The organism is Chryseobacterium rhizosphaerae, assembly GCF_003385455.1.
Classification (GTDB): domain Bacteria; phylum Bacteroidota; class Bacteroidia; order Flavobacteriales; family Weeksellaceae; genus Chryseobacterium; species Chryseobacterium rhizosphaerae.
Map to the genome: position 1 here is coordinate 1 of NZ_QNUF01000011.1, position 115,343 is coordinate 115,343.

Genomic DNA, 115,343 nt, shown 5'->3' on the forward strand with positions numbered 1-115,343 from the left:
ACATTATACATTATACATTATACATTATACATTATACATTATACATTATACATTATACATTATACATTATACTTTGTACATCAAAACTTATAATACACTCCCACTCTTATCCCAAAAGGACTTCCGGGTGTATAAGTAAGGTCTGTAGTTGGTTCTGCTTCTCCTTTTAACTGAGTTTCTGTTGCGAACTGCGCTTCGTTCCATTGTACATTGAAAAGATTGTTGACCTGAAGGTTAGCTCCCCATTTCTGACGGTTGTAAGCCAATACCAGATCATTTACAAAATAGGCTTTTGTTCTGATACTGTTGTCTTCTACAGCCGGTCTTGTACCAAGATAACGATATTGGAGTCCTAAAGAAAAGCCGTTCAGGAAATCCCAGTTTACCGATCCGGTACTGGTGACAACAGGCGCTAACGGGATATAATCCTGTCCTTTTTCCTCTTCAATAAACCTTGCGTGGGAATAATTGATATCCGCATTCAGGTAAAAGTTTTCCAAGGGCTGAAAACGGATACCCAGATCTGCCCCGAAACGTCTTGATTTCCCGGAAGGTTCTACTACGGCATCATCTCCTACGTATACAAATTCCTGCTGTAGATCCATAAACCAAATGGCCGGTGTAATGATAAGGGACTTAAAAGGATGCAGCCTAAGTCCGAAATCTCCACCAATAGAATATGGCAGTGTTTTTTGACCGTTAGTCGGAACAACAACTCTCAGATCATTGGAATGGAATCCCATACCCATTTTCAGGAACCACATAATATTATCATTTTGAGCATAGGAGAAATTTAATTTAGGGCTTAGCCTTGTTGCTTCTTTTGATTGTCCGGATGGCAATTGTTCGGCATCCAGCAGATTATGCATATTGAAGATAAAATGATCTACTCTTAAAGCCGGATTGATGGTCCATTTTCCTGTTTTCCACACTATTCCTGAATAGGCATGAAGGTTGGTTTCCGTACCCGTTACATCCGACATTCTGTTCAATAACAGATCTCTGTGATACACATGATTAAGCTGAAGAGTAGTAATATCATCGTTTCTCACCCCTATTCCTGAAATCCAGTTTAATGAGCTGTTGGCAAGAGAAAAGGTTTTGGTATATTTTACTTCTGCTCCATATATATTTCTTCCGTCTGTCTGCTGAATTTCATCACCATGGTCTTTATCTTTTAAATAAAAGGTAAAATCAGAATACAGATTAAAATTATACCTGGAATAAAAAGCCATGGCATCAATCTGCTCAGAAGGAGAAATAATATGCTTAAAATTCATCTGAAGATTTGTTCTGGATGTTTTTCCTCCTTCAGTAGGGTCTATGCTGCCCCATCTTCCAATGATTCCTTCATCTACGGCCCGCTCCGGAATCTGCCCGGAAGCATTCCATGAAGAATTGAACGTTGAAAACTGGATATTAAAATAATCATTATCCGTAAGCCATTGGTTATATTTTCCAAAAATATTGACTCTGTTAAAGTTTTGTTTTACATCAAAAGGACCGTCTGTATAATTATATTCTGCTGCTACATAGGCATTTTTACGTCCCAAATCATCATGCAGAATATTGAACATTCCCAGTACTCTTTTTGAATTAAATGAACCTCCTTCCAGCTTGATCATACTATTTTTCAACCCATTATAAGTTTGAAAATCAACATACCCCGCTGTATTAAAATCTCCACGATCCATATAATACGCTCCTTTTCCGAAATCAATATTATTAACCGTTTCAGGAATCACAAAATGAAGATCAGAATACCCCTGTCCATGGGCATGTGACACAATATTCACAGGCATCCCGTCTACATTTACGCTTACATCGGTACCATGATCAGCATCAAAACCTCTTAAAAAAAGCTGCTCAGCCTTTCCTCCTCCTGCATGCTGTGCAATAAACAATCCCGGAACTTTTCTCAGCAGGTCCTGCGCTGAATTCACCGGAAACTTATTCAAATCAACTTTAGTGATCGCCGATAAAAATGAGCTGTGATTAATGGCCACTTCAGAGATCTGAAAAGGTTTATGCTGTAAAAAAATAACTTTGTTTTTATCTTCATCGTTGGCCACTACCCATTTTACCTCATCATATCCCTGACGGCTGATCACCAGTGTATCAGGAAGAGACTGAACAGGAATAGCAAAAGTACCGTCTGTTCCTGTATGAGTATGGCTGTTTCCGTGGTCATATTTTATCAGAACATCTGCAATGGGAAATTTGTCATCAGCATCTTTGATCAGCAATTGCTTTTCGGCTTCCTGAGCCGCTAACTTTCCGCTAAAAGCCATTACCAGAAGCGCTGCTGCTATTTTAGTTATTTTCATTTTTTATCTTTTTGTAAAAAGTATGTTGTATAATATTAATGGTTGAGACTGGAGACATAGAGACTGGAGATAAGAGATTTGAGACAAGAGACCTTGAGGTGGGAGATTTGGAAGACTGATCATTCAAAAACATGGGCAACTCTTCAACATTCAAACCCTTCCACCCTAAAACGTTCTTAGCCTTCCACCCAAAAACCATCAAGCTCTCCGACGTTACGCTCTCGCTTTAAAAAATATCTTTTGAATTAAAAGTGTAATCCAAGTTCCTGCTACAAACGGAAAAGTAAATACCCCTCCCACAGCATCAAGATAATGGTTATCTATTAAAATATCATCGACGACGATTGTTAAAAGAACTGCAATAAGCACCCAGATACCGTCTGTTTTTTTGAATCCTGAAAAAACAATTGCGGAAAGTACTGCATTGAACCCAAAAAGTCCCATATGGATTTCTTTGATAGGTTCACCATTCAACTGTGATAATCCTGCTCCAAGAATAGAGGCTGTAAGTCCATATAAAGCGGCTATCGGTGAACTGATAAAAACAGCAAGGAAGAAAATCATTCCTGAAAGTACACCACCTTGAAATATCACTTCTCCAAAACCATTGGTGCAGGTAAGAAAATCATCATATTTTGTAGGTACTACTTCACTACTCAGCATAACAGATGGTGGAATGTGGGTAAAATGATGCAGTGTAAATACCAGTACCCATGTAATGATGATGAAAGGAAAAGTAAACACCGGAATTTTCTTTTGGATGAAAAAATGCTGAATAATAGCTGCCAAAGCTCCACCCAATACAATAAGAACCCAAATCAATATTGTTGTTTCGAAGAGAAAAGCCAATGCTACTCCTACCAGTGCTGCACTGAAGCCATATAATCCGGCATTGATCTCAGATTTATTATAGTTAAGCTTCATAGCAGTAAAAGTTCCGGCTGCTGTTGAAAGCAATACTGCAACCCCACATTGCCAGCTTCCCATAAAGATACCTATAAGAAACAGAAATCCGGTCCATCTGTTTTCCTGAAGCATGATCTGCCCGATTCCTTTTAAAATATTATCTATAAAAGGGATTTTTTCAAAAAATTTATTCATAGTTAGTTTTGTATAATGTATTTTTTAATAGATGTTAGATTTCAGATTAGAGACACGAGATATGGAGATAAGAGACACGAGACTTTGAGAAGAGAAACCAGGAAGGTTGGTCATTCAAAAACATGGGTTTACCTCGACTCATGTACGCTAGAAGTCCTACCAACCAAGAAAGACCATTCCGACTCCGCAAACTGTTACTACTGCTCCACTTACAACTCCCATATATCTTTCCAGCTTTTCTGTATTGAACAATGTTGAATATCCATAACGTCCCAGCAGAACCATTCCAAGCATTGTTAATACGGTTGTAACGGTAAATGAAGTCACCAATACTGCAATTTCTGACATGGAATGTTTTACTCCTGAATAAAATAACAAAGGAATCAGCGGTTCACTTGGTCCCATTACAAAAATCATAAAAAGGACAAGCGGAGTTACTTTTATTCTTGTTTGAGGCATGACCACTTCACTGTGATTGTGTTCATAGACATACACATCATCCCCCATCACATCAAAATGCTTGTGAGGTTTATTTCTGATGGCCTGGATCAATCCATATACCAAGTAGACTCCTCCAAAAACCAGCAGTGCCCATCCGGAGAAATTTCCTCTTATGTCCTGGAACCACGAGATCTTGTTCAGCTGCCAACCGAGAAACACTCCGATAAATCCTAAAATTAAAGAGCTAAATACATGCCCCAATCCGCAGACTACAGTGAGCACTGCTGTTTTCATTCCACTCCATTTTTTAGATTTGGAGAGGACAATAAAAGGCAGATAATGATCCGGTCCTGAGGCTGTATGTATAAAACTTATTGAAACGGCACTTAAAAGAAGTGCCCAAACTGTACTATCCATTTTTGTTTATCTATTGTTAATTCTTTTTATTAAGTTTTGGCTAAAGCCAGTTGAAAAATATTCTTTAGTTAGCGTGGGCTAAAGCCCACTTCTATTGATAAAATCAACCTACCTAACTTCAATAAGAATTATTTTAATTTTTATTCCAGTGACCAGAGAATTTCCTGAACATGAAGAAAGAAATTATACATCCGTTCTCCACCATGTCCCAAAGCTCTTACGACAAAACCATGATCTTCCATTGCGGAAACACCTACTTCCATTTCTTCACGGTATTGTTCTGCAGCCTCAACAATCTCCTCAATAAGCCTGTTTTTGTCTACCTTCTCCTTTGTGCTATAAAAGATCAAAGTTCCCTGATGGGTATACTGTTCCAGATTTCCTATACTACTGATGGGGATCATGTCAGGCTGAATCACAACATTATCCTTCACTACCAGTTTATTTTCATGATAGATTTCCATAAGGTTTTGAAAACGTTTCAGCTTGAAAACCTCTCCATAGTGTTTTCTTCCACAGGTAATAATCTCACTGATAATAATCTGGCTGTTTTTCCCGATCTGAATATTGGCTTTACTTTTAAAATTGGAATCTTCATGGGGAACGATAGGATGAGGAACGTAGGCAAAGGAAGTTTCATCTTCCATAGTGACATTAAGCTCCTGAACAGCCTTATCTTTCATATTGAAAAGTCTCTGATACGACTGTGACTGCAGCTGAAGTGAAGCCCCTTTTTCCAGGGCTACATCCAAATGGTAATGGTCACCATCCAGAATTCCCGGAGAAGAGCTCATCACCATCTGATAAAGCTTTTTGTCACTTTTTCGCTGCCCTACAGAAACCACTCTGAAAGGAAGTGAGACATAAAGATCTTTCACATAGGACTCCCCTCCCTTGAATCCTGCAATAATATTTAAACGACTCTCCATTTATCTTACCAAATTCGGTTCTTCAATTTCTTCTAAAAGAGCATATTTTTTTATCCAGCCGATTACTTTATCCAGACCTTCATCCGTTTTTAGATTCGTGAATACAAAAGGATTTCCTTTTCTCATTCTTCTGGCATCGTTTTCCATCACTTCAAGGCTTGCTCCTACGTGCGGGGCAAGGTCAATTTTATTAATGATCAACAAGTCTGATCTTGTAATACCGGGACCTCCTTTTCTGGGAATTTTTTCACCTTCAGCAACGTCAATAATGAAAATCGTAACGTCTGCAAGATCGGGGCTGAAAGTTGCTGAAAGATTATCACCTCCACTTTCGATAAGCACCAGTTCGATATCCGGAAAACGGGCGGCCAGCTCATCTACTGCTTCAAGGTTCATACTTGCATCTTCACGGATGGCAGTGTGAGGACATCCTCCTGTTTCCACTCCAATAATTCTTTCATGGGGAAGAAGACTGTTTTTAGCCATAAATTCAGCATCTTCTTTGGTATAAATATCATTAGTAATGACTCCAAGATCATATTTCCCGAATAATTTTCTGCTCAAACGTTCCAATAATGCAGTTTTTCCTGATCCTACAGGTCCTGCCACTCCTACTTTTATATATTTTCTATTTTCCATTTTCTTTAAATTTTACTTTGTTTGTTTCTGTTTTTTAATGCTAAGGGCGCCAGTTTTTTGACTGAGACATTTTAAAATCACAAAAGTGTTTCACGCTCATCATTTAACTTTGCTTTTTCAGCTTATTACGACATATAAAGCCTTGAATACAGTCTCTCATGCTGCATACATCTGATATCAAAAGCCGTATTACACAGTCCCACCATATCTCTATCCAGCTCCATCGTTTCCCATACTGTTTTTTCCATAACCGGATATAGAGAGAAGAGAATATCCTGCCCGTCAAGCTGCCCCAGAGGTACCAGCTTCACTGCATTGGTAATCATTCCGGCTACTGAAGTATAATAGAACCCCAACAGCGCTTCATATAAAGGAATTTTCATTAAAAAAGCATATACCCCAAATACAATACAATAGTGAGAATTGGCCTCTTTATTTTTAATTGCTTTTTCAAATTCTTCCATAAAAGGAAAGCTTTCTCTTCTTTTGAAAATTTTAATCAGTCTCAATCCCAGTTTTTGACTGGCCTGCCGGATTTCCTTTGGACATTTTATCGCATTACATTCGTTATCAAGCTGTAACAACAATTGTAAATCTCCATTTTCTGCTGCTTTATATGCCAGTTTTACAAAAGCTCCATCATTGAATTTAAGATTGTACTGAAGCATATTCTGTACAAACTCTTTTGCTGTTGGCAGGTCATGTACAATTCTTTCCTGCACATAAGTTTCAAGTCCGTTGGAATGGGTATAACCACCGATAGGAAGTGTAGGATCCGCAAGATGAAGCAATCCTGACAAAAAGTTTATGTTTATATTATTCATCTTTTGGAGCAGCCATTTTTAAGATTTTGGTAAAAATTGTTGAGCCCAGACTTCCGTGTCCGTGAGGTTCAACATTGGATTTAAGAAGGTTCAGCAGTTTTACGGATTGCTTTTCCGGTTTAAACCCACTTGCCTCCAGCCACCTGAACATGGGCATTTCGAAAGGAAGCAATACTTTATCTTCCTGGATAAAGAGAGGGATATGTTTGTTTCCTATTTCGTAGCATACCGTTCCCATTTCCAATAAAGAGCCTGGTACCATTACAATAGCTTCTGTTTCCAGCACATTGACAGCTATTACTTTTTCTGTATCTTCGAAAAGAATATCACCTTCACGCAAACGCTGCCCTTCTTTAAGAAATTTAATGGCCACATCAGTTCCCTGTCTGGTCTTTTTACGTTGGATCCTTTTTGTCGTTTCAAACCATTCCAGATCAAGATAATCTATAGGTTTTTCGGTAGGATTTTCGGTGAGATTGCCTATGGTTTGATTAATTATCATCTTTAGCGGATTTTTTTCTGAAGTCAAAGTTTTTAGAAATGCCAACCCCGAATGTTGAACCACTGAGTCCTGCTACATAGCTTTTTGTCCAACCTTCCTGTTTTGTTTTAGTCTGAAGCATTGAAAGCTCAGCAAACTTGAATTTTAAAGCCCAACCTCCACCTAACAATATTCCAATCAAAGGGTAAGCACGAAGACGGAATCCGTTAAAGTTTTGCATAGAATCTGCAGCTCCTGACAATTGTTGTCCCCAGACATAATGTGCATCAACCTGTCCAATCAATACAAAATATTTCCCAAGCATTAATGAGGGACTGTACCAAATTCCGGCTTCATTTTGTTTATATACTACATTGTGGTCAACAGAATTTTGGGAGTATGCATAGTTGACACCTACAAGGTCATTATTATTGATAAAGTATCCTACGCCAAGCGGAGCACTTGAAACGGTACTGCTGCTGGTGGAAGGAGTAGTAACTTTAGAGTAATCCAATGAACCATACACCATAAATTGCCCTTTTGGTCCCGCTTCATCACTTTTAAGCCTGTGTCCTCCCAGAAACTGAGCGCTTACCTTTCCTGAAAGCATAGTCATTCCGGCTACGGCAAGGGAGCAAACTGTTTTATTTAAATATTTCATTCTAAACTTAGTTCTATAATTATTTTAAATTCTATTGGATAAACTGTTCACCTTTTAAGTAAACCTTATAGGTTTTAGAAGCCTATAAGGTTTTAGTGGTTGGTATGTTTATCTTAGAACAAGTAATACAACTGTGTTAAAGGAAGTTTTTCTGCCGGCTCACAGGTGATATATTCACCATCTACCGTCACTTTGTAGTTTTCAGGATTCACTTCAATAAGTGGAGTCTTATCATTATGGATAAGGTCTTTTTTGGAAATATTTCTACAGTTTTTCACCGGAAGAATCATTTTCTCCAATTTGTAAGAAGCGATCGTTCCATTATCAATAGAAACCTGAGAAACGAAGTTGGCACAAATACCAAACTTAGCTTTTCCATGAGCACCAAACATATTTCTGTAGATAATAGGCTGAGGTGTGGGAATAGAAGCATTAGGATCTCCCATCTTAGCGGCAATTACAAATCCTCCTTTGACAATCATTTCAGGTTTCACACCAAATAATGCCGGCTTCCAAATCACTAAATCCGCTAATTTTCCTTCTTCCAGAGATCCCACGTATTCTGAGATACCGTGTGCAATAGCGGGGTTGATAGTATATTTAGCCACATATCTTTTGGCACGGTAGTTATCATTTCCCGTTTCTTTATCTTCTTCCAGATCTCCTCTCTGTTCCTTCATTTTACTGGCTGTCTGCCAGGTTCTGGTAATTACTTCACCCGGTCTACCCATCGCCTGAGAGTCAGAACTCATGATACTGAAAACTCCCATATCATGAAGGATATCTTCTGCTGCAATGGTTTCAGGACGGATACGGGAATCTGCAAAGGCCACATCTTCAGGAATATTCTTGCTCAGGTGATGACACACCATCAACATATCCAAATGCTCATCAATTGTATTGATGGTGTAAGGACGTGTAGGGTTTGTGGAAGCAGGCAGTACATTAGGGTACATCGCTGCTTTAATGATATCGGGAGCGTGCCCTCCACCTGCACCTTCGGTATGGAAGGTGTGGATTACTCTTCCGTTAATCGCTCTCATGGTATCTTCAAGGAAACCTCCTTCATTTAAGGTATCTGTGTGGATAGCCACCTGAACATCATATTTATCGGCTACTTTTAATGCAGCATCAATCGTCGCCGGCGTTGCACCCCAGTCTTCGTGAATCTTTACTCCCAGAGCACCTGCTTCTACCTGCTCTTCGATAGGTTCTTCTGCAGAACAGTTTCCTTTTCCGAAGAATCCAAGGTTCATAGGATATTCTTCAGCAGCTTCAAGCATTTTCTGCATATTGAATTTCCCCGGAGTTACCGTAGTAGCGTTCGTTCCGTCATTCGGACCTGTTCCACCACCGATCATTGTGGTGATCCCACTGTATAAAGATGTTTCGATCTGTTGTGGGCAGATATAGTGAATATGGGTATCAATCCCTCCCGCTGTTACGATATATCCTTTTCCCCCATGAACTTCTGTAGAGGCTCCAATGATCATATTGTGAGAAACTCCATCCATGGTATCAGGATTTCCTGCTTTTCCGATCCCTACAATCTTACCGTCTTTAATTCCGATATCTCCTTTTACAATTCCCCAGTGATCGATAATTACTGCACCGGTAATACAAAGGTCCAAAACACCTTCATCCCTTTTTGCCGTAACATTCTGTCCCATTCCGTCACGTACGGTTTTTCCACCTCCGAAAACGGCCTCATCTCCGTAATGGGTGAAGTCTTTTTCAATTTCAATGATAATTTCAGTGTCTCCCAGTCTGATTTTATCTCCGGCTGTAGGACCTAATATATTGGCATATTGTTTTCTGTCTACGTGTAAGCTCATCTTAATGATTTTTAAAGTTTAAATCTTCAACTTTTGCAAGGCTTGCTTTTTTCTGTTCTTCAGAATCTACCTGTCCGTCCACAAGATTATTGAAGCCCATTGCTTTTTTGGTTCCTCCTATTTCTACCAATTCCACTTCTTTTTCTTCTCCCGGTTCAAAACGTACAGCAGTACTTGCTACAATATTGAGTCTTTTTCCGAAAGCTTTTTCACGGTCAAAACTCATCGCTTTGTTTACCTCGAAAAAATGGAAATGTGAACCTACCTGAATAGGGCGGTCTCCTGTATTGGTTACTTTTATCTTCACAGTTTCTCTGCCTTCGTTGCAGATAATTGTGCCCTCTTTTACAAAAATTTCTCCTGGTATCATGATGAAATTGGTATTAACGGATTGGGTTATGTACGGTTACCAGCTTAGTCCCATCAGGGAAAGTCGCTTCAATCTGAACATCGTGGATCATCTCCGCAACGCCCGGCATTACATCCTCTTTTGTAAGAAGGTTTCCACCCTCCTGCATCAGTTCTGCTACTCTTTTTCCATCTCTAGCTCCTTCAAGCAGGAAATGACTGATTAATGCTATGGACTCTGGATAGTTTAATTTAAGGCCTCTTGCCTTTCTTTTTAGAGCGAGCTCGCCTGCCAGAAATAGCATAAGCTTCTCCGTTTCTCTCGGTGTTAAGTGCATTGTTTTTTATTTTAAAATTGGATATACAGTATCTGGTCTGCCTTTCAGAAAAGGCAAATAGAAATACTCAGAAATGTTAAAATGAAGAATGAATCCTTGGGATATGCTTCTTTTACAAGGCAAATCCTTTCATGGGATCATTAAACGTAAAAAAAGAATTAGCAGCCTGCTATTTGCAGAGAATGGTACAGAATGTACCTTGGTGCTGTAATATAAATACGGTTTTGAACGGCCGCTACCTGGTTATTATAGGTATACTCTGCAAAGAAATACTGAAACCACTGCTGTGCAAGTATTGAATAATCAAATTTTACCTTTTCCCAATCATTGGAATCCTGAAGATCCTGTGCATCTGAAAAACTATAAATTTCAGGCTGCGTCTGCTGATCCGATTTTTGCTGAAGAAGATGAATTTTTGATAAGATATCAGAGTATGCTTGAGTTTTCCCCTTATGTGCAAAAAGACCTGCACATAAAGTTGCGAAAAACAACAGAAAAGAGAAAAAGACAACTCTTTTTTTCATACCTTTTAATAATGGTGTAAAATTAGAGTAATCTTAAAAACCGGGCTATCAAAAAGATTATTTAAAATGTTCAAAATCGCGACAAATACAATTTTACACAAAATTCACATTTACACCCAAACCACTCATACACAGCGACTAAAGCTTCTTTATCAACTATGACAAACATTTTATCATCTTTCTTGATATCATAATTAAAATCCAGCTCATATTTTCATCTTATTTAAAATATGAAATAAAATCATTGAAAAATATCATTTTTTCATTATTAAAAAAAGGTATTCTCCTCACATCCTTCAATAATAAAGTTTATTCCATAAAAATCTGCTGTATTTTTTTCTTTCCTTATAATTATCGTAAATTTGTATACACATACTTATTTAATTTAATAAAAATAATAAAACGTAATATGTCAAAAGCAATTTCGCAAGTACCATTAGCGGTAAACGAGCCGGTAAATTCTTATGTACCGGGATCTCCGGAAGTTAAAAGCCTTATCGACACTTATAAAAAGATGTGGGCTGAGAAGGTAGAAATTCCAATGGTTATCAATGGAAAGGAAGTAAAAACTGATACAAAAGTACAGCTTCAGTCTCCTCAGGATCATGCTCACGACTTCGGATTTTATTACCAAGGTGGTATGCAGCATGTGGATGATGCTATCAACTCAGCATTGGCAGCTAAAGAAGCATGGAATGCTCTAGGTTGGGAACAACGTGCAGCCATTTTCTTAAAGGCAGCTGATCTATTGGCAGGTCCTTACAGAGATGTAATTAATGCAGCTACAATGATCGGACAGTCTAAAAACGTACACCAGGCTGAAATTGATGCAGCTTGTGAGTTCATCGACTTCTTGAGATTCAACGTAGAGTTCATGACAGAAATGTATTCTGAGCAGCCAGTTTCTGACAACGGAATCTGGAACCGTGTAGAGTACAGACCACTAGAAGGGTTCTGTTTTGCAGTAACTCCATTCAACTTTACAGCTATTTCAGGAAACCTTCCTACTTGTATGGCCATGTTAGGAAACGTTGTAGTATGGAAGCCTTCTGATAAGCAGGTTTATTCTGCAAAAGTAATCATGGATGTATTAATTGAAGCTGGTCTTCCTGCTGGGGTTATCAACATGATCTTTACAGATGGTAAAGAAACTGCTGAGAAAGTATTGGCTCACAAAGATTTTGCAGGTCTTCACTTTACGGGCTCTACAAAAGTATTCCAGGGAATGTGGAAAATGATTGGTGATAATATCCACAACTACAGAACATATCCAAGAATCGTTGGAGAAACTGGAGGTAAGGATTTTGTTATTGCTCACCCTTCTGCGAATGTAGAAGCAGTAGCTACAGCTTTAGTAAGAGGTGCTTTCGAATACCAAGGACAAAAATGTTCTGCGGCTTCAAGAGCTTATGTTCCTAAGTCTCTTTGGGCTGATGTGAAAAAAGTAATGGAAGCTCAAATGGCTACTATTAAAATTGGTTCTCCAGTAGATCCATCTAACTTCGTAAATGCTGTAATCGACAAGAATTCTTTCGAAAAATGTAAAGGATATATCACCAGAGCTAACGAATCTGCTGAAGCTACTGTAGCAATTGGTGGTACTTGTGACGATTCTAAAGGATGGTTCGTACACCCAACAGTAATTGAAACTACAAATCCTCAATACGAAAGCATGGTAGAAGAGATTTTCGGCCCAATCTTATCAGTATTCGTATATGAAGATCAGGACTGGAAAGAGACGCTTAAAGTAGTTGATTCTTCTTCTCCATATTCATTAACAGGTTCTGTATTTTCTCAAGACCGTTATGCAATTGCTGAAGCTTACAAAGCGTTAGAAAATGCATCCGGTAACTTCTACATCAACGACAAACCAACAGGTGCCGTAGTAGGACAACAGCCTTTCGGTGGTGGTAGAGCTTCAGGAACGAACGATAAAGCTGGTTCTAAAATGAACCTTCTTAGATGGACGTCTGTAAGAAGTGTGAAAGAAACTTTTGTTTCTCCAAAAGATTACAAATATCCATACCTAGGGTAATTATCAATAATGAGTAATAGGTAATGATTGCCTGTTCTTTTCATACAGCCTCGGAATTTCGGTTTCGGGGCTTTTTTGGGAATACGAGATTCGGGGTACGAGTTGCAGGGTACGCGCAAATTCGAAATTCGAAATGTAAGGTATGATGTTACTGTGGCTGTTTTTATCATAACACTAGCTCCACTCTAATATTCTAATACTCTAATACTCTCCCACTCTCCAAACTACTCACCTAACATTTTTTAACAAACTTTACCTATAATTTACAATTTCATACTACCACTTAGGAATAATTGTTGATTTTTTACAATTACACCCCAAAATAAAATTGTATGAAAAAGTTATTGTTAACAGCCATTGGAGTAGGATTATTTGCAGTGAGCTGTGGAACCAAGGAATCAACAATGTCAACAAGTAATACTGATTCGACCGCAGTAGAGTCAACACAAAAAACAGTACCGGCTACTACTGATACGGTACGTACGAAAGTGGCAAATCCTGACAGTATCAAGATGAAAAAAGATTCTACGGCAGCAACTCCTGCCAAATAAGGTATTATAACGTTTAATTTAAAATGGAAAATCTGCAGCTGAAAGTGCTGCAGATTTTTTTTGATTGAAATTTTAGATGATAAAAGGTGAGAGTCTTTCATGTAGCTATTTTTGACTAAAGCCATGGGAAGGAATATTCTTAAAGACGGATTAAAGTTTACCCCTATTGAATTTTAATATCGGTATCTTTTAACCTTTTAATTAAATCACTATATTTGAGTAAGATCAATCAATAAAAATAGTATTATGAAAAAATTATGGATAGGAGCTATTCTGGGACTTCTCTTTCTTGGAAGCTGTGCTCAAAACAAAGAAAAAAGAGAAGAATTCAAGGATGCTCACAATAAAGATTCTTTAAGAAATAAAATGGGAGATTCTGCTGTTGCCAATTCGGAACCTGTACCCGCAACCCCCGACACTTCAAAAACAAAAACCGACACTACAAAAGCTAAATAAAATCACAAATCCACAGAATATCTGTGGATTTGCACTTAAAAAAACTTGACTGAAAAAAAACCGGGCAATCAACCCCGATTATATTGTATTCCCTAATATTTCGATTAGGTAAATCTCCTACGAAGACAAGACGAGGAATCGTGATTATTTCATGGTGAAGAAATAGGCACGAATCCCAGATTAAAATTTTTGGTTTGATAAAAATTAAGTAGTTTCTCTATTGTAGAAGAAAAAATATTCCCTAAACAACAATAGAGATTAACTGTAGTATAATAGTGATCATTCCCGTTAAGCTGAAGCAAAGATAGGATAGCAACCCTTTGATATAAAACAATAGGTTGTTCATTTTCATGAAAATAGCAATAGTGATTAAAAAAAATTATTCATTTTTAATCATTTTCCCGAAAACGAACATCTTTATCTGCTTGATTTTCAGAATCAAGATGTTTAATATATGCTGACGGGGAGAAGTCAGTCACCGCTTTGAATACTGCAGCGAATTTACTATGTGAAGAAAAGCCACATTCATCAGCCAGAATACTTATTTTATATTGTCTGTATTTCTCATCATTGATAATCTTATCCACAATATAATTGATCCTTAAACGATTAATATAAGATTTAAAGTCAGCACTCTTATGCTGATTGATCACATAGGAAAGATATTTTGTATTGGTATTAAGTTCGCCCGAAAGAAAAGATAACGACATACTTTTACTGTTATAGAGGTTACCTTTTTCAAAATCTTCCAACAATTCCAGTAATTTCGACTCTGTTTCGGAAGTCATCAGAGATTCATTCCTTTTTTTATCGGCATCACTGTCTTTTTCTTCAATTTCTTCTACAGAAATATTTGAAAACTCAATTTCATGAGAGGATTGTTCCAATCTTTCTTTGGAACCATAAGCCAATTGCTGGCGGGTTCTGATTATACTTCTCAGTTTTGAGCGCTGTTTTTTCTCTTTTGTTCTGAAGAATATAATTAAACCTATAATAGATACAAATAATATAATGATAGCTACATTCTTTACAATATTAAGCCCTCCGTTTTTAACTGTTTTATTGATTGTATTTTCAGGGTTTTTAGTGAAAAACTCCTGATTACGGACCGTAATACTGTCATAAGCTCTTACATATTTCACGGCATATAGAGAAGCTTTAAATGTATCTCCTATGTCTTCATAGTAATCATTAATATTAGAATATACAGCCTTTCTGAGTTTAAGACTTCGGGAGGTATCTGCAATTTTTTCCGCTTTTTTAAGATACATCTCAGCTTCTTTCCAGTTTTTCTGTTTTAGACGGATTCCTCCAAGACCATTATAGATTAACCCCAGCGTACAGCTCCCTTTTTTCAGTAATGCTTCTGCTTTTCTATAATAATTTTCAGAAACGAGATAATCATTAAGTTTAAAGTATATATCTCCCAATGCCTGATAAGAAACAGCGATTGTTTTGCTTTTATTGGAGATCTTTGCTTTTTCAAAAAATTCCAGAGAAGCTTCAATATCCTGTATAGCATTTGAATAATTACCTAATTCCATTTCATAAAAAGCCATTTCCTGATTCAGCAGACCTGCCATTTCATTACTTTTTTGAGAATCGGTAATCAGTTTTGAGGATTCAAGTCCTTTTACAATATATTTTTTTGACCTTTCATACAGCCCAACCTGTCTGTATTGTCTGGCAAGAAGCCTGCAGATATAAATCATCTGCTCAGTATTGTCGATCTGACTAATTAAAGAATGTGCACTCTCACTGTATCCGATAGCTTTTTTAAAATTCCCTGAATACTGATAAAGTTCTGAAGAAAGAATAAGACTTTTAATTTTTTCCTGCGATGTTTGTGCAGTTATATAGAGAGAGTCTGCAGTTTTAAAAGCTGCGGGTAAATTTTTATGAGAAGTGACAACAGTTGTCTTTTCGCAGATCTGATCAAAGCTCGTTTTTTTCTGCGCAGATATCGGAATTGCTGTTGCAAGTAAAAACAAAAGTTGGAGTAAGTTTTTAGGCATAAAAAAACAAATTATTATTCTTATTTTATAATAACTCATCATTTTTTCAACTGGGTGTCTTTTTGTTTTTTACAAAACTACTAATATTTTACTTTTTATTAAAATATTCTCCTGTAATTTAATCATTTAAACCAAATCATCAATTTACATTAATTTTAATAATAAGAACAAAATAATACATGATCATCTTTCATATCAAAACTATGCCTATACTAAAATCAAGATTTAGGTATAATTATTTCTAAAATGATTGACTTAATTGTCATCATATTTATTACATTTGTATGGAACAAAATTAATTTCATGAAAAGATTAGCTATAATTTCATCTTTATTTATAGGAATTTTTGCATTTGCACAGGGTATAAAATTTGAAGACGGCAACTTTGCGTCTGTCCTTGCCAAGGCAAAAAAAGAGAATAAACTCATATTCGTTGACGCCTATGCTTCCTGGTGTGGGCCCTGCAAACTGATGGTAAAAAATATTTTCCCTCTTAAAAATGTAGGTGATTATTATAATTCTCACTTTATCAATGCTAAAATTGATATGGAAAAAGGAGAAGGTATTGAATTGGCTAAAAAATACAATGTAAAAGTATTTCCTACTTATCTATTCATTGACCCAAGTGGTGAAACTGTACACAGAACCATAGGTTATGTAGAAGAAAAAGACTTTATCCAATTTGCAAAAGATGCTGAAGATCCTAACAAAAAACTAACGGCATTAAAGCAAAAGTTTGAAAGTGGAGAAAAAGACCCTGAATTTTTAAAAAACCTTGCTGGTCTTACCCTTTATAATGATACTGAATTTGCCGGTAAAGTACTGAATCGTTATTTTCAACAGAAAACAGCTCTGGATCAGGAAGATGTTCAAATTCTTCTTTCGGGAACACAAAGTACTGAAAGTCCTCTGTATAAAATATTTCAGGAAAAGAAAGCTGAAATTATTAAGTTTTACCCTGCAGATAAATACGAAAAGTTTGATAAAAACATTAAAGTAAATACAGTAGCCCAAAAAGCCTATAATACAGAAACAAAATCATGGAATGACAATTATTTCATGACTGGAACCCAAAGCTTCTTAAGCAAAGAGGAAGCGGAAAAGGTGTTAAAGAGAATGAAAGCTAACAGAGCTTTAAAAAACAAAGATATTCCTGTATATGAAAAACTAATTCTTGAGCTGTACCAGGATTATTCTACTGCAAGCTCTGGAGAATTAAACTCTCTTGCTTGGAACTTTTTTGAAAATGTAAATACTAAAACTTCTTTAGAAAAAGCTGTTGCATGGGCACAGGAATCTGTAAAGAAAGATCAGAGCTTTGCCAACACAGATACTCTGGCAAATCTTTATAATAAAATAGGAGATAAGAAAAACGCAAAAATATGGGCTGAAAAGTCTATTGAACTAGCAAAAACTTCCGGAGAAGATTCAGCAGACACAGAAAAATTATTAAAAAGCCTTTAATAGATAAAGCATAAAAAACAAAAACCGCAGATTTTATCTGCGGTTTTTTTATGTTACAACCTTTCCTCAAATCTAGGGTTTACTATTATAGGAAAGGAAATTATCACTTTTCAAGGGCATTGAAAGATTGTGTATATATGGATACTGCGTCTCTTAGTATTCAAATAAGACACTTCCCCATGTAAATCCGCTTCCAAATGCAGAAAGAAGGACCAGATCTCCCCTTTTTATTTTACCTTCTTCAATGGCTTCACTTAAAGCAATAGGAATAGAAGCCGCCGTTGTATTTCCATATTTCTGGATATTATTAAATATTTTATCATCAGGCAATCCGAATTTCTGCTGAACAAACTGAGCAATTCTAAGATTAGCCTGGTGAGGAATAAACATATCAAGGTCTTCAACTGTTTTTCCAGCTTTGTTTAGGGCTTCTAACATTGTTTCCGGGAACCTTGTTACAGCATGTTTGAATACGAAATTACCGTTCATGATCGGGTAAACTTCTTTATTGGTTACATTTTCCGGTTCTTTTCTCATTCTGTCACTCCATCCGAATTTAGAACCTGGAAACTGCGTACAGAGTTCATCTGCATACTTCCCTTCCGAATGCATATTTACCGCTAAAATATCTCCTGAAGTTTCGTCTTCTGTAGCACAAAGTACCACGGCCCCTGCTCCGTCTCCGAAAATAACGGAAACACCTCTTCCTTCGTCAGAAAAATCCAATCCGAAAGAATGAACCTCTGCTCCAACAACAAGAATATTTTTATAGGTACCGGATTTAATAAAGGCATTGGCCACACTCATAGAATAAACAAATCCGGAACATTGATTTCTCACATCCAATGCTCCAATGGTATCACATCCCAGCATATCCTGAAGCAAAACCCCACATCCAGGAAAGTAATAATCCGGTGAAAGTGTTGCAAAAACGATATAATCAATATCTTTAGCTGTAAGACCTGCTTTTGCAAGTGCTTTTTCAGAAGCTTTAAATCCTAGATAAGCAGCAGTTTCCTGAGAGTCATTCCTGTTCTTACGATGCCTTCTTTCCTTGATTCCTGTCCTTTCTGTAATCCACTCATCATTGGTGGTCATTAATTGGGAAAGATCATCATTGGTAACAACATTATCTGGAACATAAAATCCTACTCCTTTTATGGTACTTTTAATCATATAGTTTTTTAATTTTGGCAAAGATAAAACTTATTTAAAACATAGTATTTCAAAATATTAGTATTTTTACTTTATGCCAATTGATACAATATACAGAAGCTCCCAATGTGAATGGGTAGATGTAGAGGCTCCTACAGCAGAAGACCTTAAATTTCTTCATGAAAGATATGAAATTAACAACCTTCTCCTGGAAGATACCATGGACCCTAACCACCTTCCCAAATATGAAGAGGACGGGAATGTAAAATTCTTTCTCCTCCGTGAAAGTACGGAACTGGAAAGAAAAAACCTGAATACCATCAGTGACATCAGCACCAAGATCGGAGTTTTCTTAGTGGATAATACCATTATCACTATCCACAGGATGAAAACCCGAAGTATTTCTGAGACCAAGAAACAGATTTCAGCAATTCAGGAAGATGTTACTCCTCAAAAAGTTCTTTTAATGATCGCCATATTGATTATGAAAAGTTTTGATGATGAATCCCTGAGCTTATTTGAAACTATGGATAATATTGAAAATGAGATTTTCCTCAAAAATACCAATCATACCAGCCAGATCCGAAGACTTTATAAACTGAAAAGGAAGTCCGGATTGAATTCACGGGTATTGGTTATTTCTACCGATGCTATTGACAAATTTAAACTATTGGACCTTCAGGATTCTGAAATTGTCGATTTAAAAGACAAACATAAGGATGTGGTTGCCGATTTTGACCATTTAAACATACAGATTACCAACCTTATTTCTATGTTTCTTGCACTTTCTGATCAAAAAGCCAATCAGGTCATGAAAGTCTTGGCCATCTATTCGGTTTATTTTTTACCAATCACCTTTATTGCCGGTGTGTATGGGATGAACTTTGATAATATGCCTGAGCTTCACCATAAATATGGCTATTTTATAACAATGGGAATCATGGCTACTGTAGTAATCAGTACATTTATCTATGTAAGGCGTAGACAATGGTAATCTGAAGACCATAAACAGCAGGCAAAAAAATAAAAGAGGAGCAGTACCATCAGTTCACTGAGAGATCGCTCTATCTTTTCCAACACCACAAAACAAAAGACTATGAAAACTGAGGATCTTAACAAAATTCTGGAAGATGATTCGCTTTCATCAGGATCAAAAGAAAAACTTGCAGCCCTGCATGAAAATATTTCATCCAAGGAATTCTCTGATCTACTCGACCACCAAGGAAATCAGTATGTAGAGTTTGTCCAGGAAGGTGGCGGCGTCTGGGGAAGTGCGTTGGTAGGCTATCTTTATGGCCTGGAAATCTTTGGAATCCGTTTTTTAAAGGTAGCAGGAACCAGTGCCGGAGCTATTAACACGATGTTGATTGCAGCTTGTAAAACGAAAGAGGAAGCCAAAAGTGAGCTTATTAAAGAGATTCTTTTCAGCTGGAATTTTGCAGACTTTATGGATGGAAAAACGTATGTAAAAACAACCCTCCATTCTATGCTGAACAATAAAAACTTCTTTACCATTAATCTCATTATTGCCGCAGCCCTGTTTATTATCCTGATCAGTATCCCATTCGCAGTTTCATCAGAAACGATACTGAATGCCAAGCTTATGTTTCTGATCCCTCTGATTCCGGCAATTATTCTCTTTTTCTGTATCAAAAAACTCTACAACAATTTCAGAAAAGAAAACAGCGGACTTAACCCCGGAAATGTTTTCACGGATACCATGAAGAACGCGCTCGATAGTTTTGGAATAAAAACTGTTGCCAATCTTAATGAAAAATTTATCCGGAAGGAACACAGCCTCAACCTCAACTATCGCTATGGAAACGGAGAGGAATATTATACGCGGGCTTTGCAGAGTATAGAAAAGATTAAAACTAAAAATCTGGAACATATTGACCAGACCCGATATAGAATTTTCTATGAAAGTGCCCTTAATAATGATTATTATAAAAACAACCCATTTTATCAGTTAAGATCAGAATATATTGTAATCACCACAGATATTAACGCTAAAATAAAGGTAGAGCTTCCCACTATGGCCAATTTGTATTGGTCCGAAGAAGAGCTCAAGCACATCAGCCCTGCTGAATTTGTCAGAGCTTCCATGTCTGTCCCTTTCTTTTTTGAACCTTTTCAAAAAAGGATCAATAAGGATGAAGATTCTGTGAAATATGCCTGGAAATTCTGGATGAACACCCAACAGCAAGATATTAATCCTGTAGGCGTATTTATTGATGGTGGCAGTATCTCCAATTTTCCGATCGATATATTCCATGCAGATGAAGTTTTCTACCCGAGAATGCCCCTTTTTGGAGTACAATTGACCAATGATTCCGATATTCTTTCTGAGAAGGGAAAAACAAGCGAGGAAATTCTTAAAACACCCTTCAGTTATGCAGGAAATATCATCAGTACTTTAAAAGGCTTTAATGACAAAACCTTTCTTACCAAGCATACTTTTTATCATCTGTTCAGTATACAAACCGTCAATTGCGGAAACAGCAGCTGGCTTAACTTCTTTATGAAAAAAGAGGAAAAGGAAGAACTTTTCAACAGAGGTTTTCAGGCAGCCCTCGATTTTCTCAACCAGTTTGACTGGGAGAAATACAAGTATGAAAGAATGATGCTCTCTATGAAAGAGAAAAAGATCCTGAAAGAAGAAGATACCCCTACCGTGGGATAAGGATTTTTAAGTATTTTTGTTAAGCAAAAATAGATTACGAAATATATCTGTGAATGCCGTGGAGAAAATGCTGAGTAAATAAAACCTTTCCAGAAATGAAAAAAAATATTGCACAAAAATTCTCCATTATTCTTTCAATTTTAATTGTAATATTGATTGTGTTGAGTTTTGTTCATGAGAGTTTCTGGATAAAACAGATGCTCAAAAAACCCAGATATACGGTAGCAGAGGCTACTACAGACAGGCATCAGAAGAATAACAATGGTGTAGGAACAGATTATAAATACCGGGTTAAAGACAAAATATATTTCGCAACTACAAATTGTTCTTACCAAAAAGGGGATCAGTTTCTTATCATTTTTGATTCTCTAAAACCTAAAAATGCAAAGGTCCTTGGTATCTACTCTATTGAAAATTATCTTATCGATTTAAAAATTCCTGTCAATGGTTGGAAGTATGAAGATGTTCCCTTTAAAATAGACAGCAATACCATAAAAAAATATGTACAGGACGGGAACATTGAACCCTTTGAATACGATCAGGAATAACTATCAAGGAGAACAGTAAATTCGGAAAAAAATAAGTTGAACTTACTTCAGAAAATCCGAAGAAGTCAACTTACTTTTATACCATTATAATGTATCCAAAAAGTCCATATACATCGGAACACTTCTTTCAATCCATTCCTCAGAAGAATTACGTTCTATTCCGTAATATACAAAAGGTTCCTTATACTCTGCTTTGATATAGTCAAAGGTCAATTCATAAGGCTGAAAAAGTTCATTCATCGTATATTTATATTCTCCGGACGCACTATAGCCATCTTCATCAATTCCTGCAGTAACAGCCAAAGACATTTTTTTGCCTCCCAGCTTATAACCGCTGTTACTTCCATAAGCCCAGCCATACAAAACAACCTCATCCAGCCATTGTTTTAACAGCGGTGGACTGCTAAACCAGTAAAAGGGAAACTGAAATACAATTTTATCATAAGATTCCATCAATTCCTGTTCTTTAGCCACATTAATCTTCCCATCAGGATATGCTTCATACAACTGATGAACAGTATATTTTTCAGGAAATTTTTTGAGTTCTTCAATCCATCTTTTATTGATTACAGATTTTTCAATATCAGGATGAGTGACAATAATTAAGGTTTTCATTCAATTTAAATTTCTATTGCAAAAATACGATACGTAACTTACATTTCGTACATTAGCAACCTATTGTATGGTACTATAAAAAATGTAAGTAATGACTAAAATAAAGGAAACCTCAACTAATTTCGCCAATAAAAAGGCTCTTGCTGATGAATGTCCGGAAATCTATGCTTCCAACCTTATTGGAGGACAGTGGTCTTTGGCTATCTGCTGTTATCTGATCAACGGAAAAATGCGGTTTGGAGAGCTTAGAAAAAAGCTTCAGAATATTACGGAACGTATGCTTACCTTACAGCTTCGGAGGCTTGAGGAAGAGAAAATTATTACCAGAACTGTTTTTGCAGAAGTTCCACCTCGGGTAGAATATGAGCTTACAGAGATTGGGTATAAACTGAAACCTATTATTCTGGAGTTTGAAAAGTGGGGAAATGAGCATAAACAGCTTATGAAAAAAGCAGAACAAAGATAAAAGATTCTTTATTTTATGTACATTTAATCTTTAAACTAATACTATGAAAAACCTACCTTTTCTGATTTCCTTTACAATAAGTGTTCTCTTCGGAACATGGGTCAATGCACAAAAAATTTCCGACGGCCAGACCCTTGAAGTCAATGGAATGAGCATTACTTTCAATATCCTCAATAAAGAGAGTGTAGAATCTGGTGGAAAATCTTATGACCGTTATAAAGTTTCTGCTTCGGTAAAAAACACTTCAGATAAGTCTTATACGATCAGGCTATCTTCTTTTCCGCAGATTGTGAGCAATATCGGACTTGTAGAATTAGACTGTATCAATGCTACCGGTGCAAGACTGACATCCAAAAAGATTGAACTTAAAATGAAGGCACAGATGATTAATGTGACCTACTCTGCTTATGACAAATCCGGAAAGTTTATAACCAGTACCATTCCCGTAACCGGCAGTTATTATTTTGATCCCGGAGATACCATCAGTGATAATGCTATTTTTATTGTTCCTCAGGGTGAAAAACCTGATGTTTCCGTAAGAAGTCTAAGATAGAATATGAGTTGTGCCGACAGAATATCAGTCGACACAATTCATCTTAAAATTATTTTTTATTTTTCTTCAGCCTGTTTCCATAATGGATTATGCTCCAAAACCTTATGATAAACAGGACAGCTTTCTGCATGAGATCCTTTCAGATATCCCGTGCTCATTAAAAACTCATTCACAATCTCTCCTCCTGTAAATTTGAATGTTTTTTTGAAAAGCTTCATCCATTCCTGTAATGTCTTAGGATGGTGATGTTCCAGCCATTTCTCAAAAGAACCAAAGTCTTTCTGCAGTCCTACAATAGTTTTGGCATTTTCAATCGCAGCATTTACCTTTAGTTTATTTCTGATAATTCCCGGATCACCTAACAGTCTTTCACGGTCTTCTTCAGTATAAGCAGCCACTTCCTGAATGTCAAAATTACTGTATGCTTTTCTGAAGCTTTCTTCTTTTTTCAAAACCGTTTCCCAGCTCAGACCTGCCTGATTAATTTCCAGAAGCAGTCTCCCAAACAACTCATTATCATCATGAATCGGAAACCCATAAAAATTATCATGATAATTTTTGTGCAGTTCTTTTCTGCTTTCAGGCTGCATGCCATCTATGGCTAAACAATAACTCATTTAAATATATTTTCTGTTTTCGTTAAAAAATTTTCCAGGGCTTCTTTCATATCAATTCCGGTGCGGTCTGCTAATACAATCAGCCACCAGATATTCTTGCCCAGTTTATCTTCCAGTTCTGCAGCTGAATCTTTTTTCAGCCATCTTTTCTGATGAGACATTATATTTCTTCCCACCAATCCTGCATCGGTAAGGTAAGCAAGTGCATCTTCTTCAAGGGTCCATTCCGTTCCATGATGCTGTATTTCAAGCTGATGATACTTTTCTCTGATATCCAGGGAACGTTCTATAATTTTGTCAAAACTGTTTGTATCCATAATCATATGTATTTAAGAGAGTTACTCTCTATATCAATTTTTAGAGGATAAAGATAAGGCAGGGTTGTGACAACTGTTAGTCAGGAGTGGTTTAAATTTTAATTTTAATCCTATTTGTCCTGCTTTCAATTTTGAAATATACTATAAATTAGATTATTGTAGGCCGGCAGGTCAGTATTCCACTATTTCTTTATGGATCAACAGGATGAATTCTTACAATTTATAGAGCTTACATTAAAATAAAGTGTAGTTTTGTAAAAATGTCACACACAGGAATCCATATGAAGACCTATAAAGCCATCATAACGATGCTTATACTGGCATTTTCATTATCGCCCTGTTCTGTAAAAAGGGATGTTCTCGACATTTTTGATATTCAGTACATTAGTGGTTTAAATAAGGTAAAAACAACCTCTGGCTGTGATGCATCTCCCACAACTTCCAGGTTTTCAGTTTCAAAAGCTGATGTTAAATTAACCGGTAAAGATTTCTTTTCTCTCAATTTTCCAATAAAAAATACGGAAAGTGAAAGGCTTTCTTTCAACAAATACTCTGGCCATACCACTGGCAACAGCCCCCCAAAGTATATTTTATTTAAAAGATTAAAATTAAGTTTGATTCAGGTTTAAAAACATCAAACTCGATCAGTCTTTTACATAAAATCAATTTTAATGAAACATATCATAAAAAGCCAGTCTTCAGATTTGGCAGGCTTATATACTTTATCCCTCCGAATGGTTATCGGATGGACTTATTTTTCAGCTTTTTGGCGCAGGCTTATCCTTGAAAACAAGCTGACACCCGATGAAAACGGATATATCGGAGAAAAATTTAATCACTTTCTCCCAAATGCTTTAGGAATAAAACCCATTATAGAATATTTAGTTACCCATCCTGATACCTTACAGCAGTCTATGATGATCTTTACCATTATTGAAGCTGTAGTAGGTTTATGTATCATACTGGGTTTATTCACCCGGTTCATGAGTATTGGAATCTTCGGGCTGGCATTAGGAATTCTTCTGGGTTCAGGCTGGTTGGGAACAACCTGTCTTGATGAATGGCAGATAGGTGTCTTGGGTATTGCAGGAGGATTTGTTCTTTTCCTCACGGGAAGCGGTCCTTATTCTCTGGACTACTATTTCATGAAGAAAAACAAGGCTTTCACTCAAAAAAAATGGTTTCAATGGTTGGGTTCCGGCGTTTTACCCATCTCAAAACCTAAAATTATTGTATTGACAGGCTCTTTAGCGATTTTCGGGCTTACCCTTTACACTAACCAATACTTCCATGGCGGGGTCTACGGAACACTACACAATAAATCGGTAAAACCAAAGGTTGAAATTTCCAATATTTCTCATAATAATTCAGATTTAAAATTTGAAGTATACAGAACCGAAGGTGCAGATGTATACGGTTCTTTCCTCATAGGAATCCACATCCTGGACAAAGACGGAAATATTGTGAAAGAACTGAATCATCAGGAGCTTTCCACACTATCGAAAGAAAACATTCACAACCATTATGTAGCTAAGGTAAAGCCGGGAAAACACAGCTTAATAATTCCATTGGGAGCAAAAGCTGATATTATAATTGATATCCGGGATGTTCTTCTGAAAAATAAAGTCCATACCTTAAAACTTATTGATATAAGCGGTATTGAATGGATAGGAGAAATCCAATAATCAGTTTTTACTATACAATTGGTCATTTTTGGTAAACGTAAAAGCCCAAAATATTTTTAGATTATGGCTTACCTCCTTAAGAGGTATAAGTAATGATCATTTTTTGAGCCATTGCGTTTACCAATATTTGACTTCTTTTAAAAACCATAGTATTAATTATGAGTGGATAGGCCCAGGATTGCAAGGCGAATTTGGAGGATCTGTTTTTAGGTTTTGGCTAAAGCCAAATTGGATGGGTTAAAAAAACGGGCTAAAGCCCGTTCTATTGATACAGAAAATGGTGTTTACTGATCACATTATACATTATACATTATACATTATACATTATACATTATACATTATACATTATACATTATACATTATACATTATACATTATACATTATACAAATCTTATACACACACGAACTATCCGGATTCAGTTCCAGCACCTCCATTTCAAATAAAACATCCAGCCCCATGGCATCGCATACTCCTTGTACGAAAGGTTTGATCACCGGCCATTTTAATAGATGGGCAATCTCAAACTCTTGTGTTATTCTATGGTAGCGATCCACTCCTTGTATCAACATTTCAATTTTATGGTCATTCAATTCTTTAAATTCAAAACTATATTCGGGACTGGATGTAAAAATTGCTCCTATAAGTATTTTTGCTACAGCTGGAATTCCGGGCTTTAAACCGGGTTTAACAGCAAGGTTTCTCAAAGCCATTTTCGATCCCAGATCATACATAAAGCTATTGGAAAGGAGTTCAATTGCTTCAGCGCCAAAAAGCTTTCCTGCTTGCTTGAGCATTCCTCCGTAAAAAGCTCCTGTAATATCTGAAAGTCGCTGAACCAGCTCTCTAAATGTTCCGGGAAAATAATCCGAAATAATCTGATCCATATCCATTTCAGGGAGATAAATATCATTTTTTCTGAAATCGGATAATGCGACAAACGTTTCCGGCAGTTGTACGTTATTATTCATGGTAAAAAGTTTTTAATATCTTGAAATAGTATACCTGTTTTTTGAAACAAAAGCAGAATTCCTTATTTCAATGAAAATAAACACAGGAATACCATACAATGAAGGTCTGATACAGTCAAAAGATATAGCTAGCAGCTATTCTTCAGATAGAAGTATATTGTAATACTCCGGAATTCCTCTATTGAAAAGGGAAAGTATTGGTAAGGGAACTTATTCATATTTTTTCATTTTGTACAGTAAAGTTAAAGAAAATAAATAAATTCTCCAATAGGTGATATTGTTTTATAAAAAGCAGTAATCATTTAATTACAAAACATTTACATCAGCAATAAAAAATATCCCTCATAGACTTTGTTTAAAATAGTCCATAAAAAAACCTCCGGAAAATCCGGAGGTTTATATTGTATATCTACATTTAGTGCATCGCTTCACTTAAATCTATCTTTTCTTTACTTTTTCTTTCTTTTATAAATAAGATAAACGGAATACATATCAGGAATATGACTCCAAGGTAAAGAAATACATCCATGTAGGACAACACAGTTGCCTGTTTGGTTACAGATAAATCAAGCATTTTATAAGCCGCATTCAAGGCAGCATCAGGTGTCATTCCTTTGGATATAAAACTGGCCTTTAATGTATTTATTCTTTGCTGAACTTCAAAATCCGTTGAATCCAGGTGAGTAATCAAATTCACTCTGTATTTCTGGCTTGCGTTAGCAATAAAAGTAGTAATGGCTGCAATACCAAAAGATCCTCCCAACTGTCTCATCATCCCTGTAAAGGCAGCACCTTGTCCAATTTCCTGGCCTTTCAGAGTACTTAATGATAAGGATGTAATCGGGATAAACAATAGTCCGAGCCCGGCACCTCTTACAATCAGCATCCAGAAAAAGGCATCTTTACTGGTATCCGGTGTCAGGATTTTATATCCCCAGAAACTATACACAAAGAAAATGAACAGTCCCAAAGACACCAAAATCTGTTGTTTTGCCCCTTTTGCCAGCAATCTACCAATAATAGGCATCATGAATGCTGTTGTTAATGCTGCCGGAATCATCAATGCTCCCGACTGCAATGCCGTCCATCCCAAAATACTTTGTGTATACAGAGGAACAATAAATGTGGAACCATATAACCCGAATCCTAGCACAAATGACATCATTGTTCCGATCCTCAAATTACTATTTTTAAGTACTCTAAGTTCAACTATCGGGTACTTAAAGGTAAGCTCCCGCCATAGAAACAATATAAATCCTAGAACAGCAGCTATTGTAAATGCGACAATCATTCCGCTTTCAAACCAATCCTCTTCATGACCTCTCTCTAAAATGAACTGTAATGAACCCACCGTCACTGCCAGTAACCCAATACCAATCCAGTCTACATCAGATACCTTACGTTTTTCAGCATATTTCGGACTTCTTACAAACTGAAGTGTCATCAAAGTGGCCGCAATTCCAATGGGAATATTGATATAGAAGATATAAGGCCAACTGAAATTATCAACAATATATCCTCCTAGTGGCGGACCTAAAGTAGGGCCTATAATTACCCCTAACCCATAAATGGCCTGAGCCATACTTCTTTTCTCAATCGGATAAGATTCCGTGATGATCGTTTGTGAAGTTACCAATAGTGCTCCCCCACCAATTCCCTGCATTAATCTGAAAAATACCAATTCCCAAATATTCGTAGCGTTTCCGCATAAGAATGAAAATATGGTAAATATGATGATGGAAGCAGCAAAATAGTTTCTACGTCCAAACTGCTGTGAAAGCCAGCTGGTCATCGGTACGACAATTACGTTACCTATTGCATAAGCCGTAATTACCCAACCTACTTCAGAAAGTGTGGCTCCAAGATTACCCTTCATCTCATTCAAGGCAACATTTACAATCGTGGAGTCCACAATTTCAAGCAGAGCACAAAGAATTGCCGTAATCGTGATGATTACTCTTCGGGCTCCATATTCTACTAATGAATCTTGCATATATTTTTAATAGGTACAATGTAAAAAGTATAATGTAAAATGTCTTTTTAAACTACATGGATATACTTTGTACTTCTCATATTGTACATTGTATAAATTATTTCAAAGAAACCTCTGCTTTCACGTTCATTCCTGTTCTTAATCTTTTTGCAATATTTTTATCAAGATTTACAAAATCAATTTTTATAGGAAGTCTCTGAACTACTTTTACGAAGTTACCACTCGCATTATCCGGAGGCAAAATGGAAAACGTAGCACCTGTGGCCGGAGAAAATGAACTTACTACCCCTTCAAATTCTTTGTCAGGAAAAGCATCGATTTCAATTTTCACTTTTTGTCCTTCAACCATTTTATCTACCTGCGTTTCTTTGAAGTTGGCCACTACCCATTTTTGATCATTCTTTACCAAAGCAAACAGCTGCGCTCCTGCCTGAAGATACTGACCCACCTGAGTAGGCACTTTTCCTACGTAGCCATCTTCTGCAGCAAGAATTACAGTATATGAAAGGTTTAATTTTGCATTTTCAACATCCACTTCTCTTTGCTTTGCTACAGAACCTGCAACACTGATTTGTTGTGAACTCGCAGCGGTTTGAGAAGATGCAATATTCGTTTGCTGAGCAATTTGATTTCTCTGATCCACCAAGACCTGTAACTGCTTATCTGCAGATTGTTTTGCGGCTAAAGCCTGCTCATATTGCTGCTCTGTAATAGAATGGTCTTTTACAAGGTTAGCATATCTCTTTAAATCCTGGGAAGTTTTCCACACATTTACTTTCGCTGCCTCGATTTGTGCATTGGCAGTAACTACCGCTGCTTCAGAAGAGCTGATATTTTTTGAAGTGGCTGTTGTAGTAGCTTCGGCATTTGAAATATTGCTTTTAGCAGTAGATAAAGCAGCCTGAGCCTGCTCAAGAGCCATTTTCTGGTCTCTGTTATCTAAAATAACCAACGTATCTCCTTTTTTTACGAACTGATTATCTTTTACTTTCACCTCAGTGATATATCCTGAAATTTTGGAAATCACTGGGGTCATATTAGAAGCAATCTGAGCATCATCTGTTTCTTCATGGTATTGTCCATAAGTAAATGCTCTGTAACCATAGATTCCTCCTCCGATTACTACAGCTGCTAAAATGATAGGAAAGACTAAACTTTTTTTCTTTTTAGGTTCAACTGCTTGTGTATTATTATTTTCCATGTGGGTTCGATCTGATTATTTAATTGTTAAAGTTCCTGTTGTCTGTAATAGTTTTCTATATGCTAATGCGGCGTCTGCTTTTGCATTGATTACGCCCACGTTTGCGGCAATCTGAGCGGCATCTGCATCCAATAATTCGGTCATGGTTGCCAGCCCGTTGTCATATTTGTTTTTTGTGATCCTGTAATTTTCATTAGCCTGCTCAGCTGATTTTTCAAAAACAGCGATTCTCTTCTTTGAGTAATCGGTATTCTGATACTCTCTGTTGACATCAAGCTTAATATTGTCATTTAACAACTCATCAGTGGCTGCCAACTGCTTCTCTCTCGCCTGTGACTGCTTCAAAGATGAATTCTCTTTCCAGATGTTTGACAAATTATAAGAAATTCCGATTCCTACATTCACGGCATTGTATACGGTAAGGAATTTAGGAATATCTGCCGCTACATAACCTCCGGTAAATGCCAGTGATGGAAGGTTTTCTGCTTTGGCAGCTTTTGACCCCAGTTCGGCAGCTTTTCTTTGCTGAGCTAAAGCCTGTAAATCTTTACGGTTTTCTCTGGCTTCATTTACATAGAAAACAACCGGTTTTACCTCAGACCCTTCTTCTATATAGTTTTGATCCACTTCAAGCTCTGTCGTTTCAGAAAGTCCCAGAAGCAAATCCATATTGATATTGGCAATATTGTAATTATTTTTGGCTTCCAGTAGCTGAAGTTCAATATTTGAAGTCTGAAGGTTTGCTTTCAATCTGTCGTTTCTGGCAATCAATCCATTGTTCTCCATTTTCAGAAATGTTTCATCTCTTTTTTGAGAAGCAGCAAGATTTTCTTCAAAAACTTTGATAGACTGATTGGCCTTAAACAGATTGTTGTAAGCCTGGGCAACATTATAAGCAATTGCAATTTTATCGTTTTCAGTGCTTAATTTGGATGCTTCCACCAGATATTTTGCAGACTGAATCCCATACTTGATCCTTCCTCCACTGTAAATGGGAACGCTAAGATTAGCCGACCCGTAAAGAACCTGATGTATTTCCGGTCCTCCTGCCCCTCCGGAAAGCCCCGGAAGTTTGATATCAACATTCGGTTTTATCGGAAGGTACATATAGCTTCCAGAAACTTTCAATTCAGGAAGCTGCTTGTTTTTAGCTTCCAAAAGATCAGCTGTAGCCTCCTCGATCTTGGCTGCGTCGATCTTGAGATTCTTGCTGTTCTGGATTCCCAGCTGCACAGCTTCGTCAAGAGAAAGTGTTTTTTTCTCCTGAGCATTTGCATTTGCTACTCCTACGAATAGTGATAATGCAATCACTGAGTTATTTATTCTCTTCATAACCTAAAAGGTCTTTTAGTAAATGTTTTATATGTTTATTAAGTTCAGTATAGTATTTTTCGTCAAAAACACTCTCTTCTTCTGTATCATTAAGGAATTCTTTATACATATCTTTAGCATTGAATGCATAAAACAAAGTTCCGCTGATGGTTGAGTGAAACAGATAAATTGGAGGATTTTTCGTGAAAATCCCCTTCTCCAGCCCACGTTCCAGTATTTGAGAATACATGGAAAGAAATCCCATTTTAGTTTGTTTTAAAAACTCTACAATCTGTGGATTTTCAGTGTGAAGCTGCTCCCTCTGCATAATCCTGTAAAAGCATTTCTGGGTTCTTATCCTATCGGAAAACTGGTCTATTATCTTTTCGATCTTCTGCCATTCATTAAGGTCTGTTCTTTCTACGATATCTTTTGAGAAAAACTGTCCTTCATTCATTCTGTATTCAACCAGTTTTTCATAAAGCTTTTCTTTAGAGCCAAAATAGTAAGAGATCATAGAGATATTCACATTTGCAGCCTTGGAAATTTCTCTGGTAGAAGTTCCGTCAAAACCTTTTTCTGCAAAAAGTTTTTCAGCAGCAAATAATATATTTTCTTCTTTTGAAATCATATCACTTCCATTTTCAGGGCGCAAATTTACATAAGTTTTTCACAAAATCAAACGATTGATTGATTTTTTAATATAGATTTAATTTATCAGCAACATAAGACGATTTCTATTAACATAATAAATATAAATAACTACAATAAAAGACAGTAATGCAGTATTCACTTGAATCACCTTAAAAATCAACAGTTAGACAGAAAGTGCAATACCGGCTTGTTCCGAATAGATGATGCGCAGGAAGAACCAAGCAGGCAGCTGCTTGTATAGAAAGGAAATAAAAAAACATTCCGGCCTGTTGGCCGGAATTGTATTTATGAGTTTTTATGAATATATCTTGATAGCTTTATCCCAAGATCTGTCCAGACAATTTTAGGATTTCCGTTTCTTGTCAGATGAAGATCAGCAGTATTGATTTCCTCTAAAATACTTTCAATATTGGCACCGCTGATAAATTTTGAAAATCCTGACCAGTTGAACCCATCAGCATTGATCTTTTTATAGACAAGATCCTCAGACTGATAGTTCTGAAGGAGTGCCAGTCTGAAAATTTCAGAACAATAATTTAAAAAATTCTTCTGTTTTTCTCTGTTCCACCCGGCTATTTCCCTTGCCCAGAAAATAATACTTTTAAGGTAAGCAGGTTTTTTCTTTACCATAAATGCATCCCGGACCCACTGCACAAATAATTTTTCAAATTCATTAGTCTTATCTCCGGAGTTTAAAAGTTTGATAGCATCATTTAGATCTCCCTGTGCTTCATGGATAACCTCTCTGATCTTTTCCCTGGAAATGGAAAATTTCTTTTCCAGATAGTCTTTAAGATCTTCATCATTAATTCTTGGAATTTCTACGATCTGGGTTCTGGAAAGAATCGTAGGAAGTATATCATTTGTACTTTCTGTGGTAAGGAGAATAATAGTTTTGGCCGGCGGCTCTTCCAGGAATTTTAAAAATTTGTTTGAGGCCGCAATATTCATTTTATCAGCTCTCCAGACAATAAGGATCTTCGTTCCTCCTTCAAAGCTTTTCAAGGAAAACTTCTGATTCTGGTCATCCACTTCATCTGCGGAGATAAAAAGCTGCTTGTTTTCTGATTCTAAAAAGGCAGTCCAGTCATCATAGCTCGCATAAGGAGAGGCCATGATCATCTCTCTGAATTCTTCAAACTTATTTTTACTTAAAGAATTTTTATTATCTGTAAAAACAGGAAAGCTAAAATGAAGATCCAAGTGATTCAGGTGCTCTACCTTTAAGGCAGCATGCTCGTTTTCCCGACTTAGTATCTCTCTGGCATATGCCAGCACCATAGGTAATGTTCCATATCCTTCTTTCCCTACAAAAAGCTGGGCATGGCTTACTCTGTTTTCAGCAATACTTTCTCTAAGAAGTTTTTTCAGGTTTTCCTGACCGGCTATGTTCTCCCAATTCATGTTCCAAAGATAAAAAATCTTATCTCAATTTATAAAATTAAGTCTGTTTAATCTATCACGAAATCCTTTATATGCATTTTAACAGGACCCAACCTGATATTATAGGAAGCATCAATAATATAATTAGAATAAATTTTAAATTAAATTGCGTGCAATTTAATTTTCAACAATATATTTGCATTGCGAATTTTAACTTAACTTACTTATAAAATTCCAGACTATTTTGAATCCTTAAAATCAATATACAATGAACAAAGAATCAGAACAAAAAATAAGAGACGTTTTTCAGCAACAGAAAGCTTTTTTCAAAACCAATCAGACCAAAGATATTGAATTCAGGAAAGCCCAACTGAGAAAATTCCGCGAAGTATTTTTACATCACACAGATGCTCTTTGTGATGCTTTATATATAGATTTGGGGAAAAGCAGAAAAGAAGCGGAATATGTGGAAATTCAGATTGTGATCAGTGAACTTGATTATTTTCTGGAGAATATTGATGAATGGGCAAAACCAACTCCCGTTCCTTCCAAACCACATCCGACAGGAGCTGAAGTCATAAGTAAAATAATATATGAGCCGTATGGGGTAAGTTATATTATCGGACCATTCAACTATCCTGTTCAACTGACATTCAGTCCACTTATCGGAGCTTTGGTTGCAGGAAATACCGCCATTTTGAAACCATCAGAAAATACACCTCACGTTGCTAAAGTTCTTGAAGATATTGTAAAGGAATCTTTTGACGAATCTTACGTAGCCGTATTTCAGGGAGCTATTGAAGAAAATACTTTATTATTAAGCCTGCCTTTTGATTATATTTTCTTTACAGGAAGCCCCAATGTGGGAAAAATTGTAATGAAAGCTGCTGCAGAGCAATTAATTCCTTTGGCATTGGAGCTTGGAGGAAAATCTCCTACAATAGTTCACAAAGATGCAGATCTCGATAAAGCAGTGGCAAGAATATCTTACGGAAAATGGATTAACTGTGGGCAAACCTGTGTGGCGCCAGACTATATTTATGTTCATGAGTCTGTAAAGGATGCATTTATTGAAAAATTCAAAGCGCATTTAAAGACAACCTATAACGATGAATCTTTAGGAAAAATAGGAAAGATTGTAAGTCAGAATCAAATTAAACATCTTGCAGGATATCTGGAGGCTGCTCCTGAAAAAGTTATCTATGGAGGCAAGTATGATCTTGAGAGCCGATATTTTGAGGCTACTTTAATGGACACCATAACCTGGAATGATCAGGTAATGCAGCAGGAAATTTTCGGTCCTATCCTACCCATTATGACCTACCACGACATTAATGAAGCACTGGAAGAAATAAATAACCGTCCAAAACCATTGGCATTATATGTTTTCTCAGAAGATCAGGAATTTGCAGATCATGTTCTAAGCCATACAACAAGTGGTGATGCAGAAATTAACAGTACTATTATTCATGTTGGTTCTCATTATTTACCTTTTGGAGGGGTGGGAACTTCGGGAATGGGAAAATACCATGGAAAATATAGTTTTGAAAGTTTTAGTCACAGCCGATCTGTACTTCAGGTAAAATAATTTTACAGGCTATCCTGTTAAAAAAAAGACCGTTATCAAATAAAAAACGGTCTTTTTCGTATAATAGAATTAGTAATTTTATGAATAAAAATTTGCAGTTTTCTTTTGAAGAAAGGCCCTTAACAAACTTTAACCACATATAATTTTTACAATTCATTAATATTTAAGATATTTGCGCATTGTTTTAAAAATAAAGAATGAAAAAAATCTTTGTAGTATCATTCATATCAGCTGGATACTTCCTGAATGCACAGAGTCTAGGTAACTCGCCCTATGCAACGTATGGAATTGGAGATGTAAAATATGATAATACGATCGAAACTGCTTCAATGGGAGGTATATCAACTGCTTTTATAAGTGATTTCACCAGTAGTTTCAATTTTGCAAACCCTGCAAACAACGCCAATTTCGAACTTACAAGTATCAGACTGGAGGCTACCAATGAAAACAATTATTTCAAATCGAATTATAACGATATGAAATCTACAAAGCATTCTACGTATCTTTCCAATATTGCTTTGGCATTCCCTTTATCTCCAAAGGTAAAGATGGGACTTTCTTATCAGCCTTACAGTTCTAAAAGTTATGATATTTTAAGCACTGAAACAAGAGACGGAATTGCTTACAATAATAGATTTAAAGGAAGTGGTACTTTAAATACAGCACAGGTAGCTGTTTCTTACAAAATAGATCAGCAATTTTCTGTTGGAGCAAGAGCCAATCTTTATTTTGGTGACTTATATGATCTGAACGAATTCGGCACCTCAACTTCTGAGTACGTTAATGGATATGAAACTAAAAATAAAGTAAGAAACTTTAACTTTACACTTGGTACCAGCTATCAGACTCTAAATACCCGTACTGATAAAAAATTAACAATTGGAGCTACTGCTACTTTTGGAAATACCAGCAATATGACTACTGAGTACATCAACAGTACTTACAGATTTGCTGATGCAGCAGGAACTAAAACTGATGAAAAAACTATAGAGCAGAAAAATACAAGCTCCAAGAATCTTCTTCCTTTACAAGCCTCTTTAGGGGTAGGATATGGAAGTGAAAATCATTGGTTCTTCTCAGGACAGATTGACTATAAAAAAGGAGAGGATGTCTCTTATTTTGGAAAAACTTTCGATTTCCAGGATACCTATAGAATTTCTGCCGGTGGATGGTACTTGCCTAACTACAATAACTTCAGAAATTATTTCTCAAGAGTAATTTACAGATATGGAGCTTTCTATGAAAGAGGAAATCTTAAACTAGAGGGTAACAGCATTAACAAATTTGGTATTTCTGCCGGAGTAATGCTTCCATTCAAGACCAGCAGCATCACCAGAATGAGCGGACTTGAAATAGGAGTAGAAATAGGTAAGAGAGGAACTCTTAATGATAACCTGATCAATCAGAACTTCATTAATTTTAGAATCGGCTTTAATTTTGCTGATAAATGGTTTAGAAAGACTCTTTATAACTAGAATGAATTTTTCAAAAAAAATATCATATAAAAATATAGCATGCCTTTTTAGTTGTGCTATATTTTTTATATTGACATCATGTGAAGAGGATCTTACCAAAAATAAAGGTAGCCAAAGTAAAAACTTTCCCTCACAAATCATTAATAATGCCAATATTGTACAGCGTGATTCCGGTTTTGTCACTTTAAAGGCCAAAGCTCCTATCATTGAAAAATATGAACTTATAGACAGTCCGTATGTGGTAGCAAGAAAAGGGATCAATATAGAGTTCTTTGATAAAAAGAAACCGAAAATTCCCGGAAAGATCACAGCTAAATATGCCCGTATTTTTGAATATAAAAAATTCTACGAAGCAAAAGGTGATGTAAGGATTACCACTAATGAAGGACAAAGGTTTGCCATGCAGAGTATTTATTGGGATCAGAAAAAGAACAGGATTTATACTAAAGATACAGTGTATGTAACTATGGAAGACGGATCTACATTGGTAGGTGCTAATGGAATGACTGCTAAAGATGATTTTTCTGAATATACCTTTTATAACAACTCGGGAGACTTTAGTTCAAAAAGGATTTCTGAAAATAAAAAATAAATCCTATCATCATGAAAACTCTTGCAATTGGCCTTATGTCCGGGACAAGTCTGGACGGTTTGGATATTTGCTTTGCTGAATTTGAAAAGCAAGATACATGGACCTTTAAGATCCTAAAAGCAGAAACCATACCCTATTCTAAGGAGTGGGAAAATAAACTCAGAAGTTCCATTCATTTATCAGCGGAAGATTTATTAGAACTGCATTCGGAATATGGTTTTTACCTCGGTCAGCAGGTTAAAGAGTTTATCCGAAAATATCAGCTTGAAAACATCAGTCTTATCGCTTCTCACGGCCACACTGTTTTTCACCAGCCTCAAAAAAAATTCACTCTTCAAATAGGAGATGGCAGAGCGATCAAACTGGAAACAGGATTACCTGTAGTCTATGATTTCAGAAGCCAGGATGTACTGATGAAAGGAAACGGAGCCCCATTGGTTCCCATAGGTGATGCGCTTCTTTTTTCAGACTATGATGCATGTCTTAATTTGGGTGGGTTTTCGAATATTTCTTTGCAGGTCAATGGTCAAAGAATAGCTTTTGACATTGCTCCTGTCAATATCATTCTGAATCAATTAGCCCAAAAATTAAACCTCAGCTTTGATGAAAATGGAAATCTGGCAAGAGAAGGAAAAATAAATGAGGAACTGTTAAGCCGACTCAATTCATTAGATTTCTATCAGCAGCCCCACCCCAAATCTTTAGGGGTAGAATGGTGTAATGAGTATGTATTTCCGATACTTGAGAATATAGAAACAGCAAGTTTGCTGGCAACGGTTACAGAGCATATTGCCCAGCAAATTTCCAATGTCATCAATAAAAATAATATCAGGAATATTCTTTTTACCGGTGGAGGTGCTTATAACACATTTTTAATTGAAAAAATAAAAGCTAAAACAACCTCTGAAATCATTATCCCATTCAAGGAAATCATTGATTACAAAGAAGCCCTTATTTTTGCCTTTATGGGTGTTTTGAAAATGAACAACGAGATCAACGTCCTTTCTTCGGCTACAGGGAGTACAGCCGATCATAGTTCAGGTATCATTGTTTAGAGAGACAAAAAATAATACAACATAAAAAAACCTTCAAAAATGAAGGTTTTTATTTATTTGTAAGCTTCGATCTTATCAGTCAATGCATTAATGAAATTTTGTAACGGCTTTTCTACCATCATCTTGATGAATGGATTAAACTTCCCTTCAAAAAGCATTTGTACTTCTGTCTGATTTTCATTAATAGGGTTTAAAGTTGCTGTTAATGTAAAGTCTAAACTTGAACTTGCTGATTTCAAGATTGCTTTCTGGTCATTAACTTCATCTATTTTCAATGCAATTTCCGGCATTCCCTGTAATCCGAATTTAAAACCGTTGTCTCTTGTTTCAAATTTCTGAAGACCATCCGGCATAAATTCTTTATAATTTTCTGGAGACTTCAGTAATTCTGACAGCTCTTTAGATGATTTATTAACAATAATCTTTCGTCCTTCTAAATTCATTTTTTATTTTTGTATTTAAATTCTTAATTCTTACAAATGTATAAAGTTTTTGTGAACGAAAAAAAATTATTAGTATCTAAGCATCCCGAGGAACTTGAAAAAAGTATTGGGTACGAAAGTTTCACAACTTTAGAGATTGCATTAGATATTTTAGAGAATACTTCTGTAAAAGAACTCAATGTTTTCGGTGAGAATATTGATGAGATCTGGAAGGAATTTCAAAAGCTATTCAGGATCATTGAAGCAGCGGGAGGAATTGTAAGCAATCCTGAAGGTGAAATTCTTTTCATCAAAAGGCTGGGTAAATGGGATCTTCCTAAAGGTAAAATGGAGAAAGGTGAATCTCAGGAAGAATCTGCAGTAAGAGAAATTGAAGAGGAGACCGGTCTTAAAGACGTAGAACTCGTACAATTCATTAATACCACTTACCATATTTATGTGGAAAGAAACGGTGAAAAAATACTAAAATGCACCCACTGGTTTGAGATGAATTTTAGTGGAGAAGATACATTTAAACCTCAAGCGGAAGAAGGGATTACTGAAGTGGCATGGAAAAAAAGGCAGCAAATAGAAAACGAAGTGTTTCCAAGCACTTTTAAAAATATTAAACTGATTGTAAAAGATTTTTGGAATTCGAAAAATCTGTAGCCCTGAAAGAAATAAAAAAGGCTGGAAGTTATTAAACTTAAACTTCCAGCCTTTTTTGTTTTTTTATCAGACTATATAAAGTCGATCACCTTTTCTAGCGCTATCCCTCTGGATCCTTTTAGAAGAATATTTTCAGACTGAATCGGAGTCTGCTTCAGGTATTCAATTAATGATGATGTATCTTCAAAAGCAAGATTTGAAGAATTCACTGCTTTAAAGTGTTTTCCTACCGTAATGATTTCATCAAAATTTAAATCCTGGGCCAGTTTTAAGATGTTCTGATGCTCCTTTTCGCTTTCAGCACCCAATTCCAGCATATCTCCAATAATAATGGTTTTACGCCCCTCAAAGCTGATGAAATTATTCAGGGATACTGTCATAGAACTTGGGTTAGCATTATAAGTATCCAATACCAATGTTTTATTCTCTTTTTTTACCACCTGTGAACGCATGTTCGTCGGGGTATACTGCTCAATAGCATGTTTTATTTTTTCAAAGCCAATTCCGAAATGAAGCCCAAAGCATGCCGCTACACAAAGATTGGTGAAGTTATAATCTCCTGTCAGTTTTGAAAGAGCTTTGAGATTCTGATAAGACAAACCTACAAAGTGTTCCTCTGAGAAAGATTCAAAGTTATAATCTGACCCTTCATTTCCAAAAGTGATGGTAGATGGGTAGTTTTGCGTTTTTTCGATCTGGATAGGATCATTTTCATTAACGATAATGGTCCGTTGGTTTGATGTAAGATAATCGTAAAGTTCAGACTTTCCTTTGATCACTCCTTCAAAACCTCCAAATCCTTCCAGATGGGCTTTCCCAAAATTGGTAATATACCCGAAATCCGGCTGTGCAATAGTACACAGGAGTTCTATTTCCTTTTGATGGTTGGCTCCCATTTCTATAACCGCGATCTCATGTTCCGGTTTGATAGAAAGAATAGTCAGAGGAACACCAATATGATTATTCAGGTTTCCATATGTATACTGAACATTGAACTTTTCTGACAGTACCGCATGTATCAGTTCTTTTGTTGTAGTCTTCCCATTGCTTCCTGTAAGCCCTATAAAAGGTATGCTAAGCTTATTTCTGTGGTATATTGCTAATTGCTGTAAAAACTCAAGAGTAGATGGAACATAGAAAATATTCTTATCTCTGTTTTCAAATTCCGGCAGTTCTACGATTACTGCCAAAGCACCATCGTCTATAGCTTTTTCTGCTAAAGTTGCGGCATTGAAATTTTCGCCGGAAAAGGCAAAGAAAATATCATTCTCTGCTATTTTTCTACTATCTATCGTTACTTTACCTGCCTGTAAAACTAAAGGATAAAATTGTTCTATATTCATGTGGAAATATATATATTTTTTTTAAGAGGTCACATGCAATCGCCAAATCTATATGAGTATTTCAGACTTTTTAACCAAAGCGATTTCATGATTCAAAAATAAAAAAACCTTCCGGAAATCCGGAAGGTTTTTTTTAAGTATTTTTTGATAAATATATTATCTTCTAGTTCTGTTCTTATCGTTTGTTCTTGCATCCTGTGCAACACGGAATCCAATCCAACCATAAGCCTTGCCTTGGTTTTTATATCTTCTCTGACCCGGGTCCAGCCAGTATGCAGTATCCTGCCAAGATCCTCCTTTTACAACTCTTACGTCATTAGAGATTCCTGAAGTTCTGTCTTTACCGTCTTTCAGCATTTTCACTTTACCTCCTGCATCTACAATGAAACTCTGACGAGGTGCATTATACATATCGAATGATGAAGCTGAGTCTGATTCTCTTCTGTATTCTAAAGAAGATTGTCTGTCACCGTCTCTGTAGTTTCTGTAGTCAGCAATTGTCTGTCTTTCGAACTGTCCAGGAAGTCCTTTATACACTAATCTACCGTCAGATAAAGTATCGTATTTAATAGTCCCTTCGTCAATCATTTTATAAGTTCCGTCACCGTTTCTTACAATAGCCTGAGGCATATTACCTCTGTAATAATTGAAGTCGTTGTAATCTTCATCTATAATAGGTCTGTAAACATCCGCTGTCCATTCAGCAACGTTACCGTACATACCATATACTCCTAAATCATTAGATGGATATTGTCTTACATCTGAAGTTTGTGCAGATCCGTCATTTTTCCATCCTGCGATACCGGAATAATCACCTTTACCCATTTTAAAGTTTTCAAGAAACATTCCTCTTTCTTTTCCTTTGGTACCTCTTAATCTTTCGATTTCAGGTTTTTTACCTAAGTATTGGTTATATTCTCTGTTCTTAGCCATACCAAGAGCAGCATATTCCCATTCTACTTCAGTAGGAAGTCTGAACTTCTGTACCATGGCAGAATTCGGAGCTCTGTTTGCAGAAAGAAGTCTCTGGTTTGTTGTTTTAAGACCAGTTTTTTGCTGCATTCTCTGCTCATTGATGTAACCCTGCATTTCAGGATCATTCGCTTTGAATTTATCCATATTGAAGGCTGTTCCTCCCTGGTTATTAGATTCGTTGATATACAAATCTTTAGCAATAATACCAGCGCTCATCAAAGCTTTTTCGTTTGCTCTGTCTGTCAGCCACTCACAATATCTGTTTGCCTGAGTCCATGAAACTCCTACTACAGGATAGTAGTCGAATTCCGGAGAACGCAGATACGTTTCATTATAATCGTTTCTAGCTAGTTTGTTGTCCCATAATAAGGTATCCGGTAGAGCACCGTTATAGATTTCCTTAAAACTAGGGTCACTTGGTGGGAATACATACTTCAACCATGTCAGGTATTCGCGGTATTCATAGTTTGTAATCTCAGTTTCTCCGATAAAGAATGAACTTACCTGCATTCTGCGAGGTGTGTTATTCCAATCGTGCATAACATCATCTTTCACTAATCCCATTGTAAAAGTTCCACCTTCTACATATACCATTCCAGGCCACCCCTTCTGCTTCTGTTGCTTTCCTGCAAAAAACCAACCCTGTTTTTCGTTTGGCTTCCAACCTGTTTTACTGACAAATTTTTTGGTACCACCACCTTTGCTGGTTCCTGACCCGCCACAACTGGTTAATGCAAGTGTAGAACTTAATGCTATTAATGAAAACAACTTTAGTTTTTTCATAGTCGATATAAATATTTTCAAGAGTACAAAGAAAAAATAAATTATTCAATAAATCAAATAAAGATTTGATTTTTTTGAAAAACGTTAACAAATTAATTTTATTGTATCGCAATTTAATTATAAAATTTTCATTTATTTTGTAATTTAGCAATTTCAATAATAAACATGAGACAAAAAATCACTATTTTATTTCTATTCTCTTTTGTATCAGCACTTTGGGCCCAAAGAAACACCATAGAATGGGATGGTTCAAAAATTCAGGATTTTGGTGATACAAAATTAATTCTTCCAAATTTCAAAAATGATGGTTTTTCGTTTAGCCAAAATAACATTTTTATCATAACTAAACAAAAAATAGGGGAAAAACAGCTGAGAGTTTCTGACCTTATTTGGGAGAATGTTTCCAACAAGGATTTATTTGAATTGGATAAAGGCAGCCTACCCGATTATGATATTGCGAATGTTTCATATTATACCCTAGAGGGAGAAAGCTATGCCAGTATTAATGTTGCTTTATTTAAAAATGTAAAAGGACGGGTTCAAAGATTATCTTCATTTAATGTTTCTGAAGCCTCTGCTCTGAACACTACAAATAATGTAAACAAAATAGGATCTACAGCCAACCCTCTTTCAAATGGAAGCTTCTATAAGATAAAGGTAGATAAATCGGGAATTTTTAAGATCACCTCTCAATTTTTAAAAGATAACGGGATCAACCCAGCATCTGTGAATCCTAAGAATTTCAGAATATATGGAAACGGAGGTCTTATGCTTCCGGAATTTAATCAGGATCCAAGATACAGTGCATTGCAGGAAAATGCCGTTCAGGTGGTAGGTGAAGATGATGGTGTATGGAATGACAGTGATTTTGCTCTTTTCTACGCTCAGGGACCGGATGGCTATAACCTTTATAATAGAGGTAATGGTAATGGTTATAAAAGAACAGATACCCGTTATGACAGAAGTGATAATGTCAAAAATATATATGAAGACTTTTCATATTACTATATTACCTTTGACAAAGGTCCGGGTAAAAGGGTTCCGACTATCGACGGAGATCTTCCTAACCAGCTGATCACAAGATATGATGACTACCAGGTGATCAACAATGATCAGAAAAATCTTATGAAAGTAGGTAGAGTGTGGTTAGAAGATGCCCCTTTCACTACCGAAAAAACAATAACCTTTACTACCAAATCCCCTATACAACCTTCGGATGTTATAAGGTACAGAACCAGAGTGGCTGGATACAGGGCACAAAAAAATACAATTGATTATAAAATCAATGATGTGAACCCTGCATCAGGGGCAGTTCCTGAAGACACTTCCAATTTCCAGTATAATCTTTATTTCCTGCTTCCCTACAACGGAACAGTAAGCAACCTGAGTGGAAATCAAATTACCTTTAAGTACAATCCCAATATTTCTATCAATCCTAACGGATCATTCTATATAGATTATACTGAAGTACAATATAAAGAGAATCTTGTATACAATGGTTCACAAATGAATTTCAGAGATTTCTCTCTGGTAAGCGGAAGTAATACCAACTATGGTTTCAGCATTTCCAATGCTTCCAATATAGAACAGGTATGGGATGTAACAGATATTACCAATGCTAATAGAAGAGTAAATAAAGCCGGTGCCGGAAGTTTCAATTTTGCTTATATAGCTGCTGATCAAAACTTCAATAATGAGTTTGTTGCTTTTAGAGCGGATGCTGCTTTTTCTCCACAGTTTGTAGAGAGAATTGGTAATCAAAATCTTTCTGCCTTACAAAATATCGATTATCTGATCTTAACGGTTCCTCAAATGATGGGGCAGGCACAAAGACTTGCCAGCTATCACCAGACAAAAAACAATTATAATGTAGAGATTGTAGATGTCAATAAGGTATATCAGGAATTTGGAAGTGGAAGCAAAGATCTTACAGCTATAAGAGATTTTGTGACAAAACTGAATACTCCTCAGGGAAGACTTAAATATGTATTTATTCTGGGAGATACATCCTATGATTATAAAAATAAAGTTTCAAATAATTCCAATGTTGTTTCCAGCTACCAAAGTGAGCAGTCTTCAGACTATGTAGGTTCTTTTGTTACGGACGATTATATTGTCATGACAAAACCGCAAACAGCAAATATTATTGAAAGTAACCTGCCGGATATACCGGTAGGAAGAATTCCTGCATCAAATGCTTCTGAAGCCGGAGATATGATCAGCAAAACACTGGCTTATTATAATGCATTGCCTGGGCAATCCAGTCCGTTTGGAGAATGGCGTATGAGGTTAGACTTTGTGGTAGATGATGACAATGACGACGGCCCTCCTTTCCACAATGTTATGAACACTACGCTGGTCAATGTATTTGAGCAGCCGGGACAGCAGCAGCTGAAAGAATATAATGTTAAGAAATTATACCTGGACTCTTTCACTGCTCAAAGTACAGCAGCAGGACAAAGATACCCACAGGTTAATCAGGCTATTTCCAATGCTATCGGAAACAGTATGTATCTGTTCTATTTCGGACATGGAGGGATCAACGGTTGGGCACAGGAAAGAGTATTAACCAGTACAGAAATCCAAAATTCCAATAACTTCTCTAATGTTTACAGCAGATTCCCATTTGTTTCTACAATTACCTGTGAATTTACCTTATGGGATGAACCTGCCACTAATTCTGCAGGAGAACAGTTCATTAAGCTAAAACAGGGCGGTGCTGCAGCCATGATTACCTCAAGCCGTGCTATTGGAGTAATCTACGGACGTCAGTTTACAGATACTTACACTAAAAATATCTTTAAATTGACTAATGATGACTTCGAAACATTAGGAAATGCTCATTTAACGGCAAAGAAACAAAGAGGAGCTGACCTTAACCATTTAAAGGTAAATCTTTTGGGTGATCCCGCTATGAAACTGAGCAGACCTCAGAGACTTTTGGTAATTGATAATATTGAAACTCCTGTTCCAGGTCTGATCAGAGGTTTGGATTTTGTGAAAGTGAAAGGACATATCAATAATTCGAACGGAACATTAAACAATACTTTTAACGGAAGAGTTACTATTAATATTTTCGATAAGAGAATCAATAAAAAAACATTAAATAATGATGGACACCTTAGTCCTATATTAGAATATACAGAAGAAGGAAGCCCTATTGTAAAAGCTTCGGGTGTTGCTGTAAACGGAGTTTTCACTGCCGAATTCTATGTGCCTAAAGATATTAATTATACTGTAGGACAGGGAAGAATATTAGGATATGCTGATAATAAGGTCATGGATGTTTTCAACAATCAGGCTGTACAGGTAGGAGATCTTAACCCTAACGGAGTTAATGATAACCAGCCTCCAAAAGTAAAGCTGTATATGAATAACACCAATTTTGCTGATGGCGGTATCACCAATCAAAACCCTACCCTTCTGGCTTGTCTTACCGATGATACAGGAATCAACTCTACAGGTTCAGGTGTGGGTCACGATATCACCGTATATCTGGACGGACAAATTATCAACACTATTATTTTAAATGATTTTTATGCTGCAGGAGAAGGAAACGGATGTTTAAATCCAAGTCTTGCCGAATACCAAAAAGGAAATGTAACTTACCCTTTCAGGAATTTAGCTATAGGCCAGCACCAATTATTATTTAAAGTTTGGGACATAAACAATAATTCGACAACTGCCACGTTAAATTTTGAGGTTAAAGATGAATCTGATCAACATTTGGTAATCAACCGTCCATTAAACTGGCCTAATCCTTTTACCAATAAAACTTATATCCAGTTTGAGCACAACTGTTCTGATATTCTGGATGTGAATGTACAGATTTACACGATAACAGGAAGATTGGTAAGAACTTTATCTCAGCCAGTAGTTGCAGAACCGTTCCTACAGGGCTTTAGAACACCTCGCCAGGCAATAGAATGGGACGGAAGAGATGATTTTGGGGCAACAGTAGCAAAAGGTACGTATATTTTTAAGATATTTGCAAAAAGCCAGAATCAGGAAAAATGCAAAGGAAGTGCTACAGCTGTAGAAAAAATGGTACTTTTGAAATAATTAGATAATACATAGATAATAATATTAATAAAAAACTGATAATATATAAAAGACAACATATGAATTTAACTACTAAACTGCTTTTAGGATTTGGGTTAAGTGCTGGTTTTCTAGGATATTCACAAGATCTAGGTAAAGTAGGTCCTGTATTAACCGGAGCACCTTTCCTAAGAATTGCACCAGATGCCAGATCAGGAGGTATGGGAGACCAGGGGGTTGTAACCTCTCCGGATGCATTTTCACAATTCTGGAATGCTGCAAAATATCCTTTTAGCAGAACAAGTTCTTCCATCGGTCTTAACTACACGCCGTATATGGGAAAACTTACTAACGATGTATTTTTACTATATGGAGCTTTCCATAAATTTTTGGGACAGGACGAAAGATCTACTATTTCCGCGAGTATTTATTATTTCAATATGGGTCAGGTGGACCTTACTCAGCTGGTAGGTACTGAAATTGCTTCCATGGGTACATCAAAACCAAATGAATTCTCTCTAGACGTTGCCTATGCTTTGAAGCTATCCGATTCATACTCAATGGCTGTAACAGGTAGATTTATCCGTTCAGACTTAGCCGGTGGATTCAATACAGATACAACCCTTAAGGCTGCTAACTCTTTTGCAGTAGATATTTCAGGATATTACAGCTCACCAAAATTCACAGGATTAGGAGGAAATGACGGTAAAATTAATGCCGGTTTTGCAGTTCAGAACCTAGGTCCTAAACTGGATTATACAGGAAATGAAGAATCGAGATCTTATCTTCCTACGATGGCAAGATTAGGGGTTGGATATGACATGTACCTGGATGATATGAACAGAGTGGGAATTAGTGTGGAAGGTTCAAAACTTTTGGTTCCGGGATCTGAATATGTTGGAATTGATCCTAACACAAGACAGCCACGATATGAAATTCCAAATGTAGGTCCAATGGCCGGTATTGGAAAATCTTTCAAAAATAAAAACAGTATCATGTATAGTGGTGCTATTGAATATTCATACGACAATGCTTTTTCTGTAAGAGGAGGTTATTTTCATGAAAGTGAAGAACAGGGAGCAAGACAATTTGCTACAGCTGGTATCGGATTGAATTACCGTTCTTTCGGACTTGATCTTTCTTATCTGATTAATATGTCTAAAATTAACAGTGCTTTAGATAACACTCTTCGTTTCGGTCTTACCTGGAACATTGGAGATGAAACATCTAATAACGACCGTTAACAGCAACATCAATATAATAAAAAAGCCTCATCTGCATGAGGCTTTTTTATTGGAAACAGAAGAAGGGCTTATTATCAATCATGAATACGCTTCGCTTGTCTCGTTTTTTTTCTGTCAATCCATCATCCACTTTATAACGCAAAAATGAACTGCCGGCAACACTTCTCTCCTACTATTAAAAAAATATAACATTTAAGTTTACAAAAGTCTCATCATTATAACTATTTTCTTAAATTCAATAGCTATTTTTGTAGTATGAACTATTCAGCAGAGCTAAAAAAATTTGTAACCAGTCAATATGTATATTCTGCCATTAGAATTACATTAGCTACTGTTCTGCCCTGTTTAGTCCTTGCCCACTTTGGGATTTTAAAGGAATATTTCCTCTTTCCTCTCGGAACCAGTTTTGTAGCTCTTACAGACCAACCGGGACCTTTCATCCGAAGAAGAAATGCACTCACTTTTGCCATCTGCTGTTTTGTCTTTGTAGCCCTTATTGCCAGCTTGGTAATGGACCTTAAACTATTAGTGCTCCTCGAAATCATTGTATTTGGAATGTTTTTCTCCCTGATCGGAGTTTATGGTCAGAGATTGGCTGCTGTAGGCTCCCTATCACTGGTTGTACTCGCCATCTTTATTGATGGCCATCTTACAGGAAGCAATATCTTAAAAAGCTTACTAATCTTTGCCTGTGGCTGTATATGGTTTTTACTCATCTTCCTTGTTGTAACTACCATCCGCCCCTATAAACTGGCTGGCCAGATGATTGGAGAAAACTATCTTCAGCTGGCAGAATTTTTAAAGATTAAAGCTAATTATTATCAGAAAAATCCTGATTTTGATAAACTGACCACTCAGGTTATCGCTAAACAGATTGAAATAAAAAACCTTCAGGAAGACACCCGGGAAACTGTTTTTAAAACAAGAACCATCGTTAATGAATCTACAACGACCAGTCGTTTGCTGATGTTGATGTTCCTGAACTCTATGGACCTTCATGAAAAACTGATGACCTCTGAGAGTGACTATCAAAAGCTACAGCAGAGTTTCGAGGACAGTATGATCCTGGTTAACATTCATGATTATCTGAATCTTTTGGCCGAAGAAATCACCAATATCGGAATTGCCCTCCAAAGTGGAACACGAGCAAAATCCATATTTAACCTGGAGCTTGAATTAAAGAACCTTAATTACAATTACTTCGAACTCAGAAATAAACAATTAAGCTCAGAAAATCTGGAAAATTTCATGATCCTGCGTCAGATCCTGATGCGTATCAATGAAATTACCAAAGAGATCAATGAGATTTATAAAGTATTTTCCCAGGATGTAAAGCTGGCAAAAAGTTTATCTACCGGGCTGGATCTGAAAAAGTTTATGCCGAATGAGCCTAAGCTTAATGCTAAAGTGCTAAGGAATAACATTTCATTATCATCCTCTCATTTTCGCCATGCGATAAGAATTACTACCGCTCTGCTGGTGGGATACCTTTTCTCTATGTTTGATTTTCTGGGACTGGGACATACCTACTGGATATTAATTACCATTACTGCGATCCTAAAGCCGGCCTATTCCATTACAAAGCAAAGAAACCTGCTTCGTCTCTACGGAACCATTACCGGAGCTACCATAGCGTATATCATTCTGCATTTTATACACATCAACGGCGTTTTATTTGCCATCCTGCTTATAAGCATGATCATGTGTTTCAGCTTTTTAAAAGGACGGTACTTTTGGGCTGTATTATTCATGACGATCTATGTTTTCCTCAGTTTTAATTTCTTAAACCCTGGAAAGATAGATGTTATTTTCAAAGACAGAGTGGTAGATACAGCTATTGCCGGAATTATCGCTTTTGCAGTATCATATATTGTATTGCCGGTTTGGGAACACACCCAGAATTTAGATTTGATGAAAAAATCTGCTGCGGATAACCTCATCTATTTCCAGAGCGTGATTTCTAAATTCCTTGAAGGAAATTTTGACCTTGAAGATTATAAGGTAAAGCGAAAGAATGCAATTATTTCTTTGGCCAATCTTTCAGATAATTTCCAGCGAATGATTTCTGATCCTAAAAACCAACAGAAAAAACTGGAAGTAGTTCATCAGTTTGTGGCTACCTCGCACCTTGTCACAGCCTATACAGCTTCTCTTTCTCAGTACTCCAAAAGCAATGAGCAGTATCCTGAAATAGACGCCGAAAGCTGGAGCAGAAAAATTGAGGCTGAGATGCAGCAGACTTCCACCCTACTCAACGGTAATGATATCAGCGAAGCTCTTAAAATGGAAAGCCGTCTTGAGCCGGAAGACTCTTCCATTGAAGACCTGCTCTTGAAAAGAAAAACGGAGATCGAAGAAAATGAGATTATCGACAGAAGAGATCCCGATAAAATTTCACATTTAACGGAACTTAAAAACATCCATGATATCCTGGAACTGATTTATGATGTAGCCAAGGAACAGAGAAAAGTTATTGAAAAATACAGAATTGAGAAGCACGCTACTGCTACGCCTCCACAATCGTAAAGCAATAATCGTCAAAAAATTCTACTCTTGCCTTAAACTCATCAGAAAACTGTTCGTCATACACACGGCAGCTAATCTTATGAAGATGTTTAAGCTCAAAGGGTTTCACTTCATAGTTTTTCTTCAGAGACCAATATTTTGAATGGTGGATTTTATACATACTTTCTTTTACACTCCATATAATAGTATAAAAAGTATCTGCCTTATCTTCAGGAATGAATCCTCTTTCATTTTCATAAGTGAATTTATCAATTACCCTTAAAATTTTAGGATTGAATTTTTCAACGTCAATACCTATTTTGTTTTTAGAAATAGCAATAGCTGCAAAAGGGAAAGAATGAGTAATGGAAATTTCCGCATCATGAGGAGAAAGAAAAGGTTCTCTTTCTTTATACAGAATTTTGGAAGATGGCTTTAGTCCTTTCAAAAGTTTACGTACCATCAGAACTTCCAATAGTTTTTTGGGATGGTAATCCTTTACTTTTTCGGCATTTTCAGGCTCCAGAAGCTCGTGGATATCAAGTTCTTCGCTTTCGTCATACTTCCAAACAAGGATTGTGGCATTATCATCTGAAAAATCTCGGTAAAGGGGCATTCTTTTTTTATTGGGTAAAAATAGTGAAAAGAAGCGGAAATAGAAACAGGTGCAAACCGGAAGATAAAGAATCAAAGTTATTACAAGTTGCTCCCACAATTTACAGCAAAAGCATCAGGAAGATGAATCTTATAAAAACACCTGTTTTTCTACTATTGATTCCCAAACTAAAAGTGGTAAATTTGTTCTTATTCTTAAAAGTATAATTTTGGAAAAAATTGCTGTTATCGGAGGACTTGGCACTTTGTCGGGAGGTGACTTATTTTTTAAATTACTTAAAAACCAACGGGTATTAAAAAATCAATTACAGTATCACTTTGTATTTGAACAGCAACCTTATAGCCAAATCAATCTACCTTTATATCATGAAGAAGATATAAAGTCTAGAAAGTATTACACCTATAATGTCTGCAAAAAATTTGAAGCCCAGTCTTTAACCAAAGTACTTCTTCCCTGTTTTGCCAGCCATTCGTTTTTAGAAGAACTTCAAAAAGAAATCTCTATTCCGATCGTTAATATTTTCAAAGCATTAGCAGAATATATCAACTCAAGATTTAAAACTCCAATAAAAATAGGAGTATTAACATCTGATTATGTCAAAGAAAGCCATATGCTGAGCCAATATATTCCGGATCATGAATTAATATTTCCTTCCCATCAGGAAAGGTTAATGGAAGCTATTTATGGAGATCAGGGCATCAAAAATGGTTATTTTGACGGGCTTTCTTTAGAATATATCTACCAAGCTTGTACGGAACTCAATAGCAATGGCTGTGACATTATCCTGCCGGGAATCACAGAGCTTTCTCTGATTGTAGAACAGCTATGGAAGCGGGGAATATCCATTCTTGATGTAAACCAGATCTATGCTGATTATGCTTTAGAACATGATAGCGATATAACTGCAAAACCATTTAAACTTGGCATATTAGGAGGTGTAGGCCCTTCAGCTACCGTAGATTTCATGAACAAAATTATCAAGAATACACCTGCACAAAAGGATCAGGACCATATTAAGATGGTTGTTGAGCAAAACCCTCAGATTCCCGATAGAACAGCCCATCTGATCTATAATGAAACAGATCCGAGTATAGCCCTGTTTTCCACTTGCAGACGTTTGGAAGCCGAAGGAGTTGACGCCATTGCTATTCCTTGCAATACGGCCCATGCTTTTGTACAAGATATTCAGGAACATTTAAGTATTCCGATCATCAATATGCTGACAACAACAGCTGAATACATTCGTGAAAGCTTTGGAGAATCAGTGAAAGTAGGATTACTGGCCACCAGTGGAACTATTGAAAGTAAAGTCTACCATAATATCCTGGAAGAATTTGGATTTGATGTTGTTATTCCCGATCAGGAACATCAAAATAATGTCATGGAAAGTATCTATGGTAAATTTGGAGTAAAGGCAGGGTTTACTGAGGGACTTTGTAAAGAGAGCCTTCTTAAAGCAGCAGATTTCGTCATCAATAGCGGGGCCGAGGTTATTATACTCGGTTGTACAGAACTCCCTCTCCTATTTCCTATAGAAACTAAGATTGTCAAAAACGGAAAAAGCATTCCTTTGATTGACCCAACCTTAATTCTTGCAAAAAAAATAGTCCTGATTACAAAAAATGAAAGCAGCAACAAATAGAGAGAATGTTGGAAGATGGGAGCTGGAAGATGGAAGTTTCTATTTGACAATAAAAACAAAGGCAAACTTATTTAGAAAATCCATGCAAAAAAATACCCTTTGCAAGGTTTGAAACCTTGCCAAGGGTAATCAAATTTCATCCCTCTTCTTATTTATTTAGACTGATGGTTCACATCATTTCTATGCTCAATAATTTCAAGATTGGAATCTACAAAGTAAGCACTTCCGAATCCGTTTACATAAGATCCTTTTACCGGTTGTAAAGCAATCAAAATAAAGTCACCCATTTCAGAAATGACATCCACTACTTTTCCGTGAGCTTCTTTCAATTTTGCAACTACGTTATTCCATGTTTCAGAGTCTCTTTCTATCTGAGAAGTTGTAGCTTCAATAGTCAGACGTTCTCTGGCATATATTTGTTTGGTAGCAGATTCATCTTCAATAAACATCATTGAGGTTTTTCTTCCTTCTGCAAGATTTTTGGTATGTCTCGCCATAAAAGATACCAGAATATAGAATGTATGACCATCCTGTACAAAAGGAGCATAGCTGGAATTAGGATTTCCTTCCGCATCTACGGTGGCCAGAACTACACTTTTACTTCTTTCTATAAGCTCTTTTACTTTTGGAGCAACGGGTTTTGCTTTTCTTTGAGATTCGTCTTGGGTATTGGTATGATTCATTAAGGTATTATTTATGAGATAAAAATAGTTATTTATATTAAGACTAAATAATTTTAAGCCATGTTTAATCTCATAAATCCGAACTCAGGCTGCCGTTTTTTTATCTTAATTATTAATTGTAATTTTGCATTTCATTATCAATTGAATTTAAAAACTATTCATTACATATGAGTACTACAACACAATACGTTCCTTATAAAGTTAAGGACATTTCCCTAGCAGAATGGGGAAGAAAAGAAATTACTCTTGCAGAAGCAGAAATGCCAGGCCTGATGTCTATTCGTGAAGAATACGGACCATCTCAGCCACTTAAAGGAGCAAGAATTGCAGGATGTCTTCACATGACAATCCAAACAGCTGTGCTTATCGAGACATTAGTAGCTTTAGGAGCTGAAGTTACCTGGTCTTCTTGTAATATTTTCTCTACTCAGGATCACGCTGCTGCTGCTATTGCTGCTGCAGGAATTCCGGTATATGCTTGGAAAGGATTAAATGAGGAGGAATTTGACTGGTGTATTGAGCAGACTTTATTCTTTGGAGAAGACAGAAAACCATTAAACATGATTCTGGATGATGGTGGAGATTTAACCAATATGGTTTTTGATAAATACCCTGAATTCACAAAAGATATCAAAGGGCTTTCTGAAGAAACAACTACCGGAGTACACAGATTGTACGAAAGAATGAAGAACGGAACTTTAGTAATGCCTGCTATCAACGTAAACGATTCAGTAACTAAATCTAAATTCGACAACAAATACGGATGTAAAGAATCTGCAGTAGATGCTGTAAGAAGAGCTACTGACGTTATGTTAGCTGGAAAAAGAGTGGTAGTTTGTGGATACGGAGACGTAGGTAAAGGTACTGCTGCTTCTTTCAGAGGAGCTGGTTCTATTGTTACGGTTACTGAAATTGACCCTATCTGTGCACTTCAGGCTGCTATGGATGGATATGAAGTAAAAAGATTAGATACTGTAGTAGACAATGCAGATATCATCATTACTACAACCGGTAACTTTAACATCGTAAGAGGAGAGCACTTCCTTAAAATGAAAGACAAAGCTATCGTTTGTAACATCGGACACTTCGATAACGAAATCGATATGGCTTGGTTAAACAAAAACTACGGTCAGACTAAATCTGAAGTGAAACCTCAGGTTGATATCTATACTATCGAAGGAAAAGAAGTTATTATCTTAGCAGAAGGAAGACTGGTAAACCTTGGATGTGCAACAGGACACCCAAGTTTTGTAATGTCTAACTCTTTCTCTAACCAGACTTTGGCTCAGATCGAATTATGGAACAACGCTGCGGCTTACAAAAACGAAGTATACATGCTTCCTAAGCACTTAGATGAGAAAGTAGCTGCTTTACACCTTAAAAAATTAAGCGTAGAGCTTGAAACTCTTTCTACAGAACAAGCTGAGTACATCGGTGTGGACGTAAAAGGACCATTCAAACCTGAGTACTACAGATACTAAGAGTTACATCAAAATATAATATGATCCCACTATTCCAAATAGTGGGATTTTTTTTATTTAGACCTCCTGAGCATTCCTTATTTTTGCAAGCAAAAAAATACAGTATAATGACTCAGGATTACCTATATAGGTTATAGGAAAAGGGTCAGATGGAAATCTTTTCGTTCAGTACCATTATAAATATATCACTCAATAAGATAAGAGCTCTCCAATTTGGGGAGTTTTTTTTATGAGGCGTGAATTATGGAGTGTGGGATTCGGGGTTAAATAATCCTTATAAATATTCAATAGGAACGGACTTTAGTCCGTTTTCACGATAGAATAAAATCAAACTGGCTTTAGCCAAAACATTAAAATTAATGAATGTATTTCACCGTATTTTGCCCATATTTTCTCTCTCCTAGAGCTCTGTTTATAAAAAATGAATATCTTAGCCTTCTTAAATAAAACATTAATCTATGAAAAAACAAAAAGTCTCGAATGCATTCATCGCTGCATCCTGGGTAGCATTGGGAGCAGGAATGGTCGGCTATATTGTAGGCCTTGCAAGAGCTGAAATGCTGTTGAACGAAAAAGGATACTATTTCACAATCCTGCTCTATGGCCTATTTGCGGTTGTTTCTCTTCAGAAAGCAGTCCGTGACAGATTAGAGAATATTCAGGTAACAGATATTTATTACGGGATCTGTTGGTTTGCAACACTATCATCTATTGTATTACTGGCGGTAGGACTTTGGAATGCCACCATACTTCCAAGTGAAAAAGGATTCTATGCCTTTGCGTTTCTACTGGCACTTTTTGGAGCCATCTCCGTCCAGAAAAATACAAGAGACAATATGGTTCAGGACTGATAAAAAACCTTCCATTTTTATGTGGAACATATTTTATTTATCTTTTTTGATTTATACCTGATTCACGCAATCTCATTATCAAAAAAAACGTTCTGCAGTTCATTAAAAATGACACTGTTTCTTCAAAATTTACTAAAAAACAAAAAGCCTCCCTTTTCAGTGAGGCTTTTGAATATTATAAGTCCATTGCAACTATTGATCAAAATGATTAGGATGTTGTGCTTTGATATCATCCACAGTTCCCAATACTTTATCTTTCAAAGAATCCTGATATTTCTGAAGATTTTCAGCTATCTGAGCATCTGCACTTCCTAAAATCTTTGCCGCTAAAATCCCTGCATTTAAAGCCCCGTTTAAGGCTACGGTGGCTACCGGAATTCCACCAGGCATCTGAAGGATAGACAGTACAGAATCCCATCCGTCAATAGAATTACTGGATAAAATAGGAACTCCTATTACCGGAAGTGTGGTACAGCTTGCTACCATTCCGGGAAGGTGTGCAGCACCTCCTGCACCGGCAACAATTACTTTCAGGCCTCTTTCTTTAGCCGTCTTCGCATACTCAAACATTCTTTCCGGTGTTCTATGTGCCGAAACAACGGTCAGTTCATATGGAATATCCAGACTTTTCAGAAAATTTGCAGCTTGTTCCATGATTGGCAGATCACTCTGACTGCCCATAATAATTCCTACCATCTTCAATTTTATTAGATCCTCAAAGATAAAAAATTAAAACCTCTTGTTAAAATTTAAGTCATCAGCCAATAATAAAAAAATATAAATCAAAAAGAATTAATTACTCCCTATTCATCATATTCAACATTTAAAATAGAGGCAGAAATTCATTAAATATAGATCTGTATCAGTAAAAATTACACTAACTGTGCCCATCCCGTTTATTTAAAAACCGGTAAATTTGTCAATCACACCTTATTTACCCTTGAAAGATTATAAACTCATTTTTGCCGTTTTTACTGTTGCTATTGTTTGGGGAACTACATTTTTAGCCATTCGTGTCGCAGTAGAAACTATTCCCGCGTGGTTTGTTGCAGGAATCCGTCAACTTTTTGCTTCTATTATCATGCTTTTTATTCTCCTTTCCCGAAAGGAATTTAAGTGGATTGGATGGAAAAATCTGGGGTATCAAGTTATTTTCGCTTCCCTAATTCTGGTTATAGCCAATGGAATGGTTACAGTAGCTGAAGAAAGCGTTACCAGCAGTCTGGCTTCTCTAATTAGTGCTTGTGCTCCTATTCTGGTGTTTTTAGGAAGTCTTGCCATTGGCCTGCAAAAATTCAGTTTTAGGGCTATGGCTGGTGTTTTGATATGTTTCAGCGGTATACTTTTTGTGTTCTGGGACGGCCTTAAAGATCTTGCCAACCCCCAATACAGGACAGGAATGATTTTCCTTTTCTGTGCTATTTCAGGATGGGCTTCAGGAACAATCTTTACCAAAAAAATGAATATTCAAAGCGGAAATATCACCCTGAACCTATTTTATCAGTTTCTCTTTGCGGGAGTCGTTCAGATCATTTTCGCCTTTATTTTTTCAGAAAATTACAACTTTGAAAACTGGACTTTAAAGAGTATCTCTGCTATGTTATACCTCTCTGTTTTTGGCTCGGTAGCTGCCTTTTTTGCATTCCATTATGCATTAACAAAGATCTCTCCGGTACAGGTTTCTATTATTGCCTATATCAATACTATTATTGCTATTTTCTTAGGATGGCTGATTATGGATGAAAAGATTTCTTTTAAATTTATTATTGCAACGGCCTTAATTATCTGTGGTGTCTTTATTATCAATTACAGACCTGAAATGTTTAAAAAGAAAAAGATAGAAAAAGCGGCAAGCATCTAATGGTCTCCATTTTTTAAAAAACCATTTATTTTTAGCCAGTTTAAAAAGAATTTCGGCCATTCTTCAGTATTAGTCCCTTTTTTACCTAACCCCCAACCGTGGCCCCCTGACTGGAATAAATGCATTTCTGCCGGAACTTTATTATTTTTCAGTGCCTGATACATGAGAATACTGTTTTCTACCGGAGAAATAGGATCGTCTTCAGATTGTGCTAAAAAGGTCATAGGTGTCTGAGTTCCCACTTGCTTTTCAACTGAAAGTTTGGCTTCGCTCTCTGCATCCCCATTCTTTCCCAATAAAGATTTAAATGAATGGGTATTATTGTTAGGTGGCAACATAGATACGATGGGATAAATCATGCCCGTGAAATTAGGTCGTGCCGAAACTAAATCCATAGCATCCTGTGGCGAATAATACGCTGTATTAAACGTAGAGGAAATATATCCCGCCAAATGCCCTCCCGCAGAAAATCCCAGTACCCCTATTTTATTGGGATCAATTTTATATTTGTCCGCATTGCTTCTGATTATTCTTAACGCGCGCTGAGCATCCTGAAATGGGACCATATTACTTGCCCATCCTTCTCCGGGAAGCCTGTATTCCAATTCAAATGCTGTAATTCCCAGTGACTTCAGCCACTCTCCGGTCGGATAACCTTCTGATCCTGATTCAATATGGGCATAACCTCCCCCACTTATCACCAATATGGCAATTCCATTGGGATTTGTTGGTTCATGAATGATTAATTGGGGAACAGCAATATGAGTTAATGAACCTTTTGGGGATGCTTTATTTTCACCTGCTGGGCCTGGTCCATCCGGAATTTTTTCCCAAAGCAAAACAGATTGCAGCTTATCCTTAGCGGAGCTTGCTTCCTGTGCCAATAGCATATTGACTGAACAGAACAGGAAAAGAAAAATATTTTTCATTTTTTAAATTTTTAGTTCCTAAATCAAATAGTTCCCATTAATCAAAAGTAATAACTATTATGAACAAATAATGACAGGGAAACCACCAATGTTTTATTTATTATATTGTAGGGAAGCCATCTTTTACCTGAGGATATTTTTCACATTTCCCCTTTTTTCCTTATATTGTTATACTCAACCTACACAATATGCTAAAAAACACATTTTTTGTCCTTCTGGCAGCCTCTTTACTTTTGATCAGCTGTGACTTTAAAGAAAAAGAAAAAAACCTGACAGACCGAGAAAAACAATTGCTCGAAAAGGAGAAGATATTCGCCAAAAAAGAATCCGAATATCAGTCACTTCTTAAAATGAGAGACAGTGTTTTTGCTAAAAAGGATTCGGTAAAAACAGCAGTATGGCCGGCAGAAATTTCAGGATCATGGAACGGAAAAGTAATCTGTACAGAATCCAACTGCAGTGATTATGCGGTAGGTGATCAGCGTACAGATATCTGGGAATTTGATAATGATTCTACCCAGCCGATCACAAAAATTATCAACAATAACAATCTGGTAAGACTTTATGCCGGTAAGTTTGAAAATAATGAGATCAAATTATCTTTTAAGACAGATTCTACAGCAAAAAAGAATGTAGAAATGAATGTCCTTCTTAACGATATTTCCGATAACAAAATCAAGGGAACCAGAACCATTACTTCTGATGGCTGCAGTGCCAAGTTCTCTGTTGAGTTAGTACGTTCCACAAAATAAGCACCTATGATGTTATTGAGTATACATAATCTGAGTCTTCCTATAGAAGATCCGGTACTGAAGTTCCTGTTGGTACTGGTCATTATCCTTGCAGCGCCACTATTATTGAATAAAATTAAAGTTCCACATCTGCTGGGGCTTATCATTGCCGGAGCCATAATAGGACCTAATGGTTTCAATGTACTGTCCAGGGACAGCAGCATTGTAGTTACGGGAACTACCGGACTCCTCTACATCATGTTTCTGGCCGGACTGGAGATCGACATGGGTGATTTTAAAAAGAACAAATGGAAAAGCCTTACTTTTGGACTTTATACCTTTACTGTTCCATTTGTTTTAGGATATTTAGGCGGTTATTATCTCCTTCATTTCTCGATGCTGACTTCGATATTATTTGCCAGTCTTTTTTCTTCTCATACCCTTATCGCCTATCCATTGGTAAGTAAATTGGGGATTGCAAAAAATAAGGCCGTTAATATTACCGTTGGAGGAACAATGATTACAGATATTCTGGCTTTATTGGTTCTTGCCGTAATCGTTGGAATGTCACAGGGAGATGTAGGTACTGAATTTTGGGTAAAACTATCAGTTTCTTTTGTGGTTTTTGCCCTTATTGTACTTATTGTATTCCCTATTATAGGACGTTGGTTTTTCAAAAGGGTGGATGATAAAATCTCGCAATATATTTTTGTACTGGTCATGATTTATCTGGCCGCTATGCTTGCTGAGCTAGCCGGTGTAGAAGCTATTATCGGTGCATTCTTTGCCGGATTGGCATTAAACAGGCTTATCCCTCACACCTCTTCTTTGATGAACAGAGTTGAATTTGTAGGAAATGCAATCTTCATTCCGTTCTTCCTGATCAGTGTTGGAATGCTGATCGACTTTAAGGTTTTCTTTAAAAGCTGGGAAACGCTGGAGGTAGCCGGAATTATGCTTGTAGCCTCCATTGGAGGAAAATATCTTTCCGCTGTAGCCACTCAAAAAACTTTCAGACTGACTAAAGAAGAAGGAAAACTGATCTTCGGACTAAGTTCTGCTTCAGCGGCCGCCACACTGGCATCGGTAATGGTAGGTTATAATATTATCCTCTCCGAAACCGAGACTGGAGAACCCGTAAGATTATTGAATGAGCATGTACTGAACGGAAGTATTTTACTGATTCTTATTTCCTGTACCATTTCCTCTTTCATTTCTATGGCAAGTGCCCAGAAAATTGCAGAAACGGATAATGAAGATACCGTTTCAGGGAACAGCCATGAAGATGAAAATATACTGTTAGCCATCAACCATGAAGAAACTGTTGAAAGAATGGTCAATCTTGGAATCCTCATAAAAGCCCACTCTAACACGGAAGACCTGTTTGCTTTAAATGTAATTAATGAAGATAAGAATGAATCTTCTGTAAAAAATGCGGAAAAACTTCTTCATCAGGCTACAGATGCGGCGGCAGCGGCAGATGTTAAATTACAGGCTTTAAAAAGGTACGACAATGATGTTATCAATGGGGTCAACAACGTAATTAAAGAACAGAAAATTACAGATCTTATTATTGGATTAGAAGATGAGAAGGGATTCTCCCCGTCTTTTGTCTATAATCTATACAATGGTTACCTTCAGAATGATGATGTGAATGTATTGGTATACCATGCAGCACAGCCTCTCTCTACAATCAAAAGGTATGCTGTGATGATTCCTGAAAATGCCCATAAAGATGCTGGATTCTTCCATGCACTTTTAAGGGTTTGGAATATTGCCAGAAATTCCGGGGCAACAATGGTTTTTTATGCCCCTGAAAACATTATTGATATTCTTCAGAAAATCATGAAGAAAGCCAGTATAGAAGCAGAATTCATTATCATGAGCACATGGCAGGACGGTGAAAAAACAGCTGCCCAGCTTAAGGATGATGAAGCTTTAATTATCTTGATGGCCAAACGCGGTATGAAGTCTTATATTCCGCGAATGAGATTAATTCCTGAACTTTTAAACAGAAATCTGAGTGACAATAATTATCTTTTGATTTTTCCATTCTCAGAATATGATAAAAACAGCCCCGAAATACGCTCCGTAGGAAACCATGGAGACTTTGTGGAAATAGGAAATGTGATTCAGAACATCTTTAAATAATACCAGCTAGTTTAGCCATGCTTTTAGTCTTTAAAACAATATTGAAAACAAAGAAGATAATCCTTTTAACAGCAACCTTAGGGGTACAGCTTTCTTTTGCGCAGTTTGCAAAGATTGTAGATAAGGACGGCTATGTAAATGTAAGGGAAAATGCAGATGCCAACAGTAAAATCATTGGAAAGATCAATTCGGATGAAATCGTCTATATATTTGAAGATGACAATAAGAATTGGGCTAATGTAAGCAATGGTTACATTCACAATTCAAGACTGAAATATATAAAATCTTATCAGGCTGTTCCCCCCACTGTACGTGATGCAAACAAAGCAATCTTTAAATCAGGAAATATTAAAGTAAATATTGTTTCCGGAACATTTAATTTTAAGGAAAATGAAAAAGATTTTTCTTCAACACTGTATGGAGATTTCTATAAAGAGCAGCAAGTTTGGGGAATAGACGGTACCATTCCTAAGACACACTATATTTCTATTACTGCACAAATGGGAAACAAAATCATTCAAATTCCTGCAAAAGAGATTGAAAATCTGTTCGAGATCAATAATAAATCTACAACCTGTTATTATGACCATACCAATGATATCTTATACATATCCATGTTAAATTCTGATGGTGCCGGCACCTATGTAGCCCTTTTCACTATTGAGAAAGGGGAATATAAAGGAAGAACTTTGGAGATTCCTTTTTAATTTGGTTTCCAAGCTAGATCTTTTAATGAGCATTAGACTTTAGTTTCAATTTTGTATTTTGCCGCAAAAATAATTCATGAAACAAATTATCAAATTTTTCTTCATCTTTATACCAGCTATTACCTTTGCACAGGATCTTAAATATTCTGAAAAAGAACTTCAGCAGAAACTAGACTCCATCAAAACAGAGGCTAATTTACTTTTCTCCCATGAAAATGCCTCATGGCATGCCAGTGATCTGGCTAACACTAACCCTAAACTCCGTGAGAATATGGGAAGCTACCTAACCTATCAGTCAAAGGATATCATAAAAACAGTTTTTCTTAATAAAGACCAAAGTAAAATCATCGCTGAATATGACTTTAAAAACGACCAGAAATCACCTGTAAAAGAAAGCTTTACACAAAGAGAACTGGACAGTACAGAAAGTACTCTAAAGAACATTCATTCTGTGGTCATTCCGCAATTGTCAGATCCCAAATATGAAGTGGCATTACCACAAGGATATAGTCTGAACCTGATTCTTATTCCATTTAAGGAAAATTATAAAATATATCTGATTTCAGGAACTTCTCAATCCGGAATCATTCCGTTTGGAAATGATTATCTTTTTGTATCAGATAATAAAGGAAAGATTATTTCTAATCAAAAAATTCATTCAAGACTAGTGCCTGCTCAGGCAACAATGGGAGATAGAAGTATAGCAACAATGGTTACTCATAGTCATTTAAAAACCAACCCGTTTATTTCAGCTACGGATATCTGTACTTTTAAACTTTATGCTCCGCTTACAAAACTGGAAGAATTTTCTATTTACTCTCCTGCATTAGGAACTTATATGAAATACAATTACAAAAAGGATAGTATAGAAATAGTTAAAAAACCTTAGATATAAACAAAAAAATAGCTGTAGTTTTCTCTACAGCTATTTTTATATATTTCAATTCAGTTATTCTGAAATCACTCTCACCATTCCTTTCACCATGACAAGCTTTTCCATAAGCTCTTCTCTGGAATCTGCCAACACATTGATGTGTCCCATTTTTCTTCCAGGTTTGGTTTCGGTTTTTCCATATAAATGGATGTAGGTTTCTGGTAACTTAAGGACATCTTCCATTCCTTCGTATACTACTTTTCCTTCATATCCTTCTGCTCCTACCAGATTCAGCATACCGCTATAGGTAATAGCGTCTGTATCCGCCAATGGTAAGTTCTTTACCACACGGTACATTTGCTCAAACTGTGAATTGGTATTTCCTTCCTGACTCTGGTGTCCCGAGTTGTGCAGTCTTGGAGCCGTTTCATTAACCCAAATTTTTCCTTCTTTGTCTAAGAACAATTCAATAGCAAATAATCCCGGAGAATTAACAGCATTTAAAAATTTCTCAGTAATAGAATCAATCTGGGATTGAACATCTTCAGTAAGAAGAACCGGACATACATTAAAATCCAGTAGATTCAACTTGGGATCAGCAACCATTTCCGTTACAGGAAAAATATTGGTTTCTCCTTTTTCATTTCTGGCTACAATTACAGATAATTCTTTATCAATATCCACAAGGCTTTCGATCACAGAGGCATCCTTCCATAAATGCTGGTAATCATCTTCCGTTTTGATCACCTGTACCCCTTTTCCATCATAACCTCCCGTATTCATTTTCTGAACAAACGGCAGGGGCATCATGATTTTTTCATCACTGTTCCAGACAATCTGAAATTCAGGGCTTGGGATATCGTAAGCTTTATAAAATTCTTTTTGAAGGATTTTTTGCTGGATGGTTTTGATAATACTCGCATTAGGAACTACTTTTATTCCCTGCTTTTCAAGTTCTGCCAAAGCATCCGCATTCACATGTTCTATTTCAATGGTAACCACATCTTTATCTTTTCCGAAGTTCAGAACCGTTTCATAATCATTGAAGTTTCCCTGTGTGAAATATGAAATATTATGACATGGTGCATCAGATGCGGGATCCAATGTATAAAACTCATCATCATATTTCAGAGCACTCTGTATCAACATTCTTCCCAGCTGTCCGCCTCCCAGAATTCCTATTTTCATTTTTTATTTTTATTAGATTTATTCTTATTGAACTTTATCAATTTTTAAGTATCCAAGTCCCATTGGGTTTTCCTGATTCTCTGCCTCAGTTTTTTTAAGAACTATAGAATATTTTTCTTTCATTTTCAGAGGAAGGATATCATTCACATTGAAGATATCATCTATATCTACTCCATGTTTATCATCTACATGGCTTACAGCTCCTTCAAATCCCATCGTCTGATAAAATTCGGTGGCTTTTGCCCTCTTAATAATCTCTCCCATAGAGGAGCCAACCATCAGATGCTGTTCATGAAATTCTTCAAAAAAACCTCTCTTATATCCTCCTAAATTAAGAAAATACAATTGTTCTTCAGATGCCTTTTCTCCTTTCTCAACAATCTGTACTTCATATCCATCTGCAAACTTAACCTCCTGATGACAATCAATATGTATCTTACCTTCTGCTTCCTTCCAGAAGTCTTTCATATCAGGAACCAAATCTTTAAGGCTTTCGGCAATTCCGAAAAATACATCGTGTTGTTCAATGTTTCTTCCTTTAGGCGTAGCCCCCAGGATAACATAAAATAATTTCAATTCATTTTTCATGCATACAAAAATACGTTAAATTTATCTTTTTCAAATGTTTGGCAGACTACTACAATAATTTTATATTTGTAACATTAATTGTAGTATGTCAGAAATCATCATACTCTTCCTTGGCGCAATTTCCGCTGGTCTTTTAGGTTCACTTACGGGTTTAGGAGGGGGAGTTATCATCATTCCTTTATTAACGCTGGGTTTTGGCGTTCCAATGCATTATGCCATCGGCGCTTCCCTCATTTCGGTGATCGGGACTTCTTCCGGTGCAGCAGTAGCCTTTGTAAAAGAAGGTTTTACCAACATGAGAATCGGGATGTTCCTCGAAATTGCCACCACGGCAGGGGCTATTATCGGAGCCTTAGTTTCAGGAATGCTTAATCCCAATACCATTGGAATTATTTTCGCAAGTATTCTGCTTCTGACGGTTGTTTTAAATCTTAAAGGAAAACCTGACCACCAGGAACCACTCATAAAAGGAAGTCTCGAAGACAAGTTAAAACTTTACGGAACTTTTCCTGATAAAGGAATCTTAAAAAGCTATTCTGCAAGAAATACAGTTCCTGGATTTTTGATGATGATGTTTGCAGGGGCCATGTCCGGACTTTTAGGAATAGGTTCCGGAGCTTTGAAAGTTTTGGCTATGGACAATATGATGAAACTGCCTTTCAAAGTTTCTACAACCACCAGTAATTTTATGATTGGAGTAACGGCAGTAGCCAGTGCCCTGATTTATTTTCAAAGAGGAGAAATCATCCCGGTTATCGTAGCTCCCGTACTGATAGGTGTGGTCATAGGAAGTTTTATTGGTTCAAAAACATTGATGGTTTCAAAAACTAAAAAACTAAAAGTATTTTTTGCCATTGTGATTACGATCCTTTCCATTTATATGATGTATAACGGTATCAATAAAAGCTTCAGATAATGAAAAAGAATTTTACAGACGTAGATCTGAACCGTTCCGTAGGAAATCTTCTAAGACTAGGTGTTATTCTATCTGTGGCTACTTCATTGGTCGGTTTCATCAAGCTTTTTACCGAAGGTTTTGAAATGCCCAAAAAATACACCTCTCTGGATATTGGCAACTCTTCAGAAAAGGTATGGGGACATTTTTGGACTTCTTTATGCAAAGGGGAAGGAATGGCTATTATTCAGCTGGGAATCCTTTTGTTGATCTTTACTCCTTTAATGAGGATCGTCTTCGCTTTAATAGGTTACCTAAAAGAAAAAGACTACGTATATGTAGTCATTTCCTCTATTGTTTTGGCCATAATGGCTGTAAGCTTTTTTGCAGGGTACGCTCACTAATCTTTATATTTCATAAAACTCCAGTGGCAGCTGGTCCGGATCCTGGGTAAAGAAAAATTCTTTTCCTGTGAATTCATCGATCCTGATCTCTTCACAATTTAATCCTTTATGCACTAATTCATTACGCTTTTCTGTAACATTTTCAACAGAGAAGGCAAGATGTCTCAGGCCACAAGCTTCAGGGCGTGAAGGGCGCTGAGGTGGATCAGGAAAAGAGAACAGCTCAATAACGTAATGATCTCCAATCGCCAGATCAAGTTTGTAAGACCGTCTTTCTTCACGATAGACTTCCCTGATGATATTTAAATTTAAAATTTCCGTATAAAACTTCTTTGAAACGGAATAATCTGAACAGATAATTGCAATATGATGGATCTTCATTTATATTTTTTAATCGTTGTATAATTAGGCTTTATTATTTTATTTCTCTGCAATTGTCTTTTCTTCTTGTATCGATAACATACTGAATCTTCCAGTCGCTATTTTGTTTTACAAGCTGAAAACTATTGGCTCCGCAATGGGAAAATTTGCCTTTCAGGTAGAAAGAATAAGGAGTGAATACACTTGCCAGATTTCCATCTGTATGCACAGCATCTACTAGAATCCTTTCCTCCAGGTCTCCTGTTGAAAATTTAGAAACAGATGCTATAAAATCCTGAATACTTTCATTTTTTACGGTTCCGTCTTTGGCTATTGTCTGAAGAACTGCATTTTCGGAAAAAGCAGATTTCAGCAGCTCAGGATCCGCATTCTTCATGCCAAGAAACAAATTTCGAATAGGTTTCTCAATGTCCTGATTCTGTTGACCAAAACAAAAAGCGCCTAATAATAGAAGAATTCCGGCAATTTTATTCATGTGATGATGGATTAATTGGTTGAATAAAAGTAAGAAAAATTCAAGAATATATTATCCTTTGCTTCCTTTATTTACATGGTTTAGATTCCTACGGAATGACAAAGCACTGATAGGAATATCAATAATTACAATCTGATAAAAACTTATTTTTCACCATTTACATAAAAATAAAACATTCAGTTTGTCATTCCGTAGGAATCCCAGCTTCTTAATTTTAAAGTATAAAAGAATATAGTATTGTTTATTATATTTATAAACCGTTATAGGATTCTATAGAATCCTATAACAACATAAAAAACAAATACACAAATGATAGGATTTTCAGAAGGGATATATACATTCTATGTGTATATTCTCACCAATAAGCATAGATCCGTTCTCTATACGGGAGTTACAGGTAATCTTCATAAAAGATTATACCAACATAAAACAAAGAAAAACCCAGGCAGTTTTACAGCAAAATATAACGTTGAGTTTTTGATTTATTACGAAAAATATAGCTGGATTCACCATGCAATTGAACGAGAAAAAGAGATTAAAAGCTGGCCAAGGATAAAAAAGCTGGAACTAATAAGAGAAATAAACCCGAATTTAGAGTTTCTGAATTACCTGTTTGAACATTGGTTTTAAGCAATGTTTTCAAGTGATAAATTCGGGTAATAGAAATTTAACTATAGTCTTCTCATTCCGTAAGAATGCAATCTCTTAGTGTTAAAGTATAAAAAGAGGACCATATTGACTGGGATGTTTATTTATCTTGTTTAGATTCCTACGGAATGACAAAGCACTGATAAATATATAATTGCAATCTGATAAAAACTTATTTTTCATCATTTACATAAAAACAAAACATTCTGTTTGTCATTCCGTAGGAATCACAGTATCTTAATTTTAAAGTATGAAAGAATATCATATTGAATGCGATGTTTATTTACATGGTTTAGATTCCTACGGAATGACAAAGCATTGATAGGAATATCTATAATTACAATCTGATAAAAACTTATTTTTCATCATTTATATAAAAACAAAACATTCTGTTTGTCATTCCGTAGGAATCCCAGTATCTTAATTTTAAAGTATGAAAGAATATCATATTGAATGCGATGTTTATTTACATGGTTTAGATTCCTACGGAATGACAAAGCACTGATAAATATATAATTACAATCTGATAGAAACTTATTTTTTCATTATTACATAAAAATAAAACATTCAGTTTGTCATTCCGCAGGAATCACAGTATCTTAATTTTAAAGTATGAAAGAATATCATATTGAATGCGATGTTTATTTACATGGTTTAGATTCCTACGGAATGACAAAGCACTGATAAATATATAATTACAATCTGATAGAAACTTATTTTTTCATTATTACATAAAAATAAAACATTCAGTTTGTCATTGCGTAGGAATCCCAGCTTCTTAATTTTAAAGTATGAAAGAATATCATATTGAATGCGATGTTTATTTACATGGTTTAGATTCCTACGGAATGACAAAGCACTGATAGGAATATCAATAAGTTTAGTCAATAAAAAAAGTGAGCTAAGGCCCACTTTTTTGAATATGATCTATTTTCTAAAACCTCATCACATCCTTTACTACTCCATTCTTCTGGGTGTGTTGCAGCAGCTCTTCTTCAATGAATGTTTTTATTTTATCTTCAGTTCCGTTATTTGGGAATAAAAGGTGAACATTGGCCCCGGCATCCAGTGTAAAGAATAAAGATAATCCGGTTTCTTTTCTAAAATCCCAAATCTTATTGATCACTTCCAGTGTTCCGGTTCTCATCAGAATAAAAGCAGGATCACTCATCATCATCATCGCATGAAGAGTAAGCGCTTCATGTTCAACCAATTTAATAAACTGGTCCATGTTTCCACTTTTCAGGATCTCTTTCATCGGAACAAAATTTTCTCTTGCTTCCTGAAATCTTCTTTCTGCATATGGATTGGTCTTCATTAAACCGTGTCCCACTGTAGAAGAAACACTTTTCTGCCCCTCATGGATTAATAAAACCCAGTCATTAAAACTTTTGAAAGTATCGTGAATCTCATGATCCGGATAAGGTACAGCAAATAGATCAGAACTATTCTCAACCTCATCTGTTTCTCCCCAAACCACCAATCCGTTATATAGGCTTCTGCATGCGCTTCCGCTTCCTAACCTGGCTAAGAATGAAGCCTTTCTTAAGGATCCTTCTTCAGAAGTTTTTCCTGTAAACATTTCATCTAATACCATCAGGCATTTAGCAATAGCTCCAAATCCTGAAGCTGAACTCGCTATTCCTGAACTGTGCGGGAATGTATTTTCTGTTCTGATAATATATTTTCCTTTTAAGATCCAAGGTAAATACTGCTCAATATTTTTGAAATATTTTTCAATTTTTTCGGCAAACTTCACTTCCACATTTCCTGCCAGAAAAGTCTGCACAGAAAAAGGCTCAGCAGCTACAAACTCCATGGAAGTATTCGTTTTACAGTGGTTTAAAGTATAACTGATACTCGGATTAGCAGGAATCTGATTCTCATATTTTCCCCAATACTTAATCAGGGCAATATTAGATGGACAGCTTTCTGAAACAGTTTGTGATTGAATCGTAAAGTTTGGATTTCCTATAAATTCTTGTGTTGTCATCGTTTATTTTAAGTAATAAGACTTGATTTTTTTAACGCTTCCGTCAAATCCTCGATTTGTCCCCTTTTCAGAGAAGGAAAATTCTTACGCCTCCCATTAGGATATACGTGAAAACCAGGGATTTTTTGAAAATAAAGTGTCTATACAATTAATACATTTTCTCAATTATATCTGCATATTTTTTAAGGACTACATTCCTTTTGACTTTCAATGTAGGTGTAATTTCTCCTGTATTGATGTCAAATTCCGCCGGCATTAAGGTGAATTTTTTCACTTTCTCATAGTCGGCAAGATGGCTTTGCAATTCTTTCACTTTATCTTTATAAAAGTTAATCACCTTTTCGTTGGTTACTATCTCTTCCCAGCTTGTAAAGGGAATATTATTATTCTTGATAAAGTCCTGCAGGAATTCAAAATTTGGAACAATCAATGCGGAAACAAACTGTCTTCCCTCTGCAACCAGCATGATCTGCTGTATAAAGTTATTATTGGTCAGAAGATTTTCAATCTGTTGTGGAGCAATATATTTTCCATTGGACGTCTTCATCAGATCTTTGATTCGGTCTGTAATGATCAGGTTCCCTTTGTCATCAAGTTTCCCGGCATCACCCGTTTTGAACCATCCGTCGTTAGTAAAAACTTTCTGAGTCTCTTCAGGTCTGTTGTAATACCCCTTCATGATTCCGTTTCCTTTAGCCTGAATTTCATCGCTTTCTCCAATTCTGAGCTCTACTCCAGGCAGTGGTTTCCCACTGGTACCATGCTCGAAATGAGTCAAAGGGAAGAGTGTTAAAGTAGCCGTCGTTTCTGTCAATCCATACCCTACTGTTACATGGATTCCTACAGACTCAAAGAATTTGGTTACTTCAGGGGATAAGGAAGCACCTCCACAAGGCAGAAACCACAATCGGCCACCCATTTTCTCTTTTATTTTACTGAAGACCAGCATATCTGCAACAGATTCCTTACACTTCAGCCCAAAAGGAATGTCTTTTTCATTTCTTCTCAATTCTGCAGTTTCCCATCCTGTTTTCAAGGCCCAGTCAAAGATTTTTTTCTTAAATGATGAACCTTCCTCTGCTTTTTCCAATACTCCTGCATATACTTTCTGGAAAAACCTCGGTACCGCACACATGGTGGTAGGTTTCACTTCTTCCAGTGCTTTAGCAACATTTTTCGGATCTTCAAGGAAATAGACCCTTGCACCTCCATAAAGGCACAGCAGGCTCCAGCTTCTTTCAAAAACATGACTTAAAGGTAAAAATGCCAATGAAAGTTCTTCCTCAAAGTTTTTAAACTTAAAAAACTCAAAGTGAGAATCAAAGGCTTTGATAAAATTTCCATGGGTAAGCATTACGCCTTTAGGTGTCCCGGTTGTTCCGGAAGTATAGATCAGCGTAGCTGTATCTTCATATTCTCTCTTACATATTTCCAGTGTCGGAGAAGCTTTCGCTATAAAATCCTCAAGGTAAAAACTATTGAATTCTTTCTTGATCCACACCGATTTTTTGGAAATGATAATGGTATCAAGATGATTCTCTTCTTTATGCAGAATCTCCAGACAGGCGTCATACTGAGCCTGGTTTCCTACTAAGACAACCTTAGCACCGGAATCATTAATGATATATTCAGCCTGTTCGGCGTTGTTTGTTGAATAAATGGGAACTGTCACCGCTCCGATAGACATTGCCGCCAAATCGCAGATCATCCATTCAGAAGAATTGTCTGAATAAATAGCCACTTTATCGTCTTCCTGAACTCCTGCTTCTTTCAGAGCATTGGCTGTTTTAAAAATAATTTCACTGAATTTCTGCCAGCTCAGCTCTTTCCAGGCCTCATCTTTCTTTTTAAAGCCTATAGCAGCTTTTATAGGATGTTTTTCTACATTTTTAAGGATAATTGCCTCTGCCAGATTCATTTCTTCAGCTTTTTGTCGTTAATATAATTGTTCAGGTGAAAGTCTATACTTTCTTGTACAGGAATAAACTGATACTTCAGTTTATCTTTTATTTTTTGATTGGAAATAGTGTTGAATGAGGATATCGCTTCAATATTTGATTTGGTCACCATCTTCAGCTTGGGAATCAGCCATCCGAGAAGTATATTAGCTATTCTTCCAAGATTCAATAGCGATTCCTGAAGTACTTTAGCATCTTTAAGACCTAGCCTTGTTCTGATTTGTTTCGCAAGATCCGTAAATCTTTTATTCTCAGAAACAATGATAAACCGTTCTCCAAAAATATTATTCTTAAGCAATTCTATAGCAATATTTGCCACATCTCTTACATCTACATAAGCTGAACCTCCTGCAAAGGTAAAACCATTATCAGCAAAGGTAGAAAAAAGCTCTCCACTGCTTTGGTTCCAGTTTCCGCTTCCAATGATCATTCCCGGATTGAGGATAGCTACATTGAGTCCTTCTGCAGAAGCTCTCCAGGCTTCCATTTCAGATAGATGTTTGGAAATAGCATAGGCAGAATGTTCAATTTTCGGATTAAAATCAGAATCTTCATCCAGTTCCCCTTTTTCATTAAAATTATCCAAAACAGCAACAGAGCTTACGTGCAGAAATTTTTTCACATCAGATCCTTCACAGGCAAACAACAGGTTTTCTGTCCCTTTGATATTGGTATGGTACATTTCTTTTTCATCTTTGGGATGAAAGCTTACTTTTGCGGCACAGTGATACACTTCTTCTACTCCTTTTAAAGCGGCCTGAAGAGTATTGAGATCATTAAAATCTACATCTATCCATTCGATCTTATTAAAAAAATCATCAGGATTCTCAGTATAAAAGCTATATGAATGCCTTACTTCGTTTAAATTGCTGCCCGGTCTTTTGGAAGCTCTTACGTTCTTACCTCTTTTAAGAAGTTCCAACACAAGTATTCTCCCCAGAATTCCGGTAGCACCCGTTACAAAAACCATTAATTATGTTACTTGATTGCTGACTAAAATATGACAATATTTTCTATCCGGCAATTCTTCATTCTTCTGCAAAAATGTTTTGAAAAACCGCTTCTGCAAATTTGCGATTTTTAAAGCATAATTCAACTTAATTTAACCAATATTATCATTCTGGAGATCATAAAAGGACCAAATACCGTTGAATTATTCTCCAAATACAAGGGAGGTAAAAGTCCCGGAAATAAATTGTCATTCCTTAGAAATCCGGATAAGCTATTTTAAAATCTTATAGCTTGGATTTCTAAGGAATGACAGTTATTGGAAAAATATCTCTTTCTTTTTATGCCGTAACCATATTATTTCTTCTTGGAGCTTTGTCGCAGAGAACATCTGCTATACTTTTAGAGATAAGATTTTCTTCCGTAAGATTATCAAGCCAGAAAAACTCTCCAGCTGCATTGATTTCGATAAAGAAGTACTCATCTTCAGGGGAAACAATAATGTCTATTGCCCCATAGTCAACATTGTATACATCTAAGAGTTCTAATAATTTTTCTTCCACATCTCCCGGAAGTTCCGTTCTCACCCATTTATCAATCAGATTCACACCATCCTTCCTCCAGTCTACTTTTGAATCTTCAAACTGTTGGGAATCTACCTCGAAGGCATACACATCCCTTCCTACAATTGTCACCCTGAGTTCTTTTTTCTTCTCGATCATCTTCTGAAACTGCATTGGGCAATATAAAAGAGAATCCAGCTCTTCCAGTCTGTCTTCACTGACAACATTTGTAAAAACTACATTTTCTACACCGTCTTCGTAGATGGCAAAGCCGGTCTGCATTTTAGCCACTACATTCTGATGTTTAAGAATAAATTTTCTGGCTTCTTCAGGATTATTGGTCAGGCAGGTTTCAGGAATTTTAAGTCCTATTTTATCTGCTACTTTCAACTGTTCTTCTTTACTGTCGAGTCTTCTGTAGACACTTGGTTTACCTAATGAATAGACATCTACAGATTCAATAAAGCCAAAAATAGTATTGCGGATCTCTCCCATTGCAGCTCCGTAAAATTTAGCTTCCAGCTCGTCTCTTAATCCTTTTCCAATATTGTAAGCTCTTCTGTACCAGATTGCGGCAATATCGTCTAAACGGTATTTCACCTCCTGGGTCTCAAGAATACTTACCCATTCTCCATCCTGAAAAACAGTGGACAGTTTATTTTGTAAAGGATATAAGTCTACATCAAAACGAATGACTTCACAGCCATTTTTCCCAATATATTCTGTTACTTTTTCAATTGAAAAGTTATCTGCAGTATGTGTTATAATTAAAATTTTATCCATGGAAACTGATTCTTTTTATAAGATTATCGGCAATTCTCTGTGCGATGGGAAAGTTCAGTTCTTTCTGCAACATTCCCCATTCTCCCTGTGGATTCACTTCCAGAAAGTAGTAGCTACCATCTCTTCCTTTGATCATATCAATAGCTCCCATATAAAGCCCCATTTCCTGCATCATGGCATGGATATCTTTTTTGATATTTTCCGGTAATTCATAGGCGGACCAAAAATAACTTTCATGAGCGACACGCCAATCCACATTCTCACTGTTGTTAATTTTACCTGTAAAGAACTCTCCATCCACATATATTATTCTCAGCTCATATTCTTTATCGATATAAGGCTGAAAAATCATGGGGCAGTACGCAATATCAGAAATATTTATAAGGGTATCTTCTTCAATGATAGTCGTGGAAATCTGGCCTTCGCCACCCATTGCCTTTACCACTACACTATGAAGTTTTGCAATGGCCTTTCCGTTACAGTACTCATGAAAAAAAGCAATGATCTTCTCTTCATCGTTGGAAAATATTGTTTTGGGGATGGTCAGATTATTCTTTTGGGCGATTTTAAGCTGAAACATTTTATTTCCGTCAATTTTTCTTTCTTTTTCAGAAGGGTTGATCCACGGAATATTTTCTAAAACAGTCATCAGATTAAATCGGAGGCTTCCGTATTCTTTCAGGAAAATCTTTTCATAATCTTCATCCAGTTCTTCAGGAACACTTATTTTCCAGGCTTTCCTATGCCAGACCCCTTTCACATCATCAGAGTGAAGAGTATTCCCCGATTCATCTGTCAGTTCGAATGAATTTTCATTGATGCTGATTTTCTGAAAATGATTCATTTTATCAGAATTCAGTCTGAAATAAGGAATATGTTTAGAATTAAGGTATTCAAAAAAGAGATCGATATTATAGAAATCCTGTGAGTGGGTAATACAGAGAATCATGAGCCGGTTTTTATTAAAAGGGGAAACTTAATGTTTTAAGCTTCCCCTTACTATAGTTTTGTTCTGTTCTATTACTTATACTTCTAAAGCATCATCATCACCATCAGAAGGGTATTTCATAGTGTGTTCCATATCCTTCAGTGCAGATGTTACCGTATCGATCACCGGTTTTGTAATCACATCTCTTTCAGGAATTGTAATTTCCAGTCCTCCTTTTACTGTTTCTGGATCTTTAAGTTGTTTTTCTAAGAAAGATGCGAAAAACGGCTTCTTTTTTGAATCTTTGTTATTCATAATGATTTAGTTTTTGGTTTGATATAATGGTTTTGTTTGAATTATAATTCCTCCCCGGCTTCATCGCTATCAGACGGATATTTCATTGTTACGTGATCGTGCCCCGGCAATGTAACACTATCTTCAAGAGCTGCAGTAGTAATATGATCCTTGATCACTGAAGTAACATTATCCAGTTTTACTGAAGTAATAGCCCCTCCTGTCACTGTTTCAGGATCTTTAATCTGTTTTTCTAAGAAAGATGCGAAAAATGGCTTCTTCTTTGAATTCTTGTTTTCCATAAGTTAATAATTTTATTTTTTTGATAAACCAAAGTACAAAAAAATTCAACTCATGGAGAAATAATCCATTATTTTAATAAAATTTTAACATAAACAACAAAAACGATGTAAACTTTTAATTCAATCCAAGAAATTGTTTGACAACTTTTGCAAAATCTACAGGATTCTCTGCCTGCACCCAATGTCCTGCATTTTTAACAGTAACAACCGTTGCCTTCGGAAACTGCTGCTTAATACCATATTCATCCTGTGGTAAGATATAATTGGATTTGTCGCCGGCAATAAATAAGGTATCTCCTTCAAAAACCCCAAATTTGACTGCATTAGAAACAAATTCACTATACTTTTCAGATAAAGTCTTTAGATTGAATCTCCAGTTGAGCTTCTTATTATCATCCCAATACAGGTTTTTGGTTAAAAACTGAATAGTAGACTTTTCCGGAATATATTGGCTTAGAACCGCTTCAACATCATTTCTTGAACCTACCGTATCAAAATCTACCGTTTCTAATGCTTTTATTATTCCCTGATGGTGTGGAGGATAAGCCTTTGGAGAAATATCCACCACAATTAATTTCTCTACTCTTTCAGGATATTTTAAGGCAAACTGCATCACGGCTTTTCCTCCTAAAGAATGCCCTAAAACATGAGCTTTCTGAATTCCGTAATGATCCATATAGTGGGCAATATCGTCTGCCAGATCATCATGAGACATACTTTCCGAATGAAAGCTTCGTCCGTGATTTCTAAGATCAATCAGATGTACCGGAAGAAATTCACCAAGGTCTTTTCCAAAGCTTCCCCAGTTATCAAGCATTCCAAACAATCCATGAAATACTAAAAGTGGCGTAGCTGTTAAGTTTTCGCCGAATATTTTTGAGTTTAAGATTTCCATATTTATTAAGATAATAGATTTCAGATTTCAGATTCCAGATAAGCAGCTCAGACACAATATTTTGGTCTAAAATCTCACATCTAGCATCCTGTATCTATTTTTACCACTTAGCCAGTCTCTTTAAGTAAGCCTGAACCGTATTTTCCAATCCCATATAAAGCGCTTCAGAAACTAAAGCATGTCCGATGGAAACTTCCAGGAGGTTCGGAATATTATCTGCAAAATATTTCAGATTATCCAAGCTTAAATCATGTCCGGCATTAATTCCCAGTCCAAATTCTGTAGCTGCAACCGCAGTATCATAATAAGGTTGGATCGCCTGTTCTTTATTGGTTACATAATTTTTAGCATAAGCTTCGGTATACAGTTCAATTCTGTCTGCACCCGTTTTTGCGGCATACGCTACCAATTCAGGTAATGGATCCAGAAAAACAGAGGTACGGATTCCTGCATTTTTAAATTCTGTGATGATATCCGTAAGAAAATCAAGGTGTTTTTTCGTGTCCCACCCTGCGTTAGAGGTAATAGCATCATCAGCATCAGGAACCAGGGTTACCTGCTCCGGTTTTACTTTCAGCACCATATCAATGAAATCCTGATGTGGATTTCCCTCAATATTAAACTCAGTCGTAACCAGTGGTTTCAAATCATAGACATCTTTTCTTGTAATATGCCTTTCATCCGGCCTTGGGTGGATTGTAATTCCCTGCCCGCCAAATTCCTGGATTTTTATAGCTGCTTCGGTAACACTTGGCGTTTCGCCTCCTCTCGCATTTCTTAATGTCGCAATTTTATTAATGTTTACGCTTAATTTTGTCATTTTTATTTAAGATGTTAGATGTTAGATATCAGAGGTCAGACTAACCTATTATACTAAGGTTGACTTCTCATTCCAACTCTTTATTATATTTTTTCAAGTAAGATTCTAAAAACCAATTGATCAATTTCCAGCTTCTCCTTATTATACTTTAATACTTACCTGCATCACCTGAAGATCAAATTCTTTTGAAGCAACCAGCAAATGGTCAAAAATATCTGCCTGAATCTGTTCGAAGCGCTCCCACTTGGAATCATTGGCAAAACAGTAGACCTCAAGAGGAAGCCCCTGTGGAGTTATATCCAGCTGACGAACCATTCTGGTTCCGTTTTTATCAATATCAGGATCGTTTTCTATGTATTTCTGTGCATAATATCTGAAAACTCCGATATTGGTAAGCTGTCTTCCATTCACTACTTTATCCTGATGTTCAAGGTTTGAATTTTCCCTTTTGATCTCAGCACTTTTTTCTTCAAGATAGTTGGAAATAAGATTAACTTCTTTCAACCGTTCAATATCCTCCTCTCCCAGAAACTTGAAAGAATTGATATTAAAATAAATAGATTTCTTGATTCTTCTTGTGTTGGACTCAGACATTACCTGCAGGTTCTTAATTTCCGTGGTCAGCAGATCATAGGTAGGAATGGTAGAAACCGTTTTATCAAAATTGGTGATTTTTGTTGTTAAGAGGCTTATTTCAGTAATATTCCCTTCAATACTGTATTTTGGGATGCTTACCCAATCACCCACTTTTAAATTTTTAGAAGTCGCTACATGAAGGCCCGTTACAAATCCCAGAATTGTATCTCTGAAAACAAGTACCAGAACAGCTGTGATAGCCCCCAAACTTCCTACAATCGTAGTTCCTTTTATTCCAAAAACCACACAGATCCCTACCACTGTGAATATAAAAATCCCCAGAATCTTAACCGTTTCCGAAAGGGCATTCAGCGCCATTATTTTATAAAAATCCTGCTTGATTGCAAAATAATTCCTGAATGCAGTGAGTGATCTGTAAAGCATTCCGGCAAGTATCATTACCAGCCCCAGATTCACACATCTTATAATGAAAATTGTTGTTTTCGGAAGAGCACCTTCAGGAAATATAGACCCCTGCAATGCTCCCACAATAATCAGTGCGGCAAAATGAGCTACCGAATTGGTGATCTTAGACTGATATATAGATTTTAAAATCGGGAATTTTGTCTGGTCATGAAATAAACGAAAGATAAAATTGATAACAAATTTTAAAACAAAATCTACAATCAAAAATACGGCGCAAAGCAAAGCCAGTTTTACAATGATATGAACAATCCAGTCTAACCCGGTGGGAGAAATCTGGGTGATATAATTATATAACTGTTCGCTTAATTCCTGCAAATAGTTTTTGGTTTCTTGTAGGTCATCTTTCATTGACAGCAAATTTATAAAATAAGAATGACGATTTTTACTATTCATCATCAATTTTCATCCCAAAAAATATTCTTCAGTAAATATCCGGTAAAAAAATATCCCAATCAATGCGACAGCAAATATTGAGAAAGCAGAACTTATCCCGGAATATGCTATCTTAAATCTGTAATAAAATTTTTAATTAAAATATAAAGGTGGCTTTTTATAAGGCCACTTTTTTTATCTTGCATCTATATTTTTTAGGAATGGATACTACAATTATTAATATTCTCTGCCTTGTTTTATTGTTTGTCGGGATTTTAGGAACTTTTCTTCCGGTTCTTCCGGGACTGCTGTTAAGTATCTGCGGACTTCTGATTTACAAATTTGGGACTGATGCAGATCTTTCGATGATTTATATCTGGGCATTTGGAATTCTTACTGCTGCGTCAGTGGTATTGAGCTATGTAATTCCTGCAAAAACCAACAGAAAATACGGAGGAACACGCTGGGGAAGTATTGGTTCTGTCATCGGAACTATTGTAGGAATCTTTATTCCTATTCCGTTAGGTTTTCTGATCGGGATGTTTGCCGGAGTATTCATTGGAGAATTGCTTCATGACAGTAAGGATATGAACAAAGCACTGCAATCCACCAAAGGAGCCCTTATTGGGTTCATTTATGGAACGGGTTTTAGTTTTGTAGTGGGTGTGGCAATGTTTTTGGTGGTATTACTTAATATGTTTAATATTATTTAAATAAAAAAAGAAACTATGTTCCATAAAGCCCTTATCTTCAGTCTTGGAATACTCGCATTAACAGGATGCGATGCCCAAAAGAAAACAAAAACAGAAACAAAAACTTCTGAAATGAGTTCCAATACCAAAACTCCGGATCAAAAAGGAGATATTATCTACTTCAATGAAGGGGAAAATAAGTTCCTTAAAGAGTATCAGATGAATGTTACCTTCAAGGGCATTTCAGAAGACAGCCGCTGTCCTGAAGGAGTAAACTGTATCTGGGCCGGGGTTGCTCTTGCACAGGTGGAAGTAATGGGTACTACAACAAGACCCGTGATTTTAAACCTTGCCAGCATGGATCATCCTGCAAGAAACTATCACCAGTCAGCGGATTTTAACGGATACACCATTACATTGCAGGAAGTAACTCCCTATCCTAAAGCGGCAAGCGATGGGTTAAAGGCTGCCATGGGAAAATATAAAATAGGGATCAGCATCAAAACAACCGAAAGCCCATCAGGGACTACCACGAAATAGGCTTTTTACCTTTGGAAACAAGATACTCATTAATTTTTGAGAAAGGCTTACTTCCAAAAAAACCTCTGTAGACAGAAAATGGCGACGGATGCGCCGATTTCAAGATAAAATGTTTAGCCGGATCTATGAGTTCGGCTTTTTTCTGTGCAAAAGCTCCCCACAATACAAAAACTACATTCTCTTTTTTATCTGAAATTTCTTTAATGATAAAATTGGTAAACTTTTCCCAACCCAGATCTTTATGTGAATTGGGAGTATGGGCACGAACAGTCAATGTTGCATTCAGTAGCAGCACGCCCTGTTTTCCCCAATCATCCAGTTCCTTAGAAGTTCTTACCACTCCTAAATCATCTTTTAATTCGATAAAAATATTTTTAAGGGAAGGCGGAGCAGTCACCTGTTCAGAAACAGAAAAACACAATCCATTAGCCTGATTGTCATTATGATAAGGATCCTGTCCAATGATCACCACTTCAATATCTTCAAACGAGGTCAATTCTAACGCTCTGAAAATTTGATCTTTCGGAGGGAAAACTTTAGTAGTCGCATATTCATTTTTTACCTTTTCCCATAGGGTTTTAAAGTATTCTGTATTTTTTATCGGGGCTAAAATTTCTGTCCAGGTCATAATTCAATCTGATTATTTGAAAATGAGTTAATTTGATTATTTACATTTGCTGATCTATCAAAAGACATTTCTGATAAACTAGCGGGCTTTTTTCAGACTAAAAATTACATTTTCAAGATTCTTTTCATCTGTTCTGTTTTCTTTTAAAGCAAACTTATGTTTTAAAAGCAATCCCTTAGAACTTTCATTCTGGTGATTGGTAAAAGCCAAAATTTCCTGTAAATTTAAGTCATTAAATCCAAAATTTAAAACAGATTTCAAAGCTTCGCTCATAATTCCTTTTTTATGATAATCGGGAAGCAGCTCATATCCTACTTCCGCCGTTTTCCGGTCTTCAGAGAATTTCCAAAGGCAAATGGTTCCGATAAGGTTCTTTTGGTCTTTATAAGAAATTCCCCAGAAAATGATCTCTTTATCCTGAGTTCTTTTCCTGATGCTTAAAATAAATTCTAAAGCGTCATAGTTGGTCTTGGGTGAATTCCTTTTAACATATTGATTGATCAGTTCATTGCTCCGGATCCGTAAAATATCTTCTACGTGACTTTCATTGATTTCCTTTAAAATTAATCGTTCGGTTTCCAGTTTCATTCTTCAAATGTATTAAACTCGTCATCAATTAAAAACTTTTTTGCCCGGAAAACCTTTCTGATTCTCCATTGTGAATTTCTCAAATTAGCTCATTTTCAAATTACCACCGTATGACATTCACATTTTCTCACTAAATTTGCAGTGTGTATATAGATAAAGAAGATTTAGACGAATTAGAGTTTCCGCAATTACTCGCGGAAATCTCCCCCCTTGCGTATTCTCCGAAAACACGAGAGAAAATTCTTCAACTTCGTCCGATGGAAATAGACGAGGCAGAGCTTTCATTGAAAAAAACGTCAGAATATCTGTCGAGTTTTGAAAGTTCAAATGCAATTCCGTTTGATGAATATGAAGATATTGAAAATGAGCTGAAATTAATGCTGATTGAAAATTACCGTCTTGAAAACAGTGCTTTCATTAAAATCAAAACCATCACGGAACAAATCGGAAGGCTTCAGAAGTTCTTCCCTACCATGCCGGAAACCTTCCCTACCCTTATAGAAGATGTTTCTGTACTGGAGTTTAAGAAAGAGATCATTGAGAAGGTAGATAAAGTTTTCAACCGTTTTGGTGAAGTAAAAAGTGAGGCTTCTCCCGCTTTAAAAGGACTGAGAACAGAAATCCAGCATGCTAAAAAAGCCATTCAGGAAAATTTCAACCGTGCCCTTACCACCTATGGACAAAGTGATTTTTTGGACGATATCCGGGAGACCATTATTGATGATCAAAGAGTTCTTGCCGTAAAATCGGGATTTAAAAAGAGAGTTGCCGGCAGAACATTAGGGATTTCAAAAACAGGTTCCATTACGTATATTCAGCCGGACAGTGTTGTAAAACATTACTTCAAACTTCGGGAAAGTGAAGAGGAAGAAAAAAAAGAAATAGACAGGGTTCTCAGAAAACTTACTGGTGAGCTGGCAGAATTTCAACCTCAGCTTTGGAGGTACCAGATTTATATTTTTGATCTTGACCTTACAAGAGCTAAAGCAAAGTTTGCAGACTTAATTAACGGGGTATTACCAAAAATTAACCGCCATAAGACCTTAAAACTAAGGGATGCTTTCCATCCTTTATTATGGCTAAGAAATAAGGTAGAAAACAAAACAATCTATCCTCAAACTCTGGCTTTAACGGAACACAACAGAATTATCTGTATTTCCGGCCCGAATGCGGGAGGAAAATCAATTACGTTAAAAACAGTTGGATTATTACAGCTGATGATTCAGAGTGGTATTCTGGTTCCTGTTCATCCGAAGTCTGAAATGTTTTTCTTTGAGAAAATGATGACCGATATCGGTGATAACCAGTCCATTGAAAACCACCTATCCACCTATTCATCGAGACTAAAAAAAATGTCCGGAATCATCCGCGAGGCTGATGCGAACACTCTTTTACTGATTGATGAGTTTGGAACAGGTTCTGATCCGGAATTGGGAGGTGCTTTGGCTGAAAGTTTCATGGAGTATTTCTACGACAAGAAAAGTTTTGCGATTATTACCACTCACTATACCAACATTAAGCTGGTAATAGAACAGCTTCCCAATGCTGAAAATGCAGCTATGCTGTTTAATGAAGAAACCCTTGAACCCATGTATAAATTGGAAGTGGGACAAGCGGGAAGTTCATTCACATTCGAAGTTGCTGAGAAAAATAGAATTCCAAGATTCATTATTCATTCTGCAAAGAAAAAAGTGGAACATGATATTGTGAATCTTGATAAGACCATTGTGAAGCTGCAGCAGGAAAAATTTGAGGTTGAAAAACTAAAATCTGACCTTGCGGAAAGAAAAGAGTCTGTAGAAGATAAGCGTGATAACCTTCAGAAGCTGAATGAGCAGCTTCAGCAAAAGCTCTTTAATTTCCAGAAGCTCTATGAAGAGGAACACCGTAAACTTCAGTTTGGAAACAAAATTGAGGCGTTCATAGACAGCTATACAAAAGGGAAATCAAGGAAGGATGTTGTAAAGGACTTTGTAAAGCTTCTGGAGCAGGAAAAGTTCAGGAAAATAGGTGCTGACAAAGACGAATCAAAACGTCTTCAGGTGGTCAAAAGGAAGATTACCCAACAGCTTAAAAAGGAAGATGTGATTGAAAAGATTGCTGAAACCAATGAAAAACTGGAGGAGAAACGTAAAAGTGACCGTGCTGTTTGGATGAAAATAGGGCAACGTGTCCGCATCACAGGAAGTACCAGTGTAGGGACCATTGAAAAAATATCCCGAAACAAAGTAATTGTCAATTACGGAACTTTCAAAACGACCATTGACGCAGAGGAACTTGAAAGAATTTAATCAATTGGAGAATGGGTTAATTTGAGAATTTGAAAATTAATCTAAAATAACTAATGGAGAGCATCATGAGATGCTCTCTTTCTTTTTGTACGTTATTTCATATTTTCTATTTTTCTTATAAAATGAAGGGTACCACATTAATGTCTATTAATGGAAATGATCTGACAACAGGTGTTTCCCAAATACAATATTTCATATAATACACTAATTAACAACTAGTTTTAAAAAAAACTAAAAGCAAGTTTATATTTCTATTAGTTTATTTTTAAATAAGTAAAATTGTAAAACAGCTTTTTCTCATGGGGCTTTATCATTTTTTGATTAATCTAAATCCAAATAAATACCAAATTCTGTTTATTATTTCGTTTATGGCCTAACTTTTTAGTCAATATCATTATTTCCTTTGTTTTAATTATTTTATATATTTAATTCCATTATGTAGTATTTATGTAGTGTAGTATTTTCAGTATTTTACCGTTTTCATTCTTTTATTTTTTAGATGTTTTCACATCCTGTATTATTGCGTAGTATTTATGTAGTACGACATTTTTAGTATTTTGCTCTTTTTTTGCTTTGTTTTGGTAGCGAAAATTATTATTCATTCTTTTAAAACACAAACCAAGATGAAAAACACTATTTTATCCTCTAAGCCGGAGCCATCTTTGCATAGGGACAAATGTAACCTCACTCAGGGATACAATAACAGTATAATCAATACGGCACTAACAAAAATTCTACAATTCTAAGTACATTTTTGATTTTCAGAGACAGTGGGAGCAGATACTCATATTGTTCTGCTTTTTTCTCTTTTTAAAAACTACGGCTGTGGATTCCCTTTAAACACACAAATGAACAACTGGTAAAGTTAGCTCATCTTCTCTAATAATTTTCATGTAAAGTAATGAGAAAGAGAATCATAATATATTATCTACCTATGCCTTTATCATTAACACGGTGTATAGATAAGACCATTTGCTAATTAACACAACTACTATAAAAATACAAACAAAATGAAAAAAAAGTATGTTAAGCCAATTAAGAATGATACAGAATACTTTTATATCATCCTTAAAAGATTGCATAAAAATTCCATACTGCTGCCTTTGATGCTACTCAGTATATTCTTATCCCAGGGGCTTTATGGGCAATGTTCTGATATCGTAAACCCTAGTAACGGTCCTCAGACTTTCAATGGAGTTACGGTATCTCAGGCAGCACGTAGTGGGGCTATATACAGCCAACCGCCTCAAAGTATTGCTGGCCAATATTATTGTGATCAGTCTTTGGCCCCTAATGGAAATTTATTGCATTTTGGGGGCAGTGTATATAATAACCAAACCTTTACACCTGCCAATCCAAATTATTCTTATACATTTAATTTTGATAAGCCAGTGAATAATGTGGTTTTTAATATCTGGGCAATTCATAGCGGAGAATCACATATAGTGTCTACTAATGTGGGAACAGTATCCCTTATATCCGAATGTAATTCTGGAACAGCAGTTATTACAGGAACTACAATCACTTCCACAGCACCTAATACTCCTAATGCAATTGGTTCAAAAGCAAGAATAAGAATTAGCAGCACAACTCCCTTTACCCAATTAACTTTTTCAGGAAGAGGAACTCCCAGTCCTGAGCCTCTTCTTCCACCGATCTATTGGGCTACTAATGGCTCATTTGTGAACCTCTGCAGTGGTAGTATAACTCCTGCTGTTGCTCCTACTATATCAGGAATTACTCCCTCTACACAAACCAGATGCTATAATACACCTGCCCAAGCTATTACAGTGAGTACTACCGGAGCAACAAGCTACCAGTGGTGGGTAAATACCGTCAATTCTCAAACCGGAGCAACTTCTATTCCTGGGGCAACATCCGCATCGTATACACCCCCTAACAATTCACCTGTAGGAACTCTTTATTATTATGCCGTTGCTACTAACTCCACAGGAAGTACAACTTCTCCTATCGTGAGTGTCGTGACACAAAACTGCATCACAACCTGTTATAAACCGGGAGCGGTAGCTACCGCCGGAAACCCTGCTTTGGTTACAAAAATGGGGATCAGCTCCCTGACAAGAACCTCAGGCCAGGTGACAGACAACTGGCCAGCAGTCCGCAAAGGAGGATGGCTGGTACTTGAAGCTAAAACGAAGGGCTTCGTACCGAACAGGATGGCTTTTGACAGCTCCGGCAATCCGGTAGGAATAGCAGCAGCCGACTTTGTTGAAGGAATGTTGGTATATGATACTACCAATAAATGTTTAAAGATGTATACCTCTAAAGATGGAGGAACTACGCTAGGCTGGTACTGTATGACAACACAAACCTGCCCGGATTAATTATAATTTTAAAAAGTAACAGAATCAGGGAAAACCGAAAAATATTCCTGACTCTCAACTTGATGATAACAACATAAAAACATAGAATGAATAAAATAGTAAACTTAAGTGGAATATTGATTGTAAGCCTGCTACAGGCTCAAATAGGGATAAGCAGGGAAAACGTAGGTAATGGGTCAGTTTCCTTGCAGTTTGGAGATACGGAAAATAAGGGACTTATACTTCCATATGTCACTGATAAAAGTAACATTACAGAGAATGGAACCCTTCTCTATGATACCAACGACCATAAGGTCAAGTATCTTAAGGATGCCAACAGCTGGTTTGACCTGAGTGTAGATGCTACAGGAACCGCAGATGTAAGCATTCAGGGGCCAGACAGGACAGAACAGCCCGGAGCTAAAATATGCATCAGTACCACAGCAGGCGGAACAGATACTACAAAAGGAATACTGGTTCTTGCAGATTCAAATAAAGCAATGATTTTACCCAAAGTAGCCAGCCCGCATCTGAATATCATTAATCCCAGTGCCGGAATGCTGGTATATGATACTGTAAAAAAACAACTGGCCGTTTATAATGGTACAGTATGGACATTTTGGAAACCATAATGAATGATATTTTCTTCAACTGTTGATATGTATTTTCATAATTTATTTTTTTTCATAATTTGCCCTTGAACATTATCTAACAGTTGAAGTTTATTTGATTTATGACCTCCGAATAAAAAAACTGATTCTACAGAAGAAGTGATTTTTAGTGTTTGACCCTATATTTCTCTTTTGAAGTATAGGGTTTTTCTAAAATAAAGATATGGCCAATTAAAAATAAATCACACCTCTTCTACATCCACAATAATCTGATTTTCAGCGAAAATCTCCGGAGTGACTGTTGGAAAATAACAAACATCAGATTCCTTACAAAGAGTTTATCAGTTTTTTTAAAAATATCAGTAAATACATTTTTATTTTACCAATTAAAAAAGCATTTAATTTATATATTTGGGGATCAAAAATTTATTATAATGATTTCAGTAGGCAAAGCATTCTATCTATCTGCATTTAGTATTTTCTCTTTAGCATTCGTTAAGGGGCAGAATAAAGTTCCTTTTGGAGTGGTAAAAGCTGAAGAAGGATATGCCAATGTACGTGTACATAAGGATAATTACAGGAAGATTGTAGATAAGATCCGTATGCGTAAAGGGGATGTTTTTGTTTATGTAAAGCCGGCACCGGGAGAAACGGAGTGGATATGGATCAAATATCCTGAAAAACAGGATGAGGAAAAGCCTTTTGTAAGGTATGAAACTCTTGAAAAAGAAGGAATGGTAAATAAAGAGCGTATCGCCTATATTGATCAGCTTCCTCAGTATACCCCTTCGAAATCCAAGAATGGGAAATCACTGATTTTCACTGATAATTCTGATCCTAAAATCCCAACGACACAAAGAAGTAAAGTCGTTATTGATATTTACCCATCCAATGCCGGATACCGTAAAAAGGAGAAAGACGCTGACGGTAAACTCCTTAGTATTGACAAGGTAAAGCCATGGGGAATCGGTAATGATCTTCCTGAAGGCATGACCGAAATTAAATCAATCAGGGTTCAGCAACCCGGCAGAGGTTCTGTTTTTGTACGGGAAGCCATCAAAAACATGTTTCAGCCTACCATGGATTTCAATAATGTAGCGGTAACCTCTTTAGACAACGACAATATCTTTCTTTATATGATCAATGGTTCAGGAGAATACAGATATACAAGTCTTTGGACTATAAAAAAAGGAAGAGTGATCAGTCAGATTATTTATCATAATCCGGAATAAATTCATTATTTTTGCCCCCGAAAAAGTTTAACGCTTATTCATCATAGAAATAGGTTCTGCTTAACCGCAGATTAAAAAGGGAATCGTGTGAAAATCACGAACTGTCGCGCAACTGTAAGTAACTGAAGTCTTTTATTAAAGATCCACTGTGCGAGGCATGGGAAGGGGATAAAAGATGTTACGAGTCAGGAGACCTGCCTTTTTCTTAAACAAAAAACTTTCGCGATATGAAGTTTATTGATCTGATGGATTTTTTCAGGAATTTCTTAGATTCCTGGTATTATTCTGTTGTTTGATAATATTTCATTTCGCTTTAATTAATAATGAAATATGACTACAGAAGAAAGAATTGAAGCATCCGAAACCAGAATATTTAAAGCGGTTTTCCCTAACACAACAAATCATTATGATACCCTTTTTGGAGGTACGGCTATGCAGCTGATGGATGAAGTAGCTTTCATTACTGCTACCCGATTTGCAAGAAAAAGAGTGGTCACTGTAAGCAGTGATAAAATTGACTTTAAAAAACCGATTCCTGCCGGAACTATCGTTGAGCTGATCGGAAAGGTTGCCTATGTTGGAAAAACCAGTATGAAGGTCAATGTAGAGATCTACACAGAACAGATGTATTCCTACGAAAGAGAGAAAGCAATCATTGGCGATTTTACTTTTGTTGCCATTGACGAATTCAAAAAGCCAATCCAAATCCTATAATTATAAAGTTTCGGGCGGCCTTTGGCCGCCCGAAATATTTGTATAAAAGGCATTGCTCAAATTTTGAGCAATGCCTTTTATTTATCAATGATCTGAGTGTAAAATAAAGCATTTTTCCCTATCAAATTTAAAAAAAACTGTCCTAAATTTCAGGAATTAAAGCTGTCATCAAATTTTACAATATAATCAAAAAGCTATATATCAACACTACTTCCAGCCCTCATTTCCCGCCTTCCAGACATCTTCTTTTAGTTCTATTATACCAACCTCAGGTCAGACATAATGAATTATTTTTAGCTTTTTTAGTTCCACAAGTTTATACACAACAAAATTAATCGCAGTAGAATTCAATAATTAACAATGCATTGGATATAAAAAAAATACACTAGAATTTCATCATTATTTTAATAAAAACCACAAACAATACTAACGGTAATAAATTATAAATAATATGTTATTTTTAATAATCCTTTAATAATTAATCATAATAATTACAATTTATTTACATTAACTTTAAAGTGATTATAAAATACAAACAAATGAAAAAATCAATTCTATCCATTGGAATTATCTTGTCGATATTTTCCATGAAAGCAAATGCTCAGGTGGGGATTAATACTCCAATTCCTACATCTACCCTAGATATTACTGCAAAAAATGCAACAGGTAGTACAACTAATGTTGACGGCCTTTTAATTCCCCGTGTAGACAGACAGAGGGCTCAAAGTATGACTGCAGTTCCGGTTTCTACCCTTATTTATGTAAACAGTATTACAACCGGATCACAAACCGGTACGGCAGCCAATATAGATGCTGCAGGGTATTATTATTATGATGGAACTCTTTGGGCCAAACTTAATCCTCCTGCTCCAGCTTCCGTCAATATTTATAATGCTGATGGTACGCTTACCGGAAACAGAACGGTAACCCAGGGGGCTAATACTCTAGCCTTTACAGGAACGGCAAATAATGCTTTTTCTGTAGACGGGAATACATTCTCTGTAGATGCATCCAATCACAGGGTTGGTATAGGAACAATAACTCCTAAAAACTATTTGCATATTTCAGAACCTGGCCAAACCAGTGGTATAACAATAAGTTATGTTAAAGGACAAACAATTACAGCAACCGGGGCTGGCAGTGATGCTTCCGGACCTGGTTTCTATTTTGAAAATCTAAGCAATACGGCTACTAACAAAGTATTTAAAATGAATTTCACCTCTAATGGCAATAATGATGGAATTCTTAACTTTGAAAGTGTTAGCGATGGTGCCAGTAACAGTTTACGCAAACTTATGAGTATAACAACCAAAGGAAATGTAGGGATTGGAACAGTAGTTCCATCAGCAGCTCTTGAAATCAATTCAAACACAAACAATATTTCCGGGTTAAAATTTTCTAGATTAAATTCTTCCACCCCTGTAGGAACTGGCCAGGCTATTGGAGTAGACAGCAGTGGAAATGTTATTACCCTGGCTACAGTTTCAAATGTTACTGCAGCTTTAGATGCTTCCACCAACAGCCAGGGAGGGCCTGTTACTCAATACTTTGACGTATACGATACAAGCTGGACTACCGTGCCCGGTACTTCTCAAACAATGACAATTCCGGACGGAGGGAAGGCTATCTTCACCAATTTTATGTTGGGAATTGACTACTTTAATGCTCCTCCGGGCTCCGGAGCTGCATATTATACTGCGAAACTTTTTGTAGATGGTGCAGAAACTAACGTCTTTATAACAACACAGGAACCAGGACCAGGAGGACTTCAGGCACAGTTTAGTTTGAGCACGGTAAAATTTCTTTCAGCCGGAAATCATACAGTTGATATCAGAATGAGAAGAACATACAATAATGGAAGTGCTTCCGGAGCCTACATGAGATGTGGGGTAATGTCAATGAGTATTAATTCCTCATTTATTAATTAAAATATAGCTCTAAGGAAGACCCTTTCAAATCATCTAAAAATTAAATTATCAAATAAATAGCCAGCAAAATAGCTGGCTATTCTCTATTTTTTATTTTCACCAATCACATTTTTATAGTTTATTCTTTAGAAACTAATATGGAAAATTATTTCAAGACTTTTCCGGTTTCCAGATTTCTGGTCAATAACAGTTCAAAAGCCTCCCCCATCTCATCAGAAGCTCTGCAGATGGCATTTTCAAGCATATTTCTAATCTGCTTTTCCGTAACTCCGGCTTCTGTCCAGCTTTTTCCTGAGGTATATGAATTCAGGATAAAAGGAATAATCCTGTCGATAGCACAGGCGAAAATAGCATCCGGTGTTTTTTCCTCTTCAAATTCTATCCATAAATTGAAAAACTCCGAACGTAATGGCTCGTCTAAGATTCCAAAAATCTTTTGGGCAGAAACTTTTTCTCTTTCAAACTTTCCGACCATTGCTTTTTCATCAAAAAGGAAAGTATCTCCTGCCTCAATTTCAACCAGATCATGGATAGAAAGCATTCTGATAACTCTCAGCAAATCAATGTCAGCACGGTTTTTTGCATAAGGATATAAAATCTGTGCAAGAATAACGATCTGCCATGAATGTTCTGCAGTATTCTCTCTTCTCGAATCATCTGCATTATAATTTCTTCTCTGTACATTTTTCAAAGCATCTACTGCCAGGATAAAATCAATCTCTTTCTGAATCTTCATTATGTTACTTATCTATTATATTGATTTGCCGGATACACCTTGTTTTTGGTCACCCATTTATTATTTATTTTTTCTTTGGTCATCACTTTTACACGGTCTTCATTGGTCATATCCTCTTCCCTCTCCAATACCTTTTCTAATCCCTTATTAGGAATTACTCTATATTCCGTAGTAAAAATCATGCAACATCCGGATTTTCCTGAGGCTACAAGACGTTTGCGCTTAGCATCTACCCCAAATAATCCAAAATAACTGGAACCGATTTCCGTAAGTTCCTCACTTTTTACAAAAGCCATTCTCGTACTATTGAATACATAGACATCATAGGATGCACTGCTGTAATTTCCTTTATTTCCATTTCTGACAGCGATATCTTCTGTTCCGTCAAAATTAAAGTCATCAATAATAAAAGGGCTTTCTTCATTGGTAAGCTGGATCATTTTTCCAGGTACCAATTTTTGACCCTCCTTTACATAAAATACAAGATCTTCGGAAGTTAAAGTCTGAACTTTAGTGTTCTTGTTGTCATATAATTCTATTGTTCCTTTGTCTTTACATTGCTCATCAAAGCAATTTTCACTATTGATGATGACATCATAATTCTTTGATGCATTTTTTACTTCAAACTGATATTGTCCAAAACATAAAGGGCCCAACAGAATACATGCAGATACACTTCTGTAATAATTCAAAATTTTCATAGTAATAGCAAATGGATTTAGGTGTTTTTTTATAAAATCTTACAACAAAAATACGAATCATAACCTCGACTTCAAAATATCTTTGCCATACAACAACAATGAATTTGATTCAAAACCGAGTATATACTATCACTCTTTTTTTAAGAAATTCTAAAGAAATATCCCTTTTATCCATTCTCATTTTTTCAGTTTATCTGCATTTATTTAAAATTTTCAGCACTATTTTTACCTTATTCCATTTTTGATCAATTTTAAATTAAAATTTATAACATTGATTTACAGTATATTAACTATTTTATTTTAAAAATTACACTACTTTGTATTGCATATTACCATTTTAATTACATATCTTTGTAATGTAAAATCGGAATAAGCTCATCTAGCTAGGAGCAATATTCTAACATATAACTAATTAACAAAAACTTATCAAAGATGAATACCGAAAATACCAAAGCGCAAATGCGAAAAGGAATTCTGGAATTCTGTATTCTAAGTCTCATCAATCATCGCGAAATGTATGTTTCCGATCTGATAGATGAACTGAAAAAAGGAAAACTGGATGTTGTGGAAGGAACCCTCTACCCACTTCTGACAAGGCTTAAAAATGGAGAGTTTCTCTCTTACAGATGGGAAGAATCTACAGGAGGTCCACCCAGAAAATATTATCAGATTACTGAAAAAGGAAAACTTTTCCTGAATGAATTACAAAATACCTGGAATGAGCTGACAGCGTCAGTAAGCCAAATCACTCAACAACATTAAAAACAAAGCTATGAACAAGACACTCTCAATAGGACTCGCAGGTTTTTCTTTTACGATAGAAGAACACGCATATATAAAGCTCAGCGATTACCTGAACGCTCTTAGAAGCTCACTGGATGCTTCGGAAGTAGATGAGGTAATGCACGACATAGAAATAAGAATGGTAGAGATCTTCAGAGATTCTCTGGGAAAACGTGAAGTGATTAATGATACTGATGTAGAAAAAGTAATCGCACAGATCGGAACCCCGGAAAAAATCGAAGAACAGGAAGAGGCTTATTTTTCTGAAAAATCAACAAATAAAAATAACTACTCCGGTTCCAACTTTACGGATAAAAAACAATTGTTCCGTGATCCTGAGAAACAAAAGGTTGCAGGAGTTTGTGCTGGGTTAGCCCAGTATGTAGGAATGGATATTACGGCTATGAGAGCCATCTGGTTAGGAATTTTCGTCTTAGGAATCTTTACCGCGGCTATTTCTTCTTCATTGATCGGACTTTTATATGTAATCCTTTGGATCGTTCTTCCAAAAGCTGAAACAGCAGCAGATTTCCTGAAAATGCAGGGAAAGCCTATGAACTTCGACAATCTTAAAAATGAGTCTAATAAATTAGTACAGTTTGCTAATGAATCTACTCAGAGGGTCGGAGAAATATATAACGAGAACAAGCCTTATATCAACAACGCAGGAAGCGGAGCCTGGAATATACTGAAGTACATCGTAGGTGGAATCTTTGTGCTGATGGCTGTGGGAAGTATCATTGGAGTATTTGTAGTCTTTGGACTTTTTGGAATGGATACAGATTTCCCTGGTGCCAATCAAATCAGATTCTATATGGATGATAATGGTCTTGATAAGGTATTAGCAGCTATAATGGTTATCGGAAGCTTAATCCCGGCTATTCTTTTTAGCTTATTAAGTATTAAAATATTCTCTCCAAAAACTAAGCTGAGAAATATCGGATGGGTAATAGGTGGATTATTTCTTCTATTGATCGGATTAGGAACTTACTTTGGATTAAGTATGGCAAAGAAAAACCTGATCTACAGAGGAAGCAAAGAGGATACAGAGAATGTGGCTATCAATACCAATTCTGACACCGTTTATGTAGATGTAAAACAGGTAAGTATTCCACAAAACTTCAAAGCTTATGATGATGATATTTATTCTGATAAAAGATTCGTTTATGAAGAGGATTATATTTCTGTAGATGTAACAAGAAAACCGGATATCAAAACTCCTTATCTGATTATTAAAAAAGAAGGAAACGGCTATAACTTCCCTATTCAGTTAACAGTACCGGTAGAGGTTGTTAATAACAAAGTAATCCTTCCAAACTATGTAAAGTATCCATATGAGCACAGATTCAGAGATTACAGAGTAAACTATGAACTGGTAGTTCCTCAAAAAGCGATTGTTATTCCACTAAAAAAAGATCGTATCAGCTTCGATGGGGATCTGGATGGAGACGGTATCAATGATGATGATCAGGACAGAGATGAGAACCAACATGGTATAAGAATCGAAAAAAACAAAATTACAGTAAACGGTTCTACAATAAGCTATGATCCTAATGATAAAGACAGCGTGATCATTAATGGTAAAAAAGTACCAAACTATCATGTTGAAAAAGTAATTGATTCTGTAACGTCCGACATCAAAAAACTGAACAAAGATGTAGACATTAAGATCAAAGACGGAAAAAACGAAATTTCCATACAAACTAAATAATTAACTTCAGAGAGTGCGAGAAGGTGTGAGTGGATAGCAACCGTTTGAAATTCACACTCTTCTTATCTCAGAAAAGAAAAAAAATCATATTATTTAGTTTCCTATGTGAAAAAAAAGCTTTACTTTCGTACTATTAAAATATAATAACCAACCAACAAAAAACACACACCTATCATGATACAATTTGCCCTAGAATTTGTTATGAAAATCGTAGATTTAATCAACGGTTTGTTTTAAGAGCGATAATATTTCAATATATTTGTAAAGTATAACCAAAGTTTGGTTATACTTTTTTGTTTTAATCCAAGAATTTATGAAAAAACTGATAGGCAAATTAATGCTAAAATTATTAGGTTGGAAGGTCGTTCTGCAGGGCGATGTAAACAGCCTGAACAGGTGTATCCTTGTGGTAGCACCGCATACCCATAATATGGAATACATTTTAGGAAATCTTGCCTACTGGTCTTTAGGAAAACCATTAAAGATCATTATTAAAGATGCTCACACCAAAGCATGGTACGGAAGCCTAGTAAGAGGCCTTGGGGGTATCGGTATAGACAGAACTCAAAAAAATGATCTGGTCAATTTTGTAGCCAATCAATTTGCAAAAGAAGATTTCAGTCTGGTTATTACCCCGGAAGGAACAAGAAGCTGGGTTCCTAAATGGAGAAAAGGTTTTTATCATATGGCTTTGGCGGCAAAAGTTCCTATTGTACTGGCAGCCGGAGATTTCAAAAGAAATATTGTTTACCTGGGCTATACTATTCCTTATGAAAGGCTTGCATCAGCTCCTTTTTCAGAGATTATGCAGGAAATTCAGGATTATTACATTAAAAATGATATTGGTCCTAAAATCCCTGCCAACTGGAATCCTAATATCATGGGAGAATAAGTATCATCAACCGTAAATTATCAATCATCATTTATCAACATACAATGAAAGGTCAGAATAAAGAAGAAATATTAGCGTTTTTAAATAACTGGGGAAACGAAACCCTGGCAAAAACACTGGAAATAAAATTCATCGACATTGATGTCGAAAATGAATCCCTTACTGCCACAATGCCTGTACTTCCAAGGACCCATCAGCCTTTTGGAATCATGCATGGAGGGGCAAGCTGTGTATTGGCTGAAACCTTAGGGTCAAGCCTGTCTAATATTTTTATAGACGGAGATAAATATTATGGTGTGGGGACCAATATCAATTCCAATCATCTGAGAAGTAAGAAAGATGGGGTTGTCACTGCTACCGCCCGCTTTATCAGAAAGGGAAAAACCATGCATGTTTCAGAGATTGAGATCAGAGATGAAAAAGAAGTACTCATCAACCATACTACGATGACGAATAATATTATTCTGAGATAGACTAAAGAGATATCACTAAAAAACAGAAGACTCAAAAAAATTGAGTCTTTTTTTATATACTTGCTGCATTTTTTTAGAGCACCACGGGTATCAAATGAAGAATATTTCCTAAAAAAACTACTCTTTTAATTTTGACATTTTTAAGACTAATAATACCTTTGCAGAAAGGAAAATCAACGTGGGAATTTCCTATCTTATTTCCGGGCGATGATTTTCAAAATCCATCCACAGCTAATGATTTATTTCAAATTTCCTTTTGACGAACAATTATATTCCACAGATCATAATCAGAATATAAATTCCGTAAATTTTTATTCTTTTGACAAACTGAAACAGGTGAGTTTTGAAGGTCGAATTACTTCTGCTGAAGAACAATATATCCCAACCGGTCTCATAAGCAGTCCCCTGTTACAGGATCAAACCCATTTTGAAGAAGAAACGAAAGAAGAGTACATGCATAGCCTTCAGAAGGTAATTGGAGTGATTAAAGACAACCAGCTTCCTAAACTGGTTTATTCGAGAAGAAAGATATTCAGGAGCTTTGATGAAATAGACCTTAAAGAAAGCTTTAAAAACCTATGCATCTCTTATCCGAATGCTTTCAGGTATTTGTTTAATGATAGGGATAACGCCTGGATGGGTGCTTTTTCTGAAGTACTGGGGAAATTCAATAAGGAAACCCATGAATTTGAAACCATGGCACTGGCAGGCACGCTACCTGTTTCTGAAGAATGGTCCGAAAAGGAGATTGAAGAACAGAAACCTGTTACCAACTATATTCAGGATATCCTTACCAACTATTCCAGCCATGTACAGCAGTCAGAAACTTACGATCATATTTCCGGCAACATCAAACACCTCCGTACAGATTTCCGAACGCATATAAAGCCTGAGGACCTTGATGCTCTTATCCAGGATCTTCACCCTACTCCGGCAGTATGTGGCATTCCTAAAGATTTTTGTATTGAAAATATTCAGAAGTATGAAAAGTTCCCCCGTGAATTTTATGCCGGTTACATTAAAATTGAAACTGAAGAAAGCATACAGTTTTTTGTAAATCTGCGATGTGCAAGGCTTTATCAAGACTCTGTACATGTATTTGTCGGCGGCGGAATTACGGCTCAGAGCAACCCTGAAAAAGAATGGGTTGAAACAGAAATGAAGTCTGAAGCAATTCTTAAAAATCTGGTCACTTCTTACAAGGCATAAAGAACCTCAATAGAAATAAAAAACCTCCTTCAGTCTGAAAGAGGTTTTATTTATTTTAAAATATAAATATCTGGTTATTTCTTTACTCCGATTCTGCTCCACGTATCCATAACGAAAAGCAAAATAAGACCAATAAAAGCTGCTGCTGCAGAAAATACAAACTTCAGGTTATCACTCTCTTCTGATAAAACATCTGACTGCCAATCTATAGCATAAAGATTAATGGCAATGAATACAATAAATAGTACTAAAAATACTTTATAAAACTTCTTCATAATTTCTAAAAATTAACATAATTCAGCACCAACTGGGCAAAATTTGCGGTGAATAATTTAATTGAAATTGCCAGCAGGATAATTCCGAAAACTTTCTGAAGGATCATCAATGTAGCATCCCCTATTTTCCTTTCCAGCCATTTCGCTGATTTAAGCACCAAATATACGAAAATTGTATTAAGAACAATTCCTAAAATAATATTAATATCATGAAATTCCGCTCTGAGAGATAGCGCTGTAGTAAGTGTTCCGGCACCTGCAACCAGCGGAAATGCGATGGGAACAATGGATGCCGCTTTTGCTTCAGTAGTTTTATTGATTTCAATTCCTAAAATCATTTCCAGGGCTATGACAAAAATCACAAAAGCTCCGGCAATGGCAAAGGAATTCACGTCTACTCCAATCAGCTTAAGAATCTTATTTCCTACGAATAGAAAAACAATCATAATAACTCCGGCAGTAATTGCAGCCTTTCCAGCTTCAATTTGCCCGAACTTCTGTTGAAGGCTTACTATAATAGGAACTGACCCGATAATATCAATAACGGCGAAAAGAACCATAAAGCTTGTAACGACCTCTTTAATAGAGAAACCATCAAAAATTTCCATCTCTTTGTAATTAAAAATTTCGCAAAAATATGAAAATAAATTAACTATTTGCTAATTTGTGAATATAAATTAACAATTGTCTTCAAAAGTTCCTCAAGAGCTTCTACAGATTTCACAGGAGAATATTTTTCTATTTGAATTTTCTGCTGAAGTTTTCCATAGTCTTCTGCAAGAGAAGAACCTTTGTGATTTTCAAGAAAAGTCTTAAACTCGCTGACAGAGCCCTGAAAATACTGACCTCTTACTTCCTCATCCAATTCTTCCAGTGTTTCAAAGAACTTTTCATATTCCCCGTTATCTTTAAGATTTTCAAGATAGCTGAAATAGTCATTAATATCTGTTTTCAGCAATTCCTTGATTTCTCTTTCTGTTTCAGCCACTGACCCTAAAGATTTTTTAGACGGTGCAGTTTCCCTAACTAATGTACGTTTTTTTTGCCAAGTCTTAAATAACAGATAGGCAATAAATAACCCCAAAAGGATCACAATATTGGTTAAGAGAATATTCCAGTGGAATTTGCTTTTTTCTTTTACTTTAAATGAAGTGGTTTTTAAAACCGGGGTATTTACCGTTTCAAGAAGGTTATTGGTATATTCATTTACTTTCTCCACCGTAGAACGGGCTTCCAGAACCTGCTCATGAGAAAATGCATTCAAGGCCAAAGTCTCTTGTCCAAGATCAATATATTCTTTGTTTTCAGGATTAAAAAAAGCAAACTGTTCTGTTTTTATAGAAATTGCTCCCGATTTCTTAGGAATAATGACATAGCTGGCTAAGATGACCCCTTTCATACCCGTTGTTCCCGGAGAAACTTTAGAGGTGATTTTAGGAGCAAAAATTTCATAATCCGGAGACGCAGCAATTTTTGGAAGCTCCATATCCGGTAAATTTCCTTCTCCTGAAACTTTTACCACGACATTCATTGGTTTTTTAGCTTCAGGTTTCTCTTTAGTAGCATTATAAACACTTACATTGAAGTTTCCTACTGCATTTTTAAAACAGTCAGGAGCTCCTTCCGGAAGTTTTTTTACATTCAGCTTGATCTTATTGGAAACAATCTTATTCTTACTGGAATGAGAGTTGACAGAGGCTGATACTCCAGGAACTTCTACATATCCTGCTTCATTTGGAAATACCATAAACATCGCCAAAATCTGAGAAGCCATATTTCCGGAATTCGTCGGATCTATTTCAGACCTGTTAAAATTTATAGGATGTACATTGATATTATCCTGCTGTGGAAGATGGATATTTTTCACCTTTCTAAGGTTATCCATATTTCTGGAATACACCTTCAGAACAGCAATGGTAGGTTGATCCTGATATACCTCCCTGTCCTCTATCTCCATATTCAGATAGACATCATTGGAAGTATTCCCGGCTAAAGATTTCTTTTCTACAAATTCTTTGACGTTGACATCAAAAGGTTCTGTTTTGTAGATTTTATTATTAACGGTCACTAGTACCGATCCTATTTTTATTTTCCCTTTTTTCTTAGGTTCAAGGGCTATTCTGGATATTTTTTGAGTAATCAGGGTATTGGTCGCAGGATCAATCACGGTATTGGTAACCGAACCACTTCCGATAATATTGAATTTCGAAAGATCGGGAAGCTGAAATCCTGTTTGCTGTACAAGATCACTTCCGTTAAGTTCTAATACGATTGTAAGATTCACAATATCCTTACCTGCATATTCGGCTTTATCAGCATCTAGGCTAAGATTTACCTGTCCGTAAGTAATTACGGATGCCAGAGTAAGCAATATGTAAATCAATTTATGCTGCATCACCAATCTTTCTCGTTGCTTTCAGGCATCGAATAAGAATTCTTATTTAAAATTCTTCTGGCGGTTTCTTTTTCTTTTTCGTTTATCTTATCTAGAATTGCATTTTCAAGGTCTTTTGGCATTTTACCCTCATTATTCTGTTTTTGCTGAGGATCATTACCCTGGTCACTTTTACCTTCATTTTGCTGACCACTTCCCTGGTCCTGCTTCTGATCTTTTTTATCGCCTTTCTGATCATCACCTTTATTCTGATCATTACCGCCGCCTCCTTTTCCTGAGTTATTCTGTTGCTGTTTTTGTTGCTGCTCTTTTTCTTTTAATTTGGCAATTTCATAATTCTTTCTGGTGGCCTCACTATACGGATTTTGCTTAAGAGCTTTTTTATAATAATCTGCAGCCTTTTCCGGCTGATTCATCTGCATATAGCTATTGCCTAAATTATGAAGTGCTGCCGCCTTATCAGGAAGTGTCTGCGAAAACTGCTGTGCTTTTTCAAACTCTTCTTTTGCCTCTTCATACTTCTTACTTTTATATAAGGCATTCCCCAAATTATAATGTGCCGTAAAATCTTTGTCATTGGATTTTGCGGCCTCCATATATTTCGAAGAAGCTCCATCATAGTCTTTACCGTCGAATTTTTGGTTCCCTTCATGAACCAATGTCCTATAGTTTTCCTGCCCAAACAAAATGCCTGAGAACGAAAAAGCAATTATAAACGATAAAAGTAAGATTTTAGTATTCATCCTTTGCAAAATTATTCCTTTAAATGTTAAGAAACAGGGGTTTATTTGTTAAAATTCGGTTAAAGTACCCATTAAAATGCTGTTCCCTCCTCATGAAGACTACACATTGAAATCTTTTTTAGGATTAAAAAGAAAAATTAAAAGAAAAAATAAGATTGATGCTCCCAGAAAATATTGATAGTAATGGTTGGCATTCTGTGACTTCACCATGGTTTCGGATCCGGAAGATCTTTTATTAACAGCATCAATAATTCTGCTTGGCGCTTCATTGATATTATTGCCATCTATATAACTTCCACCGGTAGATTCAGCCATCTTTTTTAAGGCATCCGTCTGTCTTTTTGAAATAACGGTTCCCCCATTCACATCTGTTTTATAGCCCATTAACTGTCCATAAACATATTCAGGAACGGGTGCTCCTTCATCGGACCCCACTCCTACAGAAGTAATACTTATTCCCTCTTTATTGGCTAGTCTTATCGCGGCATTGTCATTCCCCTCGTTATCTTCACCATCACTGAGCAATATCACCTTTCTGGAACCTTTACTTACATTTTTAAACTTATCTACAGCAGCCTGCATTCCATTCAAAAAATCTGTTCCCTGGATCTGCATAGAATTGGTTTCAATTCCGCTGATATAGGTTTCGGCAGAATTATAATCTGTAGTCAGGGGCATGATAGACATGGCCTGTCCCGCAAAAATCACAATACCTACTTTATCATTTTTCATCTTCTGCATAGTACCCAGCATCAGATTTTTAGCCTCAGCAAGGCGGCTTGGGTCTATATCTTCGGCGTTCATTGAATTCGAAACATCAAGCATAAAAATCACATTATTCAGCTTCTGACTGCTTCTTACCTCTTCCGAACCATTAAGAAGATCAATAATTGAAAATATCAAAAATAAAGTTCCTAATAAATACAAGGCAGGGAAAATTTTTATAAATCCCGATTGTTTTTCAAATAAATGATCATGAAACTGGCTGTCGGCAAAAATTTCTTTCTTTCTATTTTTCCATTTCAAAAAACGGATCAAAAAGAAGGCTAACAGCGGCAGAAGCAACAGTAAAAATAAATACCAATAATTTCCTAAAGACCAACTCATCAGCTTAAAATTTTATAAAACACCCATCTCAACAACGCATCCAACACCAGCATTCCTAAAGCAATCCACAGGAAGATTTTAAAATATTCTTCGTAATTATAAAGCTTGGAAACCTTTACATCAGATTTCTCCAATTGGTTAATCTCATCGTATACTTCCTCAAGGCTGCTGTTTGAAGTAGCCCTGAAATATTTCCCTCCGGTAGTCTGAGCCACTTCCCGTAACGTATTTTCATCAATGGTAACTTCCGTCTCAGTAAAGACAAGGTCTCCAAAGATATCCTGTGATGTAGGCATCAGTGCATATCCATTGGTCCCGATTCCTATGGAATAAACCTTTATATGATTACTTTTAGCCAGTTCGGCAGCAATCTGTGGCGGAATAGCATTCTGAATATTACTAACCCCATCCGTCATCAGGATAATCACCTTGCTTTTCGCTTTGCTTTTAATCAAATGGTTCACGGCTACGGAAAGTCCTTCCCCAATAGCTGTTCCTGGTTCCAGTCCTGCTGAATTAAGATTTTTAATCTCATCAATTACAACCTGATGATCTGAAGTGACAGGTACTTTTGTAAAAGCCTCTGCAGCATAAGCTACAACTCCTATCCGGTCATTAGGACGTTTCTGAACAAATTTTACGGCAATATCTTTCAATGCTGTTATACGGTCCGGGCTTAAATCCTTCGCCAGCATACTGAGAGAGACGTCTATAGACAGCATAATATCCACTCCTTTTGTATCATCTCTATCCTGGGAGACTGTAAAAGTTCTGGGTCTCGCCATAGCAATGATCAGTGCTGCAAGAATGATGTACTTGGATATCTTCAAGACAAAAAGAACAGCACGAATACCACCACTGGAATCCATATTTTTAACGGTAGGGACTTTTATCCCTTTCCTTTTCTGTCTTCCGGCATCTTTAATAAAAAGAGGAATAAACAGTAGAAAAAGCAATAAGAACCATGGACTGTAAAACTCAAAATTAAACATCCTTTCTTAAGTTTTCAAATTCTAAATCTTTCGATGATCTTTTTACAAAATCCCTGATATTGGTAAAATCATTTTCCATGGTATCTTTATCAGGAAAGGTTTTCGCAAATTTCACAAGGTCTCCTCTTAAGAAAACATCTTCTATTATTTTTTCGTTATCCTGAGAAATGGTATTGTTCTTTTTCATGACATCAATAAGGTCATCGGTAAGAAGTACATCTGCAGGAAGATGATATTGTTTGGCTATAAAAGTTCTGGAAATATCGATCAGTTCTACATAGAATGAACGGAAATTACCTCCTTCAATATATTTTTTCTTTTTAAGGGAATCTAACTCTTTTAATGTTTGGTTGGTCGCTACCACCGGTGAACTCTTGGATTTTCTTCCCCATTTCACAATCATGATAATAGCCACAATCAAAGCAATACCTGCTAAAGCTGCCAGAATATAGAATTTATATAGTTCCCAATAATCTTTTGCATCAAGTTTGACTTCTTTATTCTTCATGATATCATTAATCTGGTCAGCCTTTTGAGCTGTATTAATGACATCTATCTCATAAGGAATAGTCTTCAGTATTTTATCTCCCACTTTAAATTCCAGCTCAGGAATGGTAAATTTTCCTTCTTCAAAAACAGCAAACTCTATTTTCCTTTCGTATAAATTGGCATTTTGTCCGATGCTGTCTTTTGTTTCTTCAAAGTGAAAAGGAAGCAATTCATTTTTAGCTGCAGAGATCACCTGCTGATCATGAATATTGTCAATTTTTATAACAAAGTGATTGACTTCACCTAACGCAATAGTTTTCTTCTCTATATTGGAAGATAATATCTGTGAAAAAGCATTGACACAGATAAAAAAAGATAATATTAATAGTGTTTTTTTCAATTTTCAAATAATAAATTCAGGCTAATGCCTACTGTTTTATTTCTCATTCTAATCTATTGGCTACCGTTTTATTTTTTCTGGAAATAGCTATACAGCAGTTTTGAATAATCTGAACCTGTATTGATATTCATAAAACTGGCCGAGCTGTTGGAAAAATCTTCTTCCAGGGCTCTTAACTTCTGTTTTTGCGCTTCCGCAAAAGTATACCGCCATCTGGCGCTGGAAGTATTGGCCCATATTTGTTTTCCTGTTTCTACATCATATAGCAGCGTATATCCCACATCAGGAATTTCATTATCCTTTTCATCATAAATCCGCATTCCCAGCAGCTGGTGTTTTTTTGAAGCCACTCTCAGCATTTTAGAATCATATTCATCTTCAAAATCCGAAAACAGGAATACCAGAGATTTTCTTTTAAAAATTCCCATCATATACTCCAATGCTTTGTCTATTTTAGACTCTGCAGGAACATAATCGGCTGTCAGGATATTGCTGATGATAGAAAGGATATGTTTTCTCCCTTTCTGTGGTGGAATTACTTTATATACTTTGTCAGCAAACAGAATCAGTCCCACCTTATCATTATTTCCGGCGGCTGAAAACCCTAAGCTGGCTGCAATTTCAGCAACATATTCCCTCTTCAGCTGAGTCTTCGTTCCATAATCCATTGAAGCTGAAATATCTACCAGAATCATCATGGTAAGCTCTCTTTCCTCCTCCATTACTTTTACAAACGGTTCACGGAAACGCGCCGTTTTATTCCAGTCGATTCTTCTTATTTCATCTCCAAACTGATAGGGACGGACTTCCGAAAAAGTCATCCCCTGCCCCTTAAAGGCACTGTGATATTGCCCCATCAAAGCAGCCTCCGTCTTTTTTCTGGTACGGATTTCTATCTGCTTTACTTTTTTTACAATATCTTTTATCTGCATATGCTGATGTAAGGTTTAATAATTTACGGGATTTGTATAGCATAATGATACCATTCCACTTCCCATCTTTATCTTTTAATCTTTCAATTCAATGGACACATTCAGCCATTCATTATCAAATTTCGTACTGTACTTTTTGTAGAAATTGATAGCCGGCTCATTCCAGTTCAATACCTGAAATACCATTCCACTGTAATCATTTAATTTTCCATGCTCCAGTGTTGCATCAAATAATTTTTTTCCAATCTGCATTCCTCTCATTCTTTCGGTTACGACCAAATCTTCAAGATACAGTCTTCTTCCTTTCCAGGTTGAATATCTGTCGTAATACAACGAAATCCCTACAATTTCACCATTAATTTCAGCGACAAAAGCACCCCATACCGGAGACGGTCCAAAGCCATCTTCAGTAAACTGATCTAGCGTTACCGTTACTTCATGTAATGCTTTTTCGTATTCAGCAAGCTCCTTAATCAGGGCAAGCATTGATTTACAGTCTTCTTGAACTGCTTTTCTGATTACAACATCACTCATTATGGCGCCTGGATTTTTGCTAAAATTCTGTTGATGATCTCTTCTGTTGAAATTTCTTCTGCCTCCGCTTCAAAAGTTAAGCCCATTCTGTGTCTCAGCACATCTTTGGCCAGCGCTTTTACATCTTCAGGAATAACAAAAGCTCTACCTTTTAAGAATGCATAAGCTCGTGAAGCAATCGCAAGGTTAATGGATGCTCTTGGAGAAGCTCCGAAACTGATATAATTTTTAAGTTCGGAAAGTCCGTAATTTTCCGGATAACGTGTCGCAAACACCATATCCAGGATATATTTTTCAATTTTCTCATCCAGATAAATCTGGTTGATCAATTCTTTAGCATCTACGATATCCTGAAGAGAAATTACCGGATTTACAGTAGGTTGATGCGAAGTGGAAACCATCCTCATTACTTTCCTTTCATCTTCAAAAGACGGGTAATCTATGGTACACTTCAGCATAAAACGGTCACTCTGTGCTTCCGGCAACAGGTAAGTTCCTTCCTGATCAATCGGGTTTTGAGTAGCCAATACCAAAAATGGTTTAGGAAGCTTCATGGTTTCATCACCAATAGTGACCTGCTTTTCCTGCATCACTTCCAGCAGGGCAGACTGCACCTTTGCCGGTGCACGGTTGATCTCATCCGCTAGTACAAAATTCGCGAATACAGGACCTCTTTTTATTGAAAAATCATTGTCTTTGATATTATAGATCATTGTTCCTACCACATCTGCAGGAAGCAGATCCGGAGTAAACTGAATCCTTGAGAACTCGCCATGAACAGCATCCGCCAACGTTTTTATCGCTAAAGTTTTGGCCAGTCCCGGAACTCCTTCAAGAAGTACGTGACCATTTCCCAAAAGCCCTACCAAAAGGCGGTCTATCATGTATTCCTGCCCAATAATAACTTTGTTGATTTCCTGTCTCAGAAGAGAAAATAAATAGTTTTTTTCTTTTACTTTTTCCGTCAACTGACGGATATCTTCTGCTTGAAATGTATCTGACATAGCTTGATTTAAAATAGGTGGTAAATTTCTGATAAATACTTGCATTAATCAACACAATCAATGCCATTATTGAGTTAAAGTTTGTTAAATATTCCGGGCTTGACAAGGGATTTAAGATAATACAAACTGAGTTTCTTATACATACAGCCCATTCACATGGAAGCTTCTCCGGATGTATCTGGGATTTTTCTGCTATGAAAGCAGCATTTTATCAGTATCCTATAAAAAATGTTGTGATATTTTTACCACAACATTTTTATTATATCAAATTACAAATCTGTTACAAATTTTTCATCGTATCAAAGCTTTGTAATGGTAATGGTAAATACATCTTCGGGCTTATCTTCAGAATCTTCGTAAGATCCCACATTTATATAATATTCTGTTCCTGCCGTGGTAGTAATGGTAATAGTTTCCGAACTACCGCCACCGCCGTTATCTTTTGTACCCACACAAGTCAAGCTGTTACACGATCCTTTATATACTCCTATTTTGGGATCGAAAGAAATGGTTGCAGGAGCCACTTTAATGGTATACTGGCCACCCTCTCCCGTAAATTTAAACCAGAGTCCATCATTCATTCCATCGTTGGGGCATGCCATTATAAATCCGGCATTATTGGTAGAAGACATTCCGTCACTCTGTGTATACGAATAAGGAAAAACAGATGCCAGCAAAGCTCCGGAACAGGCATCATTTACCGGTATTGGAGGAATGGTTTTAAAAACATTATCTGTACAGCCGGAAGATTCACCATTGGCAGAAACAGCTGTTACTTTTAAATAATAACTGGTATCTCTCGTAAGAACAATTGATGGTGAAAGATTAAAGTTGGCAGCAGTCACAACCTGCTGGTTGATAATATCTGTACCTCCGGGACTCGTCCCTAAGGAAACTTTGTAAGAAGTAGCTCCTATAACAGGTTGCCAGCTAATAGTAGGGGATAAAGAAATAAACTGAGCATTGTTTGCCGGATAAAGGATAAAAGGGCACGCAGGGGTAGACTTGGCCGTCAGTCCAGCAATCGTTATTGACGATTTATAATCCGCTCTTATTCCACCGGGTGGAGAAGCCGGATCAACAACCGCCTGATCTCCTTTGTAATAAAGGATAGAATTTGGAATATATGGATACACACGAAAAACTTCGTCAAAATTATTAATATCAATGCTTGGAGCATTTTCTCTTGCTGCCACCACTAAATTATCTGTATTATTATAGGCAAATGGTGTAGTAAAGGCAATCTCCACTTTACCATTATTCTTCGTTACCGTACCTGCAAATACCTGAGTAAGTTGTGAAGAGGGAATCCAGTCTGTACCGGAAGTAAATGCTGTTTTCGGAGTATGCCCAAGATAAACCGTCCAGTCTGAAGAATCAGCAATACTGGATGATGGGTCTAAATAAAAGGTAAGACCTGTAATAGTTCCTGCTGCAGTCGCATTTAATTCCTGTTTAGGATAAATCTGCTGTACATAGGAGTAGGAAAAAAAGCTACTGACAGGCGCTGTGCCTACATTGGTGCTTCCGATATTTAAATTGATCTGAGCTTTAAACATCAAGACTGTCAATAATAAAAATAAAAGTAAATTTTTCTTCATCATTAATAAAATTACCATTGAATACGATGCTAATTTAATAATAAAATTTCAACATTAATGATAAATATAATTATTTAATAAAATTCATTTACACCTTTCATTGAAAACACCTTTTATCACTTATTTTTTACACTATTAACAACAAAAAGCTATTTAATTTAAAAATCGATCTAACCAAATGTGTTTTTAAGTACATATTTTAATACATTTGTAACAAATACCAATCACATGTATAAAAAGCTATTTTTTGTCAGTCTTTTGTTTGCAAGTTTTTTTAAATCACAAACCACTACAGTAACCAATGTGATTTCTCAGGCAGTGTTTTATGACGGCTATGCCGCTACAGTATCCGCTCCTGTTCCCAACGGGTTGATCAGACTGAACAATGCCAGATATACAAGAAAGCTTACAGATGCCGAAATGGACTCTTTTAAAGCAAAGATTGCAATGAGAGTCACCATAGGCGCATTATGTGATAACTATGACCGTCTGGGTGAGGTCTTTTTAGCATTAGTACCCAAAAACCAAGCTACTTACACGATAAACGATGCTAATGTAAAAAGGATTGAAGCAGGGAGATACATCACCCCTTTTATGAATATGAATCGTTCCCCTATGGAAGTTCCCTACACTTACGATGTAAGCAATCTGTACAGTATATTTCATGACGCCACCCTACGCAGCACCTATGATATATATATGGAACTGGATGTTTTTGGTGTGCCTTACGCAGCAAACAATGAAGTTCCGGGATGCTCCGGCAGGAATGATGTATTTACAGGAACTCTTACTTTCTTTTCAACCGATACAGGGGCTACTGCGACGGACTACAACACCATTGCTCCTATCCTGAGCTATAACAGACTTAATAATTACAACAGTACAGATACTGCCGGTGAAACGGTTAGAATTGTAAATTTTAATTTACCTGATCCGGTTACCAACGCCCGTTTCTTTGTGATCTCTACCCCACATGGTGCCAACAGCGGCGGTGAAGAATATATAAGAAGACAAAATTACACCTATGTAGACGATGTACAGGTACTCACCTATACCCCCGGAGGAATTTCGTGTGAACCCTACAGAGTATACAACACTCAAGGTAACGGAATCTATGGTGCTACTCCAAAAACACTTGCAGAATGGACTTCCTGGAATAACTGGTGTCCGGGCAACGCCGTTCCTATACGTGGATTCAGCTTAGCTAATATGACCGCAGGAAATCACACCCTTAAACATACCATCCCTACGGCTGTTTTCAATCAACAGCAGGGAGATGTATACCTATCTGTCTATATGCAGGGTAAGAGCAATGCTACCTTGAATGTTAAGGACATTAAAACAATCGATGTCAGCATATATCCCAATCCTACTCCTGATTTTGTAACCATCAAATCAGAGACTGCTGTGGCCTCTGTTACAGTCTTCAGTATGGATGGAAAAAAATTATCTGAAACCTACAGAGAAAACAAGGTAGATCTTTCCGGATACAGCACAGGAGTTTACTTTTTGAATATTGTACTGAAAGACGGAACAGCTTTTAAACATAAGATCATTAAGAAATAAAATGAATAGTATCCCTTCAAGGTATTTAAATTCAACCCTACAAAAGCCTCTTTGGAAAATATCCTGAAGAGGTTTTTTATGACTATCTGGTTTTACATTTCAAAAAGCCCTGTCGTTTGAAAAAGGAAAATTAAAAGGCTTAAAACGCTGTTATTATAGAAAAAAGCGCAAGAATATAATGATAATTAGCTCTTTTTTTGAATAGTTAAAAAACTTTAACTCTAATCCCTCATTCAAAAAATTGTCATTTCCAGTTTATTAAACTATTTTTGGAGATTAAAAAAACTGCAAAATGAACTATCATTTTCAAGCACACAGACAGGTAAGAAGAAACCTTCTGGACATCCTGCAGAATACTTCTCATGAGGATCTTCTGTTGATTCCGGATGGCTTCAACAACAATATATATTGGAATATTGCACATACAGTTGCCACACAGCAGCTGCTGCATTATTATCTGAGTGGAAACCCTTTCCGTATTGATAAGTACTGGATTGAAACTTATAAAAAGGGGACTTTGCCTAATCTCAATGTTCAGAAATCAGAAGTGGAAGATTTGGAATTCCTGCTTACTGAAACTTCAAAGATCTTAATGAAAGATTATGACAGTGATTTCTTTTCAGATTACACACCCTATACAACCAGTTTCGGAATGGATTTAAAAAGTATTCAGGATGCCATTATCTTTAATAACATGCATGAAAGCTTACATTACGGATATGCAATGGCTCAGAAAAGAGCTATTTTGGGCGAAAAATATTAAACAATTACCCTCTGATGAATAAGAGCCGTCACAGCTCTTATTTTAGGCAAAAAAATAAAACTGATGAGCCTTCAGAAGGGTTAATGAGTAAAAATCAGGGAATTCATCCGGAGGAAAATAAAATTCATGTAAGCCCGGATGTTGTTTTACTACAAAACTGTAGAAGAGCCTCCCTACCTTGATTAGATTTAACAATAGAAAAAATAAATTTTGACAAACGACAACAAAAAAGACGATTTTATTTTCGGACTTCGTCCTGTAATAGAAGCTATTGAAGCAGGAAAAACCATTGACAAGATCTTTGTGCAGAATGCACTTCAGGGTCCTATTTATGCTGAATTGAAAGCTGCTTTAGCAAAAAATAAAATCCGTCCCAATTATGTTCCGGTTGAAAAACTGAACCGCTTTACGAGAAAAAACCACCAGGGTGTGGTTGCTTTTATTTCGGATGTTCCGTTTTATAAAGTAGAAGATATTGTCCCTCAATTATTTGAAGAAGGAAAAACACCTTTCTTATTGATTCTGGACAGACTTACCGATGTAAGAAACTTTGGTGCCATCTGCAGAACTGCAGAATGTGTGGGTATTGATGCGATCATTATTCCGGAAAAAGGAGCTGCCCCAATCAATTCTGATGCGATAAAAACTTCTGCAGGAGCCATTTATAATATTAAAATTTGTAAAGAAAATAATCTTGCCCATGCCGTAGACTTTTTACAGCAAAGCGGGATCACGGTATTTGCGGCGAGTGAAAAAGCGCAAAAGTTAATTTATGATGTTAACTTCTCAGAACCTTGTGCTATTGTAATGGGAAATGAGGAAACCGGAATTTCTAAAGAAGTACTTCATCATTCGGATGAAAAAATAAAACTTCCTATTGAAGGAAAAACACAATCTCTAAATGTTTCTGTCGCATGTGGTGCTATTCTGTATGAAGCGGTAAGACAGAAAATTTTGAAATAATTCAGTTCAATAACACAACATTAAAAAAATTAGAAAATGAAAAATATAGCAGCATTAGCGCTTATCTCATCTATAGCTCTTGTATCGTGTAAAAAAGAAACAGCCACTGTAACGAAAGTAGATCCTAAAACAGGGAAAACAGTTACTGTAGAAGTTCCTGCTGATTCTGTAGCTAAAGTAGCGGAGAACCCGGCGATCAGAGATTCTGCAGGGATCATCAAGCAAACTTTTAAGCTTGAAAAAGGAAAAACATATCCTCTTACAACCTATCAGAGAGATGTAAAGACCATGACAGATCCTACTGGAAAATCTATTACGGCAACCAGCGAATCTACGGATGAAATGAACTTTACAGTCAATGATATCAAAGGAAATGTGTATGATATGACCCTTAATCTTGTTGCTAAAAGAAGTTCTCAATCTGCACAGGGAAAAACTATTGTTGTAGATACCAAGCTTCCGATTCCTAAAGAAGATGATCTTAAGATGATCTGGAATATCAACAGAGCGCTTACCGGAAACAAGCTTGCTATGAAAATGGATACAAAAGGTAATGTAATATCCATCACAGGTTTTGATGCTGTATACAACAAAGTATCTACTTCTGTAGGAACTCTTATCAAAGATGCGAATCAGAAAGCAAGCGTTGTAGCAAGTCTTAAAGAAACTTTCAATGAAAAAGTACTGAAAGAACAGTTCAATAAAAACCTGACCATTATTCCTAAAAAAGGAGTGAAGATCGGTGAAAAATGGACCACTTCTGAAAATGCTGATGCAAGCGGAACAGTTAAAGTAACTTCAAACTATGTTTTAAAAAGCTTAGGAAACGGAAGTGCTGAAATTGGTGTTACCGGAGGTATTCCTAAGAAAACAGAAAAGAAAGCTCAGGGACCCATTACTCATAGTTTAAGCAGCGAACTGGTACAGACGGGTACTATTAAATTTGATGAAAGTACTGGATGGATTACCAACCAGAACATCAATGTGGAAACTACACAGATAGAATCTATTACAGACGGGAAACAGACTCAATCTATGAAAAGTGTTTCAAAATCTTCTGTAATGGTAAACCCTTCAGCAAAATAATTGAAGTAAAAGAGTTTGAGAGTTGAAGAGTCTGAGAATTTGAAAATTTTATTTTGATCATTAAAATAAGTATCGACAAACAACTTTGAACTTTAGAATCTTAAATACATTTTATTATGAAGTACATTCTTGAGCTGGTACTCTCTGCTATTATTATTTTCTTTGTCTGGAATATTCTGAAAAGGATATTTTTTAAGACGTTTTACGGTTATAGATTCAACAATAACAGTAATCAGAATAACAGGCAGCAGGATATCCATGGCTCTAACAAAGAGAATAAGCAAAACCTTAAGTGGGATGCGGAAACCGTAGACTACGAAGAGGTGAAACAGAATAATGATAAAAGGTAAAAATTCCAAGAAAAAAAGATAATAACCAGCATGGCGAAAAATAAAAACTTAATTTATATTGCTATTTCATTAGTTGTATTTATAGTTTTAGCATTTTTATATTCCACTCCTGTCTTTACGGGAAAACAGCTTTTCCAACATGACATCGTACAGTACAGAGGAGGAGCAAAAGAACTGCTCGACTATAGAGCCAACACAGGAAATGAAACCTACTGGAGTGACTCCATGTTTGGAGGAATGCCCACTTATCAGATGGGTAGCCAGTTTAAAGGTGACATCATCAAGAAAATTGACAGCAATCTGAATTTCCTGCCAAGGCCGGTTAATTATCTGTTTCTGCTTTTTGCAGGCTTTTTCCTTCTGGGAATGGTAGTGGTCAGAAACTGGAAATATGCTCTGCTAGGGGCTACTTTCTTTGGCCTTTCTACCTATTTTTATATTATCATTGCTGCAGGGCATAATGGTAAAGTAAATACCATTGAATATTTCGCGCCACTTTTAGCCGGAATCCTATTGGTTTATATCCGGAAACAATACATCTGGGGATTCATTGTAACAACCCTTTTTATGGGACTTCAGATTGCAGCGAACCACCCACAGATGACATATTATCTGTTCATTGCGTTAGGATTTTTATTCCTTTCTGAACTGATCAGAGTGATCCTGAAGAAAACACAGATGAAGCATTTTCTTATTTCTTCGGGAATTATTGCGATATCATGTATCATTGGAGTTGGAATGAATTCTCAAAGAATCCTTGCCAATTCTGAATATGTAAAAGAAACGGTTCGTGGAAAGCAGATTTTAACGAATGACAGCCATACTTCAGGAAAATCCGGAATGGATAAGGAAAGCATGCTGATGTGGAGCTACGGTAAACTGGAAACGTTAAATCTTTTCATTCCAAGGTTGATGGGTGGTGGAAGCCAGGAACCGGAAGCTAAGGAAATGATGAGCAAAGTTCAGGAGCTTGTTCAGGAAAATGTAAGCTCACAAGCTGAAATGGACAGAATATCGAAAGGTTTCAGTGGAATGACATACTGGGGTGACCAACCGGGAACTTCAGGACCGGCATACCAGGGAGCTATTGTATGTTTTCTTGCTCTTTTAGGATTTTTCATTGCCCGAAAAAAATACCGTTACTGGATTTTAGGAGCTTCCATACTTACCGTTTTACTGGCTTGGGGAAGTAACTTTATGCCATTATCGGATTTCTTTATTGACTATGTTCCGTTTTACAATAAATTCAGAGCACCTTCTTCAATCCTTGTTGTTGTAGAATTGTTATTCCCACTGATTGCCATCCTTGGACTGTACAGATTCTTCACCGATGAAAAGCTTACCGAAGAATATAAGCAAAAAACACTTCTTTATGTAAGTGGAGGAACATTAGGATTCGTATTAATTCTTTTGGTCTTCGGAAAATCATTATTAGGATTCGCGACAGAAGGTGAAAAAACGTATTTCCCTCCTTTCCTACTCGATTATCTTGTGGACGAAAGATATAAACTGTTCAGAACAGATGCTATCAAAGCGTTTATCTATGTAGCTATTACTGCAGCTGTTTTATTTTTCAGTTTAAAGAAAAAGCTGAATCAGAATATTGCTTTGGTGGTAATTGGACTGGTAAGTTTATTCGACTTATGGACTGTGAACAAGCGTTATCTGAATGATGAAAATTATGTAGACAAAGTCTTTGCTGAAAACCCTTTCCAGACGGAAACTTCAGACCTATTGGCTGAAAAAGTTCAGGCAAACCCGAGCTTATCCTCTATTCTGGATAATGTGAATATCAACAAGACGCTGGAAACAATTGCTAAAAAAGATAAAAACCATTATAGAATTTATAACCAGACTTTAGGTGTAACAAGTGAGACAAATACTTCTTATTTTAAAGCATCTATTGGGGGTTATCATGCAGTAAAATTAAGAAGGTATGACGATATTCTGAATGAATACCTGTCAAATATAGACAGTGTAAAGACTCCTAAAATTCTGAATATGCTTAATGCAAAGTATATGATTTTTGGAGGTCCTTCAGAACCTCAGGCGGTACCTAATCCAAATGCCAACGGAAATGCATGGTTTGTAAGTGACCTGAAATTTGCGGATACTCCTAATGAAGAAATCAAATCTATTGGGGATATTGACAATAAAAAAACAGCTGTTATTGCCACTTCAGACAAATCTTATTTTGACAATAAACCTGTTCAGGCAGATTCTACAGCATTTATCAATCTTACAAAATATCAGCCTAATGAACTGGAGTTTAAATCTCAATCCAGGACACCACAATTGGCTGTGTTCTCTGAAGTTTACTATCCTCACGGCTGGAAGGTTCTGGTTGATGAAAAAGAAGTCCCTTATATCAAAGCAGATTATTTACTTCGTGCCGTACACGTTCCGGCAGGAAACCATCATATCAGAATGGTGTTTGAGCCTGAAGTAATTGAAAAAGGAAAATGGATTTCCCTTATTTGTTTCGGACTATTTATAGCCCTGACAGCTTTTGGAATTTTCTGGATGAATAAAAATAAGAAAAAGGAAACATTAACTGAACCACAAGCTTAATTCAATATTTCGGCATACGTTCTGAATAAACAAGCCGTCATAAAGAATCATAAAATCAAAATGGAACAGAAGAAAATATTGATTATCACCTATTACTGGCCTCCTGCGGGAGGTCCTGGTGTTCAAAGATGGCTTAAGTTCGCAAAATATCTACCCGATTTTGGCTGGAAACCTGTGATCTACACTCCGGAAAATCCCAATTATCCGTTGATAGATGAAACGTTGATGAAGGATATTCCCAACGATATTGAAATGGTCAGAACAAAGATCTGGGAACCTTATCAGCTGGCAGAAAAGCTTAATAAAAGCAATAAAAAATTCAAAGCTGGGCAATTTGATGTAGGTGAAAACCAAAGCTGGAAATCCAGACTTTCCATTTGGGTAAGGGGGAATTTTTTTATTCCGGATGCCCGAGTTTTTTGGGTAAAGCCTTCTATTCAATTTTTAGAAAAGTATTTAAAAGAAAATAAAATAGATGCGGTAGTCACTTCCGGCCCACCCCATTCATTACATCTCATCGGGCTAGGCCTTAAACATAAGCTTCCCCATATCAAATGGGTTGCTGATTTTCGTGACCCGTGGACGGAAATCTCGTACTATAAGCATTTAAAACTGACCAAGAGTTCAGATAAGAAGCACCGCCAGTTAGAAAGTGCTGTATTTAAAAATGCAGATATTACCCTTGCCACAAGCTATACGGATGCCGAAAATTTTCGGAAAGCAGGAGCTAATGCTGTTTGTATCACTAATGGGTTTGATGAGACTGATACCCATGAAACTCCAAAAGGTCAAAAGAGCAAAACATTTACGTTGAGCTATATTGGGGTTTTGGAGCAATTGCGGAATCCTGAAAATCTTTGGAAAGCATTAGATGAACTGGTGAAAGAAAACATAGAGTTTTCAAAGAATTTCTCACTGAAATTAGTGGGAAGAATTGATGATAAGATCTTAGCTTCTCTTGAAAATTCCAGTTTGAAAAACCATATTTTGAATCTGGGTTATCTTTCCCATGGCAAAGCTGTTGAAGAAATGCAGAATTCTGACCTGCTGCTTATCACCAATTTTCCTAACGAATCTTCAAAAGGAATTATTCCCGGAAAGATATTTGAATATCTGGCATCGGGAAAACAGATACTATCATTTGGTCCAGATAAAGCCGATGTAGAAAAAATTTTAGAAGATACCCGTGCCGGGAAGCATTTTAGCTATACCCATTCTGAAACAGTGAAGCAGTTTGTCCTGGAAAAATTTGAGCTTTGGAAAAGCGG

The 115,343-nt window shown here is 36.3% G+C and carries 109 protein-coding genes and 1 riboswitch (1 of these 110 running past the window's edge); of the genes, 50 read left to right on the forward strand and 59 right to left on the reverse strand.

Annotated elements, in window-relative coordinates; genetic code table 11:
• Window positions 1-80: 80 nt before the first annotated feature.
• The 12 genes from DRF57_RS11135 to DRF57_RS11195 all read right to left on the reverse strand — a co-directional run bounded on the left by DRF57_RS11135 (window position 81) and on the right by DRF57_RS11195 (window position 10,865).
• On the reverse strand, window positions 81-2,327 hold the full coding sequence (locus tag DRF57_RS11135) for a TonB-dependent receptor (protein WP_115918534.1): 2,247 nt from the start codon (window positions 2,325-2,327) through the stop codon (window positions 81-83).
• Between the two features lie 213 nt (window positions 2,328-2,540).
• The gene (locus DRF57_RS11145; protein WP_052188570.1) at window positions 2,541-3,428 is read right to left on the reverse strand and encodes an urea transporter; all 888 of its coding nucleotides are present in this window, start codon (window positions 3,426-3,428) and stop codon (window positions 2,541-2,543) included.
• Window positions 3,429-3,584: 156 nt separating this feature from the next.
• Window positions 3,585-4,286 carry a hypothetical protein gene (locus tag DRF57_RS11150; RefSeq protein ID WP_115918538.1) on the reverse strand — a complete coding sequence of 234 codons (702 nt, stop codon included), beginning with the start codon at window positions 4,284-4,286 and terminating at the stop codon, window positions 3,585-3,587.
• Window positions 4,287-4,426: 140 nt separating this feature from the next.
• Window positions 4,427-5,215 carry an urease accessory protein UreD gene (locus DRF57_RS11155; protein WP_084086222.1) on the reverse strand — a complete coding sequence of 263 codons (789 nt, stop codon included), beginning with the start codon at window positions 5,213-5,215 and terminating at the stop codon, window positions 4,427-4,429.
• Window positions 5,216-5,854 (reverse strand): urease accessory protein UreG, encoded by a 639-nt coding sequence (ureG, locus tag DRF57_RS11160; protein WP_047487517.1) that lies wholly within the window; start codon window positions 5,852-5,854, stop codon window positions 5,216-5,218.
• A 125-nt stretch (window positions 5,855-5,979) separates the two neighbouring features.
• On the reverse strand, window positions 5,980-6,669 hold the full coding sequence (locus DRF57_RS11165; protein ID WP_115918651.1) for an urease accessory protein UreF: 690 nt from the start codon (window positions 6,667-6,669) through the stop codon (window positions 5,980-5,982).
• A 1-nt stretch (window position 6,670) separates the two neighbouring features.
• Window positions 6,671-7,180 carry an urease accessory protein UreE gene (gene ureE / locus DRF57_RS11170; RefSeq protein WP_047487511.1) on the reverse strand — a complete coding sequence of 170 codons (510 nt, stop codon included), beginning with the start codon at window positions 7,178-7,180 and terminating at the stop codon, window positions 6,671-6,673.
• Entirely contained in the window at window positions 7,170-7,820 is a 651-nt protein-coding gene (locus DRF57_RS11175) for a hypothetical protein (protein ID WP_115918540.1), read from the reverse strand. The genes ureE and DRF57_RS11175 overlap by 11 nt, the downstream gene beginning before the upstream one ends.
• 113 nt (window positions 7,821-7,933) lie before the next feature.
• The gene (gene ureC / locus DRF57_RS11180) at window positions 7,934-9,655 is read right to left on the reverse strand and encodes an urease subunit alpha (protein WP_115918542.1); all 1,722 of its coding nucleotides are present in this window, start codon (window positions 9,653-9,655) and stop codon (window positions 7,934-7,936) included.
• Between the two features lies 1 nt (window position 9,656).
• Window positions 9,657-10,025, reverse strand: coding sequence for an urease subunit beta (ureB, locus tag DRF57_RS11185; RefSeq protein ID WP_047487501.1), 369 nt, complete (start codon window positions 10,023-10,025; stop codon window positions 9,657-9,659).
• Between the two features lie 13 nt (window positions 10,026-10,038).
• Window positions 10,039-10,341, reverse strand: a complete 303-nt coding sequence (ureA, locus tag DRF57_RS11190) for an urease subunit gamma (RefSeq protein WP_047487498.1) — start codon at window positions 10,339-10,341, stop codon at window positions 10,039-10,041.
• Window positions 10,342-10,499: 158 nt separating this feature from the next.
• Entirely contained in the window at window positions 10,500-10,865 is a 366-nt protein-coding gene (locus DRF57_RS11195) for a hypothetical protein (RefSeq protein ID WP_047487495.1), read from the reverse strand.
• A 409-nt stretch (window positions 10,866-11,274) separates the two neighbouring features.
• On the opposite strand from DRF57_RS11195, the gene pruA reads away from it, so the two are divergent.
• From pruA to DRF57_RS11210, 3 genes are all read left to right on the forward strand, one after another.
• Entirely contained in the window at window positions 11,275-12,900 is a 1,626-nt protein-coding gene (gene pruA, locus DRF57_RS11200) for an L-glutamate gamma-semialdehyde dehydrogenase (protein WP_115918544.1), read from the forward strand.
• A 332-nt stretch (window positions 12,901-13,232) separates the two neighbouring features.
• Complete coding sequence (locus tag DRF57_RS11205; protein ID WP_115918546.1) at window positions 13,233-13,451, forward strand: cytochrome C551; 219 nt, start codon at window positions 13,233-13,235, stop codon at window positions 13,449-13,451.
• A 246-nt stretch (window positions 13,452-13,697) separates the two neighbouring features.
• The gene (locus DRF57_RS11210) at window positions 13,698-13,907 is read left to right on the forward strand and encodes a hypothetical protein (RefSeq protein WP_047487487.1); all 210 of its coding nucleotides are present in this window, start codon (window positions 13,698-13,700) and stop codon (window positions 13,905-13,907) included.
• A 389-nt stretch (window positions 13,908-14,296) separates the two neighbouring features.
• On the opposite strand, the gene DRF57_RS11215 is transcribed toward DRF57_RS11210, so the two are convergent.
• On the reverse strand, window positions 14,297-15,922 hold the full coding sequence (locus tag DRF57_RS11215) for a tetratricopeptide repeat protein (RefSeq protein ID WP_167449365.1): 1,626 nt from the start codon (window positions 15,920-15,922) through the stop codon (window positions 14,297-14,299).
• A 303-nt stretch (window positions 15,923-16,225) separates the two neighbouring features.
• Here DRF57_RS11215 and DRF57_RS11220 point away from each other — a divergent pair, with 303 nt between their 5' ends.
• Window positions 16,226-17,386 (forward strand): thioredoxin family protein, encoded by a 1,161-nt coding sequence (locus DRF57_RS11220; RefSeq protein WP_115918550.1) that lies wholly within the window; start codon window positions 16,226-16,228, stop codon window positions 17,384-17,386.
• Between the two features lie 153 nt (window positions 17,387-17,539).
• Here the strand turns inward: DRF57_RS11220 and DRF57_RS11225 are convergent, their stop codons facing one another.
• Window positions 17,540-18,562, reverse strand: coding sequence for a 3-oxoacyl-ACP synthase III family protein (locus DRF57_RS11225; RefSeq protein WP_047487479.1), 1,023 nt, complete (start codon window positions 18,560-18,562; stop codon window positions 17,540-17,542).
• A gap of 73 nt (window positions 18,563-18,635) precedes the next feature.
• On the opposite strand from DRF57_RS11225, the gene DRF57_RS11230 reads away from it, so the two are divergent.
• The 3 genes from DRF57_RS11230 to DRF57_RS11240 all read left to right on the forward strand — a co-directional run bounded on the left by DRF57_RS11230 (window position 18,636) and on the right by DRF57_RS11240 (window position 21,772).
• Window positions 18,636-19,535 carry a magnesium transporter CorA family protein gene (locus DRF57_RS11230; protein ID WP_047487474.1) on the forward strand — a complete coding sequence of 300 codons (900 nt, stop codon included), beginning with the start codon at window positions 18,636-18,638 and terminating at the stop codon, window positions 19,533-19,535.
• Between the two features lie 102 nt (window positions 19,536-19,637).
• A complete protein-coding gene (locus DRF57_RS11235) occupies window positions 19,638-21,224 on the forward strand; it encodes a patatin-like phospholipase family protein (RefSeq protein WP_115918552.1) in 1,587 nt (528 codons plus the stop codon).
• 95 nt (window positions 21,225-21,319) lie between these two features.
• A complete protein-coding gene (locus DRF57_RS11240) occupies window positions 21,320-21,772 on the forward strand; it encodes a hypothetical protein (RefSeq protein ID WP_115918554.1) in 453 nt (150 codons plus the stop codon).
• A gap of 84 nt (window positions 21,773-21,856) precedes the next feature.
• Here the strand turns inward: DRF57_RS11240 and DRF57_RS11245 are convergent, their stop codons facing one another.
• Window positions 21,857-22,387 carry an NAD(P)H-dependent oxidoreductase gene (locus tag DRF57_RS11245; RefSeq protein WP_047487464.1) on the reverse strand — a complete coding sequence of 177 codons (531 nt, stop codon included), beginning with the start codon at window positions 22,385-22,387 and terminating at the stop codon, window positions 21,857-21,859.
• 91 nt (window positions 22,388-22,478) lie between these two features.
• Between DRF57_RS11245 and DRF57_RS11250 the strand changes: the two genes are divergently transcribed.
• Together DRF57_RS11250 and DRF57_RS11255 are read left to right on the forward strand one after the other, a co-directional pair.
• Entirely contained in the window at window positions 22,479-22,853 is a 375-nt protein-coding gene (locus DRF57_RS11250) for a winged helix-turn-helix transcriptional regulator (protein WP_084086231.1), read from the forward strand.
• 43 nt (window positions 22,854-22,896) lie between these two features.
• Complete coding sequence (locus tag DRF57_RS11255; protein ID WP_047487457.1) at window positions 22,897-23,406, forward strand: hypothetical protein; 510 nt, start codon at window positions 22,897-22,899, stop codon at window positions 23,404-23,406.
• A gap of 56 nt (window positions 23,407-23,462) precedes the next feature.
• Here the strand turns inward: DRF57_RS11255 and DRF57_RS11260 are convergent, their stop codons facing one another.
• Together DRF57_RS11260 and DRF57_RS11265 are read right to left on the reverse strand one after the other, a co-directional pair.
• Window positions 23,463-24,023 carry a DNA-3-methyladenine glycosylase I gene (locus DRF57_RS11260; protein ID WP_115918556.1) on the reverse strand — a complete coding sequence of 187 codons (561 nt, stop codon included), beginning with the start codon at window positions 24,021-24,023 and terminating at the stop codon, window positions 23,463-23,465.
• Window positions 24,020-24,340, reverse strand: coding sequence for a nucleoside triphosphate pyrophosphohydrolase family protein (locus DRF57_RS11265; protein WP_115918653.1), 321 nt, complete (start codon window positions 24,338-24,340; stop codon window positions 24,020-24,022). Before DRF57_RS11265 ends, DRF57_RS11260 begins: the two co-directional genes overlap by 4 nt.
• Window positions 24,341-24,621: 281 nt before the next feature.
• On the opposite strand from DRF57_RS11265, the gene DRF57_RS11270 reads away from it, so the two are divergent.
• Window positions 24,622-24,969 carry a hypothetical protein gene (locus tag DRF57_RS11270; RefSeq protein ID WP_123863313.1) on the forward strand — a complete coding sequence of 116 codons (348 nt, stop codon included), beginning with the start codon at window positions 24,622-24,624 and terminating at the stop codon, window positions 24,967-24,969.
• A 42-nt stretch (window positions 24,970-25,011) separates the two neighbouring features.
• Window positions 25,012-26,025, forward strand: coding sequence for a TQO small subunit DoxD (locus tag DRF57_RS11275; RefSeq protein ID WP_115918560.1), 1,014 nt, complete (start codon window positions 25,012-25,014; stop codon window positions 26,023-26,025).
• A gap of 366 nt (window positions 26,026-26,391) precedes the next feature.
• Here the strand turns inward: DRF57_RS11275 and DRF57_RS11280 are convergent, their stop codons facing one another.
• The 6 genes from DRF57_RS11280 to DRF57_RS11305 form a co-directional block, all read right to left on the reverse strand.
• Entirely contained in the window at window positions 26,392-26,994 is a 603-nt protein-coding gene (locus DRF57_RS11280; protein WP_115918562.1) for a hypothetical protein, read from the reverse strand.
• 415 nt (window positions 26,995-27,409) lie between these two features.
• Window positions 27,410-28,987, reverse strand: coding sequence for a DHA2 family efflux MFS transporter permease subunit (locus DRF57_RS11285; RefSeq protein WP_084086238.1), 1,578 nt, complete (start codon window positions 28,985-28,987; stop codon window positions 27,410-27,412).
• Window positions 28,988-29,084: 97 nt separating this feature from the next.
• Complete coding sequence (locus DRF57_RS11290) at window positions 29,085-30,188, reverse strand: HlyD family secretion protein (protein ID WP_047487437.1); 1,104 nt, start codon at window positions 30,186-30,188, stop codon at window positions 29,085-29,087.
• 15 nt (window positions 30,189-30,203) lie between these two features.
• Window positions 30,204-31,520, reverse strand: a complete 1,317-nt coding sequence (locus tag DRF57_RS11295; RefSeq protein ID WP_084086239.1) for a TolC family protein — start codon at window positions 31,518-31,520, stop codon at window positions 30,204-30,206.
• Window positions 31,504-32,130, reverse strand: a complete 627-nt coding sequence (locus DRF57_RS11300) for a TetR/AcrR family transcriptional regulator (protein ID WP_084086240.1) — start codon at window positions 32,128-32,130, stop codon at window positions 31,504-31,506. The genes DRF57_RS11295 and DRF57_RS11300 overlap by 17 nt, the downstream gene beginning before the upstream one ends.
• 308 nt (window positions 32,131-32,438) lie before the next feature.
• A complete protein-coding gene (locus tag DRF57_RS11305) occupies window positions 32,439-33,557 on the reverse strand; it encodes a DNA polymerase III subunit (protein WP_115918564.1) in 1,119 nt (372 codons plus the stop codon).
• A 247-nt stretch (window positions 33,558-33,804) separates the two neighbouring features.
• On the opposite strand from DRF57_RS11305, the gene mdlD reads away from it, so the two are divergent.
• The 4 genes from mdlD (at window position 33,805) to DRF57_RS11325 (ending at window position 38,246) form a co-directional block, all read left to right on the forward strand.
• Complete coding sequence (gene mdlD / locus DRF57_RS11310) at window positions 33,805-35,124, forward strand: NAD(P)-dependent benzaldehyde dehydrogenase MdlD (RefSeq protein WP_115918566.1); 1,320 nt, start codon at window positions 33,805-33,807, stop codon at window positions 35,122-35,124.
• Window positions 35,125-35,321: 197 nt separating this feature from the next.
• A complete protein-coding gene (locus DRF57_RS11315; protein WP_084086243.1) occupies window positions 35,322-36,599 on the forward strand; it encodes a hypothetical protein in 1,278 nt (425 codons plus the stop codon).
• A gap of 1 nt (window position 36,600) precedes the next feature.
• Window positions 36,601-37,191 (forward strand): LPS export ABC transporter periplasmic protein LptC, encoded by a 591-nt coding sequence (lptC, locus tag DRF57_RS11320; protein ID WP_047487427.1) that lies wholly within the window; start codon window positions 36,601-36,603, stop codon window positions 37,189-37,191.
• 11 nt (window positions 37,192-37,202) lie between these two features.
• Complete coding sequence (locus DRF57_RS11325; protein ID WP_115918568.1) at window positions 37,203-38,246, forward strand: anhydro-N-acetylmuramic acid kinase; 1,044 nt, start codon at window positions 37,203-37,205, stop codon at window positions 38,244-38,246.
• A gap of 53 nt (window positions 38,247-38,299) precedes the next feature.
• Here the strand turns inward: DRF57_RS11325 and DRF57_RS11330 are convergent, their stop codons facing one another.
• Complete coding sequence (locus tag DRF57_RS11330) at window positions 38,300-38,689, reverse strand: hypothetical protein (protein ID WP_047487421.1); 390 nt, start codon at window positions 38,687-38,689, stop codon at window positions 38,300-38,302.
• Window positions 38,690-38,725: 36 nt separating this feature from the next.
• On the opposite strand from DRF57_RS11330, the gene DRF57_RS11335 reads away from it, so the two are divergent.
• Window positions 38,726-39,337 (forward strand): NUDIX hydrolase, encoded by a 612-nt coding sequence (locus DRF57_RS11335; RefSeq protein WP_047487415.1) that lies wholly within the window; start codon window positions 38,726-38,728, stop codon window positions 39,335-39,337.
• 71 nt (window positions 39,338-39,408) lie between these two features.
• Here the strand turns inward: DRF57_RS11335 and DRF57_RS11340 are convergent, their stop codons facing one another.
• Both DRF57_RS11340 and gldJ read right to left on the reverse strand, forming a co-directional pair.
• On the reverse strand, window positions 39,409-40,680 hold the full coding sequence (locus DRF57_RS11340) for a UDP-N-acetylmuramoyl-tripeptide--D-alanyl-D-alanine ligase (RefSeq protein WP_047487413.1): 1,272 nt from the start codon (window positions 40,678-40,680) through the stop codon (window positions 39,409-39,411).
• Between the two features lie 156 nt (window positions 40,681-40,836).
• Window positions 40,837-42,438 carry a gliding motility lipoprotein GldJ gene (gene gldJ, locus DRF57_RS11345; protein ID WP_047487409.1) on the reverse strand — a complete coding sequence of 534 codons (1,602 nt, stop codon included), beginning with the start codon at window positions 42,436-42,438 and terminating at the stop codon, window positions 40,837-40,839.
• Window positions 42,439-42,603: 165 nt separating this feature from the next.
• Between gldJ and porU the strand changes: the two genes are divergently transcribed.
• From porU to DRF57_RS11360, 3 genes are all read left to right on the forward strand, one after another.
• Complete coding sequence (porU, locus tag DRF57_RS11350) at window positions 42,604-46,500, forward strand: type IX secretion system sortase PorU (RefSeq protein WP_115918570.1); 3,897 nt, start codon at window positions 42,604-42,606, stop codon at window positions 46,498-46,500.
• Window positions 46,501-46,559: 59 nt separating this feature from the next.
• Window positions 46,560-47,723, forward strand: a complete 1,164-nt coding sequence (gene porV / locus DRF57_RS11355; RefSeq protein WP_047487403.1) for a type IX secretion system outer membrane channel protein PorV — start codon at window positions 46,560-46,562, stop codon at window positions 47,721-47,723.
• Between the two features lie 255 nt (window positions 47,724-47,978).
• A complete protein-coding gene (locus tag DRF57_RS11360) occupies window positions 47,979-50,249 on the forward strand; it encodes an FUSC family protein (protein WP_047487400.1) in 2,271 nt (756 codons plus the stop codon).
• On the opposite strand, the gene DRF57_RS11365 is transcribed toward DRF57_RS11360, so the two are convergent.
• Window positions 50,230-50,844 carry a 4'-phosphopantetheinyl transferase family protein gene (locus DRF57_RS11365; RefSeq protein WP_115918572.1) on the reverse strand — a complete coding sequence of 205 codons (615 nt, stop codon included), beginning with the start codon at window positions 50,842-50,844 and terminating at the stop codon, window positions 50,230-50,232. The two genes, DRF57_RS11360 and DRF57_RS11365, sit on opposite strands and share 20 nt — an antisense overlap.
• A gap of 208 nt (window positions 50,845-51,052) precedes the next feature.
• On the opposite strand from DRF57_RS11365, the gene cuyB reads away from it, so the two are divergent.
• Window positions 51,053-52,486, forward strand: a complete 1,434-nt coding sequence (cuyB, locus tag DRF57_RS11370; RefSeq protein WP_206607190.1) for a cysteate racemase — start codon at window positions 51,053-51,055, stop codon at window positions 52,484-52,486.
• A 152-nt stretch (window positions 52,487-52,638) separates the two neighbouring features.
• Here cuyB and DRF57_RS11375 read toward each other — a convergent pair whose 3' ends face one another.
• Window positions 52,639-53,169, reverse strand: coding sequence for a pyridoxamine 5'-phosphate oxidase family protein (locus DRF57_RS11375; protein WP_047487395.1), 531 nt, complete (start codon window positions 53,167-53,169; stop codon window positions 52,639-52,641).
• A 167-nt stretch (window positions 53,170-53,336) separates the two neighbouring features.
• Here DRF57_RS11375 and ahcY point away from each other — a divergent pair, with 167 nt between their 5' ends.
• Together ahcY and yiaA are read left to right on the forward strand one after the other, a co-directional pair.
• Window positions 53,337-54,650 carry an adenosylhomocysteinase gene (gene ahcY / locus DRF57_RS11380; RefSeq protein WP_047487392.1) on the forward strand — a complete coding sequence of 438 codons (1,314 nt, stop codon included), beginning with the start codon at window positions 53,337-53,339 and terminating at the stop codon, window positions 54,648-54,650.
• Window positions 54,651-55,108: 458 nt separating this feature from the next.
• Window positions 55,109-55,501 (forward strand): inner membrane protein YiaA, encoded by a 393-nt coding sequence (yiaA, locus tag DRF57_RS11385; protein WP_084086250.1) that lies wholly within the window; start codon window positions 55,109-55,111, stop codon window positions 55,499-55,501.
• 192 nt (window positions 55,502-55,693) lie between these two features.
• On the opposite strand, the gene purE is transcribed toward yiaA, so the two are convergent.
• Window positions 55,694-56,197 carry a 5-(carboxyamino)imidazole ribonucleotide mutase gene (purE, locus tag DRF57_RS11390; protein WP_047487386.1) on the reverse strand — a complete coding sequence of 168 codons (504 nt, stop codon included), beginning with the start codon at window positions 56,195-56,197 and terminating at the stop codon, window positions 55,694-55,696.
• A 244-nt stretch (window positions 56,198-56,441) separates the two neighbouring features.
• Between purE and DRF57_RS11395 the strand changes: the two genes are divergently transcribed.
• Window positions 56,442-57,362: a DMT family transporter gene (locus tag DRF57_RS11395; RefSeq protein WP_115918576.1), complete on the forward strand. Its 921-nt coding sequence runs from the start codon at window positions 56,442-56,444 to the stop codon at window positions 57,360-57,362.
• Here DRF57_RS11395 and DRF57_RS11400 read toward each other — a convergent pair.
• On the reverse strand, window positions 57,359-58,291 hold the full coding sequence (locus tag DRF57_RS11400) for an alpha/beta hydrolase (RefSeq protein WP_115918578.1): 933 nt from the start codon (window positions 58,289-58,291) through the stop codon (window positions 57,359-57,361). The genes DRF57_RS11395 and DRF57_RS11400 overlap by 4 nt on opposite strands.
• Window positions 58,292-58,479: 188 nt before the next feature.
• Here DRF57_RS11400 and DRF57_RS11405 point away from each other — a divergent pair, with 188 nt between their 5' ends.
• From DRF57_RS11405 to DRF57_RS11420, 4 genes are all read left to right on the forward strand, one after another.
• A complete protein-coding gene (locus DRF57_RS11405) occupies window positions 58,480-59,043 on the forward strand; it encodes a hypothetical protein (protein WP_115918580.1) in 564 nt (187 codons plus the stop codon).
• Between the two features lie 6 nt (window positions 59,044-59,049).
• The gene (locus tag DRF57_RS11410; protein ID WP_115918582.1) at window positions 59,050-61,173 is read left to right on the forward strand and encodes a cation:proton antiporter; all 2,124 of its coding nucleotides are present in this window, start codon (window positions 59,050-59,052) and stop codon (window positions 61,171-61,173) included.
• A 41-nt stretch (window positions 61,174-61,214) separates the two neighbouring features.
• On the forward strand, window positions 61,215-61,880 hold the full coding sequence (locus DRF57_RS11415) for an SH3 domain-containing protein (RefSeq protein WP_157969887.1): 666 nt from the start codon (window positions 61,215-61,217) through the stop codon (window positions 61,878-61,880).
• A gap of 76 nt (window positions 61,881-61,956) precedes the next feature.
• Window positions 61,957-62,769: a hypothetical protein gene (locus tag DRF57_RS11420; RefSeq protein ID WP_115918586.1), complete on the forward strand. Its 813-nt coding sequence runs from the start codon at window positions 61,957-61,959 to the stop codon at window positions 62,767-62,769.
• Window positions 62,770-62,829: 60 nt separating this feature from the next.
• Here the strand turns inward: DRF57_RS11420 and DRF57_RS11425 are convergent, their stop codons facing one another.
• Window positions 62,830-63,942: a 5-(carboxyamino)imidazole ribonucleotide synthase gene (locus DRF57_RS11425; protein WP_115918588.1), complete on the reverse strand. Its 1,113-nt coding sequence runs from the start codon at window positions 63,940-63,942 to the stop codon at window positions 62,830-62,832.
• 24 nt (window positions 63,943-63,966) lie between these two features.
• Entirely contained in the window at window positions 63,967-64,530 is a 564-nt protein-coding gene (locus DRF57_RS11430) for a DUF1543 domain-containing protein (protein WP_228450429.1), read from the reverse strand.
• Between the two features lie 85 nt (window positions 64,531-64,615).
• Between DRF57_RS11430 and DRF57_RS11435 the strand changes: the two genes are divergently transcribed.
• Together DRF57_RS11435 and DRF57_RS11440 are read left to right on the forward strand one after the other, a co-directional pair.
• On the forward strand, window positions 64,616-65,446 hold the full coding sequence (locus DRF57_RS11435; protein ID WP_047487368.1) for a sulfite exporter TauE/SafE family protein: 831 nt from the start codon (window positions 64,616-64,618) through the stop codon (window positions 65,444-65,446).
• On the forward strand, window positions 65,446-65,829 hold the full coding sequence (locus DRF57_RS11440; protein ID WP_047487366.1) for a DUF1634 domain-containing protein: 384 nt from the start codon (window positions 65,446-65,448) through the stop codon (window positions 65,827-65,829). The genes DRF57_RS11435 and DRF57_RS11440 overlap by 1 nt, the downstream gene beginning before the upstream one ends.
• Window positions 65,830-65,832: 3 nt before the next feature.
• Here the strand turns inward: DRF57_RS11440 and gloA2 are convergent, their stop codons facing one another.
• Together gloA2 and DRF57_RS11450 are read right to left on the reverse strand one after the other, a co-directional pair.
• Window positions 65,833-66,210 carry an SMU1112c/YaeR family gloxylase I-like metalloprotein gene (gene gloA2, locus DRF57_RS11445; RefSeq protein WP_115918590.1) on the reverse strand — a complete coding sequence of 126 codons (378 nt, stop codon included), beginning with the start codon at window positions 66,208-66,210 and terminating at the stop codon, window positions 65,833-65,835.
• Between the two features lie 34 nt (window positions 66,211-66,244).
• Window positions 66,245-66,685: a nuclear transport factor 2 family protein gene (locus DRF57_RS11450; RefSeq protein ID WP_047487363.1), complete on the reverse strand. Its 441-nt coding sequence runs from the start codon at window positions 66,683-66,685 to the stop codon at window positions 66,245-66,247.
• A gap of 309 nt (window positions 66,686-66,994) precedes the next feature.
• Here DRF57_RS11450 and DRF57_RS11455 point away from each other — a divergent pair, with 309 nt between their 5' ends.
• Window positions 66,995-67,315 (forward strand): GIY-YIG nuclease family protein, encoded by a 321-nt coding sequence (locus DRF57_RS11455; RefSeq protein WP_115918592.1) that lies wholly within the window; start codon window positions 66,995-66,997, stop codon window positions 67,313-67,315.
• Window positions 67,316-68,267: 952 nt separating this feature from the next.
• On the opposite strand, the gene DRF57_RS11460 is transcribed toward DRF57_RS11455, so the two are convergent.
• From DRF57_RS11460 to DRF57_RS11505, 10 genes are all read right to left on the reverse strand, one after another.
• Window positions 68,268-69,326 (reverse strand): diphosphomevalonate/mevalonate 3,5-bisphosphate decarboxylase family protein, encoded by a 1,059-nt coding sequence (locus tag DRF57_RS11460; protein ID WP_115918594.1) that lies wholly within the window; start codon window positions 69,324-69,326, stop codon window positions 68,268-68,270.
• A 148-nt stretch (window positions 69,327-69,474) separates the two neighbouring features.
• Window positions 69,475-71,244 (reverse strand): AMP-dependent synthetase/ligase, encoded by a 1,770-nt coding sequence (locus DRF57_RS11465; protein WP_115918596.1) that lies wholly within the window; start codon window positions 71,242-71,244, stop codon window positions 69,475-69,477.
• Window positions 71,241-72,254: an NAD-dependent epimerase/dehydratase family protein gene (locus DRF57_RS11470; protein WP_115918598.1), complete on the reverse strand. Its 1,014-nt coding sequence runs from the start codon at window positions 72,252-72,254 to the stop codon at window positions 71,241-71,243. The genes DRF57_RS11465 and DRF57_RS11470 overlap by 4 nt, the downstream gene beginning before the upstream one ends.
• 319 nt (window positions 72,255-72,573) lie before the next feature.
• On the reverse strand, window positions 72,574-73,578 hold the full coding sequence (locus DRF57_RS11475; protein WP_115918600.1) for an MvdD family ATP-grasp ribosomal peptide maturase: 1,005 nt from the start codon (window positions 73,576-73,578) through the stop codon (window positions 72,574-72,576).
• The gene (locus DRF57_RS11480; protein ID WP_084086261.1) at window positions 73,571-74,527 is read right to left on the reverse strand and encodes an MvdC/MvdD family ATP grasp protein; all 957 of its coding nucleotides are present in this window, start codon (window positions 74,525-74,527) and stop codon (window positions 73,571-73,573) included. The genes DRF57_RS11475 and DRF57_RS11480 overlap by 8 nt, the downstream gene beginning before the upstream one ends.
• Window positions 74,528-74,602: 75 nt before the next feature.
• Window positions 74,603-74,821, reverse strand: coding sequence for a microviridin/marinostatin family tricyclic proteinase inhibitor (locus tag DRF57_RS11485; RefSeq protein WP_047487341.1), 219 nt, complete (start codon window positions 74,819-74,821; stop codon window positions 74,603-74,605).
• Window positions 74,822-74,862: 41 nt separating this feature from the next.
• Window positions 74,863-75,102, reverse strand: coding sequence for a microviridin/marinostatin family tricyclic proteinase inhibitor (locus DRF57_RS11490; RefSeq protein WP_084086262.1), 240 nt, complete (start codon window positions 75,100-75,102; stop codon window positions 74,863-74,865).
• Window positions 75,103-75,217: 115 nt separating this feature from the next.
• Window positions 75,218-75,997, reverse strand: a complete 780-nt coding sequence (locus tag DRF57_RS11495) for an alpha/beta fold hydrolase (protein WP_047487334.1) — start codon at window positions 75,995-75,997, stop codon at window positions 75,218-75,220.
• A 100-nt stretch (window positions 75,998-76,097) separates the two neighbouring features.
• Window positions 76,098-76,817 (reverse strand): pyridoxine 5'-phosphate synthase, encoded by a 720-nt coding sequence (locus DRF57_RS11500; protein WP_115918602.1) that lies wholly within the window; start codon window positions 76,815-76,817, stop codon window positions 76,098-76,100.
• 141 nt (window positions 76,818-76,958) lie between these two features.
• On the reverse strand, window positions 76,959-78,227 hold the full coding sequence (locus tag DRF57_RS11505) for a mechanosensitive ion channel family protein (RefSeq protein ID WP_115918604.1): 1,269 nt from the start codon (window positions 78,225-78,227) through the stop codon (window positions 76,959-76,961).
• Between the two features lie 245 nt (window positions 78,228-78,472).
• Here DRF57_RS11505 and DRF57_RS11510 point away from each other — a divergent pair, with 245 nt between their 5' ends.
• Complete coding sequence (locus tag DRF57_RS11510; protein ID WP_047487323.1) at window positions 78,473-78,964, forward strand: DUF456 domain-containing protein; 492 nt, start codon at window positions 78,473-78,475, stop codon at window positions 78,962-78,964.
• A 15-nt stretch (window positions 78,965-78,979) separates the two neighbouring features.
• On the forward strand, window positions 78,980-79,483 hold the full coding sequence (locus tag DRF57_RS11515) for a hypothetical protein (protein WP_084086265.1): 504 nt from the start codon (window positions 78,980-78,982) through the stop codon (window positions 79,481-79,483).
• Here DRF57_RS11515 and DRF57_RS11520 read toward each other — a convergent pair.
• Window positions 79,470-80,111: a uracil-DNA glycosylase gene (locus DRF57_RS11520; protein ID WP_047487318.1), complete on the reverse strand. Its 642-nt coding sequence runs from the start codon at window positions 80,109-80,111 to the stop codon at window positions 79,470-79,472. The two genes, DRF57_RS11515 and DRF57_RS11520, sit on opposite strands and share 14 nt — an antisense overlap.
• A gap of 78 nt (window positions 80,112-80,189) precedes the next feature.
• On the reverse strand, window positions 80,190-80,699 hold the full coding sequence (locus tag DRF57_RS11525) for a GNAT family N-acetyltransferase (protein WP_084086267.1): 510 nt from the start codon (window positions 80,697-80,699) through the stop codon (window positions 80,190-80,192).
• Between the two features lie 143 nt (window positions 80,700-80,842).
• Between DRF57_RS11525 and DRF57_RS11530 the strand changes: the two genes are divergently transcribed.
• The 6 genes from DRF57_RS11530 to DRF57_RS11555 all read left to right on the forward strand — a co-directional run bounded on the left by DRF57_RS11530 (window position 80,843) and on the right by DRF57_RS11555 (window position 89,799).
• Complete coding sequence (locus DRF57_RS11530) at window positions 80,843-82,990, forward strand: endonuclease MutS2 (protein WP_047487312.1); 2,148 nt, start codon at window positions 80,843-80,845, stop codon at window positions 82,988-82,990.
• Window positions 82,991-84,000: 1,010 nt separating this feature from the next.
• Window positions 84,001-85,335, forward strand: coding sequence for a hypothetical protein (locus DRF57_RS11535; protein WP_115918606.1), 1,335 nt, complete (start codon window positions 84,001-84,003; stop codon window positions 85,333-85,335).
• Window positions 85,336-85,421: 86 nt separating this feature from the next.
• The gene (locus DRF57_RS11540; RefSeq protein WP_228450402.1) at window positions 85,422-85,946 is read left to right on the forward strand and encodes a hypothetical protein; all 525 of its coding nucleotides are present in this window, start codon (window positions 85,422-85,424) and stop codon (window positions 85,944-85,946) included.
• Window positions 85,947-86,359: 413 nt separating this feature from the next.
• Complete coding sequence (locus DRF57_RS11545) at window positions 86,360-87,157, forward strand: hypothetical protein (protein ID WP_228450403.1); 798 nt, start codon at window positions 86,360-86,362, stop codon at window positions 87,155-87,157.
• Window positions 87,158-87,191: 34 nt separating this feature from the next.
• A riboswitch (cobalamin riboswitch) is annotated at window positions 87,192-87,373 on the forward strand.
• A 114-nt stretch (window positions 87,374-87,487) separates the two neighbouring features.
• Window positions 87,488-87,871 carry an acyl-CoA thioesterase gene (locus DRF57_RS11550; protein ID WP_047487307.1) on the forward strand — a complete coding sequence of 128 codons (384 nt, stop codon included), beginning with the start codon at window positions 87,488-87,490 and terminating at the stop codon, window positions 87,869-87,871.
• 539 nt (window positions 87,872-88,410) lie between these two features.
• Window positions 88,411-89,799: a hypothetical protein gene (locus DRF57_RS11555; RefSeq protein WP_123863314.1), complete on the forward strand. Its 1,389-nt coding sequence runs from the start codon at window positions 88,411-88,413 to the stop codon at window positions 89,797-89,799.
• A gap of 145 nt (window positions 89,800-89,944) precedes the next feature.
• Here DRF57_RS11555 and DRF57_RS11560 read toward each other — a convergent pair whose 3' ends face one another.
• Together DRF57_RS11560 and DRF57_RS11565 are read right to left on the reverse strand one after the other, a co-directional pair.
• Window positions 89,945-90,535, reverse strand: a complete 591-nt coding sequence (locus DRF57_RS11560) for an HD domain-containing protein (RefSeq protein WP_115918612.1) — start codon at window positions 90,533-90,535, stop codon at window positions 89,945-89,947.
• An 8-nt stretch (window positions 90,536-90,543) separates the two neighbouring features.
• The gene (locus DRF57_RS11565; protein ID WP_115918614.1) at window positions 90,544-91,236 is read right to left on the reverse strand and encodes an XAC2610-related protein; all 693 of its coding nucleotides are present in this window, start codon (window positions 91,234-91,236) and stop codon (window positions 90,544-90,546) included.
• A gap of 432 nt (window positions 91,237-91,668) precedes the next feature.
• On the opposite strand from DRF57_RS11565, the gene DRF57_RS11570 reads away from it, so the two are divergent.
• The 5 genes from DRF57_RS11570 (at window position 91,669) to DRF57_RS11590 (ending at window position 96,304) form a co-directional block, all read left to right on the forward strand.
• On the forward strand, window positions 91,669-91,998 hold the full coding sequence (locus DRF57_RS11570) for a PadR family transcriptional regulator (protein ID WP_047487297.1): 330 nt from the start codon (window positions 91,669-91,671) through the stop codon (window positions 91,996-91,998).
• A gap of 10 nt (window positions 91,999-92,008) precedes the next feature.
• Window positions 92,009-93,730, forward strand: coding sequence for a PspC domain-containing protein (locus DRF57_RS11575; RefSeq protein ID WP_084086270.1), 1,722 nt, complete (start codon window positions 92,009-92,011; stop codon window positions 93,728-93,730).
• Window positions 93,731-94,043: 313 nt separating this feature from the next.
• Complete coding sequence (locus tag DRF57_RS11580; RefSeq protein WP_084086271.1) at window positions 94,044-94,622, forward strand: 1-acyl-sn-glycerol-3-phosphate acyltransferase; 579 nt, start codon at window positions 94,044-94,046, stop codon at window positions 94,620-94,622.
• Between the two features lie 44 nt (window positions 94,623-94,666).
• Window positions 94,667-95,095, forward strand: coding sequence for a PaaI family thioesterase (locus DRF57_RS11585; RefSeq protein ID WP_115918616.1), 429 nt, complete (start codon window positions 94,667-94,669; stop codon window positions 95,093-95,095).
• Window positions 95,096-95,329: 234 nt separating this feature from the next.
• Complete coding sequence (locus DRF57_RS11590) at window positions 95,330-96,304, forward strand: chorismate-binding protein (protein WP_115918618.1); 975 nt, start codon at window positions 95,330-95,332, stop codon at window positions 96,302-96,304.
• Between the two features lie 74 nt (window positions 96,305-96,378).
• Here the strand turns inward: DRF57_RS11590 and DRF57_RS11595 are convergent, their stop codons facing one another.
• The 11 genes from DRF57_RS11595 to DRF57_RS11645 all read right to left on the reverse strand — a co-directional run bounded on the left by DRF57_RS11595 (window position 96,379) and on the right by DRF57_RS11645 (window position 106,794).
• Complete coding sequence (locus DRF57_RS11595; RefSeq protein WP_047487286.1) at window positions 96,379-96,579, reverse strand: hypothetical protein; 201 nt, start codon at window positions 96,577-96,579, stop codon at window positions 96,379-96,381.
• A 5-nt stretch (window positions 96,580-96,584) separates the two neighbouring features.
• Window positions 96,585-97,187 carry a MarC family protein gene (locus DRF57_RS11600; protein WP_047487283.1) on the reverse strand — a complete coding sequence of 201 codons (603 nt, stop codon included), beginning with the start codon at window positions 97,185-97,187 and terminating at the stop codon, window positions 96,585-96,587.
• 44 nt (window positions 97,188-97,231) lie between these two features.
• On the reverse strand, window positions 97,232-98,974 hold the full coding sequence (locus tag DRF57_RS11605) for a BatD family protein (protein ID WP_115918620.1): 1,743 nt from the start codon (window positions 98,972-98,974) through the stop codon (window positions 97,232-97,234).
• Window positions 98,974-99,717, reverse strand: a complete 744-nt coding sequence (locus DRF57_RS11610) for a tetratricopeptide repeat protein (RefSeq protein WP_052188568.1) — start codon at window positions 99,715-99,717, stop codon at window positions 98,974-98,976. Before DRF57_RS11610 ends, DRF57_RS11605 begins: the two co-directional genes overlap by 1 nt.
• Before the next feature lie 99 nt (window positions 99,718-99,816).
• Window positions 99,817-100,824, reverse strand: a complete 1,008-nt coding sequence (locus tag DRF57_RS11615; RefSeq protein ID WP_115918622.1) for a vWA domain-containing protein — start codon at window positions 100,822-100,824, stop codon at window positions 99,817-99,819.
• On the reverse strand, window positions 100,824-101,816 hold the full coding sequence (locus tag DRF57_RS11620; protein WP_047487274.1) for a VWA domain-containing protein: 993 nt from the start codon (window positions 101,814-101,816) through the stop codon (window positions 100,824-100,826). The genes DRF57_RS11615 and DRF57_RS11620 overlap by 1 nt, the downstream gene beginning before the upstream one ends.
• Window positions 101,809-102,705 carry a BatD family protein gene (locus tag DRF57_RS11625; protein ID WP_115918624.1) on the reverse strand — a complete coding sequence of 299 codons (897 nt, stop codon included), beginning with the start codon at window positions 102,703-102,705 and terminating at the stop codon, window positions 101,809-101,811. Before DRF57_RS11625 ends, DRF57_RS11620 begins: the two co-directional genes overlap by 8 nt.
• A gap of 68 nt (window positions 102,706-102,773) precedes the next feature.
• Window positions 102,774-103,637, reverse strand: a complete 864-nt coding sequence (locus DRF57_RS11630) for a DUF58 domain-containing protein (RefSeq protein ID WP_047487268.1) — start codon at window positions 103,635-103,637, stop codon at window positions 102,774-102,776.
• 75 nt (window positions 103,638-103,712) lie between these two features.
• Entirely contained in the window at window positions 103,713-104,171 is a 459-nt protein-coding gene (locus tag DRF57_RS11635; protein WP_047487267.1) for a GNAT family N-acetyltransferase, read from the reverse strand.
• Window positions 104,171-105,175, reverse strand: coding sequence for an AAA family ATPase (locus tag DRF57_RS11640; RefSeq protein WP_047487886.1), 1,005 nt, complete (start codon window positions 105,173-105,175; stop codon window positions 104,171-104,173). Before DRF57_RS11640 ends, DRF57_RS11635 begins: the two co-directional genes overlap by 1 nt.
• Window positions 105,176-105,474: 299 nt before the next feature.
• Window positions 105,475-106,794 carry a hypothetical protein gene (locus DRF57_RS11645; protein ID WP_123863315.1) on the reverse strand — a complete coding sequence of 440 codons (1,320 nt, stop codon included), beginning with the start codon at window positions 106,792-106,794 and terminating at the stop codon, window positions 105,475-105,477.
• A 210-nt stretch (window positions 106,795-107,004) separates the two neighbouring features.
• Here DRF57_RS11645 and DRF57_RS11650 point away from each other — a divergent pair, with 210 nt between their 5' ends.
• The 7 genes from DRF57_RS11650 to DRF57_RS11680 all read left to right on the forward strand — a co-directional run.
• Window positions 107,005-108,342 carry a peptide-N-glycosidase F-related protein gene (locus DRF57_RS11650; RefSeq protein ID WP_115918628.1) on the forward strand — a complete coding sequence of 446 codons (1,338 nt, stop codon included), beginning with the start codon at window positions 107,005-107,007 and terminating at the stop codon, window positions 108,340-108,342.
• A gap of 292 nt (window positions 108,343-108,634) precedes the next feature.
• Entirely contained in the window at window positions 108,635-109,105 is a 471-nt protein-coding gene (locus tag DRF57_RS11655) for a DinB family protein (RefSeq protein WP_047487264.1), read from the forward strand.
• A 210-nt stretch (window positions 109,106-109,315) separates the two neighbouring features.
• The gene (rlmB, locus tag DRF57_RS11660; protein WP_081988957.1) at window positions 109,316-110,068 is read left to right on the forward strand and encodes a 23S rRNA (guanosine(2251)-2'-O)-methyltransferase RlmB; all 753 of its coding nucleotides are present in this window, start codon (window positions 109,316-109,318) and stop codon (window positions 110,066-110,068) included.
• 36 nt (window positions 110,069-110,104) lie between these two features.
• Window positions 110,105-111,154, forward strand: a complete 1,050-nt coding sequence (locus tag DRF57_RS11665) for a DUF6263 family protein (protein WP_047487259.1) — start codon at window positions 110,105-110,107, stop codon at window positions 111,152-111,154.
• A gap of 116 nt (window positions 111,155-111,270) precedes the next feature.
• Entirely contained in the window at window positions 111,271-111,504 is a 234-nt protein-coding gene (locus tag DRF57_RS11670) for a hypothetical protein (RefSeq protein WP_047487258.1), read from the forward strand.
• Between the two features lie 30 nt (window positions 111,505-111,534).
• The gene (locus DRF57_RS11675; RefSeq protein WP_115918630.1) at window positions 111,535-114,075 is read left to right on the forward strand and encodes a YfhO family protein; all 2,541 of its coding nucleotides are present in this window, start codon (window positions 111,535-111,537) and stop codon (window positions 114,073-114,075) included.
• Between the two features lie 60 nt (window positions 114,076-114,135).
• Window positions 114,136-115,343, forward strand: the 5' portion of a protein-coding gene (locus DRF57_RS11680) for a glycosyltransferase family protein (RefSeq protein ID WP_115918632.1). 79 nt of this gene lie beyond the right edge of the window; only the first 1,208 of its 1,287 coding nucleotides appear in the window; its start codon is at window positions 114,136-114,138; the stop codon falls past the right edge of the window.

What these genes read in the sequence shown, in the direction of transcription:
- DRF57_RS11300 (WP_084086240.1), bottom strand. Translation starts at nt 32,130, where the DNA reads ATGATTTCAAAAGAAGAAAATATATTATTTGCTGCTGAAAAACTTTTT.
- DRF57_RS11360 (WP_047487400.1), top strand. Translation starts at nt 47,979, where the DNA reads ATGAACTATTCAGCAGAGCTAAAAAAATTTGTAACCAGTCAATATGTA.
- DRF57_RS11220 (WP_115918550.1), top strand. Translation starts at nt 16,226, where the DNA reads ATGAAAAGATTAGCTATAATTTCATCTTTATTTATAGGAATTTTTGCA.
- porU (WP_115918570.1), top strand. Translation starts at nt 42,604, where the DNA reads ATGAGACAAAAAATCACTATTTTATTTCTATTCTCTTTTGTATCAGCA.
- DRF57_RS11600 (WP_047487283.1), bottom strand. Translation starts at nt 97,187, where the DNA reads ATGGAAATTTTTGATGGTTTCTCTATTAAAGAGGTCGTTACAAGCTTT.
- DRF57_RS11515 (WP_084086265.1), top strand. Translation starts at nt 78,980, where the DNA reads ATGTTCCATAAAGCCCTTATCTTCAGTCTTGGAATACTCGCATTAACA.
- DRF57_RS11555 (WP_123863314.1), top strand. Translation starts at nt 88,411, where the DNA reads ATGAAAAAATCAATTCTATCCATTGGAATTATCTTGTCGATATTTTCC.
- DRF57_RS11135 (WP_115918534.1), bottom strand. Translation starts at nt 2,327, where the DNA reads ATGAAAATAACTAAAATAGCAGCAGCGCTTCTGGTAATGGCTTTTAGC.
- DRF57_RS11550 (WP_047487307.1), top strand. Translation starts at nt 87,488, where the DNA reads ATGACTACAGAAGAAAGAATTGAAGCATCCGAAACCAGAATATTTAAA.
- DRF57_RS11520 (WP_047487318.1), bottom strand. Translation starts at nt 80,111, where the DNA reads ATGACCTGGACAGAAATTTTAGCCCCGATAAAAAATACAGAATACTTT.
- DRF57_RS11615 (WP_115918622.1), bottom strand. Translation starts at nt 100,824, where the DNA reads ATGAGTTGGTCTTTAGGAAATTATTGGTATTTATTTTTACTGTTGCTT.
- DRF57_RS11315 (WP_084086243.1), top strand. Translation starts at nt 35,322, where the DNA reads ATGAAAAAAATCTTTGTAGTATCATTCATATCAGCTGGATACTTCCTG.
- DRF57_RS11240 (WP_115918554.1), top strand. Translation starts at nt 21,320, where the DNA reads ATGAAAAAAAATATTGCACAAAAATTCTCCATTATTCTTTCAATTTTA.
- DRF57_RS11495 (WP_047487334.1), bottom strand. Translation starts at nt 75,997, where the DNA reads ATGGAAATCTTAAACTCAAAAATATTCGGCGAAAACTTAACAGCTACG.
- DRF57_RS11305 (WP_115918564.1), bottom strand. Translation starts at nt 33,557, where the DNA reads ATGAATTGGGAGAACATAGCCGGTCAGGAAAACCTGAAAAAACTTCTT.
- DRF57_RS11145 (WP_052188570.1), bottom strand. Translation starts at nt 3,428, where the DNA reads ATGAATAAATTTTTTGAAAAAATCCCTTTTATAGATAATATTTTAAAA.
- porV (WP_047487403.1), top strand. Translation starts at nt 46,560, where the DNA reads ATGAATTTAACTACTAAACTGCTTTTAGGATTTGGGTTAAGTGCTGGT.
- DRF57_RS11365 (WP_115918572.1), bottom strand. Translation starts at nt 50,844, where the DNA reads ATGCCCCTTTACCGAGATTTTTCAGATGATAATGCCACAATCCTTGTT.
- DRF57_RS11535 (WP_115918606.1), top strand. Translation starts at nt 84,001, where the DNA reads ATGAAAAAAAAGTATGTTAAGCCAATTAAGAATGATACAGAATACTTT.
- DRF57_RS11255 (WP_047487457.1), top strand. Translation starts at nt 22,897, where the DNA reads ATGAAAAACCTACCTTTTCTGATTTCCTTTACAATAAGTGTTCTCTTC.
- DRF57_RS11670 (WP_047487258.1), top strand. Translation starts at nt 111,271, where the DNA reads ATGAAGTACATTCTTGAGCTGGTACTCTCTGCTATTATTATTTTCTTT.
- DRF57_RS11420 (WP_115918586.1), top strand. Translation starts at nt 61,957, where the DNA reads ATGAAACAAATTATCAAATTTTTCTTCATCTTTATACCAGCTATTACC.
- DRF57_RS11215 (WP_167449365.1), bottom strand. Translation starts at nt 15,922, where the DNA reads ATGCCTAAAAACTTACTCCAACTTTTGTTTTTACTTGCAACAGCAATT.
- DRF57_RS11225 (WP_047487479.1), bottom strand. Translation starts at nt 18,562, where the DNA reads ATGATTAAAAGTACCATAAAAGGAGTAGGATTTTATGTTCCAGATAAT.
- DRF57_RS11590 (WP_115918618.1), top strand. Translation starts at nt 95,330, where the DNA reads ATGATTTATTTCAAATTTCCTTTTGACGAACAATTATATTCCACAGAT.
- DRF57_RS11650 (WP_115918628.1), top strand. Translation starts at nt 107,005, where the DNA reads ATGTATAAAAAGCTATTTTTTGTCAGTCTTTTGTTTGCAAGTTTTTTT.
- DRF57_RS11280 (WP_115918562.1), bottom strand. Translation starts at nt 26,994, where the DNA reads ATGAATAATAACGTACAACTGCCGGAAACGTTTGTCGCATTATCCGAT.
- DRF57_RS11470 (WP_115918598.1), bottom strand. Translation starts at nt 72,254, where the DNA reads ATGGTTTTTGTAACGGGTGCTACCGGAATTCTGGGGAGAATACTTGTG.
- DRF57_RS11485 (WP_047487341.1), bottom strand. Translation starts at nt 74,821, where the DNA reads ATGAATAACAAAGATTCAAAAAAGAAGCCGTTTTTCGCATCTTTCTTA.
- DRF57_RS11150 (WP_115918538.1), bottom strand. Translation starts at nt 4,286, where the DNA reads ATGGATAGTACAGTTTGGGCACTTCTTTTAAGTGCCGTTTCAATAAGT.
- DRF57_RS11655 (WP_047487264.1), top strand. Translation starts at nt 108,635, where the DNA reads ATGAACTATCATTTTCAAGCACACAGACAGGTAAGAAGAAACCTTCTG.
- DRF57_RS11675 (WP_115918630.1), top strand. Translation starts at nt 111,535, where the DNA reads ATGGCGAAAAATAAAAACTTAATTTATATTGCTATTTCATTAGTTGTA.
- DRF57_RS11290 (WP_047487437.1), bottom strand. Translation starts at nt 30,188, where the DNA reads ATGGAAAATAATAATACACAAGCAGTTGAACCTAAAAAGAAAAAAAGT.
- mdlD (WP_115918566.1), top strand. Translation starts at nt 33,805, where the DNA reads ATGAACAAAGAATCAGAACAAAAAATAAGAGACGTTTTTCAGCAACAG.
- DRF57_RS11565 (WP_115918614.1), bottom strand. Translation starts at nt 91,236, where the DNA reads ATGAAAATTTTGAATTATTACAGAAGTGTATCTGCATGTATTCTGTTG.
- DRF57_RS11325 (WP_115918568.1), top strand. Translation starts at nt 37,203, where the DNA reads ATGAAAACTCTTGCAATTGGCCTTATGTCCGGGACAAGTCTGGACGGT.
- DRF57_RS11510 (WP_047487323.1), top strand. Translation starts at nt 78,473, where the DNA reads ATGGATACTACAATTATTAATATTCTCTGCCTTGTTTTATTGTTTGTC.
- DRF57_RS11340 (WP_047487413.1), bottom strand. Translation starts at nt 40,680, where the DNA reads ATGAATATAGAACAATTTTATCCTTTAGTTTTACAGGCAGGTAAAGTA.
- gldJ (WP_047487409.1), bottom strand. Translation starts at nt 42,438, where the DNA reads ATGAAAAAACTAAAGTTGTTTTCATTAATAGCATTAAGTTCTACACTT.
- purE (WP_047487386.1), bottom strand. Translation starts at nt 56,197, where the DNA reads ATGGTAGGAATTATTATGGGCAGTCAGAGTGATCTGCCAATCATGGAA.
- DRF57_RS11460 (WP_115918594.1), bottom strand. Translation starts at nt 69,326, where the DNA reads ATGACAACACAAGAATTTATAGGAAATCCAAACTTTACGATTCAATCA.
- DRF57_RS11500 (WP_115918602.1), bottom strand. Translation starts at nt 76,817, where the DNA reads ATGACAAAATTAAGCGTAAACATTAATAAAATTGCGACATTAAGAAAT.
- DRF57_RS11405 (WP_115918580.1), top strand. Translation starts at nt 58,480, where the DNA reads ATGCTAAAAAACACATTTTTTGTCCTTCTGGCAGCCTCTTTACTTTTG.
- DRF57_RS11475 (WP_115918600.1), bottom strand. Translation starts at nt 73,578, where the DNA reads ATGGATAAAATTTTAATTATAACACATACTGCAGATAACTTTTCAATT.
- DRF57_RS11540 (WP_228450402.1), top strand. Translation starts at nt 85,422, where the DNA reads ATGAATAAAATAGTAAACTTAAGTGGAATATTGATTGTAAGCCTGCTA.
- DRF57_RS11580 (WP_084086271.1), top strand. Translation starts at nt 94,044, where the DNA reads ATGAAAAAACTGATAGGCAAATTAATGCTAAAATTATTAGGTTGGAAG.
- DRF57_RS11410 (WP_115918582.1), top strand. Translation starts at nt 59,050, where the DNA reads ATGATGTTATTGAGTATACATAATCTGAGTCTTCCTATAGAAGATCCG.
- DRF57_RS11155 (WP_084086222.1), bottom strand. Translation starts at nt 5,215, where the DNA reads ATGGAGAGTCGTTTAAATATTATTGCAGGATTCAAGGGAGGGGAGTCC.
- DRF57_RS11335 (WP_047487415.1), top strand. Translation starts at nt 38,726, where the DNA reads ATGTATAAAGTTTTTGTGAACGAAAAAAAATTATTAGTATCTAAGCAT.
- DRF57_RS11525 (WP_084086267.1), bottom strand. Translation starts at nt 80,699, where the DNA reads ATGAAACTGGAAACCGAACGATTAATTTTAAAGGAAATCAATGAAAGT.
- DRF57_RS11465 (WP_115918596.1), bottom strand. Translation starts at nt 71,244, where the DNA reads ATGAATCTGGCAGAGGCAATTATCCTTAAAAATGTAGAAAAACATCCT.
- DRF57_RS11375 (WP_047487395.1), bottom strand. Translation starts at nt 53,169, where the DNA reads ATGAATCATACCAATACCCAAGACGAATCTCAAAGAAAAGCAAAACCC.
- DRF57_RS11620 (WP_047487274.1), bottom strand. Translation starts at nt 101,816, where the DNA reads ATGTTTAATTTTGAGTTTTACAGTCCATGGTTCTTATTGCTTTTTCTA.
- ureC (WP_115918542.1), bottom strand. Translation starts at nt 9,655, where the DNA reads ATGAGCTTACACGTAGACAGAAAACAATATGCCAATATATTAGGTCCT.
- DRF57_RS11230 (WP_047487474.1), top strand. Translation starts at nt 18,636, where the DNA reads ATGCCAATTGATACAATATACAGAAGCTCCCAATGTGAATGGGTAGAT.
- DRF57_RS11560 (WP_115918612.1), bottom strand. Translation starts at nt 90,535, where the DNA reads ATGAAGATTCAGAAAGAGATTGATTTTATCCTGGCAGTAGATGCTTTG.
- DRF57_RS11275 (WP_115918560.1), top strand. Translation starts at nt 25,012, where the DNA reads ATGAAACATATCATAAAAAGCCAGTCTTCAGATTTGGCAGGCTTATAT.
- DRF57_RS11640 (WP_047487886.1), bottom strand. Translation starts at nt 105,175, where the DNA reads ATGTCAGATACATTTCAAGCAGAAGATATCCGTCAGTTGACGGAAAAA.
- gloA2 (WP_115918590.1), bottom strand. Translation starts at nt 66,210, where the DNA reads ATGAAGATCCATCATATTGCAATTATCTGTTCAGATTATTCCGTTTCA.
- DRF57_RS11665 (WP_047487259.1), top strand. Translation starts at nt 110,105, where the DNA reads ATGAAAAATATAGCAGCATTAGCGCTTATCTCATCTATAGCTCTTGTA.
- DRF57_RS11455 (WP_115918592.1), top strand. Translation starts at nt 66,995, where the DNA reads ATGATAGGATTTTCAGAAGGGATATATACATTCTATGTGTATATTCTC.
- pruA (WP_115918544.1), top strand. Translation starts at nt 11,275, where the DNA reads ATGTCAAAAGCAATTTCGCAAGTACCATTAGCGGTAAACGAGCCGGTA.
- ureE (WP_047487511.1), bottom strand. Translation starts at nt 7,180, where the DNA reads ATGATAATTAATCAAACCATAGGCAATCTCACCGAAAATCCTACCGAA.
- DRF57_RS11605 (WP_115918620.1), bottom strand. Translation starts at nt 98,974, where the DNA reads ATGCAGCATAAATTGATTTACATATTGCTTACTCTGGCATCCGTAATT.
- DRF57_RS11545 (WP_228450403.1), top strand. Translation starts at nt 86,360, where the DNA reads ATGATTTCAGTAGGCAAAGCATTCTATCTATCTGCATTTAGTATTTTC.
- DRF57_RS11250 (WP_084086231.1), top strand. Translation starts at nt 22,479, where the DNA reads ATGACTAAAATAAAGGAAACCTCAACTAATTTCGCCAATAAAAAGGCT.
- DRF57_RS11210 (WP_047487487.1), top strand. Translation starts at nt 13,698, where the DNA reads ATGAAAAAATTATGGATAGGAGCTATTCTGGGACTTCTCTTTCTTGGA.
- DRF57_RS11450 (WP_047487363.1), bottom strand. Translation starts at nt 66,685, where the DNA reads ATGAATAAAATTGCCGGAATTCTTCTATTATTAGGCGCTTTTTGTTTT.
- DRF57_RS11575 (WP_084086270.1), top strand. Translation starts at nt 92,009, where the DNA reads ATGAACAAGACACTCTCAATAGGACTCGCAGGTTTTTCTTTTACGATA.
- DRF57_RS11610 (WP_052188568.1), bottom strand. Translation starts at nt 99,717, where the DNA reads ATGAATACTAAAATCTTACTTTTATCGTTTATAATTGCTTTTTCGTTC.
- DRF57_RS11585 (WP_115918616.1), top strand. Translation starts at nt 94,667, where the DNA reads ATGAAAGGTCAGAATAAAGAAGAAATATTAGCGTTTTTAAATAACTGG.
- DRF57_RS11570 (WP_047487297.1), top strand. Translation starts at nt 91,669, where the DNA reads ATGAATACCGAAAATACCAAAGCGCAAATGCGAAAAGGAATTCTGGAA.
- DRF57_RS11630 (WP_047487268.1), bottom strand. Translation starts at nt 103,637, where the DNA reads ATGCAGATAAAAGATATTGTAAAAAAAGTAAAGCAGATAGAAATCCGT.
- ureG (WP_047487517.1), bottom strand. Translation starts at nt 5,854, where the DNA reads ATGGAAAATAGAAAATATATAAAAGTAGGAGTGGCAGGACCTGTAGGA.
- DRF57_RS11505 (WP_115918604.1), bottom strand. Translation starts at nt 78,227, where the DNA reads ATGAAAGATGACCTACAAGAAACCAAAAACTATTTGCAGGAATTAAGC.
- DRF57_RS11195 (WP_047487495.1), bottom strand. Translation starts at nt 10,865, where the DNA reads ATGAAAAAAAGAGTTGTCTTTTTCTCTTTTCTGTTGTTTTTCGCAACT.
- DRF57_RS11270 (WP_123863313.1), top strand. Translation starts at nt 24,622, where the DNA reads ATGAAGACCTATAAAGCCATCATAACGATGCTTATACTGGCATTTTCA.
- DRF57_RS11595 (WP_047487286.1), bottom strand. Translation starts at nt 96,579, where the DNA reads ATGAAGAAGTTTTATAAAGTATTTTTAGTACTATTTATTGTATTCATT.
- DRF57_RS11645 (WP_123863315.1), bottom strand. Translation starts at nt 106,794, where the DNA reads ATGGTAATTTTATTAATGATGAAGAAAAATTTACTTTTATTTTTATTA.
- DRF57_RS11635 (WP_047487267.1), bottom strand. Translation starts at nt 104,171, where the DNA reads ATGAGTGATGTTGTAATCAGAAAAGCAGTTCAAGAAGACTGTAAATCA.
- ahcY (WP_047487392.1), top strand. Translation starts at nt 53,337, where the DNA reads ATGAGTACTACAACACAATACGTTCCTTATAAAGTTAAGGACATTTCC.
- yiaA (WP_084086250.1), top strand. Translation starts at nt 55,109, where the DNA reads ATGAAAAAACAAAAAGTCTCGAATGCATTCATCGCTGCATCCTGGGTA.
- ureB (WP_047487501.1), bottom strand. Translation starts at nt 10,025, where the DNA reads ATGATACCAGGAGAAATTTTTGTAAAAGAGGGCACAATTATCTGCAAC.
- DRF57_RS11440 (WP_047487366.1), top strand. Translation starts at nt 65,446, where the DNA reads ATGAAAAAGAATTTTACAGACGTAGATCTGAACCGTTCCGTAGGAAAT.
- DRF57_RS11435 (WP_047487368.1), top strand. Translation starts at nt 64,616, where the DNA reads ATGTCAGAAATCATCATACTCTTCCTTGGCGCAATTTCCGCTGGTCTT.
- DRF57_RS11235 (WP_115918552.1), top strand. Translation starts at nt 19,638, where the DNA reads ATGAAAACTGAGGATCTTAACAAAATTCTGGAAGATGATTCGCTTTCA.
- lptC (WP_047487427.1), top strand. Translation starts at nt 36,601, where the DNA reads ATGAATTTTTCAAAAAAAATATCATATAAAAATATAGCATGCCTTTTT.
- DRF57_RS11205 (WP_115918546.1), top strand. Translation starts at nt 13,233, where the DNA reads ATGAAAAAGTTATTGTTAACAGCCATTGGAGTAGGATTATTTGCAGTG.
- DRF57_RS11430 (WP_228450429.1), bottom strand. Translation starts at nt 64,530, where the DNA reads ATGAAAAATGAATTGAAATTATTTTATGTTATCCTGGGGGCTACGCCT.
- DRF57_RS11295 (WP_084086239.1), bottom strand. Translation starts at nt 31,520, where the DNA reads ATGAAGAGAATAAATAACTCAGTGATTGCATTATCACTATTCGTAGGA.
- ureA (WP_047487498.1), bottom strand. Translation starts at nt 10,341, where the DNA reads ATGCACTTAACACCGAGAGAAACGGAGAAGCTTATGCTATTTCTGGCA.
- DRF57_RS11330 (WP_047487421.1), bottom strand. Translation starts at nt 38,689, where the DNA reads ATGAATTTAGAAGGACGAAAGATTATTGTTAATAAATCATCTAAAGAG.
- DRF57_RS11260 (WP_115918556.1), bottom strand. Translation starts at nt 24,023, where the DNA reads ATGAGTTATTGTTTAGCCATAGATGGCATGCAGCCTGAAAGCAGAAAA.
- DRF57_RS11480 (WP_084086261.1), bottom strand. Translation starts at nt 74,527, where the DNA reads ATGATTCTCTGTATTACCCACTCACAGGATTTCTATAATATCGATCTC.
- DRF57_RS11425 (WP_115918588.1), bottom strand. Translation starts at nt 63,942, where the DNA reads ATGAAAATAGGAATTCTGGGAGGCGGACAGCTGGGAAGAATGTTGATA.
- DRF57_RS11245 (WP_047487464.1), bottom strand. Translation starts at nt 22,387, where the DNA reads ATGAAAACCTTAATTATTGTCACTCATCCTGATATTGAAAAATCTGTA.
- DRF57_RS11285 (WP_084086238.1), bottom strand. Translation starts at nt 28,987, where the DNA reads ATGCAAGATTCATTAGTAGAATATGGAGCCCGAAGAGTAATCATCACG.
- DRF57_RS11265 (WP_115918653.1), bottom strand. Translation starts at nt 24,340, where the DNA reads ATGGATACAAACAGTTTTGACAAAATTATAGAACGTTCCCTGGATATC.
- DRF57_RS11490 (WP_084086262.1), bottom strand. Translation starts at nt 75,102, where the DNA reads ATGGAAAACAAGAATTCAAAGAAGAAGCCATTTTTCGCATCTTTCTTA.
- DRF57_RS11175 (WP_115918540.1), bottom strand. Translation starts at nt 7,820, where the DNA reads ATGAAATATTTAAATAAAACAGTTTGCTCCCTTGCCGTAGCCGGAATG.
- DRF57_RS11400 (WP_115918578.1), bottom strand. Translation starts at nt 58,291, where the DNA reads ATGAAAAATATTTTTCTTTTCCTGTTCTGTTCAGTCAATATGCTATTG.